The 115,343-nt window shown below is 61.6% G+C and carries 89 protein-coding genes (2 of these 89 only partly in view); 30 read left to right on the top strand and 59 right to left on the bottom strand.

Annotated elements, in window-relative coordinates; translation table 11 throughout:
• The 4 genes from ACGSLL_RS16045 to ACGSLL_RS16060 form a co-directional block, all read right to left on the bottom strand.
• Positions 1-155, bottom strand: partial view of a hypothetical protein gene (locus ACGSLL_RS16045; RefSeq protein WP_394507052.1) — the 5' portion only. Its footprint begins 88 nt before the window's first position; only the first 155 of its 243 coding nucleotides appear in the window; its start codon is at positions 153-155; its stop codon lies off the left edge, out of view.
• Positions 156-791: 636 nt separating this feature from the next.
• Positions 792-2,651 carry an ABC transporter ATP-binding protein gene (locus tag ACGSLL_RS16050; protein ID WP_394507053.1) on the bottom strand — a complete coding sequence of 620 codons (1,860 nt, stop codon included), beginning with the start codon at positions 2,649-2,651 and terminating at the stop codon, positions 792-794.
• A gap of 176 nt (positions 2,652-2,827) precedes the next feature.
• Positions 2,828-3,238 carry a response regulator transcription factor gene (locus ACGSLL_RS16055; protein ID WP_394507054.1) on the bottom strand — a complete coding sequence of 137 codons (411 nt, stop codon included), beginning with the start codon at positions 3,236-3,238 and terminating at the stop codon, positions 2,828-2,830.
• The gene (locus tag ACGSLL_RS16060; protein WP_394507055.1) at positions 3,235-4,227 is read right to left on the bottom strand and encodes a response regulator; all 993 of its coding nucleotides are present in this window, start codon (positions 4,225-4,227) and stop codon (positions 3,235-3,237) included. The genes ACGSLL_RS16055 and ACGSLL_RS16060 overlap by 4 nt, the downstream gene beginning before the upstream one ends.
• 348 nt (positions 4,228-4,575) lie before the next feature.
• On the opposite strand from ACGSLL_RS16060, the gene ACGSLL_RS16065 reads away from it, so the two are divergent.
• Entirely contained in the window at positions 4,576-9,627 is a 5,052-nt protein-coding gene (locus ACGSLL_RS16065) for a trifunctional serine/threonine-protein kinase/ATP-binding protein/sensor histidine kinase (RefSeq protein WP_394507138.1), read from the top strand.
• A 620-nt stretch (positions 9,628-10,247) separates the two neighbouring features.
• On the opposite strand, the gene ACGSLL_RS16070 is transcribed toward ACGSLL_RS16065, so the two are convergent.
• The 5 genes from ACGSLL_RS16070 to ACGSLL_RS16090 form a co-directional block, all read right to left on the bottom strand.
• Complete coding sequence (locus ACGSLL_RS16070; RefSeq protein WP_394507056.1) at positions 10,248-10,727, bottom strand: helix-turn-helix domain-containing protein; 480 nt, start codon at positions 10,725-10,727, stop codon at positions 10,248-10,250.
• A gap of 98 nt (positions 10,728-10,825) precedes the next feature.
• Positions 10,826-11,938 (bottom strand): alkene reductase, encoded by a 1,113-nt coding sequence (locus ACGSLL_RS16075; protein ID WP_394507057.1) that lies wholly within the window; start codon positions 11,936-11,938, stop codon positions 10,826-10,828.
• 171 nt (positions 11,939-12,109) lie between these two features.
• A complete protein-coding gene (locus tag ACGSLL_RS16080) occupies positions 12,110-14,344 on the bottom strand; it encodes a xanthine dehydrogenase family protein molybdopterin-binding subunit (protein ID WP_394507058.1) in 2,235 nt (744 codons plus the stop codon).
• Positions 14,341-14,814: a (2Fe-2S)-binding protein gene (locus ACGSLL_RS16085; protein WP_394507059.1), complete on the bottom strand. Its 474-nt coding sequence runs from the start codon at positions 14,812-14,814 to the stop codon at positions 14,341-14,343. Before ACGSLL_RS16085 ends, ACGSLL_RS16080 begins: the two co-directional genes overlap by 4 nt.
• On the bottom strand, positions 14,811-16,073 hold the full coding sequence (locus tag ACGSLL_RS16090; RefSeq protein ID WP_394507139.1) for a c-type cytochrome: 1,263 nt from the start codon (positions 16,071-16,073) through the stop codon (positions 14,811-14,813). The genes ACGSLL_RS16085 and ACGSLL_RS16090 overlap by 4 nt, the downstream gene beginning before the upstream one ends.
• A 303-nt stretch (positions 16,074-16,376) precedes the next feature.
• On the opposite strand from ACGSLL_RS16090, the gene ACGSLL_RS16095 reads away from it, so the two are divergent.
• Together ACGSLL_RS16095 and ACGSLL_RS16100 are read left to right on the top strand one after the other, a co-directional pair.
• Positions 16,377-17,576: an MFS transporter gene (locus tag ACGSLL_RS16095; RefSeq protein WP_394507060.1), complete on the top strand. Its 1,200-nt coding sequence runs from the start codon at positions 16,377-16,379 to the stop codon at positions 17,574-17,576.
• A gap of 94 nt (positions 17,577-17,670) precedes the next feature.
• Positions 17,671-18,576, top strand: a complete 906-nt coding sequence (locus ACGSLL_RS16100) for a LysR family transcriptional regulator (RefSeq protein WP_258449036.1) — start codon at positions 17,671-17,673, stop codon at positions 18,574-18,576.
• On the opposite strand, the gene ACGSLL_RS16105 is transcribed toward ACGSLL_RS16100, so the two are convergent.
• The 8 genes from ACGSLL_RS16105 to cyoA form a co-directional block, all read right to left on the bottom strand.
• Complete coding sequence (locus tag ACGSLL_RS16105; RefSeq protein ID WP_394507061.1) at positions 18,536-19,711, bottom strand: MFS transporter; 1,176 nt, start codon at positions 19,709-19,711, stop codon at positions 18,536-18,538. The two genes, ACGSLL_RS16100 and ACGSLL_RS16105, sit on opposite strands and share 41 nt — an antisense overlap.
• A gap of 42 nt (positions 19,712-19,753) precedes the next feature.
• Positions 19,754-19,996 carry a DUF2934 domain-containing protein gene (locus ACGSLL_RS16110; RefSeq protein WP_394507062.1) on the bottom strand — a complete coding sequence of 81 codons (243 nt, stop codon included), beginning with the start codon at positions 19,994-19,996 and terminating at the stop codon, positions 19,754-19,756.
• Between the two features lie 39 nt (positions 19,997-20,035).
• Positions 20,036-20,296, bottom strand: coding sequence for a metallothionein (locus ACGSLL_RS16115; protein ID WP_206416494.1), 261 nt, complete (start codon positions 20,294-20,296; stop codon positions 20,036-20,038).
• A gap of 111 nt (positions 20,297-20,407) precedes the next feature.
• Positions 20,408-21,325 carry a heme o synthase gene (gene cyoE / locus ACGSLL_RS16120; RefSeq protein ID WP_394507063.1) on the bottom strand — a complete coding sequence of 306 codons (918 nt, stop codon included), beginning with the start codon at positions 21,323-21,325 and terminating at the stop codon, positions 20,408-20,410.
• Entirely contained in the window at positions 21,283-21,621 is a 339-nt protein-coding gene (gene cyoD / locus ACGSLL_RS16125) for a cytochrome o ubiquinol oxidase subunit IV (RefSeq protein WP_258449040.1), read from the bottom strand. Before cyoD ends, cyoE begins: the two co-directional genes overlap by 43 nt.
• A 1-nt stretch (position 21,622) precedes the next feature.
• A complete protein-coding gene (locus ACGSLL_RS16130; protein ID WP_208940888.1) occupies positions 21,623-22,237 on the bottom strand; it encodes a cytochrome o ubiquinol oxidase subunit III in 615 nt (204 codons plus the stop codon).
• 2 nt (positions 22,238-22,239) lie between these two features.
• Entirely contained in the window at positions 22,240-24,213 is a 1,974-nt protein-coding gene (gene cyoB, locus ACGSLL_RS16135; protein WP_394507064.1) for a cytochrome o ubiquinol oxidase subunit I, read from the bottom strand.
• Positions 24,214-24,215: 2 nt separating this feature from the next.
• Complete coding sequence (cyoA, locus tag ACGSLL_RS16140) at positions 24,216-25,145, bottom strand: ubiquinol oxidase subunit II (protein ID WP_394507065.1); 930 nt, start codon at positions 25,143-25,145, stop codon at positions 24,216-24,218.
• A 345-nt stretch (positions 25,146-25,490) separates the two neighbouring features.
• Here cyoA and ACGSLL_RS16145 point away from each other — a divergent pair, with 345 nt between their 5' ends.
• The gene (locus ACGSLL_RS16145; protein ID WP_394507066.1) at positions 25,491-25,805 is read left to right on the top strand and encodes a hypothetical protein; all 315 of its coding nucleotides are present in this window, start codon (positions 25,491-25,493) and stop codon (positions 25,803-25,805) included.
• 45 nt (positions 25,806-25,850) lie between these two features.
• On the opposite strand, the gene ACGSLL_RS16150 is transcribed toward ACGSLL_RS16145, so the two are convergent.
• Together ACGSLL_RS16150 and ACGSLL_RS16155 are read right to left on the bottom strand one after the other, a co-directional pair.
• Entirely contained in the window at positions 25,851-27,020 is a 1,170-nt protein-coding gene (locus tag ACGSLL_RS16150) for a zinc-dependent alcohol dehydrogenase (protein ID WP_394507067.1), read from the bottom strand.
• Positions 27,020-27,853, bottom strand: coding sequence for an SRPBCC family protein (locus ACGSLL_RS16155; protein WP_394507068.1), 834 nt, complete (start codon positions 27,851-27,853; stop codon positions 27,020-27,022). Before ACGSLL_RS16155 ends, ACGSLL_RS16150 begins: the two co-directional genes overlap by 1 nt.
• An 806-nt stretch (positions 27,854-28,659) precedes the next feature.
• Here ACGSLL_RS16155 and ACGSLL_RS16160 point away from each other — a divergent pair.
• On the top strand, positions 28,660-29,418 hold the full coding sequence (locus tag ACGSLL_RS16160; RefSeq protein ID WP_394507140.1) for a gamma-glutamyl-gamma-aminobutyrate hydrolase family protein: 759 nt from the start codon (positions 28,660-28,662) through the stop codon (positions 29,416-29,418).
• 356 nt (positions 29,419-29,774) lie between these two features.
• On the opposite strand, the gene ACGSLL_RS16165 is transcribed toward ACGSLL_RS16160, so the two are convergent.
• Positions 29,775-29,993: a hypothetical protein gene (locus tag ACGSLL_RS16165; protein ID WP_093101939.1), complete on the bottom strand. Its 219-nt coding sequence runs from the start codon at positions 29,991-29,993 to the stop codon at positions 29,775-29,777.
• Positions 29,994-30,435: 442 nt separating this feature from the next.
• Between ACGSLL_RS16165 and ACGSLL_RS16170 the strand changes: the two genes are divergently transcribed.
• Positions 30,436-30,693 carry a DUF6555 family protein gene (locus ACGSLL_RS16170; RefSeq protein ID WP_090283044.1) on the top strand — a complete coding sequence of 86 codons (258 nt, stop codon included), beginning with the start codon at positions 30,436-30,438 and terminating at the stop codon, positions 30,691-30,693.
• Between the two features lie 48 nt (positions 30,694-30,741).
• The gene (locus tag ACGSLL_RS16175) at positions 30,742-31,416 is read left to right on the top strand and encodes an SOS response-associated peptidase family protein (RefSeq protein WP_394507069.1); all 675 of its coding nucleotides are present in this window, start codon (positions 30,742-30,744) and stop codon (positions 31,414-31,416) included.
• Positions 31,417-31,449: 33 nt separating this feature from the next.
• Here the strand turns inward: ACGSLL_RS16175 and ACGSLL_RS16180 are convergent, their stop codons facing one another.
• Positions 31,450-32,547 (bottom strand): M28 family peptidase, encoded by a 1,098-nt coding sequence (locus ACGSLL_RS16180; RefSeq protein ID WP_394507070.1) that lies wholly within the window; start codon positions 32,545-32,547, stop codon positions 31,450-31,452.
• A 251-nt stretch (positions 32,548-32,798) separates the two neighbouring features.
• Between ACGSLL_RS16180 and ACGSLL_RS16185 the strand changes: the two genes are divergently transcribed.
• Genes ACGSLL_RS16185 through ACGSLL_RS16195 form a run of 3 tightly spaced genes read left to right on the top strand, consistent with a single transcriptional unit; the run spans position 32,799 to position 35,080 of the window.
• Positions 32,799-33,812: a chemotaxis protein CheB gene (locus ACGSLL_RS16185; RefSeq protein WP_394507071.1), complete on the top strand. Its 1,014-nt coding sequence runs from the start codon at positions 32,799-32,801 to the stop codon at positions 33,810-33,812.
• A 22-nt stretch (positions 33,813-33,834) separates the two neighbouring features.
• Complete coding sequence (locus ACGSLL_RS16190) at positions 33,835-34,074, top strand: hypothetical protein (RefSeq protein ID WP_394507072.1); 240 nt, start codon at positions 33,835-33,837, stop codon at positions 34,072-34,074.
• 19 nt (positions 34,075-34,093) lie between these two features.
• Complete coding sequence (locus ACGSLL_RS16195; protein WP_394507073.1) at positions 34,094-35,080, top strand: SDR family oxidoreductase; 987 nt, start codon at positions 34,094-34,096, stop codon at positions 35,078-35,080.
• Here the strand turns inward: ACGSLL_RS16195 and ACGSLL_RS16200 are convergent.
• The 3 genes from ACGSLL_RS16200 to ACGSLL_RS16210 are packed head-to-tail and all read right to left on the bottom strand — an operon-like array spanning position 35,069 to position 38,489.
• On the bottom strand, positions 35,069-36,691 hold the full coding sequence (locus tag ACGSLL_RS16200; RefSeq protein WP_394507074.1) for an alpha-amylase family protein: 1,623 nt from the start codon (positions 36,689-36,691) through the stop codon (positions 35,069-35,071). The two genes, ACGSLL_RS16195 and ACGSLL_RS16200, sit on opposite strands and share 12 nt — an antisense overlap.
• Positions 36,681-38,228, bottom strand: coding sequence for an alpha-amylase family glycosyl hydrolase (locus ACGSLL_RS16205; RefSeq protein ID WP_394507075.1), 1,548 nt, complete (start codon positions 38,226-38,228; stop codon positions 36,681-36,683). Before ACGSLL_RS16205 ends, ACGSLL_RS16200 begins: the two co-directional genes overlap by 11 nt.
• A gap of 36 nt (positions 38,229-38,264) precedes the next feature.
• A complete protein-coding gene (locus ACGSLL_RS16210) occupies positions 38,265-38,489 on the bottom strand; it encodes a hypothetical protein (RefSeq protein ID WP_394507076.1) in 225 nt (74 codons plus the stop codon).
• A 231-nt stretch (positions 38,490-38,720) separates the two neighbouring features.
• On the opposite strand from ACGSLL_RS16210, the gene ACGSLL_RS16215 reads away from it, so the two are divergent.
• Positions 38,721-39,602, top strand: coding sequence for an MBL fold metallo-hydrolase (locus ACGSLL_RS16215; RefSeq protein WP_394507077.1), 882 nt, complete (start codon positions 38,721-38,723; stop codon positions 39,600-39,602).
• Positions 39,603-39,770: 168 nt separating this feature from the next.
• On the opposite strand, the gene ACGSLL_RS16220 is transcribed toward ACGSLL_RS16215, so the two are convergent.
• The 4 genes from ACGSLL_RS16220 to xylA form a co-directional block, all read right to left on the bottom strand.
• Positions 39,771-40,907, bottom strand: coding sequence for a sugar ABC transporter permease (locus tag ACGSLL_RS16220; protein WP_394507078.1), 1,137 nt, complete (start codon positions 40,905-40,907; stop codon positions 39,771-39,773).
• Complete coding sequence (gene xylG / locus ACGSLL_RS16225; protein WP_394507079.1) at positions 40,908-42,464, bottom strand: D-xylose ABC transporter ATP-binding protein; 1,557 nt, start codon at positions 42,462-42,464, stop codon at positions 40,908-40,910.
• Between the two features lie 166 nt (positions 42,465-42,630).
• Entirely contained in the window at positions 42,631-43,632 is a 1,002-nt protein-coding gene (xylF, locus tag ACGSLL_RS16230; RefSeq protein ID WP_394507080.1) for a D-xylose ABC transporter substrate-binding protein, read from the bottom strand.
• A gap of 148 nt (positions 43,633-43,780) precedes the next feature.
• The gene (gene xylA, locus ACGSLL_RS16235) at positions 43,781-45,097 is read right to left on the bottom strand and encodes a xylose isomerase (RefSeq protein WP_394507081.1); all 1,317 of its coding nucleotides are present in this window, start codon (positions 45,095-45,097) and stop codon (positions 43,781-43,783) included.
• Between the two features lie 174 nt (positions 45,098-45,271).
• Here xylA and ACGSLL_RS16240 point away from each other — a divergent pair, with 174 nt between their 5' ends.
• The gene (locus ACGSLL_RS16240; protein WP_394507082.1) at positions 45,272-46,447 is read left to right on the top strand and encodes a XylR family transcriptional regulator; all 1,176 of its coding nucleotides are present in this window, start codon (positions 45,272-45,274) and stop codon (positions 46,445-46,447) included.
• A 3-nt stretch (positions 46,448-46,450) separates the two neighbouring features.
• Here the strand turns inward: ACGSLL_RS16240 and ACGSLL_RS16245 are convergent, their stop codons facing one another.
• Positions 46,451-47,410, bottom strand: a complete 960-nt coding sequence (locus ACGSLL_RS16245; protein WP_394507083.1) for an EamA family transporter — start codon at positions 47,408-47,410, stop codon at positions 46,451-46,453.
• A 191-nt stretch (positions 47,411-47,601) separates the two neighbouring features.
• The gene (locus tag ACGSLL_RS16250) at positions 47,602-48,519 is read right to left on the bottom strand and encodes a LysR family transcriptional regulator (protein ID WP_394507084.1); all 918 of its coding nucleotides are present in this window, start codon (positions 48,517-48,519) and stop codon (positions 47,602-47,604) included.
• 114 nt (positions 48,520-48,633) lie between these two features.
• On the opposite strand from ACGSLL_RS16250, the gene ACGSLL_RS16255 reads away from it, so the two are divergent.
• The 4 genes from ACGSLL_RS16255 (at position 48,634) to ACGSLL_RS16270 (ending at position 53,710) form a co-directional block, all read left to right on the top strand.
• On the top strand, positions 48,634-50,376 hold the full coding sequence (locus ACGSLL_RS16255; RefSeq protein WP_459349942.1) for an acyl-CoA dehydrogenase C-terminal domain-containing protein: 1,743 nt from the start codon (positions 48,634-48,636) through the stop codon (positions 50,374-50,376).
• 34 nt (positions 50,377-50,410) lie between these two features.
• Positions 50,411-51,574: an iron-containing alcohol dehydrogenase gene (locus ACGSLL_RS16260; protein WP_394507086.1), complete on the top strand. Its 1,164-nt coding sequence runs from the start codon at positions 50,411-50,413 to the stop codon at positions 51,572-51,574.
• A 68-nt stretch (positions 51,575-51,642) separates the two neighbouring features.
• Positions 51,643-52,269 (top strand): TetR/AcrR family transcriptional regulator, encoded by a 627-nt coding sequence (locus ACGSLL_RS16265; RefSeq protein ID WP_394507087.1) that lies wholly within the window; start codon positions 51,643-51,645, stop codon positions 52,267-52,269.
• Positions 52,270-52,438: 169 nt separating this feature from the next.
• Positions 52,439-53,710 (top strand): OmpP1/FadL family transporter, encoded by a 1,272-nt coding sequence (locus ACGSLL_RS16270; protein WP_394507088.1) that lies wholly within the window; start codon positions 52,439-52,441, stop codon positions 53,708-53,710.
• A gap of 64 nt (positions 53,711-53,774) precedes the next feature.
• Here ACGSLL_RS16270 and ACGSLL_RS16275 read toward each other — a convergent pair whose 3' ends face one another.
• Complete coding sequence (locus ACGSLL_RS16275; RefSeq protein ID WP_394507089.1) at positions 53,775-55,238, bottom strand: efflux transporter outer membrane subunit; 1,464 nt, start codon at positions 55,236-55,238, stop codon at positions 53,775-53,777.
• Between the two features lie 128 nt (positions 55,239-55,366).
• Here ACGSLL_RS16275 and ACGSLL_RS16280 point away from each other — a divergent pair, with 128 nt between their 5' ends.
• The 7 genes from ACGSLL_RS16280 (at position 55,367) to ACGSLL_RS16310 (ending at position 62,603) form a co-directional block, all read left to right on the top strand.
• Complete coding sequence (locus tag ACGSLL_RS16280; RefSeq protein ID WP_394507091.1) at positions 55,367-56,476, top strand: efflux RND transporter periplasmic adaptor subunit; 1,110 nt, start codon at positions 55,367-55,369, stop codon at positions 56,474-56,476.
• The gene (locus ACGSLL_RS16285; RefSeq protein WP_394507092.1) at positions 56,473-59,562 is read left to right on the top strand and encodes an efflux RND transporter permease subunit; all 3,090 of its coding nucleotides are present in this window, start codon (positions 56,473-56,475) and stop codon (positions 59,560-59,562) included. Before ACGSLL_RS16280 ends, ACGSLL_RS16285 begins: the two co-directional genes overlap by 4 nt.
• 82 nt (positions 59,563-59,644) lie before the next feature.
• Positions 59,645-59,983: a DUF6572 domain-containing protein gene (locus ACGSLL_RS16290; protein ID WP_203421895.1), complete on the top strand. Its 339-nt coding sequence runs from the start codon at positions 59,645-59,647 to the stop codon at positions 59,981-59,983.
• Positions 59,984-60,045: 62 nt separating this feature from the next.
• The gene (locus tag ACGSLL_RS16295) at positions 60,046-60,399 is read left to right on the top strand and encodes a DUF6572 domain-containing protein (protein ID WP_394507093.1); all 354 of its coding nucleotides are present in this window, start codon (positions 60,046-60,048) and stop codon (positions 60,397-60,399) included.
• Between the two features lie 475 nt (positions 60,400-60,874).
• A complete protein-coding gene (locus ACGSLL_RS16300; RefSeq protein WP_394507094.1) occupies positions 60,875-61,246 on the top strand; it encodes a DUF6124 family protein in 372 nt (123 codons plus the stop codon).
• Between the two features lie 121 nt (positions 61,247-61,367).
• The gene (locus ACGSLL_RS16305; protein ID WP_394507095.1) at positions 61,368-61,727 is read left to right on the top strand and encodes a DUF6124 family protein; all 360 of its coding nucleotides are present in this window, start codon (positions 61,368-61,370) and stop codon (positions 61,725-61,727) included.
• 255 nt (positions 61,728-61,982) lie between these two features.
• On the top strand, positions 61,983-62,603 hold the full coding sequence (locus ACGSLL_RS16310; protein WP_394507141.1) for a trypsin-like peptidase domain-containing protein: 621 nt from the start codon (positions 61,983-61,985) through the stop codon (positions 62,601-62,603).
• Here ACGSLL_RS16310 and ACGSLL_RS16315 read toward each other — a convergent pair whose 3' ends face one another.
• Genes ACGSLL_RS16315 through ACGSLL_RS16330 form a run of 4 tightly spaced genes read right to left on the bottom strand, consistent with a single transcriptional unit; the run spans position 62,604 to position 79,158 of the window.
• Entirely contained in the window at positions 62,604-63,791 is a 1,188-nt protein-coding gene (locus ACGSLL_RS16315) for an HlyD family type I secretion periplasmic adaptor subunit (protein ID WP_394507142.1), read from the bottom strand.
• A gap of 5 nt (positions 63,792-63,796) precedes the next feature.
• Entirely contained in the window at positions 63,797-65,959 is a 2,163-nt protein-coding gene (locus ACGSLL_RS16320) for a type I secretion system permease/ATPase (protein WP_394507096.1), read from the bottom strand.
• On the bottom strand, positions 65,956-67,392 hold the full coding sequence (locus ACGSLL_RS16325) for a TolC family outer membrane protein (protein ID WP_394507097.1): 1,437 nt from the start codon (positions 67,390-67,392) through the stop codon (positions 65,956-65,958). The genes ACGSLL_RS16320 and ACGSLL_RS16325 overlap by 4 nt, the downstream gene beginning before the upstream one ends.
• A 45-nt stretch (positions 67,393-67,437) precedes the next feature.
• The gene (locus ACGSLL_RS16330) at positions 67,438-79,158 is read right to left on the bottom strand and encodes a BapA/Bap/LapF family large adhesin (RefSeq protein WP_394507098.1); all 11,721 of its coding nucleotides are present in this window, start codon (positions 79,156-79,158) and stop codon (positions 67,438-67,440) included.
• Positions 79,159-79,859: 701 nt separating this feature from the next.
• Between ACGSLL_RS16330 and ACGSLL_RS16335 the strand changes: the two genes are divergently transcribed.
• The gene (locus tag ACGSLL_RS16335) at positions 79,860-85,343 is read left to right on the top strand and encodes a trifunctional serine/threonine-protein kinase/ATP-binding protein/sensor histidine kinase (RefSeq protein WP_394507099.1); all 5,484 of its coding nucleotides are present in this window, start codon (positions 79,860-79,862) and stop codon (positions 85,341-85,343) included.
• A gap of 98 nt (positions 85,344-85,441) precedes the next feature.
• Here ACGSLL_RS16335 and ACGSLL_RS16340 read toward each other — a convergent pair whose 3' ends face one another.
• From ACGSLL_RS16340 to ACGSLL_RS16360, 5 genes are all read right to left on the bottom strand, one after another.
• On the bottom strand, positions 85,442-85,693 hold the full coding sequence (locus ACGSLL_RS16340) for a transmembrane sensor/regulator PpyR (RefSeq protein WP_394507143.1): 252 nt from the start codon (positions 85,691-85,693) through the stop codon (positions 85,442-85,444).
• 18 nt (positions 85,694-85,711) lie between these two features.
• Positions 85,712-86,914 (bottom strand): NAD(P)/FAD-dependent oxidoreductase, encoded by a 1,203-nt coding sequence (locus ACGSLL_RS16345; protein ID WP_394507100.1) that lies wholly within the window; start codon positions 86,912-86,914, stop codon positions 85,712-85,714.
• A 236-nt stretch (positions 86,915-87,150) separates the two neighbouring features.
• Positions 87,151-87,525: a response regulator gene (locus ACGSLL_RS16350; RefSeq protein ID WP_394507101.1), complete on the bottom strand. Its 375-nt coding sequence runs from the start codon at positions 87,523-87,525 to the stop codon at positions 87,151-87,153.
• A 145-nt stretch (positions 87,526-87,670) separates the two neighbouring features.
• Positions 87,671-88,690, bottom strand: a complete 1,020-nt coding sequence (locus ACGSLL_RS16355; protein WP_394507102.1) for a GlxA family transcriptional regulator — start codon at positions 88,688-88,690, stop codon at positions 87,671-87,673.
• A gap of 153 nt (positions 88,691-88,843) precedes the next feature.
• Positions 88,844-89,194 (bottom strand): hypothetical protein, encoded by a 351-nt coding sequence (locus ACGSLL_RS16360; protein ID WP_394507103.1) that lies wholly within the window; start codon positions 89,192-89,194, stop codon positions 88,844-88,846.
• Positions 89,195-89,614: 420 nt separating this feature from the next.
• On the opposite strand from ACGSLL_RS16360, the gene ACGSLL_RS16365 reads away from it, so the two are divergent.
• Positions 89,615-90,583: an MBL fold metallo-hydrolase gene (locus tag ACGSLL_RS16365; protein ID WP_394507104.1), complete on the top strand. Its 969-nt coding sequence runs from the start codon at positions 89,615-89,617 to the stop codon at positions 90,581-90,583.
• Between the two features lie 116 nt (positions 90,584-90,699).
• Here ACGSLL_RS16365 and ACGSLL_RS16370 read toward each other — a convergent pair whose 3' ends face one another.
• The 5 genes from ACGSLL_RS16370 to ACGSLL_RS16390 form a co-directional block, all read right to left on the bottom strand.
• The gene (locus ACGSLL_RS16370) at positions 90,700-91,107 is read right to left on the bottom strand and encodes a response regulator transcription factor (RefSeq protein WP_258449076.1); all 408 of its coding nucleotides are present in this window, start codon (positions 91,105-91,107) and stop codon (positions 90,700-90,702) included.
• A complete protein-coding gene (locus ACGSLL_RS16375) occupies positions 91,100-91,678 on the bottom strand; it encodes a hypothetical protein (RefSeq protein ID WP_394507105.1) in 579 nt (192 codons plus the stop codon). Before ACGSLL_RS16375 ends, ACGSLL_RS16370 begins: the two co-directional genes overlap by 8 nt.
• Before the next feature lie 78 nt (positions 91,679-91,756).
• Positions 91,757-92,449 (bottom strand): AraC family transcriptional regulator, encoded by a 693-nt coding sequence (locus tag ACGSLL_RS16380; RefSeq protein ID WP_394507106.1) that lies wholly within the window; start codon positions 92,447-92,449, stop codon positions 91,757-91,759.
• Positions 92,446-93,951, bottom strand: a complete 1,506-nt coding sequence (locus tag ACGSLL_RS16385; RefSeq protein WP_258449079.1) for a sensor histidine kinase — start codon at positions 93,949-93,951, stop codon at positions 92,446-92,448. The genes ACGSLL_RS16380 and ACGSLL_RS16385 overlap by 4 nt, the downstream gene beginning before the upstream one ends.
• A gap of 310 nt (positions 93,952-94,261) precedes the next feature.
• A complete protein-coding gene (locus ACGSLL_RS16390) occupies positions 94,262-94,912 on the bottom strand; it encodes a response regulator transcription factor (protein WP_203421910.1) in 651 nt (216 codons plus the stop codon).
• Positions 94,913-95,414: 502 nt separating this feature from the next.
• On the opposite strand from ACGSLL_RS16390, the gene ACGSLL_RS16395 reads away from it, so the two are divergent.
• On the top strand, positions 95,415-96,389 hold the full coding sequence (locus tag ACGSLL_RS16395; RefSeq protein WP_394507107.1) for a LysR family transcriptional regulator: 975 nt from the start codon (positions 95,415-95,417) through the stop codon (positions 96,387-96,389).
• An 83-nt stretch (positions 96,390-96,472) separates the two neighbouring features.
• Here ACGSLL_RS16395 and ACGSLL_RS16400 read toward each other — a convergent pair whose 3' ends face one another.
• Positions 96,473-96,865 carry a RidA family protein gene (locus ACGSLL_RS16400; protein ID WP_394507108.1) on the bottom strand — a complete coding sequence of 131 codons (393 nt, stop codon included), beginning with the start codon at positions 96,863-96,865 and terminating at the stop codon, positions 96,473-96,475.
• Positions 96,866-97,090: 225 nt separating this feature from the next.
• On the opposite strand from ACGSLL_RS16400, the gene ACGSLL_RS16405 reads away from it, so the two are divergent.
• Positions 97,091-97,951: a LysR family transcriptional regulator gene (locus ACGSLL_RS16405; RefSeq protein WP_394507109.1), complete on the top strand. Its 861-nt coding sequence runs from the start codon at positions 97,091-97,093 to the stop codon at positions 97,949-97,951.
• Position 97,952: 1 nt separating this feature from the next.
• Here the strand turns inward: ACGSLL_RS16405 and ACGSLL_RS16410 are convergent, their stop codons facing one another.
• Positions 97,953-99,410 carry an MFS transporter gene (locus tag ACGSLL_RS16410; protein ID WP_394507110.1) on the bottom strand — a complete coding sequence of 486 codons (1,458 nt, stop codon included), beginning with the start codon at positions 99,408-99,410 and terminating at the stop codon, positions 97,953-97,955.
• Positions 99,411-99,455: 45 nt separating this feature from the next.
• Positions 99,456-100,214 carry an SDR family oxidoreductase gene (locus ACGSLL_RS16415; protein WP_394507111.1) on the bottom strand — a complete coding sequence of 253 codons (759 nt, stop codon included), beginning with the start codon at positions 100,212-100,214 and terminating at the stop codon, positions 99,456-99,458.
• A gap of 232 nt (positions 100,215-100,446) precedes the next feature.
• Here ACGSLL_RS16415 and ACGSLL_RS16420 point away from each other — a divergent pair, with 232 nt between their 5' ends.
• Together ACGSLL_RS16420 and ACGSLL_RS16425 are read left to right on the top strand one after the other, a co-directional pair.
• Positions 100,447-102,087, top strand: coding sequence for a sensor domain-containing diguanylate cyclase (locus ACGSLL_RS16420; RefSeq protein WP_394507112.1), 1,641 nt, complete (start codon positions 100,447-100,449; stop codon positions 102,085-102,087).
• A 157-nt stretch (positions 102,088-102,244) separates the two neighbouring features.
• Positions 102,245-103,867, top strand: a complete 1,623-nt coding sequence (locus tag ACGSLL_RS16425) for an EAL domain-containing protein (RefSeq protein WP_394507113.1) — start codon at positions 102,245-102,247, stop codon at positions 103,865-103,867.
• A 67-nt stretch (positions 103,868-103,934) separates the two neighbouring features.
• Here the strand turns inward: ACGSLL_RS16425 and phnX are convergent, their stop codons facing one another.
• From phnX to ACGSLL_RS16460, 7 genes are all read right to left on the bottom strand, one after another.
• Positions 103,935-104,762: a phosphonoacetaldehyde hydrolase gene (gene phnX / locus ACGSLL_RS16430; RefSeq protein WP_394507114.1), complete on the bottom strand. Its 828-nt coding sequence runs from the start codon at positions 104,760-104,762 to the stop codon at positions 103,935-103,937.
• Between the two features lie 86 nt (positions 104,763-104,848).
• The gene (locus ACGSLL_RS16435) at positions 104,849-105,721 is read right to left on the bottom strand and encodes a LysR substrate-binding domain-containing protein (protein ID WP_394507115.1); all 873 of its coding nucleotides are present in this window, start codon (positions 105,719-105,721) and stop codon (positions 104,849-104,851) included.
• A gap of 32 nt (positions 105,722-105,753) precedes the next feature.
• Entirely contained in the window at positions 105,754-107,049 is a 1,296-nt protein-coding gene (locus ACGSLL_RS16440) for an MFS transporter (protein ID WP_394507116.1), read from the bottom strand.
• Between the two features lie 134 nt (positions 107,050-107,183).
• On the bottom strand, positions 107,184-108,275 hold the full coding sequence (gene psrA, locus ACGSLL_RS16445; RefSeq protein WP_258449088.1) for an iron-containing alcohol dehydrogenase PsrA: 1,092 nt from the start codon (positions 108,273-108,275) through the stop codon (positions 107,184-107,186).
• Positions 108,276-108,405: 130 nt separating this feature from the next.
• Positions 108,406-109,224: a phosphonate ABC transporter, permease protein PhnE gene (gene phnE / locus ACGSLL_RS16450; protein ID WP_394507117.1), complete on the bottom strand. Its 819-nt coding sequence runs from the start codon at positions 109,222-109,224 to the stop codon at positions 108,406-108,408.
• Positions 109,225-109,226: 2 nt separating this feature from the next.
• Positions 109,227-110,024 (bottom strand): phosphonate ABC transporter ATP-binding protein, encoded by a 798-nt coding sequence (gene phnC, locus ACGSLL_RS16455; RefSeq protein ID WP_394507118.1) that lies wholly within the window; start codon positions 110,022-110,024, stop codon positions 109,227-109,229.
• On the bottom strand, positions 110,021-110,890 hold the full coding sequence (locus tag ACGSLL_RS16460) for a phosphate/phosphite/phosphonate ABC transporter substrate-binding protein (RefSeq protein WP_394507119.1): 870 nt from the start codon (positions 110,888-110,890) through the stop codon (positions 110,021-110,023). The genes phnC and ACGSLL_RS16460 overlap by 4 nt, the downstream gene beginning before the upstream one ends.
• 108 nt (positions 110,891-110,998) lie before the next feature.
• Between ACGSLL_RS16460 and ACGSLL_RS16465 the strand changes: the two genes are divergently transcribed.
• Positions 110,999-111,862, top strand: coding sequence for a LysR substrate-binding domain-containing protein (locus ACGSLL_RS16465; protein ID WP_394507121.1), 864 nt, complete (start codon positions 110,999-111,001; stop codon positions 111,860-111,862).
• Between the two features lie 25 nt (positions 111,863-111,887).
• Here the strand turns inward: ACGSLL_RS16465 and ACGSLL_RS16470 are convergent, their stop codons facing one another.
• The 4 genes from ACGSLL_RS16470 to ACGSLL_RS16485 form a co-directional block, all read right to left on the bottom strand.
• Positions 111,888-112,250, bottom strand: a complete 363-nt coding sequence (locus ACGSLL_RS16470; RefSeq protein WP_093101892.1) for a response regulator — start codon at positions 112,248-112,250, stop codon at positions 111,888-111,890.
• Positions 112,251-112,273: 23 nt separating this feature from the next.
• Positions 112,274-113,713 (bottom strand): ATPase domain-containing protein, encoded by a 1,440-nt coding sequence (locus tag ACGSLL_RS16475; RefSeq protein ID WP_394507122.1) that lies wholly within the window; start codon positions 113,711-113,713, stop codon positions 112,274-112,276.
• A 215-nt stretch (positions 113,714-113,928) separates the two neighbouring features.
• Positions 113,929-114,744 carry an alpha/beta fold hydrolase gene (locus ACGSLL_RS16480; protein WP_394507144.1) on the bottom strand — a complete coding sequence of 272 codons (816 nt, stop codon included), beginning with the start codon at positions 114,742-114,744 and terminating at the stop codon, positions 113,929-113,931.
• 284 nt (positions 114,745-115,028) lie between these two features.
• A protein-coding gene (locus tag ACGSLL_RS16485; RefSeq protein WP_394507123.1) for an ATP-binding protein crosses the window boundary here: on the bottom strand, positions 115,029-115,343 show its 3' end. 999 nt of this gene lie beyond the right edge of the window; 315 of the gene's 1,314 nt are visible here — the last part of the coding sequence; its start codon lies beyond the right edge, outside the window; it ends in the stop codon at positions 115,029-115,031.

Genomic DNA, 115,343 nt, shown 5'->3' on the forward strand with positions numbered 1-115,343 from the left:
TTGCGTTCGGGGGCGTTGATGATGCCGCGGCTGCGGTAGTCGTCGGCGAGTCGGAGCAGTTCGTCGTAGCGGTCTTCGGGGGCGCTGAAGGTGCTGGTGTTGGTCAGCAGGTCGTGCCATTGGGTGTAGGCGAGCATTTTGGTTTCGTTGTACATGGTGGTTTTCCTCGGCCCTTTGTTGGGTAGAGGAGGGGGCTTGGCGGGGTGTTCCGTGGGGGCGACGTACGGTTGGTTCTGGTTGTTTTGGGTGTTTGGTTTTGGGTGAATATCCGTTGCTGCGGTCACGGCGGCTTAGGGTTCCGCCCTTACGGCGGGTCACCTTTTTCAAACGCCAAAAAGGTAACCCAAAACGCTTGCTCCTGCGTTCGGCCCTCGCAGGCTCGGGTCCCTTCGCTCCGGGACCGATCCGGGCGCAGCGGCTACGGTTTGCTTCGCTGCACCTACGTCCGCTGTGTCTGGCTACGCCAGACGGTCGCTGCGCTCCCACGCCCGGATCGATTCCTCCACTCAGCCTTCCGACGTCGCCGGTGACGCAAGATCAAGATCAAGAGCACGCGAGCTAACGCTCATTGTTGAGTGGTTAGAAGCGGGTGGTTGGCTTGGGATTGGTGGTGGATTTGCCCCTCACCCCAGCCCTCTCCCGAGGGAGAGGGAGCCGATTTTGGTTGGAGTTGAAATTTGCAACTCGGTATCGAGCGTTGGCGCATTAGTCTAAACAACTCGGTCAGTCCCCTCTCCCTCCGGGAGAGGGCTAGGGTGAGGGGCCTTTGATCTTGATCTGAAATCGCCAGATCAAGCCTGATCCACCGTCGCGGCAAACCCCTGATCTTCCCCCAGAAACCCGCCGCTTTGATGCTGCCACAACCTGGCATAAATCCCGTTTCTGGCCAGCAGTTCCGCGTGTGTTCCTTGTTCGATGATGCGGCCTTCGTCCATGACGATGAGGCGGTCCATGGCGGCGATGGTGGAGAGGCGGTGGGCGATGGCGATGACGGTTTTGCCTTGCATCATTTCATCGAGGCTTTCCTGGATGGCGACTTCGACTTCGGAGTCGAGGGCGCTGGTGGCTTCGTCGAGCAGCAGGATCGGGGCGTTTTTCAGCATGACGCGGGCGATGGCGATGCGTTGGCGCTGGCCGCCGGAGAGTTTGATGCCGCGCTCGCCGACCAGGGTGTCGTAGCCGCTGTGGCCCTGGCGGTCGCTCAACTGGTTGATGAAGCCGTCGGCCTGGGCGTTGGCGGCGGCGCGGTGGATGTCTGCGTCGCTGGCGTCGGGGCGGCCGTAGGCGATGTTGTCGCGGATTGAGCGGTGCAGCAGCGAGGTGTCCTGGGTGACCATGCCGATGGCGCTGCGCAGGCTGTCCTGGGTCACTTCGGCGATGTTCTGGCCGTCGATGCGGATCTGCCCGCTGTCGACGTCGTAGAAGCGCAGCAGCAGGTTGATCAGCGTCGATTTGCCGGCGCCGGAGCGACCGACCAGGCCGATTTTTTCGCCGGCGCGAATGTGCAGGCTCAAACCGTCGAGCACCTGGCGTTCGCCGTTGTAGTTGAAGCTGACGTTGTCGAATGTCACCGCGCCGCCGGCAGGTACCAGCACGCTGGCGTTCGCTGCGTCCTGGACTTTCGGACCGCGGGTGAGGGTGGCCATGCCGTCCTGCACGGTGCCGATGTTTTCGAACAGCGAGGTCATCTGCCACATGATCCAGTGCGACATGCCGTTGATGCGCAAGGCCATGGCGGTGATCGCCGCGACCGCACCGGCACCGACCTGGCCCTGGTGCCAGAGCCACAGGGCGTAGCCGCCGGCGCCGATGATCAGCCCGACCACCAGCGCCTGGTTGACGATTTCGAACTGGCTGACCAGACGCATCTGGCGAAACCCGGTGAGCTTGAAATCTTCCATTGCCGCGCGGGCGAAATGCGCTTCGCGTTTGGAGTGCGAGAACAGTTTCACCGTGGTGATGTTGGTGTAGGCGTCGGCGATGCGCCCGGTCATCGATGAGCGTGCATCGGCTTGTTCCTGGCCGACTTTGCCCAGACGTGGCACGAAGTACACCATCGCCAGTGCGAACAGCGCGACCCAGGCAATGAACGGTAGCATCAGCTTCAGGGCGAAGCCGCCAGCGAGGGCGATGATGGCGATGAAGTACACGCCGATGCCGGGGGCGATTTCGATCAGGGTGAACAGCACTTCGCGCACCGCGAGCGCGGTTTGCATGACCTTGGTGGTGACCCGCCCGGAGAATTCATCGGAGAAGAACGACAGGCTTTGCCGCAGCATCAAGCGGTGAAAATCCCAGCGCAGGCGCAGCGGCAGGTTGATCGCGAGGATCTGGTGCTGAACCATCGTGCGCAACGCGACCAGCACGATGCTCACCAGCAGGACGATGCCGATGCCCCACAGCACGCGGCTTTCCTCGGCACTGACGCCGCCACCGGTCTGCCAGGTCGAGAGCAGATCGACGACCTGACCGAGGAAGGAAAACAGCCACGCTTCGTAAATCGACACGCCGGCACTGAGCAGGGCCAGCGCGAGGATGTAACCGCGCGCGCCGCGGGTGCACGCCCACAGAAAACGCGTCAGGCCAACCGGCGGTGGCGGCAGTTCGTCAGGCGGGAAGGGGTCGAGTCTTCGTTCAAACACGCGAAGCATTGCGCTCTCCGAAAAGGATCAAGGTCGGGGGATTCTGCCATTTAACGGCGCCCTTGAGGGTTTGCCGGTCAATGTCAGGTCACCTGAACTGACCCTGAAACGGAGCCGCAGTGCCAATTGATTGCTCATGCCGACGCTGCTGCTCGGGGCGTCGGAGGCAAAAAATCCCCTGATACTCAGTGCTGGCGATGCACCACCGACTCGATCGCCTGCAACAAGGCGTCTTCTTCGAACGGTTTGCTCAGGCAATGTACCGCGTGATAGTGGCCGGATTCGGCCAGAGTCGCCTCATCCCAATGGGCCGACATGCAGATCACCGGGAAGCGCTGGGAGCGGCGTTGCAGTTCACGCATGACGTCGATGCCGGACAGGCCGGGCATGCGCAAATCCAGGAGAAGACAGGCGATTTCGTCGAAACGCTGTTCGGCAAGAAAGGCTTCGCCGCTGCCATAGACTTGCGCGTGATACCCCACCGAGCGCAGCAGATTGTGCAGGCTTTTGCGCACCGAAGCATCGTCGTCGACGATGCAGACAATGGTCGCGTGACTACTGTCGGCCGTTGCAGGACGGTCAGTGGCGCTGTTCACGACAGGCTCGATGGGCCGGGTGGCCGCGCGCTGCTGATCAGCCCGTAGAGTTCAACGAGGTTGACCAGCGAGCGCGTCTGCATCTTCGCCATGATGTGTTTGCGATGGACCTTGGCCGTGACTTCACTGGTGCCCAGCTGGTTGGCAATCTGCTTGTTGGCAAGACCGGCGACAATCAGCGGCAATACTTCACGCTCGCGCGGGGTCAGCAGCGCGGCCAGTTGCAGGGCCTGTTGCACGCGCTGCCATTGCTCGTACGCAGTCGCCGCGTGTTGGCGGGTGGTGTGCAGAGTATCGAGCAGTTCATCGTCGTTGAACGGTTTGGTCAGAAACTCCACTGCCCCGGCTTTCATGGCCTGCACCGACATCGGGATGGTGCCGTGCCCGGTCATGAAGATCACTGGCCACGGGTGGCCGCGCTCGGTGAGCGTCGTCTGCAGTTGCAATCCGCTTGCGTCAGGCAGGCTGACATCGAGCAGCAGGCACGCCGGCCCGTTTTCCAGAGGCGCGTCGAGCAGTTCTTCGGCGCTGGCGAACAGGCGGTGTTCGATGCCTTCGGCCCGCAGCAATCGGCTCAGGGCCGTGCGCACACGCGCCTCGTCATCGACGATCAACACCGGCACCGATTGCGCATCGACCGGCGGCTGTTGTGGCGCCCTCGGCACAGGCGCGGCCATCGCAGTGAAGGCGGGCGGTTTGGGTTCGCGGTCTTTCAATAATCGGTAACCTCGACGGGCGACCGTCTGAATGATTTCTTTGGCCCCGAGCAGCTTGCGCAGCGCGGAAATCTGCACCTGCAGGTTGTTTTCCTCAACGACAATATCGGGCCAGACCTGATTGATCAGTTCGTCCTTGCTGACAATCCGGCCGTCGGCCTGCATCAGAACCGAGAGCACTTCAAACGCGCGGCCGCCGACACGCAATGGCCGGCCATCAAGAAAGGCTTCGCGCCGCTCCAGTGAAATCGTGGCCTGGCCGAGTCGGATCATGCTTGCCTCTGCGCTGTGGTGAAAATGAATGGCGGGGCGCCGGTTCATGAGACCGGTACGCTAGGTGAGCGCCCGGCATAAAGCAATTATCCCGAGGGATAACAGCCGCGGTTTCCAGCCTGTTTATCCGCAACGGCAGGCTCTGGACGGCCATTCTGGGGCTGCAGGCGGACAGCCGCGCGACGACTGGCCCCTTGACCAGAACCGTTGCGTATACTCGCGGATCGGCCCTGAAACCAGTCTCCAGTGGTGATTCCAATGCCCGGCACGCCTTCTGCCAGCCCCGTGTCTTGTCCGTCCCCAGCCCTGCTGCATGACGAAGCGTGGCTGGACAGTTGCCGGTTCAGCCTGTGGCGCCGCGACAACGAACTGACCTGGTACAGCCTCGAAGATGGCCGCACGCTCAAGCGCTGGTTCGCCGTGCGCGCACCGATTCAGCGCCCGACTGTGTGCAAGCGCCTGGAGCGCGATTTCCATCTGCATCTGCCTGCCGAGTGGGTGATTGCCCCGGTTGCACAGATCCGCTCGGCCGACGGCCCGCTGTTGGTGTATCCCGCGTGGGGTGAGTCGCTGGCGGAGTTGATCAGCGACGCCGGCCTGGCGCTGGATCGGTTTCTGCACATTGCCGTGGCGGCGGCCAACGCACTGGCGCTGACTGGCCAGGCTGGCGTTCGCCGCGTCGGTCTGCTGCCATGGCACCTGATGGTCGGTGCCGACGACTCGGTCAGGTTGATGGGCGTGCACACCGCCGCGCCCGATCTGCCGAACAGCGAACTGCCGGTTATCGAACACTGGCCTTATCTGGCGCCGGAGCAGGTGCAGCATGACGTCGCGGCGAACGATGAACGCAGCGACGTGTACGCCTTGTCGGCCATCCTCTATCAAGTGCTCACCGGTCGCACGCCGCTGACGGCCCGCGACCCGACGCAGTGGCGGCATGTACACGCCGCCGTCCAGCCGCCATCGCCCGACGTGTATGTAAAAGATTTGCCGCAAGGGCTTTGCCAGGTCTTGCTCAAAGGCTTGGCAAAAGAACCGGACGCACGCTATCAGAGCCTTGAGTCGCTGGCGGCGGATCTGGCCTGGTGCCTGCGCCAGTGGCGTGAGCACGGGCGGATCGACGCGTTTCGCCTGGGCGCGTTCGACGCGCTGACGAAAACCACCCGTGGCGAGTTGCTGTTCGGTCGCGAGGCGGAGAGTGCGCAATTGCTCGAACAGATTCAGCGCGTGCGCAGCGACGGCATCGCCCGGGTTTTGTTGATCGCTGGCGCGCCGGGGGCGGGCAAGTCGACGCTGATTCATCAGAGTATCCGTGGGCAGGCGCCGGGTTACTGGGCCAGCGGCAAGCTCAACCTGTTGCACAACGACATTCCTTTTGCGCCGCTGGCGCAGGTTTTTCGTTCGTTGGTCACGCAGTTGCTCGGCAAACCGGCGCTGGAAATGCAGGCACTCAGCGAGCAATTGACCGAAGTGCTAAAGGGGCGTGGCCGCCTGCTGGTGGAGCTGGTGCCCGAGGCCGAATTGCTCATCGGCGTCACCGCAGAACTGCCCAACATGCCGGCCCGTCATGCACTCGATCGCGCCAGTCGCACTCTGCTCGATGTGCTGCAGGTGTTCGCTCAGCCGGGGCGTCCGCTGGTGCTGTTTATCGATGATGTGCAATGGGCCGACGATTCGACCCAGGCCTTTCTGAAGGCCTTCATTGCGCGCCCGCCGCGGCATCTGTTGCTAATCCTGGCTTATCGCGACGATGAAACTGCGGTGCTGGGCGGCGAGGGCGGATTGCTCGACGAGTTGTGCCGTGAGTCGGCGTTGCCGGCGTCGCGTATCGAGGTGGGGCCGATGTCGGTGCAGGCGGTCGCGCAATTGATTGCGGCCGAGCTGGACGCGGAGGTCGACAACATCGAAGCGCTGGCCGAAGTCGTGCATTTCAAGACTGCCGGCAATCCGTTGTTTGTCAGTCAGGTGTCGCGGGCGTTGATGGATGAGCGGCTGCTGCATTTCGATGCCGTGCAGCATCGCTGGACATGGACGCCCGGCGCGCTGGCCGGCTATCGCTACGCCGATAACGTCGCCGACCTGATGGTGCAGCGCTTGCAGCGCCTGCCCGCGTCGGCGCGAGAGGTGTTGCGCTGTGCTGGCTATGTTGGTGGTCGCTGTGACGAAGCGCTGTTGCAGCGTTTGCTGTCGGACGATCCGCCGCAACTGGCCCGTGACGTCGAGTTTCTGGTCAACGGCGGATTTCTGCTGCGCGAAAACCACCAACTGCTGTTCCCGCACGACCGCGTGCTCGAGGCAGCGGCGCAACTGCCCGCGCTGATCGGTCGTGCCGCCGAGCACGCACGCATCGCAGCGGTGATGCTCGATGAGTGGTGCGAGGAGGTCGATCAACACGTCTTCGAAATCGCCAGCCAGATTCAACGTATCGACACCGACACTCTCGAAAGCCATCGCCGCGCCGATTTCATCAAAGTGCTGGTCCTGGCTGCCGAGCGCGCGCGCGACACTGCCGCTGTCGATCAAGCCCTGGATTATCTGCTGATTGCCGAGCGCCTGCTCGGTGCCAGTGGCTGGACGCAGCTGTACCCGCAGGCCTTCGCCAGTCGCTGGCTGGCCGCCGAGTGCGTGATGCTGTTGGCGGATCTGCCCAGCGCCCAGCAACGTCTCGACGATTGCCTGCATCACGCGGCCACGCCGCTGGACCAGGCGAAAACCTATCGGTTGCGCGCCAGTTTGCGCACGCTGCATTCCGATTATCAGGGCGCGATCAGTGAAGCGCTGAGCGGCTTGGCACTGCTGGACATCTCGCTGCGACGCAAGCCTTCACGGGCGCAGATGACCGAGGCTTTCGAGCGCGTTCGCGAGTTGCGCGGTACGCGTCGGATCGCCGACCTGAGCGCACTGCCGCCGGCGGATGATCCGCGTATCGAAGCGGCCATGGAACTGCTCAGCACGCTGATTGCCTCGTTCTTCGTCAAGGACGACATCTCCTTTGTGCACCTGGCGAAGATGGTCGAGCTCACGCTGCTGCATGGCACCACGCCCAGCAGTGGCTACGGATTCGCCTGGTTCGGGGTGATGATCGCCGATCGATATGGCGAGTACGTCGACGGTCAGGCCTATGCCGAACTGGCGCTGGAACTCACCGATCTGCATGGCTATGAAGCCGGGCGCACGGGCACGCTGGTGGCGCTCGATCAGGTCAGTCCATGGACCCGGCCACTGGCGTATGCCCGACAAAAAGCTTTCGCCGCGTTCGAATGCGGGCAGGCGGGCGGCGACCTCGGCATGTCGTGTTACGCCTGCAACCACATCGCCTCTGATCTGCTATTCATGGGCGAGCCGCTGCCCAGTGTGCTGAGCGAACTGGAGCACGGTCTGACCTGGGTCCGCCAGTTTCATTACATCGATATCGAGCGTATTTTGCTGGCGCAGCAGACATTCGCCACGGAGTTGCGCAACGGCCCGGCGCCGCGTGCCGTTGCTGATCTTGCGCGGCTTGAACATGATTGCTTCGGCCCGTTGGACCGCGAACGCGTGTCGCAGCCGACGCTGTTCTGGCGCTGGCTGTACTCGGGCATGTCCGCGTTTTATTTTGGCGACATCGCGTATGCCTTGCGGCGCTTCGAAGAGGCCGGCGCATTGGCCTGGTCGCTGCCGGCGCATATCAACCTGGCCGATTACTACCTGTTTTACAGTCTGGCGCTGGCCAGTGACGAGGCACCGGGCGATGCCAGCGAAAAACTGCAAAAGCTCGAACAGCATCGCCAGCGCTTCCTCCTCTGGGACGAACTCAACCCGTTGACCTTCGCCAACAAATTACTGCTGATCGAAGGTGCGATTGCCCGCGTGCGCGGCGAAGGCCTGGTTGCCATCCGCTGCTTCGACCAGTCGCAGATCGCCGCCGCCGCTGCCGGATTCATTCACGAACAGGCGCTGGCCCACGAGCAACTGGCGCAGATCTGCCTGAGCAGCGGTCTGGTGTCGGGCGCCCATCACCACCTGCGCGTCGCCCGCGACTGCTATGCGCTCTGGGGCGCGCAAGCCAAGGCGCAGCAGTTGCAGGCGCTGCATCCTTTCCTCGCCACTGAACATTCATTGGAAACGGCAACCCCGGTCACCCGCGCACGCCTCGATCTGCAAGTGGGCATCGAGGCCGCCCGCGCGGTGTCGCAGGAAGTGCTGCTCGACCGCTTGGTTGAAACCCTGATGAACCACCTGATGATCCATGCCGGTGCCGATCAGGGTGTGCTGATGCTGGTGACCGACGGCGCACTGCAACCGGCCGCGGCGGCGTTTATCGAGTCTGGCAACGTGCGTGTGACCCAGGCCAACGACCAGCCCCTCGAACACATGGCCCCGGTCTCGGTACTCAACGCAACCATGCGCACACGCACGCCACTGGTGCTCGAAGACGCCAGCCTCCAATGCCCCGAGGCCTACAGCAGCGACCTGCAACCACGGCAGACACGCTCGATGATGTGCCTGCCGTTGCTCAAACAGGGCGCGCTGATCGGGCTGGTGTATCTGGAAAACAGCCTGGTGCCGAAACTGTTCAACGCCGAGCGCCTGACCATGCTGGAAATCCTCGCCTCACAAGCCGCGGTGTCGCTGCAAACGGCGCGGCTCTACGCGCAACTGGTCGAAGACAACCGCCTGCGCGCACAAATGGAGGCCGACTTGCGCAGCTCGCGCGCAGAACTGGCGCGCAACGCGCACCTGAAAATGATGGGCGAACTGTCCGCCTCGATCGCCCACGAAATCAGCCAGCCGCTGCTGGGCATCACCTCCAACGCCTCGGCCAGCCTGCGCTGGCTCAAACGCACCACGCCAGACCTGAACGAAGCCATTCAAGGCCTGGAAGACATCCGCGCCGACAGCGCCCGCGCCAGCGAAATCGTCCAGGCCCTGCGCGCCCTGGCCAAACAGGCCCCACTCAAACGCCTGCCCATCGCGATCGATGAACTGATCAGCGAAGTCATCCAACTGACCACCACCGACCTGCACAACCGCAACGCCACCCTGCAAACCCGCCTCAATGCCGGCTGCAACGTCGCCGTCGACCGGGTACAGATCCAGCAAGTCATCTACAACCTGATCACCAACGCCCTCGAAGCCATCGCCAGCCACGACCGTCCCGGCCAACTGACCCTCGAATCCACACGCCGCGATCAACACGTCCACATCACCCTCCACGACAACGGCCCCGGCATCGCCGAAGCCCAGCGCGAACACATCTTCGACGCCTTCTACACCACCAAAGGCAGCGGCATGGGCATGGGCCTCGCCATCTGCCGTACCGTCATCCACGCCCACGGCGGCACACTCCGAGTGGAAGATAGCGAAGAGGGCGCACGGATTGGATTTACCTTGCCGCTTGGGCTGCCGAGCGACAATTGAAACCCACAACGAAAATCAAAAGCCCCTCACCCTAGCCCTCTCCCGGAGGGAGAGGGGACTGACCGCGTTGGATGCGAGAAATACGCCGGCCTGGGATATCGAGTCGTATGCAAGTCTCAAAGCCAACCAAAATCGGCTCCCTCTCCCTCGGGAGAGGGCTGGGGTGAGGGGAAAATCCACCACAAATCCCAAGCCATGCGCCGCTTCTAACCACTCAACAATGAGCGTTAGCTCGCGTGCCCTTGATCTTGATCTTGCCTGACCAGCGACATCGGAAGGCTGAGTGGAGGGATTGATCCGGGCGTGGGAGCGCAGCGACCGTCTGGCGCAGCCAGACACAGCGGAAGTAGGTGCAGCGCAGCAAACCGTAGCCGCTGCGCCCGGATCGATCCCGGAGCGAAGGAACCCGAGCCTGCGAGGGCCGTACGCCGGAGCAAAGCCTTTTGGTTCCTTTTTGGCGTCTGAAAAAGGGACTCGCCGTAAGGGCGAAACCGCCAGCCGCCACACCCAATAAAACGGATATACACCAAAACAAAAAGAGCCTGGTCGGCCCAAAGGCCGCCACGGCCAAAAAAAAGACCGCAACAAAGCGGCCCAAAGAGGGAGCAAACAAACCAAAATCAAGTACGCAATTCCACCCCCCGCACCGCAACGCCAAAACCCACCGCACCCTCCCAGACCGCCACCCGCTCGCCAACCACCGCAACACGCGCAACATCCAGCCCCATCGCCTGACGCCAAGCCTTTGGGGGCATCCCCACCAGGCGTCCGAACGTACGGGTAAAGTGCGAATGATCAGAAAACCCACACTCATAAACGATTTCGGTAATCGGCATCGGCGTCAGCAACAAACCCTTCGCCTTGTCGATCTTCACCCGCAACATCCACTCCTGCGGCGAGCAGCCTGTGACCAGCTTGAACGCCCGGGAAAAATGACTGCGCGACAGATTGCAATGCTCGGCAATCTCACTGACCCGCAAGCTGCGGCTCAAGTCGCCGAGAATGAACGCCTTGGCGCGGCGTTCCTGCCAGCCGGACAGCGCACCCAATGGACGCGCCAGCGTGCAGGAATAGTCTGAATTCAGCGAATGCGGGGTCATGGCGGCTCTCCTGATCGTTAGGCAAAGTCTGGGCGCCGCCGACATTTAAAGTCCTTAAGCAAACCTGAAAAGTTCTGAAGCCGCGCCGCGCTTCCCGCTCAGACATGAACCGGATAATCGATGTACCCGCGCTCATCGCCACCGAAGAAACTGCTCGGGTCCGGCGTGTTCAGCGACAGGTGCTCGCGGATCCGCCGCGGCAGGTCCGGATTGGCCAGAAAAGGCCGGCCAAACGCGATGATATCGGCACGCCCCGAGCGCAATGCCTGCTCGGCAGACTCGGCGTCGTAACCGCCCGCGAGGATCAGCACGCCTTTCCAGATTCCGCGCAATTGCGCAATGATCGCGTCCCAGCGCGGGTCGAAATTCTCGTCCTTGACCGTGCCGACCATCGCCGGCTCGACCAGGTGCAGATACGCCAGATTCCAGCGATTGAGCGCGTCGACCAGATAGCCAAACGTGTCTTCTGGCGTGTCATCGCCCATGCCCATGAAACGCCCCATTGGCGTCAGGCGTACGCCGACGCGTTCGGCCCCGACTTCGTCGGCCACGGCTGCGACTACTTCGAGCAACAGGCGTGCGCGATTCTTGACGCTGCCGCCGTAGGCGTCGTCGCGCTGGTTGCTGTTGCTGTTGAGGAACTGATCGAGCAGGTAGCCGTTGCCCGCGTGGATCTCGACACCGTCCATCCCGGCACGAATGGCATTGCGCGCCGCGAGGCGATAGTCCTCGACGATGGCGGCGATTTCGGCCGTTTCGAGGGCTCGCGGTACCGGCACATCACCCCAGACGCCATTGCCGTTTTCGTCAACGATGAAAGTCTTGCCGGGCACCGGCAGTGCGCTCGGTGCGACCGGCAGGCCGGCGTCTGGTTGAAAGCTCGGATGCGAGACGCGGCCCACATGCCACAGCTGCATGAAGATCAGCCCGCCAGCGCCATGCACCGCGCTGCTGACTGCACGCCAGGCCTCGACCTGCTCATCGCTGTAAATGCCCGGTGTCCATGCGTAGCCCTGACCCTGGCGGGAGATCTGCGTGGCCTCGGTGATGATCAGCGCCGCACTGGCGCGTTGGCGGTAGTACTCGGCGTTCATTGCGTTCGGCACGTCGCCGGGCTGGCCGGCGCGCGAGCGGGTCAGCGGTGCCATGGCGACGCGATGGGCGAGGGTGTAAGGACCGAGTTCGACGGGTTGGAACAGGCGGCGGGTCATGGGCAACTCCAGATAATTAACGAATGACTTCAAGCGCGACAGCCGGGCTGCGCATGCGGTAGAGCTACGTTAACTGCGCAAGGCTGGGGTGATAATCGGTGGGCGGCGCTACGCTGTTTTGCGCCTGGCGCAACGGCGCCCGCGTTCATTGGCAATGAACGCGGGCTGGGCTCAGGAAGGTTGGGCCGAACGACTCAGCGGCAGGTTCAACCAGCGCCGGCCGGTGGCATTGGCGACGGCATTGCCGAGGGCAGCAGCCATCGGCCCCTGGACAATTTCGGCGGCGCCGAGGAACGGCTCACCGGGCTGGTCGAGTAAATGCACGTCGACCTTCTTCGGCAGTTGCGTGAAGCGCAGGATCGGATAACCGCTCCAGTCGTAGCTGCGAATGCCGCCCGCGTCGTAGGCGACTTTCTCGTACAGCGTCCAGCTCGCCGACTGCACGATGCCGCCCTCGACCTGATTGCGCAGGCCGTCGGGGCTGACGATCTGGCCGACATCCACCGCCGTCACCACATGCTCGATGCGCACCTCGCCGGTTTGCGGATGCACGCGCAGGCGCACGGCGAGGGCGCAATAACCCATGATGTTTTTGTAGCGGGCGAAGGCGAAACCGATACCGGCACCGGGCTCGGAATTTTTATGCGGCCAGTCGATGGCATCGCGCACCCGCTCGATTACCGCACGCGCACGAGGGTCGCTGAGATGCGCCAGGCGCAGCGCCACCGGATCAAGGCTGGCCTTGCTTGCCAGTTCATCAATGCTCGCTTCGATGGCGAAGATATTGATGTGCGCGCCGAGCGAGCGCATCGCCGAGGTGCGAAACGGCATGGTGGTGACGAAGTTCATGTTGATCCGCGTCGCGCCGAGGTCATACAGCGGCACCGCGTTGCGGTCGCCGTCGCCTTCGGGCTGGGCGATCGGCACCGAGGGCGCCGAGGCAAATGGCTGCGCGAGCAAGCGCGCCGGTAACAAGCGCCCGGCATTGACGATGCGCTCGTTGTGCGGCGTGGTCCACAGTTCGTAGTTCCAGTCCTGCAGGCGATTGTTCGCCAAGCCGACGTCGACCTCGGCCACCATCGCCGAGCTGTACGGTTCCCAAAGGTTTTCCTGCTCTCGCATCCACTGCACACGCACCGGCGTGCCCGGCACGCGCATGGCGATCAATGCGGCGTCGGCGGCGGCATCGTCGGCACCGTTGTGGCCGTAACAACCTGAGCCCTCGGTGTGGATGCAGCGCACCCGCTCCGGCGGCAGACGCAGCATTTCGGCGATGCCGGCGCGCAGCGGATAGACGCCTTGGGTATGCGTCCACACGGTCAGCACGCCGTCCTTGAACCAGGCCACGGCGCAGGACGGACCGATCGAGCCGTGCATCAGATATTGCTTGGTCACCCGCGCCTTGAAACGCGTTTCACCGGCGTTATTCACGTCGCCATTGTTGCTGATCGGATAGCGCCGCGAAGGCAGGCGCTTGAGCAAGGCATGAATATCAGCGGCCTCGGGAATTGCGTCGCCACCACGCCAGCGCGCGACCTCGCTGGCGCTGCGCATGGCCTTGATCGCTTGCCATTCGTCACGGGCAACCACGGCGAGATAATTGCCGTCGCGGATTACCTTGACCACCCCGGCCAGTGCCTCAATGGCCGGCGCATCGAACGCCTCCAGCGTGCAACCCGGACGCGGCGGGCGAATCACCCGTGCGTGGAGCATGCCGGGCAAGCGCATGTCCTGGACGAATGCGGCGCCGCCGCTGACTTTCGCCGGGATGTCCAGACGCGGCAGCGAATGCCCGATCAGTTTGAAATCTGACGCTGGCAGGCTCGGCGATTGCGCCTTGGCGTATTGGTGCACATCGACGTTGCTGACCGCTTCGGCGTAACTCATGCGTTGCCCGCCCGGTCCTTCGATCATCGCATCAGCGGTGGTCAGCTGCGCCGGGTCTACCTTCCAGTTGCGCGCGGCGGAGTGCACCAGCATCTCGCGCACTTGCGCAGCGGCATGGAACAGCGCGGTGCCGCTGTCGAAAATGCTGTGACTGCCGGCGGTGTAGCCTTCGTTGGGTGTCAGCGCGGTGTCGGCGGTGAGCAGGTTGATCGCACTGGTCGGCACTTGCAGGCGCTCGGCGGCAATTTGCAGCAACGCGGTTTTTACTCCGGTGCCCAACTCGACCTTGCCGGTGTACACGGTGATGCCGTCGGCGCCGATGCGAATCCACGCGTCGAGGTAGGGATTGGTGCGCAGGCTGCCCGGCAGATCCGGGGCCAGCACCACGGTGCCGAGCGTGTCGACTTCGGTGTCGGCCAGCGCCCGCCGCGCCATCGGCACCAGGGTGAAGGCCATCAGCAATGCGCCGCCGCGCAAGAATGCCCGACGGCTGGGATTCAGACCGGTTGATTCGCTCATGGCCGGCTCCCGTGTTGCCCGGCGACCAGGCTGATCGCTTCGATGATGCGCAGATGTGTGCCACAGCGGCACAGATTGCCGGCCATGTGTTCGCGAATGGTTTGCTCATCCGGGTGAGGATTTTGCTCGAGCAGCGCTTGCGCACGCATCAGCATGCCGGCGATGCAGTAGCCGCATTGCGCCGCTTGTTTTTCGATGAAGGCCGCTTGCAGCGGGCCGGGTTTTTCTGCACTGCCAAGGCTTTCCACGGTGCGGATCTGCTTGCCTTGCAGACCTGCGCAGGGCGTCAGGCAGGCGAATACCGGTTGGTCATCGACGATCACCGTGCAGGCACCGCACTGACCCAGACCACAGCCGTACTTGGCGCCATTGAGGTTCAGATGATTGCGCAGCGCGTACAGCAGCGGCATGTCCGGTTCCAGCTCCAATGCCTGGGCTGCGCCGTTGACGTTGAGGGTGATCTGGCTCATTTGGCCTCCTGACGTAACGCTTCAATAGTGGAAGAGAGGTCTGCCCAGGGCTGGTCGGGGCGCACCTGCTGGCGCAGATACACGGCCAGTGCGGCGAGTTGCGAGTTGTCGAGGCTGGCGGCGAACCCGGGCATTTGCGGGCCGGGCGAACCGGGCGTGGCCGGCAGTCCTTCGAGTACGGTCTTGAGGAAATTGCGCGAACTGGCCGCGTGCAGCGCCGAGGTGCTGTCCAGTGGCGGACGCCCGTCGATTTCGCGCATCGGCGCGGCGCGGCCATGGCAGCCGGCGCAGACACTGGTAAACAGCATCGCGCCTTGGGCAGTGGAGGCGGGTTCGACCGGCGTTGGCGCCGTGGTTTCGGTGACCATCGGCGGCTGCTCCAGGCTCAGCAGGTACTCGGCAATCGCATCGGCTTCGCTGGCCGGCAGACGCGCCAGACTCAGGCTGACCGGGCGCATCGGGCCAGCCGCAGTACCGTGCCCGGCGACCACGTCGGCACGCAGATAATCGACCAGTTGCTCGCGGTTCCACGGATTCGCCCGTTGCCCCAGACCGACCAGCGCCGGGGCGTCCCAGCCGTCGACGCTGCCGCCGTGCAGATACTTGGAGGATTTTTCCGCGCCGATCAGGTTCAGCGGCGAATGGCAGCCGGCGCAATGTCCCGGCCCGTCGACCAGATAGCGCCCGCGGTTCCACGCCGCGCTGCGTTCGGCCAGTGGTGTCAGCGGTTCGCCGTGGAGAAACAGCAGGTTCCAGAACGACACCAGCGGACGAATATTCATCGGGAAATTCATCTGGTTCTGCCGCGCCGGTGCCTGCACGGCAGGGCCGCTCATCAGGTAGGCATAGGCATCGGTGATGTCCTCGGCGCTCATGCGCCGGTAGTGCACATAGGGAAACGCCGGGTAGAGAAAATGCCCGTCACGGGCGATGCCCTGGCGCATCGCCCGTTCGAAGGCCGGCAGCGACCATTGGCCGATGCCGGTTTGCGCGTCCGGGGTGATGTTGGTGCTGTACAGGGTGCCGAACGGCGTTACCAGCGGCAGCCCGCCGGCCAGATATTCACCGCCGGGGCGGGTATGGCAGACCGCGCAATCACCGGCTTCGACGACTCGCGCACCGCGTTGGATCTGCGCCGTATCGAATATCGGAGGGCGCTCGATCGGTGCAATCGCCGGGCGCCACATCAACAGCACGGCGGCTATCAGCGCCATCGCCGCCAACAGCGCAACGGCAATCCAGAGGGTGCGGGATTTCAGCCAGGACAGGTTCATCAGCGCGACCCCGGCACAGGGCAAAACAGCGGGGGGTAAGGATGGCGAGTCATGCGAAGCTCCTTGTGGCGACCGGGGAAGGGCGCCGACGTTTGCGCCTCGGACAAAGCCTAGAGAACACTCGCGCGGCGGAGAATCAGCGCTTGGCGCAACAGCGCGTTGCGTCACAAGCAACGCCGTGTGCCGTTGCGCCACACGCATCACTGCGTTGCCCGGCGCAGTGATTCTCGCGGCCCGGTGCTGGCCGTAGCCTTGGCTCACCTTTTCCAGACGCAATGAGGTGTCACCATGCTCACCGGCAATCCCGCCGCTACGGCCAAGGCCGAGCAACCCGCTTCACTCTCCGGCCTGATGGTCGCGTTCCTCGCGTTCTGCTGCGGCGCGGTCGTGGCCAATCTCTATTACGCGCAGCCCATCGTCGAATTGATCGCCCCGCAAATCGGCCTCTCCAGCGCGAATGCCAGCCTGATCGTCTCGCTGACCCAGTTCGGTTATGCCCTGGGCCTGCTGTTGCTGGTGCCGCTGGCCGACCTGATGGAAAACCGCCGTCTGGTGGTCGGTTTCACGCTCGCCGCGAGTGTCACGCTGTTGTGCGCCGGCCTGACTCATTCGCCGTCGATGTTCCTGGTGTTTTCCCTGCTGATCGGCCTGACTTCGGTGGCGGTGCAGATCCTCGTGCCGCTGGCCGCGCATCTGGCGCCTGAAGCCACGCGCGGCCGGGTGGTCGGCAACATCATGAGTGGCCTGTTGCTGGGGATTCTGTTGTCGCGGCCACTGTCGAGTCTGTTGGTCGAGGTGTTCGGCTGGCGCGGGGTGTTTTTCAGCGCTGCCGGGTTGATGGCGGTCATTGCGCTGATCACCGCTGTTGCGCTGCCTCGCCGCGTACCGAGCCATAAAGCCACGTACACGGCGTTGATCGGTTCGGTATTTGCCTTGGCGCGCCAGCATGCGCTGTTGCGTCAGCGTTCGTTGTATCAGGGGTTGCTCTTCGCCAGCTTCAGCCTGTTCTGGACCCTGGCGCCGATCGAGCTGATGCGTCATCACGGTTTTAGTCAGGCACAGGTGGCGATCTTCGCTCTGGTCGGCGCGGTCGGCGCGATTGCTGCACCGATAGCCGGGCGCCTGGCCGATGCCGGGCATGCGCGGCGCGGTACGCTGGTGGCGTTGCTGTTGGCTCCGGTTTCGCTGCTGATCGCCGCGCTGCCGGGCAGCGGTTACTTGTGGCTGGTGGTGTGTGCGGTGCTGCTGGATTTCGCCGTGCAGTTGAACCTGGTCCTCGGCCAGCGTGAGGTTTACGCGATCGACCCGCACAGCCGCGCGCGCCTCAATGCGGTGTACATGACCAGCATCTTCGTTGGCGGCGCCCTCGGTTCACTGGTCGCCAGCCCGCTCTATGAACACTTCGGCTGGAACCTTTCGGCGGTCGCAGTAGCGTTGCTGCCCGCCTTGGCGCTGGGGCTGTTCCTGAGCCACAAAGCCGATGACTGAGCACTTGGCCCCTGCAGCCAAGCACGGCGATACAAGACGGCAAGCGCACGGTGATGCACAATCAGCGCCGTTGCTTTCCGACCGGACCCCGCTGATGGACAAGTTGCTGGCCTTGAAGATGTTTGTCGAAACCGTGCGCTGCGGGGGCTATTCCTCGGCGGCGCGCAAACTCGGGATCTCGACGTCTTCGGTGACCCGGCAGGTGGCGGGGCTGGAACACGAACTGGGCGCGAGCCTGCTCAATCGCACCACGCGCAACACCAGCGTGACGGTGGCCGGGCAGACTTACTTCGACAAGGCCGTGGCGATTCTCGACGCGATCGACGAAGCCGACGCGGTGGTTGCCGACCGTGGCAGCGAGGCGCAAGGGCGGCTGCGCATCAGCGTGCCGGTGGAGTTCGGCCGGCGCCTCATCGCGCCGCATCTGAGCCGCTTGCTGGCGCGCCATCCGGGCCTGGAAATCAGCCTGTCGCTGAGTGATCAGGTCAGCGATCTGCTCAGCGAACAGATCGACGTTTCAGTACGCCTCGGCTCCTCGGTGGTCAGCGAGGACATCGTCAGCAAACGCGTCGGGCAGTTCCAGCGTTGGGTCGTCGCCAGCCCCGAGTATCTGGCGCGCAGTGCCGAGCTGTGTCATCCGCGCGACCTGCTCGACCATCAATGCTTGCGCTTCGATTACGCCGGCACGCACCAGCACTGGACCTTTCAGGGCGACGACGAAACCATCCAGCTCAACGTGCATGGGCGCCTGCAAAGCAACAATGCCGACATCCTTCGCGAAGCCGCGATCGATGGCGGCGGGGTGACGCTGCTGGCTGACTGGCTGGTGCGCGACGATGTTGCCGCCGGGCGCCTGGTGCGGGTGCTTGAGCAGTATCAGGTCAATCCCGGCACTGCCAGCAGCTGCATCAACGCGCTGTACCTGCCGAATCATCGAGGGTCGAGCCGGATCAACGTGTTCATCGATTTTCTGTTGGAGATTCTCCAACCGGCGGCTTGATCGGCTGCTTCGCGGCGCTTGCTTTCGGCAGCATCGCCACACCGGCAGCCAGAGCAAACGTGCCTAGGGCGACGATCACCCCTGCATTCTCCAGCACCGCCCCGAACAACGGCGTGCCGGCGGTTTGCCCCAGCGCCAGAACCAGAAACGGAATGCCTAGCCCCAGGTCGGGGCGTTCCGGAAACAGGTTGATGCCCTGAATCAGATACACGCCGGACGAGACGATGTAGGCCGCACCAAACAGGCACATCGTCGCGAGCCCATAAACCGCCGAAAGCGAAGCCGCTGCCAGCCCCAGCGTGCCGGCCGCGATTCCGGCCAGCGCCAACCGATGCACGCGCGCAACACCAAAACGATCGGTCAGCACGCCGGTGGTGCAGCCACTGATGCCCGCTGCGCCGAGCAATATCCACGCCCAGGCAATCGACCGATCGGAGAAACCGGCTTCAGCGCGCAGAATGTCGGCGCCGAACGTCCAGATGGCGGTGCTCGCCAGTCCCATCAGAAAGGCGCTGCAACACAGCGGCAGCACACCGGCGCGGCGCAGCAGGGCCAAGGAGAAGTTGCCGGCGATTGCGTTTTCGCCACGGCGTGGTACGGCAAACCACAGCCACACGGTAATGGCGCCCCCCATCATTGCGAACAGCGCATACAACTGCCGCCATTGCCCTGCGGCGACAACCACGGCCAAACCGGAAAAAACGATGCCGGCGGCGGTACCGGCATTGATGAAGCCGTTGGCCCGTGCGCGCTGCGCCTCAGCAATGCGTGCCGCCACGGCGCTGGCCAGCGGTGGTGAAGTCAGGCCGGTACTCAACCCCGCGAGGGCCACGCCACAGCCCAGCGCCAAGCCCGATTGAGCGAAGACGATCAAAGCCATGCCGGACGAAGCGGCCGCACCGGCAAGCACCGTAAGTGCGCGCGGGCTGAGTTTGCCGTTACTGATGAATGTCGCAACGATGCCCACGCAGTAGGCCGCGAAGGCGCTGCCGCCGATCCAGCCGGCAGTCGAGACGCTGAGCGCCAGCTCCTGACGGATCTGCGGCAGCAGCAGGCCGTAGGCAAACCGTGCAAGGCCATAGGACAACGCTGTGAGGGCGAAAGCCGCCGCCACCAGGTTAGCGCTGCGCTGCATTGTTTCAGCGCCCGAGCATGATTGGCGACGGCATCGTGAGGGTCATTTCGCTGCGGTTGGGGTTTTCTTGCGGGTTTTGCTCGCCGTGGTGGCGGGCGCGTCTTTGCTCTTTTTCCGTGGCGCCGGCGGCGCTACGCTGCTGGCGACCGAGCCGGGCAAGCCGTCGGAGTCGAACGCATCGAGTTCGGCGCGTGCCTGGAACCAGTGATCGAAATCCTGCCCGTGCGGCCGGCCTTGCTCTTCCCAAAGGCGATAGGCGGTTTTGCGGATGGTTTCCTCGTCCATAACAATCTCTCCAGCGGGGTAAAAATCAGGGTGTGCGCGTTACGGTGAAATCGGGTCGCTGGCGGGGAAGGTTTCTTCCACCGCTTCGTCCAGTTTTGAATCACTGACGTTGCGCTCACTGTGCCCCAGGTTCTGCTCGCAATGGCAACTGCTCGACGGGCAGGGCTGACCATTGGGGTGAAGGTCGGCGCAAGCCTGGCTGCAATAGCGTTTGCCGTCGCGTTCGACTGCGTTGTCAGCGCTGCAGCTGCAGGTGCATCCAGAGCAGGCGCACTGCGATGTTGAGGTGTCGTTAGCCATGGTGTCCTCCCGGTTGCTGATGGTTGTTGCGTTCATAAAATCTGATAACCGGCAGCGCGGCAGGGTTTGAACGGATTTCCTCAGGGCCGATGAGCGGTCGATAAAATCTGGCTAAACGTCGAACGATGGCAGTACCGCATTCAGCGCCAACGACAGGTTCAGCGCCAGGATCAGCAGAATCGACACCACAAAGAGCCGTCGTGCCCAGGCTTTCGATGTGCGGGTGCTGATTCGCCGCAGAGCGACATAAAACCAGTAGCCACCCAGACCGATAATTACCAGGGGATACGACACGTTGAGATTCGCCACCCAGCCCAGCACGGCGGCGCTGATAAGGAACGCAAGCATGTACAAAACGATCTCGCGCCGCGCCTGACTCAGCGTCAGGGTCGGCAGGCCGGCAGCACGAAAATCTTCATGGCGCATGACGGTGATCGCATGGGAATGCGGCATCTGCCAGCAGCAGAACACGATGACCAGCAACAGCGCGGTGGCGTCGAAACTGCCGGTCACCGCGCCATAACCGATCACCGGCGGCATGGCGCCGGACAGGCTGCCGACCAGCGTGCCCCAGTGCGAGCGGCGCTTCATCAGGCAGGTATAAACGCCCGCATAGATGATCAAGCCGATCGCCGCCAGCGCGCAGGCCAGCGGCGTGGTGCCGCGCCAGAGCAGGGCGAAACCGAGCAGTCCGAGCACGCCGGCGTAACACAGCGCTGCCGGCACTGACACCGCGCGGATCGCCAGCGCCCGATGACAGGTGCGGACCATGCGCCGGTCGATATCGCGATCCACGCAGTTATTGATCACGCAACCGCAAGCAATGATCAACGCGGTACCGAGCACGGTGGCCAGCAAGTGCGCGACAGACAATGGTCGGCCGGCCGCCGCGAGCAGGTAACCACCGAGCACCGACGCCAGATTGCCGAAGATGATCCCCGGTTTGGTCAGTTCAATGCCGACGTTGAGCGGTACCCTCCATTGCCTCAGTGCGCCAGCATGTTGTGGTGAATGCTGTCCATGATCCATAGCGAAAGCCCAACCAGCAGAAGAATGATGACCACCGAAAAGATCAGCGCAATCAGGTTCCAGCGCTGTTCCGAGGCGGTGTCCAGATGGAGGAAGTATTTCAGGTGGGCGAACACCTGGACCACGCCGAGCGCCACCACCACCCACGCGGTGATATTGCGCGGCAAGGTTGGAAACATCACCAGACCGAACGGAATCACGGTGAGCACCACCGAAATGATGAAGCCGACCATGTACGAACGGCTGCTGCCGTGGCTGGTCCCGGCACTGCTGTGAACCTGACTTTGGTTATACATGTCACACCACCCCCAACAGATAAACCACGGTAAATACGCAAATCCACACCACATCGAGGAAGTGCCAGAACAGGCTCAGGCAACTCAGGCGCGTGGTGTTGGTGTTGGTCAGGCCGCGACTGCTGACCTGCGCCATCAAGATTGCCATCCACACCAGGCCGCTGAGTACGTGCGCGCCGTGGGTGCCGACCAGGGTGAAAAACGCGGTGAGGAAACCGCTGCGATCCGGCCCGTAGCCCTCTGCGATGAGGTGATGGAATTCATTGATTTCCATCGCGATGAAGCCGCAGCCCAGCACGAAGGTCACCGCCAGCCAACGCAGCACGTGGGCCTTGTCGTTGCGGTTCATCGCCAGCATGGCGTAGCCGTAGGTGATGCTGCTGAGCAGCAGCAGCGCGGTTTCGGCGAGGACGTAAGGCAACTCGAAGATGTCGACAGTCGACGGCCCTCCGGCGACGCTGTCACGCAGCACGGCGTAGCCGGCGAACAGCGTCGCGAAGAGGATGCAGTCGGTCATCAGGTAGATCCAGAAACCGAACACCCGCATGGACCCGGCATCTTCGTGGCCTTGCTCATGGCTGTGAGCGATGTCTTTTTCCAGGACGATATTGGACATGATCAAGCCTCCGCCAGGTCTTTGAGACGTGCTTTTTCGATCCGCGCCACTTCCTGGGCGGGGACGAAATAGTCAATGTCTTCGTCGTAGCTGCGCACGACCATGGCAACCACCGAGGCCACCAGACCGAAGAGCGCCAGCCACCAGATATGCCAGACCAGGGCGAAGCTGCAGATCAGCGCGAAGATGCTGATCACCAGACCGGCCGAGGTGTTGCGTGGCATGTGGATGGCGCGGTAGTCGGTGTGGCTCAGGGTGCTGACGCCGCGCTCTTTCATGCCCCAGTAAGCGTCCAGATCGTTGACTTTCGGCTGCTCGGCGAAGTTGTAGAACGGTGGCGGCGAGGCCGTGGCCCATTCCAGCGTGCGGCCATCCCACGGGTCACCGGTGAGGTCGCGATATTTCGCGCGGTTGCGGATGCTCACATACAGCTGCAGCGCCTGCGCGGACACGCCACAGAGAATGATGCCGACGCCGACCAGTTCCAGCAGCAGCCACGGTTGCCAGGCCGGGTTGTCGAAGTGGTTGAGGCGTCGGGTCATGCCCATGAAACCGAGCACGTAGGACGGCATAAAGGCGAAGTAGAAACCGATCAGCCAGCACCAGAATGCGATGCGTCCGAGCCGGTCGTTGAGCCGGAAGCCAAAGGCTTTCGGGAACCAGTAGGTCAGCCCGGCCATGTAGCCGAACACCGCGCCGCCGATGATCACGTTATGGAAGTGCGCGATCAAAAACAGGCTGTTGTGCAACAGGAAGTCCGCGCCGGGCACCGCCAGCAGCACGCCGGTCATGCCGCCGATGCTGAACGTGACGATAAAGCCCAGCGTCCACAACATCGGCGTTTCGAAGCGCACCCGCCCGCGGTACATGGTGAACAGCCAGGTGAAGATTTTCACCCCGGTCGGCACCGCAATAATCATCGTCATGATGCCGAAGAACGCATTGACGTTGGCCCCGGCGCCCATGGTGAAGAAATGGTGCAGCCAGACGATGAACGACAGGATGGTGATCGAGATCGTTGCCCACACCAGCGACACGTAGCCGAACAGACGCTTGCTGCTGAAGGTCGCGGCGATTTCGGAAAAGATTCCGAAGGCCGGCAGAATCAGGATGTACACCTCCGGGTGACCCCAGGCCCAGATCAGGTTGACGTACATCATCGGGTTGCCGCCGGCCTCGTTGGTGAAGAAGTGCATGCCCAGATAGCGGTCGAGGGTGAGCATCAGCAGCGTCGCGGTGAGGATCGGGAACGCGGCGAGGATCAGCACCGAGGTGCACAGGGCGTTCCAGGTGAACACCGGCATCTTGAACAGGGTCATGCCTTCAGTGCGCATTTTCAGAATGGTCACGAAGAAGTTGACCCCGGTGAGTAACGTGCCTATCCCGGATATCTGTAATGACCAGATGTAGTAATCGACGCCCACCCCGGGGCTGTAGCCGAGTTCGGACAGGGGCGGGTAGGCGACCCAGCCGGTGCGGGCAAATTCACCGACGCCCAGCGAGATATTGACCAGCGCCGCACCGACCACGAACAGCCAGAAACTCAGCGCATTGAGAAACGGATACGCCACATCGCGCGCGCCGATCTGCAACGGCACGACGATGTTCATCAGGCCGACCACGAACGGCATGGCCATGAAGAAAATCATGATCACGCCGTGGGCGGTGAAGATCTGGTCGTAATGCTCGGGCGGCAGATAACCCGGCCCGCCACTCGAGGCCATGGCCTGCTGGGTGCGCATCATGATCGCGTCGGAAAAGCCGCGCAGCAGCATGACCAGCGCGACGATGATGTACATGCAGCCGATTTTCTTGTGATCGACCGAGGTGAACCACTCGCGCCAGAGGTACCCCCACTTGCGCTTCCAGGTGACGGTGCCGACCAGGGCAAAACCCATCAGGCCAACGATGGCCAGGGTGTACATGACGATCGGCTCGTGCAATGGAACCGCGTCCCATGAAAGTTTCCCGAACATTGTTAACGCTCCTCGGCCAGCAGACTCGGTTGTTGATCGACGCGCTTGTCGTCGCTGTTGCGTTGCACCTGGCTACCTTTGGGGCGCGGTGCCTTGTTCATGCCTTCGTACTTGTCGACGATGTTCAGAAACAGTCGATCCTGAACTTTCGAGTAATAAGTAATCGGGTGTGCAACCGAAGGCTTTGCCAGTTCGGCATAACTGTTCTGATCAAGTTGCTGGGGGATGTTCCTGACCTTGTTTACCCACGCGTCATAGTCGGCGCCATTCAACGCCAGGGTGCTGAAGTGCATGTCGGAGAAACCACGACCGTTATAGTTGGCGGCGATTCCGCGATATTGGCCGGCCTCATTGGCGATCAAATGCAACTTGGTCTGCATGCCCGCCATGGCATATATCTGCCCGCCGAGTGCAGGAATAAAGAAGGAAGTCATCGCGGCATCGGAAGTGATGGTGAAGTTGACCGGGGTATTGACCGGAACCGCGAGTTCGTTCACCGAAGCGATACCCAGATCGGGATAGATGAACAACCATTTCCAGTCCGTTGCGACGACCTGCACGTTCACCGGAGGGACATCGGAATCAAGCGGTCGATAGGGATCCAGCGCGTGCGTGGTTTCCCACGTAACCCAGCCGAGCACGCAGATGATCAGGAACGGCACGCCCCAGACCACGGCCTCGATCTTGTGCGAACTGGCCCAGCGTGGCGAATACCGGGCTTTCTTGTTGGTGGCGCGATAGCGCCAGGCAAACAGGAACATCATGACGATGACCGGAATGACCACCAACAGCATCAGGCCGGTCGCGAGAATGATCAGGTCGCGTTCATCCTTGGCCACCTGGCCCTTGGGGTTGAACACGATCAAATTGCAACCGGCGAGAAGAACGCTGGTAGCGAGATAGGTCAGGCCATACCCAATGATTCGCTTCATACATGCTCCTGTATAACGCCGATCCTCGTCCTGTGGCGGAACTGCGACGCACCTGATGTAAACAATCGGTTGAGGTAATACCGTTGCGCTTGTTTAACGCGCAGCGAAGTTGCCTGATTCAATATTCAGGCGGTCGTTTGCGGTGGTTCATGTGAGCCACGATTTTTTGAATAAGCCCTTGGGCATTGGTTTGACAAAATGTTACTGAACCTGACGAACGGTTGAACTAGCGAAGCGGCGGAGCAGAACTCGCGGACTATGCTGGAAATGACCTTTGGCAAATTCGGGAATCATCCAGCGACAGCCTGGGTCTTTGAATAAGCGGATTCAGATCAGGAGTACGACATGTTCAAACGCGGCGAAACCTATAACAAATGGAAGGCCACGGAGAAGGCGGAAAAGTGCCATACGGAAGAAGTCGAAAACGGCTGTCACATCGAGGTGCGGGCACGCGAGGCGGACGATGGCGACGTGGAAATGTTCATCAGCGTCTACACGGCGACCGGCGAATGCGCCTACGAGCGGATCAGAAAATTGCCCGGTATCGAATGGGAAGTTGAAGACGCGCTCAAGCGCGGCATCGATCAGGCTGAACGCATCGCCGGCGGCGAGTCGGGGCGATTGTCCTGTGCCGACGCGCACGGCCACGACAATGAATGACAGCGTCGCTGACGCCGGCAACCGGCGTCAGCGGCGTTGCAAGCTTCAAGGCTTGAACACGGCGCGGATGCACTGATCGGTTTTCTCCTTGAACATCCGATAACCTTCGGCGCCGTCCTCCAGGCTCATCGGGTGGGTCAGCAGCCACGACGGATCAAGTTCGCCTTTCTGGATGTGTTCGAACAACGTCGGTGCGTAGCGTTGCCCCGGTTGTTGCCCGGAGCGCACGGTCAGCGCCTTGTTGACGATTGCGCCCATCGGGAATTTATCCAGCAGCCCGCCATACACCCCGACTACCGAAACCGTGCCGCCCTTGCGACAGGCGCGAATGGCCTGACGCAACACGGTGCCGCGTTCGGTGTGCAGGCGCAGCATCTGTTTGGTCTTGTCGTAGGCGTAGTCGATTTCGGTGCCGTGGGCTTCCATGCCGACGCAGTCGATGCAGCGGTCCGGCCCGCGTCCGCCGGTCAGCTCCAGCAGCGCTTCGTGGACATTGGTCTGCTCGTAATTGATCGGGATGGCGTTGCAGCGTTCTTCGGCGAGGCGCAGCCGCTCGGGATAACGATCGATCGCAATGACCCGTTCGGCGCCGAGCAGATAGGCGCTGCAGATCGCCATGAGCCCGACGCCGCCACAGCCCCAGACCGCGACCGTTTCGCCCGGTTGAATGTCGGCGTTGTCGGCGGCGAAATAACCGGTGGGCGCGGCGTCGGAAACGAACAGCGCCTGCTCGTCGCGCACGCCGTCGGGCACCTTGAACAGGTTGACGTCGGCGTACGGCACGCGCACGTAGGTGGCGTGGCTGCCGGGATAGCCGCCGAACGCGTGGCTGTAGCCGATGATCCCGCAGCACGGTTGGCCGTAGGCGAGGTCGGTCACCGACGGATTGGGGTTGGAGTTGTCGCAGCAGGAAAAGTCGCTGCGCTGACACGGCTCGCAATTACCGCAGCCGATGATCGAAATGGTGATGACCTTGTCGCCCTTGCGCAGGCCGTTGACGCCGGGGCCGACTTCAACGATTTCGCCCATGAATTCATGGCCAATGATATCGCCCGGTTTCATCGCCGGGACGTAACCGCCGAGCAGGTGCAGGTCGGAGCCGCAGACCGAGGACATCGTGACGCGGATGATTGCATCGCGCGGGTTGAGAATCGACGGATCAGGGACATTGTCGACTTGCAGATGGTTGGGTGCTTGCCAGGTGAGTGCGCGCATCAGTGAATCCCCCCTTCAATCGCCACGCCGGTTTTCACCGGTGGCTGGCTGGCCGCGGCATGGCCGCTGTCGCCGTGGACATAAAAGAAATCATCGTCGCCTTCGGGGCGCATGCGGTTGTTGCTGACTTCGCCGGTTTCCATTTGTTGCTTCACCGCTTGCAAGCCATTGAGCAGCGCCTTGTCGCTGAACAGGCTGATTGCGCGGGCGAAGGCGTAACCGAGTTTGCCCATCGCCGGTTTGCAGACGACCACGGCTTTGACCTGGGTGCCACGGTTGGCGGGGGCGGGGGTCAACGACAGGGAAATGTCGTGTTGCCAACTGGATTGGTCCGGGGTTTGCCAATGCAGGGTGTTTTGGTCTTCGGCGGGCTGGCGGATCAGCGTCGTTTGCAGTTTGCGACCGGCGGGTGCGCGCAGCGTCCAGCAGGTGGTGTCGGGGCTGAGTTGTTCGACGCTGTCGACCCAGCGCAGCAACGGCCCGATGTTTTCGACGCGGGCGATGAAATCGCGGACTTCTTCCAGTGGGCGGTTGATCGTCACGCTGCGGGTGATCGCTTCGCTGATCGGCCACTGGTGTTCGCGGCTGAATTGTTGTTCGAACGGGGTAGGGGTGAGGGCCTGTTTCAAGCGGCAGTGGCCGGCGGCGCCGCGCCACACGCCGTATGCGCCGGCGACGATTTCCAGCGCGCCGGCGAGGCCGCCGGTGCGCCAGCCGTGCAAGAGCAGTGCGCCGCCGGCGGTGAGGGACAGGGCGCGTTCGGCGCTGCTCATTGTGCCGCGCTGGCCGGTGTCGTTTTTTGTGTGGGTGGCTATCAGTGGATGGTCAGTCATGTTGTGGTTCTCCATCGGTGTGTTTGCGATAGAAGAAATGCTGGCGTTTGCGGTTCCACTGGGTTTGTCGGTGTGGGGATGAAAGGTCGTCTGTGGCAGTGCAATACCTTTTGTGGGAGCGAGCCTGCTCGCGAAGGCTTTCTTTCAGGCGCTGGTTTTTTTGGGTACATATCCGTTGCTGCGGTCACGGCTACTCACGGTTCCGCCCTTACGGCGGGTCACCTTTTTCAAACGCCAAAAAGGTAACCCAAAACGCTTGCTCCTACGTTCGGCCCTCGCAGGCTCGGGTTCCTTCGCTCCGGGACCGATCCGGGCGCAGCGGCTACGGTTTGCTTCGCTGCACCTCCTTCCGCTGTGTCTGGCTGCGCCAGACGGTCGCTGCGCTCCCACGCCCGGATCAATCCCTCCACTCAGCCTTCCGATGTCGCTGGTTAGGCAAGATCAAGAGCACTCGAGCTAACGCTCATTGTTGAGTGGTTAGAAGCGGGTGGTTGGCTTTTGATCTGCGGTGGATTCGCCCCTCACCCCAGCCCTCTCCCGAGGGAGAGGGGGCCGATTTTGGTTGGCTTCGAAGTTTGTGTACGACTCGGTATTGCACGTTGGCGTAGCTCTTACATCCACCACGGTCAGTCCCCTCTCCCTCCGGGAGAGGGCTAGGGTGAGGGGCTTTTGATCTTGACCTTGATCTTTTGATTTTCAGGCAGGAAACCAGATTGACCGCGCCCATAAAACCAACTGAACGCCCTCACCAACCCCGAACTCAAAATTCCAGGCGAAACGCCAACAACCAATTCCGGGGGGAGTGTATGGCTCGATTACCTGTCATTGCGGTCACGGCCAGTAGCTGGAAGATCGGCCCGCATGCGGTGCAGATGAATGACGACAAGAATTCGCGTGCGGTGGCCTGTGCGACAGGTGGGCTGCCGCTGATTTTGCCGATGTTTCCTGATCTGCTCGATCCTGAGCAGATTGTCGCGAGTGTTGATGGTTTGCTGTTCACCGGTGCGCCGTCGAATATCGAGCCGTTTCATTACGGCGGGCCAGCGAGTCCGCCGGGGACTGAGCATGATCCTGCGCGTGATCATCTGACGCTGCCGTTGTTGCGGGTCGCGATTGCTGCCGGGTTGCCGGTGCTAGGTTTGTGTCGCGGGGTGCAGGAGCTCAATGTGGCTTTCGGCGGAACCTTGCACCAGCAGCTTGATGAGCCAGGTCCGGAGCATGAGCCGCCCGGTGATGAATCTATCGAAGAGCAGTACGCCAAGACCCACGACGTAACGGTGCAACCGGGCGGCGTTCTGGCGCGGCTTGGGCTTGAGGGCGTGATCAAGGTCAATTCGGTGCACGCTCAGGGCATCGCGCGGGTGGCTGAGGGGTTGCGTGTTGAGGCAGTGGCGGAGGATGGCTTGATCGAGGCGCTGTCGGTTGAGGGCAGCAAGGGATTTGCTTTGGGCGTGCAGTGGCATCCTGAGTGGCAGGTGCTGTCGCATCCGGAATATCTGAAGATATTTCACGCCTTTGGCGAGGCGTGCCGCCTGTATGCCGAACAACGTACCGCTGGGCTTTAGCGGGATGGATGTTAACAATGGTCAGGGTTGAAGTTAGGGCTTTAAACAAAAACAGCCTGTAAAGAACAACAGAAAAAAGCCCGTACAGGGTACGGGCAATTAAGGAGGGTACTCGTGAGCGACCTGCTTTTGGCAGGTCTGCTATTGGGATCGCACTCGCTGAAGTTGTTTCGTGTTTTCTAGAAGATAATCTGACTAACGGTCAGTTGATTCAAAGCAGTGATCACCGTGAAGGCAATTCAATATCGGTTTGCCATGTTGCTGATTCATAAAACCGTTTTGTTGACAGCCATAGCCAGTTGAACCGCGCGCACTGCAATGATGGTTCATAAGATGTGGGTATGGCAGACATTAGACTAGCGCTTCGGCGGTGTTTTGAATTGGCTGTCGATCAGCATCATCTTCGCGGCGCAGAGCGCGAGGCCTTCATCAATGGCCTGCTCTTGTTGCAGCTTGATGCATCGCCCGCACAGTCCGGCATGGCCCGCGCCCGCCTTGTAGCGTTCCGCTTGCTGGGGGCTTTTATACAGCCTGTTGCACCTTGTACAAGTATGCTGTTGATCATCGTCATCCATCACGCACTCTCCTGTTACGGCTCGATAGGCCAATTCAACCTTCGCACAGGCTTCGGTGGGTTTGTATAAAAAATCACGCGAAAAGCGCTTCGCTTATTAATTATTGAGGATCGGAAGATCAGGGTTTATTTGCACGTCAGTACAACTTCCACACCTGCGACTGCAAGAGACGGGGTTTTGCGCGCAATGACACGGAAATGACAAGGCTGACGCAAGCACGATCAAGTTTGCACGCTGCAATTGCATCGCAAAGTTGCCAGGCAAGGGATCGTTAGTTGCCTTTCATTTGGCTGTTAAAAATACATTACGCTCCACTTGTACATATTTGATGGCTCTGTATAGCTAATTTTCAGGGCTTTGAAACGTATATCGAAATCCAGTCAAATTCTCTGAATTTCTCCGCGCGTGAAACATCCCTGTTTAGTAACAACAGGAGAGCCTCATGAGCCAAGCAGAATTGTATGTGATCAACTACCGACTCCACGGCAAGCCCAAGTCGTTCATTATCAGGACAAAATTGATGAACAACGCGGAAGCCTGGCAGTGGGCCAGTTGTGACGCGGGGTTGACCCCGATCCCCAAGCCCGGAAGGCCTCCCTTGAAGCGTTTTTCCAAACCGATGGCGGAGCGGTTCGGCGTGACCGACGTGCAATGGCGGGCCTCGAAACCCGTGACCTGGGATGAGGACATGGCGATATGACCGCGTGGCCCTGCTTGCGCAATCGGAGCGATTGTCAGGAGTTTCAGCATGTGTGAGTACATTGTCCAGCACGCCGCCCCGCAGAAACTGGCGTCGTGCTTTCTCGAAGGGGAGATTTCACGAATTGAAGTGTTGGGCGTTTCGGCAAAAAGCACCGACGCGAGCGACCACGGGACGAGCGCGAAAGGCGAACTGATCAAACCCGGCATGCAACTCACCGGCATTCGCCATCGCGGCACCACACTGGAATGTCTGCCGGTGCGCTGGGGCTGGTCACCGTTCTGGTCGAGCGGTACGTTGGCGCCGCTGACGCATTTGCCGCTGCACCTGGTGATGCGTTCGAAAGTCTTCAACCGGGTCAAGCGTGACGGGCGCATGCTCGTCGCCGTCGAGGGCTGGTACGAGCCTCTGGATACCGGCATGACCGTGCATTCACGCAATCTGGCCTACACCACGTCGCGTCAGCCGGCCCCCATGTTCCTTGCGGCGCTTGCACAAGGAGGCGGCGCCTCGAACGGATGTGAAGGGCTGGCATTGGTGACTCATGAAGATGTCGAGATGAAACGCCAGCGGTTGCTGGCGTTCGCCGCGCAGAATGCGCTGGCATGGTTAAGCCCCGACCTGGAATGGGAACAGGCGCGGGTGCTGGCCGTGCACCGCGCGGTGATCGAACCGCAATTGGAGCACGTGCTCACCTCCCAGCGCACCCTGCGGTTCAGGTGAATCGCCGAACCGGCGCCTCACAGATGCGTCGGTTCACACAACATCGTCGGGCAGGTTTTTCAGGTATTGCACCAGCGTCGCGGCGCACGCTTCAATCGCGCCATCGACCACCAACTCGAATCCATGGGTATTTTCCGTCGGTATCGCCAGGCAACCTGCCTGCGCGCTGATACCTGAACTCATCACCGCACTGGCATCGGAAGCAAAATCCACCAGTAAGGCAAACTGCGGATCAAAGCCGCAATGCTTGGCGGCAGCGGCCAGCGCTGTCACCACGTGTCTTGAGTAATAGCCTTTCTGGTCGCCGGTATTGATGATCGGATCGACCTTCAACTGCGTCGCGTATTCGCTCATCACCGGACCGACTTCGACGGCAATGGTCGTCTCCCCGGGCAAATGCGCGGCGGCGTACATCGCGCCGGCGTTGCTTTCTTCTTCGAGGGTGGTGAAGACGAAGTAAGCGTCACAGGGCAACTCGCCGCGCCACTGGCTCAATTGCTCGACGGCTTGCAACATGGCCACGACTGGCGCGCTGTCATCGAGAAAGTGCGCGGCAATCGCATCGTTGACGCGAAACGGCGTGCGCCAGTGCTGACTGAGCACCACCCGCGTGCCGGGACGCACGCCCATGCGCTGCAAGGCTTGCGGGTCCTGGCGGGTGATGACGTGCACGTCTTTCCATTGCACGGCGCCGCTGAGCACGTCCTGGCCTTGCGGCGAGCCGGTGGTTGCGTGCATCGAGCCGAACGACAGCACGCCGGGCAGCACCTGCTCGTCGCCGAGAATATCCACCGGGCAGACGCCGAAGTTCACCGGGTTGGCGCCGCCCAGCGCCACCACCCGCAGAGTACCGTCCGGCTCGACGCGTTTGACCACCATGGCGATTTCATCCATGTGGCCCATGATGCGTACAGCACCGGCAGCGGTGTTCCGGCCCTTGATCAAGCCGATGACATTGCCCGCCGGGTCGGTCCACGTTTCATCGCAATGACGCTGCAAGTGTTCCTGACAGATGCTTCGGACCTCGTCTTCCTGACCACCGGGACCGCGCGCCATCAACAGGCGCTTGAGCAGTGCTTCGGTGTTGGCCGTGGTCTCGCCATCGGCGGCCTGTTCGCGGTTTTTCGACATCGCTTTCAGTCCTCTTTGACGTGCGTCCCGTTGCGGGGCGCTCTACGTTTAGGAAGGCATGGGCGTTAAAAATTCAATCGCAAAGCGCTGCGGCCGGCGGTTGAAGATTTCTTCGAACCTTCGTTGGTTTCGACCGATCACAACAGACACAACGATCATTTTTTTATAAGGCGCACAGGGCGCCGCAACAGCCTGCCAGCGCGGTCAGAGGGCAAATCGGCGCTTTCGATCCGGCAGTAAGGACGTCAACCATGAATCAACACAAGCCGGTCGAACAGATCATAGTCATTGGTGTTTCCAGCGGTGGATTGGCCGCATTGCGCGTGCTGCTGGAGCAGTTTCCACGCGATCTGCCCGCAGCTGTGTTCATCACCATGCATATCGGCGATCAGCCGAGCCTGCTGCCGAGCCTGCTGACGCACACCTCGTCGCTCGACATCAGTTTCGCCGCCAGCGGCGCCCGGCCAGCCAATGGCTGTGTGTACATCGCACCGCCGGACAAGCACTTGCTGATCAAGCGCGACACGCTGCAACTGGTGCGCAGCGCCAAGGAAAACCATGCGCGCCCGGCCATCGACCCGATGTTTCGCTCGGCCGCGACCAGCTATGGCGACAGAACCATTGGCGTGCTGCTGACCGGCGAGCTGGATGACGGCGTGGTCGGGCTGCAAGCGATCAAAGCGTATGGCGGCCAGGTGTTCGTGCAGGACCCGGACACCGCCGAAGCGCCGTCGATGCCACGCAATGCGCTGCGGCATGTGCAAGTGGATGTGTGCCTGCCGCTGAACACGTTGGGCACGGCGTTGGTCCAGACGGTCCGGCAACGGGCTGACGGCGCTCATTCGTCTGAGCCGCCGCCACGCATCGAGCCTTTCGCAACGGAGAACGACCTCACCGAAAACCTCAGTCGCGGCGGCGCCTATGCGCTGGATGCGGTCGGCAAGGTCGCCGGGATGTCCTGCCCGGATTGTGGCGGCGCGCTGTGGGAAGTCGGCGAAACGCCGCCGCGTTATCGCTGCCACACCGGCCACGCCTACACCAGTCGCGCCTTGTTCGAAGCGCAAAATGAAACCGTCGAAGAAGCGCTGTGGGTAGCGATTCGCACCTTGCACGAGAAGCAGTTACTGCTCGGGCGGCTGATTCAGAGCAGCAAGGACCACGGCCGCACCAGTGCGTTGAAGGAATACGAACTGACCAGCGAAGGTCTCGAAAGCCACAAGGACACGTTGCGCGGGTTGCTGACGAACTTGCGTTCGGTTGAATGATAACGAGGTCCGGATGGCAAGCATGAGCGTTGACAGCAAAGCCCAGGTCACAAGCATCTTCGAGCAATTACTCAGCCTGCGCGAGAGCGTGAATACGTTGCGCGAGATCGAGGAGGGCAGCGCCACGCTGCGCGGGCAGCAGACGATGGACGTCGACGGCGCTTTCGATCTGGTTTTCGAGAAGCTTCAAGACAACATCGCCAGCATGGAAGAGGCCCTGGCGACGCTGGCCGAAGCCACGGGCGATGTGCCGAAGTTCTAGTCTGCCGGGAGGAGCAAGCATGGATCAGCAAAGCAAGGGGCTGGTGGTGATCTGCGGCGCCAGCGCCGGCGTGGGGCGCGCCACGGCCCACCGTTTTGCCGCCGCCGGTTACCGCATTGGCTTGCTGGCGCGCGATGAGGCCGGGCTGGAGTCGGCGCGCGAAGAGCTGGCGCAATACGGTCAGGCATTGAAGGCGATCAGCGTCGATGTCGCCGATGCGCAAGCGCTCGAAGCAGCGGCGATTGCGCTGGAGGAGGAACTGGGGCCGCTGCAGATCTGGGTCAATTCAGCCATGGTCACTGTGTTTTCACCGGTCGAGAAGCTCAGCGCAGAGGAGATCCATCGGGTCACCGAAGTGACTTATCTCGGCACCGTGCACGGCACGTTGGCGGCGTTGCGCTTGATGCGACCACGCAACAATGGATTGGTCATCCAGGTCGGCTCGGCACTGGCTTACCGGGCAATTCCGCTGCAGTCGGCCTATTGTGCAGCCAAGTTCGCCGTGCGCGGTTTCACCGATGCGTTGCGCTGCGAGTTGCTGCACGAGCGCAGCCGCATTCGCGTGTGCATGGTGCAGTTGCCGGCGATCAATACACCGCAGTTCGATTGGGCGCGCAACAAACTGGAAAAACGCCCGCAACCGGTGCCGCCGATTCACGACCCGGACGTCGCCGCCCGGGCGATCTTCAGCGTCATCCAGCGCCCGCCACGCGAGTTGTGGCTGGGCACGGCGAGCATCAAGGCGATTGTCGGCAGTTGCCTGATTCCGGGGCTGCTCGACCGAATGCTCGCGCGCCAATGCTATCCGGGGCAGATGAGCAAGGAAAACGACCACGGCGAGCACGGCGACAACCTCTTTCAACCGCTGAGTGGCGATCTGCACCGCGCGCGCGGACGCTTCGTGGGGCGCTCTCGCGACAGCGCGCTGGCGCTGACCTCGACCCAGGTGTCGGCATTGGCAGCGGCGCTGGCAGTGGTCGGCGCGCTGGTGTTGTTATGGTTTTGAAACGTTGCGACGAAACCAGCGGTAGCCAAAGCCGTTCAGTGTCAGCGCCTCGGTTTCGTTGACGGGCAAGGGATAGACGCCGTCCGCGAGGACCTGCTCGAAACCCTGCAGTTGCTTGGTCAACGCCAGATCGAGGGTGACCGGTTGCCGACTGAGGTTGGCCAGCACAAGGGTGGTCGCTGCGCCGACATGGCGCATGGCAAATACTGCCGGATGTGCCTGCGCAAGGGGTTCAGAGGCGCCCCAGCCGATTTCGCCGAGTTGCGCCCGCTGCTGAAAAATCGCCTGACAGCGCGCGAGCAGCGACTCGGTATCTTCTTGCTGCGTCGCAACATTCACCCGCTGATAGCTGAACGGTCCGGCATCGATCAGCGGCGCCGGCAGCTTCGCTTGCGCCGCGCGGGAAAAACCGCCGTTGACCTCAGCGCTCCACTGCATCGGCGTGCGTACGGCGAGACGTTCGCGCCGTCGCAGGTCATCGCCCATGCCGATTTCCTCGCCGTAACGAATGATCGGCGTACCCGGCAATGACGCCAGCAACGCCTGCGCCAATGCCTGATGCCGCACGTCGCCATTGAGCATCGGCGCCAGCCGTCGACGAATACCGCGGCCATAGACACGCATGTCCTCTTGCGGGGCAAACACCTGCATGACTTCCTCGCGCTCGGCCGGGCTCAGGCGTTCCAGATCCAGCTCGTCATGATTGCGCAGCCACACCGCATAACCGGCGCCGTCCGGGGCTTGCGGACGCTGGCGCAACGCGCGCAACAGCGGTTCGGCACGCTCGCGGGCCAGGGCCAGAAACAGGTGATTATTCATCCAGAAATCCAGCGCCAGTTGCAAGCGATTGCCACTGCCGAAATAGTGCTGAAAGCGCTGCGGCTCGACATCGACTTCGCCCATCAACAGGCATTCCGGGTTGATCGAGCGTGCATGCGCCGCCAACCGTTCGAGCAGCCACACACCACGTTCTTCCTTGCCGCCGCCGGCCTGTTCCACCGCGTGTGAGGCGGCGTCCAGACGAAACCCGGCAACGCCCAGGCGCAGCCAGTGGCTGATGATCTGTTCGATCTCGGCAATCACCGCCGGGTTCTGCAGGTTCAGGTCCGGCTCGTGCCGGTAAAACAGATGCCGGTAGAACTGCCCGGCCTGATCGTCCCAGTGCCAGATGCTATCCTCCACGCCGGGAAAGATCGGCTGGTTGCCATCGTCCACCGGTTGGTCCGACCAGATGTAATAGTCGCGATAGCGGCTGTGGCGATCCCGGCGTGCCTGCTGAAACCACGGGTGTTGGTCGCTGGTGTGTTGCAACACCAGTTCCATGATCACGCGCATGCCGCGCTGGTTGGCCGCGTCGATCAGCCGGCGAAAATCCGCTTCGCTGCCGAAGCGTTGTTCCACGGCCTGATGATCGCTGACGTCATAGCCACAATCGCGAAACGGCGAGCCGAAGATCGGCAGCAACCACAGCGCGCCGATGCCCAGTGAGCGCAGGTGATCGAGACGTTCCACAATGCCGGCAAAGTCGCCGCAGCCATCGTCGTTGCGGTCGTAAAACTGCGACGGATCAACTTGATAAATCACCGTGGTGTGCGGCCATTCAGCACTCATGGGCAGTTCCTTTCTGACGCAGGATCAGCGCTTGCTGCGCGGCGACGAGGCCGGCGAACGGCTGGTCCTCGCCGTGGCGATCACTGGCCACTTCGACGATCCACTCGCCGGTCAACACAAAAGCATGCTCGGCCTCGTCGAAGTTGATGCAGACAATCCGTTCGTCATCCTCGCAATGGCGCCGATAAGCCAATAGTTGTGGGTGCGAGGGCAATTCCTGCCAGTCGCCGAGGCGCAACGCAGCGCTCTCGCGGCGGCAATGCAGCAGGCGCCGGTACAGATTGAGCGTGGAGTCGCAGGCCGCTTCCTGAGTGTCCACGGCCAGCGCTTCGGCTTCAGGCGGGAAGGGCAGCCATGGCGCCTTGCCCGACCAGCCATGCGGCGCCTGCGCCAGCCACGGTAGCGGCGCCCGGCTGCCGTCGCGTCCGCCGGGGTCGACGCGGGTTTGCGCGTCAACTTGAGTGTCCTCCAGCGCCAGTTCGTCGCCCTGAAAAATGAACGGCGTGCCGCGCAGACTCAGCAGCATTACCGCCGCTGCGTTTGTGCGTGCCAGCGAGCCGCCGTAACGGCTGCGGATGCGGCTGTTGTCGTGGTTGGACAAGGCCCAGGTCGGCCACGCCGATTGCTCGCCGAGGCAACGTTCGACTTCGCGGATGCACAGGCGAAACACCACCGGGTCCCACGGGGCGTCCAAGGGCGGGAAGTTGAACGACATGTGCAATTCGTCACTGGCGCCGTAATAGGCCGCCACTCGTGCCGTCGAGCGGATATTCACTTCACCGATCAACACGCGGTCGCCGGGGTAATGGTCCACCAGGCGGCGCAAGCCGCGCAGCACTTCGTGGCTGTAGGGCTGATCGTTGATCTGCACCATGGTTTCGCCGGCCATGCAGCGCGGGTCATCGGCGAAGGTCGGATCCTTGCCGACGCAATGCACCACGTCGATGCGAAAGCCATCGACGCCACGGTCCAGCCAGAACTTCAGTACGTTGTGCATGGCCTCGACGACTTGCGGGTTGTGCCAGTTGAGGTCGGGCTGCTGCGGCAGGAAGAAGTGCAGATAGTACTGCTGACTGCCTTCATCCCAGGTCCAGGCGCTGCCGCCGTCGATCGACGCGCGCCAGTTGTTTGGTTGGTCGCGCCAGATGTACCAGTCGCGTTTGGGGTTGTCGCGGCTGGCGCGCGATTCGATGAACCACGGATGCTGGTCCGAGGTGTGATTGGGCACAAAATCCATCAGCAATTTGAGGCCGCGCTTGTGCGCCTCGGAAATCAGCTGATCGAGATCGTCCAGGCGTCCGAACAGCGGGTCGATGTCGGTGTAGTCGCAAATGTCGTAACCCGCGTCGCACATCGGCGACGGATACACCGGCGACAGCCACAACGCGCCAACACCGAGCGCCTTGAGGTAGTCGAGCCGCGCGATCAGCCCCGGCAGATCGCCAATGCCGTCACCGTTGCCGTCGGCAAACGAGCGCGGGTAGACCTGATAAATCGCGACGTTTTTCCACCATGCCAAATTCTGCGTAGCGGACATGGTCCTCTCCTTGAATTTGCTTTGATACGCATTGGTTCACGGCTGCTGGTAGTGTCCCGGGACATTGTCGCCTTCGTCGGGCTTGGTCCTTTTCTGCACCTGTACGTCACTCAAACGCGCGTCCTTGAGTTCGGGGAATGTCTGCCTGAGCACGTCTTCCGCCTGCTGCCGATCGAGGCCTTCAAGGTCCTGCTCCAGGGTGCGGCTCTGCGGCTGGTTGTCGAGGATGAAGCTGACGATGTAGCGGGGCTTATCGAACATGGTGGTCATCCTTTTGATGCGGGTCTGGGTGACTGTTTGGGTGGTGCTGACGCGGCGGATAAACGCGCGGCGCTTTCAGTGATGACGCTGAAGACGGGCGGTCGTTCCCTCCAGTTGCCCAAGCGCAGCGCTCGCCGTGCCATACGTCGATTCAGTCGAGCAGTGGCCGCTCACGCCGGGTCAACCTCGCATAACGATTCGGCAGCGCGCCCGGCGCGAGGGAGGTAAAACATGCGTGTGCACCATTTGAATTGCGGCTGTATGTGCCCGTTGGGCGGCGCGTTGTTCGACGGCTACAGTCACGGCCTGACGGCGTCGGTGGTGTGTCACTGCCTGCTGATCGAAACCGCGAGCAACGGCCTGATTCTGGTCGATACCGGGTTCGGCCAGCAGGACGTCCAGCATCCGCAGCGCCTGAGCCGCTTTTTCCGCACGCTGAACAACATCCGTCTCGAGCACCGCTTCACCGCGCTGGAGCAGATCCGCCGGCTGGGCTTCGACGCCAACGACGTGCGCCATATTCTCCTGACCCATCTGGACTTCGATCACGCCGGCGCCCTGCAGGATTTCCCGCGGGCACGGGTGCACGTCATGCAGCAGGAACTGCAGCATGCCCGTTCGGCCAGTGACTGGATCGAACGGCGGCGCTTTGTCCCGGCGCAATGGCGCGACGTCGACGGCTGGGAGCTGTACGCGCCGCAGGGCGACACCTGGTTCGGATTCGATTCGGTGCGCGCCGTGCTCGGTGCCGAGGAAGAAGACATCCTGCTGGTGCCGCTCAGCGGCCACACCCTTGGCCACGCCGGCATTGCCCTGCGCACCACCGACGGTTGGCAGCTGCACGCCGGCGACGCCTATTTCCATCACGACGAAATCCACCTACCGAAACGCCGCTGTCCGCCGGGCATGCGCCTGTATCAGTTCATGATGGACAGCGACCGCCACGCACGGCTGCACAACCAGCAACGCCTGCGCGAACTGGCCGCCGATGCGCGCGCGGCGGTGAAGATCTATTGCAGCCATGATGCGCGGGAACTGGAACGGGCAATGCACGCTGGGGCAGACGCGGCGGCGATGTCGCCGGGGCAGGGGGACCGGTTGCGGCATTTGTGAGGGTTGCAATCGCCATTGCTAACCGCCGCGACTCCTGATCGATTGCAGTTCACCGCAGAACGCTCACGTCGGCGCAGATCCCCAATATCCCCGAATCAGTTCCCTCTCCCTCGGGAGAGGGCTAAGGTGAGGGGCTTCCCTGTCAGAATCAACGAGATATCCGAAACCTTAACGCCGCCCGGTGCGCGTACTGACATCCACCCACACCGCCAGCACCAGAATGCTGCCCTTGACGATCATCTGCCAGTAACTGTCGACGTCGAGCATCGACATGCCGTTGTCGAGGCTGGTGATCACCAGCGCGCCGAGCAGGGCGCCGTACACCGTGCCGGAGCCGCCGCGCATGGAGGTGCCGCCGATGAAGCAGGCGGCGATGGCGTCGAGTTCGCCCATGCTGCCGGCCGAGGGTGACCCGGCGGCGAGGCGCGCGGTGTTGACGAGGCCGGCGAGGGCGCACATCACGCCCATGATCCCGAAAATCCACAGTTTGACCGCTTGCACGTTGATCCCCGACAGGCGTGTCGCTTCCATGTTGCTGCCCACCGCATAGACGCGGCGGCCGAACACGGTCTGGCTGGTGACGTAGCTGAACACACCGAGCAGGGCCAGCAGCAACAGGACCGGCACGGGAATGCCGTCGTAGCTGTTGAGCGTCTGCACGAAACCGGCCAGTACCGCGCCGATCACCAGCACGCGGATTACGTCGCGCACCAGCGAGTGCGCGGCGAGGCCGTGCAGGGCGCGGTTGCGCCGCTGTTTCCAGGTGAGGAATACGGTCAGCGCGAACAGCACAATACCGAGCCCGGTGCCCATGGCGTGGGGCAGGTAACCCTGACCGATGTAGACCAGTTCCGGCGACACCGGCGCGATGGTGGTGCCGCCGGTAATCCCGAGCAGAATGCCGCGAAACGCCAGCATGCCGCCCAGCCCGACGATGAATGACGGAATGCGCAGATACGCCGTCATATAGCCGTTGCCGAGGCCGATCATCAGCCCGCACAGCGCCACCAGACTCAGGTTGGCCAGCAGCGGGATGTGATAGACCACGTCGAGTATCGCCGCGAGGCCGCCGAGCAGGCCGAGCAGTGAGCCGACCGACAGATCGATTTCGCCACTGATGATCACCAGCACCATGCCGCAGGCGAGAATCCCGGTGATCGACATTTGCCGCAGCAGGTTGGAGAGGTTGCGCGGGGTGAGAAAGCCGCCCTCGGTCTGCCAGCTGAAGAACAGCCAGATCAGCACCACGGCGAACACCAGCGCGAGCATTTTGTAGCGGGTGAACAGCTGTTTGACCTGATTCATTTACGCGGATTTCCGATCGTTATTGTTATGGCTGCCGGGCTGGCTGAGCGCGGCGGCGAGCACCTGTTCCTGGGTCAGATCCTGATTGACGAAGTCGCCGCGCAACTGGCCTTCGCCGATCACCAGTACGCGGTCGGACACGCCGAGCACTTCGGCCAGCTCCGACGAAACCATGATGATCGACACGCCGGCGGCCGCCAGCGCGCCCATCAATTTGTAGATCTCGTACTTGGCGCCGACGTCGACGCCACGGGTCGGCTCATCGAGAATCAGCACCCGCGGCTTGGCCAGGAGCATTTTCGCCAGCACGGCTTTTTGCTGGTTGCCGCCGGACAGGCTGGTGATCGGCAGAAACGGGCTGGCGGTCTTCAGGTGCAGGCGCGAGATTTCCCGGTCGATGCTGCCCAGCTCGGCCTCGGCATCGATGCGGCTGAGTTTCGAATAACTGTCGAGCACGGCGAGGGTGATGTTCTGGCCGACGCCCAGGTCAGGGATGATGCCCTGGCGCTTGCGGTCTTCGGGCACCAGGCACAGGCCGGCGCGGATCGATTTCAGCGGCGTGGCGGTGTCGATCGGCTGGCCGTCGAGCCAGACTTCGCCCTCATGGCGGCCGGGATACGCGCCGTACAAAGCCGTGACCAGTTCGGTGCGGCCGGCCCCGACCAGCCCTGCGATGCCGAGGATTTCTCCGCGTTTGAGCACGAACGACACATCGTCGACCCGTTTGCGCTTGGGGTTGTCGACGTCGTAGCAGGTAATATGCCGCGCTTCGAAAATCACTTCGCCAATCTCGTGCGGCTCGGACGGGTAGAGGTTGCTCATTTCGCGGCCGACCATTTGCGTGATGATCTGCGCAATGTCCATGTCGGCCATGGCGGTGGTGGCGATGTGTTTGCCGTCGCGGATCACCGCAATGGTGTCGCAGACGGCGGCCACTTCATCGAGCTTGTGCGAGATGTACACGCAAGCGACGCCCCTGGCCTTGAGGTCACGGATGATGTCCAGCAACACCTCGATTTCCGAACGGCTCAGGGCCGACGAGGGCTCGTCGAGGATCAATAGGCGCGCCTGTTTGTTCAGCGCTTTGGCGATTTCCACCAGTTGCTGGTAACCGCCGCCGTATTGGGAAACCGGCAGCGACACGTTCATGTCCGGCACTTTCAGTTCGCGCATCAGCGCTTCGGCGCGGTGGATCATTGCCGGGTAATTCATCCGCCCACCGGACAGGGTCAATTCATGGCCCATGAAGATGTTTTCGGCCACCGAAAGGTCCGGCACCAGGGTCAGTTCCTGGTGAATGATGACGATGCCGGCGGCTTCGGTTTCGCTGATCGATTGCGCCCGCAGCGGTTGCCCGTCCCAGAGGATTTCACCCTCCCAGGTGCCATGCGGATAGACCGCCGAGAGGATTTTCATCAGCGTCGATTTGCCGGCACCGTTCTCACCGCACAGGCCAACGCACTCACCGGGCCGGACCTTGATGTCGATGCCGTTGAGCGCTTTGACACCGTTGAAGGATTTGACGATGCCGTTCATTTGCAGCAGGTAGTCGGACATAACCAGGGCTCGTATTCCAAGGGCTCAGAAAACACGGAACCTGTGGGAGCGAGCCTGCTCGCGAAGGCGTCAGCACGTTCAATCGCGATGCAAGCTTAACCACCGTCTTCGCGAGCAGGCTCGCTCCCACAAGGGGTCTCCCACATGGTTCCTCATAACCAAAGGATCACTGCCCGGCAATCTGCGCCTTGGTGTAGAACCCGTCCTGTTCGAGCAAGTTGATGTTGTCCTTGGTCAGCGGGGTGGGCGTGAGCAGGATGGTGTCGACTTTTTTGCTGCCGTTATCGTATTGCGAGGTGTAGGCGGGTTTTTCGTTGCGGGCCAGTTGCACCGAGAGCTTGGCCGCTTCCGAGGCGATCAGCTTCAGCGGCTTGTACACGGTCATGGTTTGCGTGCCGGCGATCACGCGTTTGACGGCGGCGAGGTCGGCGTCCTGCCCGGAAATCGGCACCTTGCCGGCCAGTTGCTGCGCGGCCAAGGCCTGGATCGCGCCGCCGGCGGTGGCGTCGTTGGAAGCGACGATGCCGGCGATTTTGTTGTCGTTGCGGGTCAGGGCGTTTTCCACAATGCTCAGCGCTTCGGTCGGGTTCCATTCCTTGACCCATTGCTGGCCAACGATCTTGATATCACCCTTGTCGATGGCCGGTTGCAGCACTTTCATCTGGCCTTCACGAAGGATCTTGGCGTTGTTGTCAGTGGGTGCGCCACCGAGCAGGAAGTAGTTGCCCTTCGGCGCGGCTTTGAGCACGCCGCCGGCCTGCATCTCGCCGACCTTTTCGTTATCGAAGGAAATGTAGGCGTCGACATCGGCGTTGAGAATCAGCCGGTCGTAGGACACGACCTTGATCCCGGCTTTCTTCGCTTCGGCCACGGCATTGGTCAGCACGGTGGCGTTGAATGGCACGATGACGATTACATCGACGCCACGGGAAATCAGGTTTTCGATCTGCGAAATCTGCTTCTGCTCGTTGGCATCGGCCGATTGCACAAACACCTTGGCGTCCATTTTTTCCGCCGCCGCGACGAAGTAATCGCGATCGCGCGACCAGCGTTCCAGCCGCAGGTCATCGATGGAGAAGCCGATTTTCGGATGGGCAGCGTCAGCCAGTACCGGTAGCGACAGCAGTGCCAGAGCACTGGCCAGGAGCGTACGTTTGAGGTTCTTCATGGTGGTGCGTCCTTTTATTTTTGTTTGAAAGACACGGCCTGACGATGAATATCGGGCTGGTAGAACTGTAGAGAATTTGCGGGCGCCGCACGCACAGAATTGTCGTGCAATTGTCACAGCGGCGAGGCGCCGACAGACCCCATCGGGATCAGCGATAGATAAAACGGTTGACGATGTTTTCGAGCATTTCCTGACGGCCGCTGACGGCTTGTGGGTTGAGCTCGTTGGTGAAGGCATGCTCGGCCAGTGACTCAAGATTGAAGTCGCCTGCCATGACCGCTTGACCAAAAGGCTGCCGCCAGCCGGCGTAGCGTTGATCCTTGAGCGCTTGCAACTGATCGTTTTCGATCATCGCCGCGGCGCGTTCCAGCGACTGAGCGAGCACGTCCATGGCGCCGACGTGACCATGGAACAGGTCGACCTCGTCGAGGCTCTGGCGACGCACCTTGGAGTCGAAGTTGAAACCGCCGTTCTTGAAGCCGCCAGCCTTGAGGATTTCATAGGTGGCGAGGGTCATTTCTTCGACGCTGTTGGGGAATTGATCGGTGTCCCAGCCATTTTGCGGATCACCGCGGTTGGCGTCGATGCTGCCGAAAATCCCCAGCGAGGCGGCGGTGGCGATTTCGTGATGGAAGCTGTGGCCGGCCAGCGTCGCGTGGTTGGCCTCGATGTTGACCTTGATTTCCTTTTCCAGACCGAACTGCTGCAGGAAGCCAAACACCGTGGCGCTGTCGTAATCGTATTGGTGCTTGGTCGGTTCTTGCGGCTTGGGTTCGATCAGCAGATCGCCCTTGAAACCGATCTTGTGCTTGTGCTCGACCACCATGCGCATGAAACGCCCGAGTTGCTCGCGCTCACGCTTGAGGTCGGTGTTGAGCAGGGTTTCGTAGCCTTCACGACCGCCCCACAACACATAGTTGGCGCCTTTCAGGCGTTGTGTCGCGTTCATCGCGCTGAACACCTGAGCCGCTGCGCAGGCGAAGATTTCCGGGTCCGGATTGCTCGCGGCACCGGCGGCAAAGCGCGGATTGCTGAAGCAGTTGGCGGTGCCCCACAGCAGCTTGATGCCGCTTTGTTCCTGGTGGCGCTCAAGGTGATCGACCATTTGCGCAAAGTTGTTGCGGTATTCCTTCAGCGACTGGCCTTCGGGGGCGACGTCCGTGTCGTGAAAGCAGTAGTAATCGATACCCAGTTTGCTGAAGAACTCGAAGGCTGCCGAGGCTTTGCCAATGGCCACTTCCATCGGGTCACCGGCGTGGTGCCAGGGGCGTTTGAACGTCCCCGCGCCGAACACATCGGAACCTGGCCAGACGAAGGTGTGCCAGTAACAGGCGGCCATGCGCAGGTGTTCACGCATGGGTTTGCCGAGGATCAGTTTGTCGGCGTCGTAGTGGCGGAAGGCGAGGGGCGAATCGCTGTCTGGACCTTCGTAGCGAATCGGGGCGACATCGGGGAAGTACGGCATGGACGGTGTCCTTGTTGTTCTTGGCGGTGTCTCGATACTAGCAACGGCCCCGGCTGCGAAGATTATGAAAATCACCAACACACAGTGCGATTTTGCGTATTGAGATTCGCTGCGCACGCGCCTAGTCTGTGCCGACCGCCTCTTTGAATGGAGGCCCTGAACGCGCCGACAACAATGAAAACACTACCGCCTGTTCACCGCATCGCCCTGTTGTTCAACGGCAGCAAGATCTACGACCGCGGCATCATCAGCGGCATCGGCAACTACCTGAGCAGCACCCGCGCCTCGTGGGATCTGTTCCTGGAAGAAGACTTTCTCTGCCGCTTGAAAGGTATCGAGCGCTGGCAGGGTGACGGGATCATTGCCGACTTCGACGACCCGCTGATTGGCGAGGCCCTGGCCGACATCCAGTTGCCGGTGGTGGCGGTGGGCGGTTCCTATGAAGATGCGCGGGCCTACCCGAAAGCGATTCCCTATGTCGCCACCGACAATAACGCCCTGATCACTCTGGCTTACAACCACCTGATCGAAGCGGGGCTGCAACGCTTTGCCTGCTTCAGCCTGCCCGAAGCGCAGGCCAATCGCTGGGCGCAGGAGCGGGAAAAAGCCTTTCGCCGGTTGATGCAACGTGATGGTTTGCGCGCCGAGGTCTATCGCGGCATGGGCACCAGCGCGCCGCTGTGGGACAGCGCCGTCGAGCAACTGATCGCCTGGCTGCAAGCCTTGCCCAAACCGATCGGCATCATTGCGGTCAGCGACGCCCGTGCCCGCCAGTTATTGCAAGCGTGCCTGACCGCCGGCATCGCCGTGCCTGAGCAAGTGGCGTTGATCGGCATCGACAACGACCCGCTCACGCGCAGCCTGACGCGCGTGCCGTTGAGCTCGGTGATTCAGGGCACCGAAACCATGGGCCGCACCGCCGCGCAACTGCTGCACCAGATGCTCCACGGCATGCCCGCCAGCGGCACGCAGATTCTGGTGCCGCCGGATGCGGTCAATGTGCAGGTGTCGAGCCTGCACCAGCCGTTGGGCAATCCCTACGTGATGCAAGCGCTGCTGTTCATCCGCCAATACGCCTGCCAGGGCATCAAGACCGCGCAGGTAGCGGCTTACGTCGGCGTGTCGCGCTCCTCGCTGGAAGCACATTTTCGCCATGAGCGCGGCTGCAGCGTCCACGACGAAATCCTGCGTTTCAAACTGGCGGCGGCGACCAGTGGCCTGGAGAACCGTGACGCCGCGATTGTCGATGTGGCCCGCGCCTGTGGCTTCAAATCGGCGCAATACCTGCACACGGTGTTTCGCCGTGAGCTGGGTTGTACGCCGCGTGAATATCAGCAAGGCGCGCGTTAGCGACTAGGCCGACGCTTTCGCCTCTGCCTTGATCGCGGATTTGCGATACGTCAGCAAGACAATGCCGGTGACCACAATCACTCCGCCGAGCACCTGGCCCTTGCTGAGCATCTGGTCGAGCACGATCCAGCCCATCAGCAGTGTCGCCAAAGGCTCGATGTTCATCACCGGGGCGTTACGCGGCATGTCCAGGCGTGGCACGGAAATGAACAGCACAATGAAGCCGGTGCCGTACAACACCACCAGCGTGGCCAGAGCCAGCCAGCCGGTCGAGGTCGCCGGCAGGTTCAGGCCGCCGGGCAGGGCGCCGGTGAGGCCCGCCAGGTTGACGCTGCTGAACACAATGAAAATGGTCAACAGACTGCGCGCCGAACCGCGCACCTGAGACAGTTTGTGGTCGGTGATCCACAGCGCACAGGCAAACACGCTGGCGGCGCAGAAGGCGAGCGTCACGCCCAGCCACCAATCCGGGCCAACGCTGCCGGCGTTCGACAGGCGCCCGGGAACGTCCAGCACAAACACCAGACCCACCAGAATCAACCCCATCAACATCGCGGTGCGTGCGGTCGGCCTCGGCCCGCCCATCGCCCAGGTGAGCAATGCCAGCAAAATCGGAAACACGTTGGCCACCAGCAGCGCCAGCGCCACCGGCACTCGCGCCACGGCGGAATACAGACACAAACTTTGCGCCGTGATCAGCAGCCCCAACAGCAATTGCCAACGCCATGCACCGGGCGGCAGACGCAGGCTCTGTTTTTGCCACAGCACCAGCATTGCCAGCACCAGCAACGTCCCGCCGGAACGCATCAGAATGGCCAGCAACACCCCCGCACCGTCGTCAAACGCGACTCGCGCGGCGACATGGTTGCCGGCGAAGGCACAGCCCATGCACAGCAGAATGAGTACGGCGAGGTGGCGAGGGAAGGGCGGCGGTACGGTCGGTGCGATGGTAGAGCGGGACATGGCAGTTCTCGAAAAGTGGCCATTCAGGATGGCGCGGGATTTTTATTATGTTGTCGTACAACTGCGCTGTTTGTACCGTATCGGGAAGGGGCGGGCAAGGGTGCTTTAGAGCAAAGAAGCCTGTTGCTGCTCGGTAAGCGGCTATTTTCCCTTGGCTATGTTGCGGGTTCGAGATCGTACGACTCGACCGGTCAGGGCGCCGCAATCGCCAGAATCTGCTCCGCCAGCCACGCCAGCGCCGGGTCGTGCTGGCGATGGCTCAGATACACCAGATCGAGCTCGAACGGTTCCAGCGCGAACGGCAATTCATGCAGGTCCAGTGGCAGCAATTCGGCGAATTGCTGCGCCAGTTGCGTCGGCAGCACCACGCACAGGTCGGTGGCGGCCACCAGGTGCGCGGCTTGCAGGTAGTTTGGCGTGGTGTAGACGATTTGCCGTTCGAGGTTCTGTTCGGCCAGCCATTGATCGACCATGCCGCGCGTCTGCCCGCCATGGACCCAGAGGTGGCGCAGTTGCAGAAAGGTTTGCAGGTCGAGCGCGCCGCTGATCTGTGGATGTTCGCGGCGCACGGCGATGCGCAAGGTTTCCCGGCGCCACAGTTGCCGAGTGAAGCGGGCCGGCACCTCGTTGAAACGGCCGAGGACCATGTCGAGGTCGCCGCGGTCCAGCGCCTCGACCGGCAGGTTTGGTGTCAGGTGGGCGACGTCGATGCGCAGCTGCGGTGCCACGCTTTGCAGGCGTGCGAGCAAGGCTGGCATGCACAGTTGTTCGACGAAGTCGGTCAGTGCGATGCGCAGTTGCCGGTGGCTGTGTTGCGGCTCGAAGGCCTCGCCACTGCCCAGCGTTTGCTCGATCTGCCGCAGTGCCGCGCGGATCGGCCCTTCCAGCGCCAGCGCACGCGGCGTCGGGCACATACGCCGCCCGACTCGCACCAACAGTGGATCGTCGAGCAGGTCGCGCAACCGCGCCAGGGCATTGCTCACCGTTGGCTGCGTCAATGCCAGCCGTTCGGCCGCGCGCGAAACGTTCTGTTCACGCAAAAGCATATCCAGCACGCGCAGCAGATTCAGATCGAAGTTGGAAATATTCATGCGCGGAATATATGCCATGGGAATTCTAAATTTCAAAAATATCTGAACGCTGCTTAGGGTGGCGCTTGTCCTTTATTGATTGGAGCGCTGCGCGTGACTACGTCTTCGAACTACCAGGCGCCTTTGCGCGACATGCGTTTCGTCTTGCACGAACTGTTCGACGTCAGCGCGCACTGCCGACAATTGCAGGTCGAACTCGACCGCGACGTCCTCGACGGCATTCTCGAGGAAGGCGCGCGGTTCACCGGCGAAGTCATCGCACCGCTCAATCGCAACAGTGACGAGCAGGGCTGTCAGTTGCACTGTAGCGAGGTGACCACACCGGACGGTTTTCGTCAGGCCTATCGACAATACGTCGACAACGGTTGGGCGAGCATGACCGGGCCACAGGCGTTCGGCGGCCAGGGCGTGCCGCAGATGGTCTCCGCGTGCTTTCACGAAATGCTGATGTCGGCGTCGCTGGCCTTTCGGGTTTATTCCGGGCTCACCGAAAGCGCTGTGCTGGCGCTGTACCGCCACGGCAGCGCGGAACTGAAGCAAGCGTATCTGGCGAACCTGATCAGCGGCGAATGGACCGGCACCATGTGCCTCACCGAGCCGCAGGCAGGCACCGATCTGGCGTTGCTGCGCACTCGCGCCCAGCCTGAGGCCGACGGCAGTTACCGCGTTACCGGCAACAAGATTTTCATCAGCGGCGGCGAGCAGGATCTCACCGATAACATCATTCATCTGGTGCTCGCGCGCCTGCCGGATGCACCACCGGGGGTGAAGGGCATCAGCCTGTTTCTGGTGCCGAAAGTCCTGCCCGATGGCCAGCGCAACACGCTCAGTTGCGGCGCGCTGGAACACAAGATGGGCATCAAGGGCACCTCGACCTGCGTAATGAATTTCGATGGCGCGCAGGGCTGGCTGGTGGGCGAAGCGAATCAGGGCCTGGCGTGCATGTTCACCATGATGAATGACGCACGTTTTCAGGTTGGTCTGCAGGGCCTGGGCATTGCCGAAGCGGCGTTCCAGGGTGGCCTGCGCTATGCGCGGGAACGCTTGCAGTCGCGTTCGCTGGCAGGTGCGGTCGCGCCGGATCAGGCTGCCGACCCGATCATCGTCCATCCTGATGTGCGGCGCATGCTGCTGACCCAGAAAGCACTGACCGAAGGTTGCCGGATGCTCGCCACGTACACCGCGCGGCAACTCGATCTCGAACAAGCCATGGGCGCGGATCACCAAGCGGCAAAGCGTCGGGCGGCGCTGCTGATTCCGATCGTCAAGGCGTTTTTCACCGATGTCGGTCAGGAAGTCGCCAGCCTCGGCGTCGCGCTGTACGGCGGCCACGGCTATATCCGCGAGTGGGGCATGGAACAGTTGATGCGCGACAGCCGCATCACTCAACTGTACGAGGGCACCAACGGCATTCAGGCGCTGGACTTGATCCGGCGCAAACTGCTCGGTGACGGCGGTGCGGAACTCAATGCGCTGATCGACGAGTTCGCGCAACTGGCCGAAGCCGCCCAGGCGCATGAACCGCTGCGGGAAATGGCTCAGGCAGTCAGCCAGCGCTTGCGCGAATGGCGCGAGCTTGGCCAAGCAGTCATCGCCGCGTGTCAGCGTGATCCGCAGGAAATCGGCGCGGTGTCGGTGGATTTCCTCGCCTATTCAGCCTACGTCCTGCTCGCCGGTTTCTGGCTGCAAGCGGCGACGCGTGCGCAACAGGCATTGGCGCAAGGCAGCGCTGACAGTGGCTTTTACCAGGCCAAGTTGCACACCGCAGACTTCTACTGGCGGCGCCTGTTGCCGCGCGCCGGCGCCCATCGCGACGCGTTGCTCGGCGGGGCGAACTGCCTGATGGCAATGGCGGCCAGTGACTTCAGTTTCTGAACCCGAGACCGGATAACCCTAAGGAGTCGTGCCGATGCAATCCTTCAGCTTTGCCACCACCGCGCAAATCCTTTGCGAAGCCGGTGCCGCCCAGCGACTCGCCAGCCTGTGCCGTGAGCGTGGCGCCCGTCGGGTGTTGATTGTCACCGATCCGGGGATCGCCCGGCTCGGCTTGCTCGATGACGTGCTGCCGGGGTTCAGCGCAGCAAAAGTGGCGGTGGCGATTTTCAGTGACGTCAGCGCCGATCCCCATGAACACTGCGTACTGGCGGCGGTCGATCGCGCCCGGCATATCGGCGCCGACCTGATCGTCGGGTTCGGCGGCGGCAGCTCGATGGACGTGGCCAAACTGGTCGCGTTACTCGCCCATCCAGCCAACAGCCAAACGATCACGCAACTGTACGGTGTCGATCAGGCCAAGGGCCCACGGCTGGCGCTGATTCAGGTGCCGACCACCGCGGGCACCGGTTCCGAGGTCACGCCGATCGCCATCGTCACCACCGGCGAAACCAGCAAAATGGGCATCGTCTCGCCCTTGTTGCTGCCGGATCTCGCCGTGCTCGACGCGGTGTGCACGCTGGGCCTGCCGCCGCAGGTCACGGCAGCCACCGGGATCGACGCGATGGTTCACGCAATCGAGGCCTACACCAGCAAGCTCAAGCGCAACCCGCTGTCCAGTCTGCTCGCCCGTGAGGCGTTGCGCCTGCTGGCGACCCATCTGGATCAAGCGGTGCACAACGGTGGCAACCTCGACGCTCGGCAGGCCATGTTGCTCGGTGCCTGTCTTGCCGGGCAGGCGTTTGCCAACGCACCAGTGGCGGCGGTGCATGCCTTGGCTTATCCGTTGGGCGGCCATTTCCATATCGCCCACGGCTTGTCCAACTCGCTGGTGCTGCCGCATGTGCTGCGCTTCAACCTGCCGGTGGCCGAGGCGGATTACGCCGAACTGGCCGCGCCGTTGCTCGGCGAGCGAGTGCGTATCGGCGATCGGCGCAGCCAGGCCGAGCAGTTGATTGCCGAACTGGCCGAGTTGGCGCCGCGCTGCGGACTGCCTCATCGTCTGCGCGACGTCGATGTGCCCGAAGATTGCCTCGGGCAACTGGCGCGTGACGCGATGCAGCAGCAACGCTTGCTGGTGAATAACCCGCGTGAAGTCAGCGAAGCCGACGCGTTGGCGATTTATCAGGCAGCGTGGTGATGGGGGATTCGCGGTGAGGGCAGGGAGGCTCAGTTGTAAGCCTTTGATCAGGTGAGTAAGCTGCCGGGATGAACCAGACCTCAGCTTCCTCATCCTTCCCCGGCCCGCGCGGCCCGGTCGATCACGAGATTCGTGACCAGATCGTCGCGGCGGCCAACGAGCATTTCAGCCAGTATGGCTACGGAAAAACCACGGTGTCGGACCTGGCCAAGGCCATCGGTTTTTCCAAGGCGTACATCTACAAGTTCTTCGATTCCAAGCAGGCGATCGGCGAGGCCATCTGCGGCAACTGCCTGGGGCAAATCGTCGCGGCGGTGGAACTGGCGATCAGCGCAGACGGGCTGTCACCGACCGAGCGTTTCCGCCAGTTGGTGAAAACCGTGATCGCTACGGGTGTCGAGTTGTTCTTTACCGACCGCAAGCTCTACGACATCGCGGCCTTTGCAGCCGGCGAGAACTGGCCGAGTGCCCAGCGTTACGACGCCCGGATCAAAGGCTTTATCACTGACATCGTGCGTGACGGGCGCACGGCCGGTGAGTTCGAACGCAAGACGCCGCTGGACGAAACCGTCGAATCGATCCATCTGGCGCTGCGGCCCTTCGTCAATCCGCTGATGCTGCAACACAACCTGGACTTCATCGAGGTGGCGCCGACGCTGACCTCGAATCTGATCCTGCGCAGCCTGATGCCTTGATGCTGCGCTGATTCTCCTCCCAAGCAATTGATGTTCTCGACGCAAACTCGCATCGAGAACGTATCCAACACGTTCAGGAAGTGACTGTTGACGTAAATGGTCACATGGATAATATGGGCCGCTGCGGTTCTTCATGTTCCATTTCAGAAATACCCATAGAGTCCTGATAATGAAAAAAACAATACTCAAGCATCCCCTCGGGCTGGCTGTCGTGCTCGCGTCTTCCAATGTGCTGGCAGGTGGTTTCGCGCTCAATGAGCAAAGCGTCAGCGGCATGGGCTCGGGGTTTGCCGGTCGCTCTTCGTCCGCCGAAGACGCCAGCACGGTGTTTGGCAATCCGGCGGGCATGGCGCGGCTGAAAAGAGAGCAGGTGAGCGTGGGGCAGGCGACGCTGTTCGCCAAATCCGATATCAGCCACACCCGCAGCACCTTCGGCGGCAAGGAAGACGGCGACATGGTGCCGACCACCACGGTGCCGATGGGCTACTACGTCAAACCGATCGACGAGCACTGGGCCTTCGGTGTCGGGTTTTACGTGCCGTTTGGCTTGATCACCGACTACGACAGCGGTTTTGCCGGGCGCTATTACGCCAATAAAAGCGAAGTCACGACACTGACGTTCCAGCCCACCGTCAGCTATGCGTTCAACGACAAGGTGTCGATCGGCTTCGGCCCGACCATCAACCGCATCAGTGGCGAGCTGTCGGGGATGGTCGCCAATCCGCTGAGCCCCGGGCGCAATGACGGCAAAGTCAAAAGTACTGGCGACGACACCGCGCTGGGCTTTAACGCAGGCGTGATGGTGCAGGCGACCGAGCAGACGCGCCTGGGCCTGACCTATCATTCCAAGGTCAGTTACCACCTCGATGCGAAAACCAAAGTCAGCGATGGCATCTTCAACCTGCTTGGCGTCAGTGGCCGCAGTTACGACGCCTCGCTGAACGTCGACACCCCCGAGTCGGTGGACTTCTCGGTGACCCATCAACTCAATCACGACTGGACGCTGTATGCCGGCAGTACCTGGACGCGCTGGAGTCGCTTCAAGGAACTGACCATCGAAAACAGCGGCTTGCCGCCGTTGCTCAGCGGCCAGTTGGGCACCATCAGCGAAGAGCAGAACTGGCACGACACCTGGGCGCATGCGATTGGCGCGGCGTATCAACTGAACAACCAATGGGTGCTGCGTGCCGGGTTCTCGGTTGATCAGTCGCCGGCCAACAACACCAATCGTGGGCCGCGCATCCCCACCGGTGATCGCAAGGTGTTCAGCCTCGGTGCCGGTTGGACGCCAGCGGAGAATGTCACCATCGATGTGGCCTATTCCTACTTGCAGGAGGAGAGCGTCGATATCAACCACACCGCAGCCGGCAAAGGTGCATACAGCGCCCGATACCGCAACAGCGCCAGTGGACTCGGCACGTCTGTCAGCTACCGCTTCTGATCCAGCAGTGCGGTGCGGGGCGGGCCTGACTTGCGGCCCGCTCGATTTCGCCTGTCGCAGCGACTCAGCGCGCCGCGACAGGCGCGGGCGCGGGCTCGGCGGGTTGCCAGCCACCGCCCAACGATTTGAACAACGCCACCGCCGCACGGGTTGATTCGGTTTGCGCTTGCGCTCGGGCATCGGCGGTCTGCAGCAAGGTCTGGTCCGCGCGCAGCACATCGATCAGGCTGGCGGCGCCTTTCTCATAAGCACTGAACGACGATTGCCGAGCCTCGGTCAACGCCGCTTCGCCGGCGCCAAGGGTGCTGGCCTGAACGCGCCGATTGACCTGTGCCGACAGCGCGTTCTCCACATCTTCCGTGGCGCGCAGTACCGATTGGCGGTATGCGGCCAACGCTTCGGCTTCCTGGCCTTTGGCCTGATCGATCTGCGCGTCGATGCGCGCAAAGTCAAAGAGCCGCCAGCGCAGACCGAGCAGGGCGGCGGACTGGCTCGCGCCGCTGGAAAACAGGTTGCCGCCGGACACCGCCGTTGCGCTGCCGAGCAAGGCACCGAGGGAAAATTTCGGGTAGTACTCGGCCATGGCGGCACCGATGCGCGCGTTGGCAGCCGCCAGCCGCCGCTCGGCGACGATCAGGTCCGGCCGGCGCTGCAACAAGTCGGCAGGCGTGCCCAATGCCGTCAGCGGCGGCGCGGCGGAGATGCTTGCGGCGTGCGCCAATTGGCTTCGATGGGTGCCGGCAGGTGTGCCAAGCAGCACGTCCATGGCATTGATTGCTGCGTCCACACCGGTTTGCAGCACCGGCACGCTCGCCTCGACCTGCGCCAGTTCGCCTTCGATTTGCCGCACTTGATAGCTCGCCGCCAGGCCTTTGCTGTAGAGCAATTGGACTTTCTCCAGCAGCTCGTGCTGGGTTCTGGCTTGTTGCTTGGCGATGTCCAGGCGTGTCTGCAAGCCGCGCAGGGTGACGTAGGTATCCGCCGTTTGCGCCGCGATTGCCAGGCGTGTCGCGCTGAGTCCTGCGGCGGACGCCTGGTATTCGGCGAGCGCAGCCTCGCGGTCTCGCCGCAGTCCGCCAAACACATCCAGCTCCCAGCCAGCCTCGAGATTGACCTCATAAGCACTGCCATAGCGGTCATAGCCGGGCGTCGAATTGAGCACTTGGCCCAGTGGCGTCTCCACCGATTGGTAAGCGCGTGCGGCCCGGCCGTTGACACTTGCCGAGGGCAGCAGCGCGGCGTTCGCGGCGCCCAGCCCGGCGCGTGCCTGGGTGACTCGCGCGGTGGCCTGGGCCAGGTCGAGGTTCTGCTCCAGTGCCTGAGTGATCAAGGCGTTCAGCAGCGGGTCATTGAAGCTTTCCCACCAAGTGACAAGGCTGTCTGCCGTGGCTGCAGATCCGGCCATGGCAGGCTGGCGCTGGTAATGCTCCGGCAGTGGGGCGGCGGGGCGCTGGTAGTCAGGGCCGACCGCGCAACCCGCAACCAATCCGACGCTGAGCAAAAGAGTGATGGGGCGGAGGAGGTGCATGGGAATTCCTGTGTGGGCTTGGCAACGCTCAACCGAGCGAAGCGAAAATCTGGCGGTTAGTGACTGTTGACGATATTGGTCACAAGGCTGAGAATATGATGATCATCCTATTTTAGTAAAGGAATTCCATGCGCCGGCTCAGACCCTTTCCCTTCGCAGCCTGTGTGCTGCCCCTCGTCCTGACGGCGTGCGGTGATGCTGCCACGACGAAAGATCCGCGCACCCTCGCGCCGCTGGTGAGGTCGGCGGTCGTGCAGCTTGCCGAGGATGGCTCGCGGTCATTCACCGGTGTGGTGGCGGCGCGGGTGCAGGGCGACCTGGGCTTTCGCGTCTCGGGCAAGGTGCTTGAGCGTCTGGTCGACACCGGTCAGACGGTCAAGCGCGGGCAGCCGCTGATGCGCCTCGACCCGATCGACCTTGGCCTGCAGGCGCGAGCGCAGCAAGAAGCGGTCACCGCCGCCCGGGCCCGGGCCAAACAGACTGCCGATGACGAAGTGCGCAACCGCGAACTCGTCGCCGCCGGCGCTATTTCGGCCTCGGCCTACGATCAGATCAAAGCCACCGCCGACAGCGCCAGGGCGCAACTCAGTGCCGCTGTCGCCCAAGCGGACGTCGCGCGCAACGCCTCGGGTTATGCGGTGCTGGTGGCGGACGCCGACGGTGTGGTGGTGGAAACCCTCGTCGAGCCGGGGCAGGTCGTCAGCCCGGGGCAACCGGTGGTTCGACTGGCGCGCGCAGGTCAGCGCGAAGCCATCGTTCATCTGCCGGAGACCTTGCGCCCGCTCGCGGGCTCGACCGCTCAGGCAAAGCTCTATGGCGATTCGGCGACGGCGGTCAACGCCAGACTGCGCCTGCTGTCCGACTCGGCCGACGTCACAACTCGCACATTCGAGGCGCGCTATGTGCTCGAAGGCAAACTCGCCAATGCGCCGATCGGTTCGACCGTCACCGTTGATATCGCCCAAGGTTCCGCACAAAAACAGGCGCTGAAGGTTCCGATCGCGGCGCTGTACAACCCAGGCAAAGGCCCCGGCGTGTGGGCCATTGCCGGTACACCAGCGAAAGTGACCTGGCGCGCTGTCGAGGTGTTGGGGTTGAGTGACGATTCGGCACGCATCGCTGGCGAACTCAGTGTCGGTGAGCCGATCGTTGCGCTCGGCGCGCATCTGCTGCACGAAGGCGAGGACGTTCGATTATTGGGCGGCGATGAAGCCCAGGTTGCCGGGAGTCGTCCATGAGCGAGGGTCGATTCAACCTTTCCGCCATTGCCGTGCACCAACGCGCTATCACGGTGTTCCTGATTTTTCTGATCGCCGTCGCCGGCACCCTGGCGTTCTTCAAATTGGGCCGGGCCGAAGACCCACCGTTTACCGTCAAGCAATTAACCGTCATCACCGCATGGCCGGGCGCGACCGCGCAGGAGATGCAGGATCAGGTCGCCGAACCGCTGGAAAAGCGTTTGCAGGAACTGAAGTGGTACGACCGCTCGGAAACCTACACTCGCCCAGGGCTGGCGTTCACCGTAGTGTCGCTGCTCGACAGCACACCACCGTCACAAGTGCAGGAAGAGTTCTATCAGGCACGCAAGAAGCTCGACGACGAAGCGATCAAACTGCCGGCTGGTGTTATCGGGCCGATGGTCAACGACGAGTTCTCCGACGTGACGTTCGCGCTGTTTGCCCTGAAAGCCAAGGGCGAGCCGCAGCGTTTGCTGGTGCGCGATGCGGAGGCATTGCGTCAGCGCCTGTTGCATGTGCCGGGGGTGAAAAAGGTCAACATCATCGGAGAGCAAGCCGAACGCATCTTCGTCTCGTTTTCCCATGATCGCCTGGCGACGCTGGGCTTATCGCCGCAGGACATCTTCGCTGCACTGAACAATCAGAACGTGCTGACGCCCGCCGGATCGGTAGAAACCAAAGGGCCGGAGATTTTTCTGCGGGTCGACGGTGCGTTCGACACCTTGCAGAAAATCCGTGACACGCCGGTTGTCGCGCAGGGGCGCACCTTGATGCTTTCCGATGTGGCTACGGTCGAGCGCGGCTACGAAGACCCGGCAACCTTTCTGGTGCGCAACAACGGCGAGGAAGCGTTATTGCTCGGCGTGATCATGCGCGAGGGCTGGAACGGTCTGGATCTGGGCAAAGCGCTGGATGCCGAAACGCTCAAAATCAACGAAGAAATGCCTTTAGGCATGACCCTTTCGAAAGTCACCGATCAGGCGGTGAATATCGACTCGGCGGTCGGCGAGTTCATGGTCAAGTTCTTCGTCGCGCTGCTGGTGGTGATGCTGGTGTGCTTCCTCAGTATGGGCTGGCGCGTCGGCGTGGTGGTCGCCGCGGCGGTGCCGTTGACCCTGGCGATCGTGTTTGTGGTGATGGCCGCCACCGGCAAAAACTTCGACCGGATCACCCTCGGCTCGTTGATTCTCGCGCTGGGCTTGCTGGTCGATGACGCGATCATCGCCATCGAAATGATGGTGGTGAAAATGGAGGAGGGCTACGACCGCATCAAAGCCTCGGCCTATGCCTGGAGCCATACCGCAGCGCCGATGCTGGCCGGTACGCTGGTGACGGCGATAGGCTTTTTGCCGAACGGTTTCGCCCAGTCCACAGCGGGCGAATACACCAGCAACATGTTCTGGATTGTCGGCATCGCGTTGATCGCTTCGTGGGTGGTTGCGGTGGCTTTCACGCCGTATCTGGGGGTGAAGTTGTTGCCGGACATCAAGCCAGTCGAAGGCGGGCACGCGGCGATCTACGACACGCCGCGCTATAACCGTTTCCGCAAGATTCTGGCGTGGGTGATCACCCGTAAATGGCTGGTGGCCGGCACGGTTGTCGCGCTGTTTGTCGTCGCGATTCCGGGCATGGGATTGGTGAAGAAGCAGTTCTTCCCGACTTCTGACCGTCCTGAAGTGATGATCGAAGTGCAAATGCCCTACGGCACCGCGATCGAGCAGACCAGCGCCGCCACAGCCAAAGTCGAGGCGTGGCTGCAAAAACAGCCGGAGGCGAAAATCGTCACGGCCTATATCGGCCAGGGTGCGCCACGGTTTTTCCTGGCCATGGCACCCGAGTTGCCGGACCCGTCATTCGCCAAGATCGTCGTGCTGACGGACAGCCAGGACGCCCGCGAAACCCTCAAGTTGCGTTTGCGCGAAGCGGTGGCTCAAGGCCTTGCCCCCGAAGCGCGCGTGCGTGCCACGCAAATCGTCTTCGGCCCGTATTCGCCGTTCCCGGTGGCTTATCGAGTAATGGGCCCTGATCCGGCCAGATTGCGCGACATCGCCGAGCAGGTCCGCAGCGTGATGCAGGACAGCCCGATGATGCGCACCGTCAACACCGACTGGGGACCGCTGACGCCGACGCTGCATTTCAACCTCGATCAGGATCGCTTGCAGGCGGTCGGGCTGACGTCCAGCACCGTGGCTCAGCAGTTGCAGTTCTTGCTCAGCGGCGTGCCGATTACCGCAGTGCGTGAAGACATTCGTTCGGTGCAGGTGGTTGGCCGTGCGGCGGGCAACATTCGCCTAGACCCGTCGCAGATCGAAGGCTTCACCCTGGTCGGCGCAGCGGGGCAGCGCGTTCCGCTTTCACAGATCGGCAAGGTCGAAGTGCGCATGGAAGATCCGATCCTGCGGCGCCGCGATCGCACCCCGACCATCACCGTGCGCGGCGACATCGCCGAAGGCTTGCAGCCACCGGACGTCTCCGGGGTGATCATTCAGCAATTGCAGCCGATCATTGCGCAACTGCCTTCCGGTTACCGGATTGAACAGGCGGGCGCCATCGAGGAATCCGGCAAGGCCGGCAAAGCGATCCTGCCGCTGCTGCCGATCATGATCGCCGTGACGCTGCTGATCATCATCGTCCAGGTGCGCTCGATCTCGGCGATGATCATGGTCTTCCTCACCTCGCCATTAGGCTTGATCGGCGTGGTGCCGACGCTGCTGATCTTCAACCAGCCATTCGGCATCAACGCACTGGTCGGATTGATTGCGCTGTCGGGGATTCTGATGCGCAACACGCTGATTCTGATCGGGCAGATTCATCACAACGAACAAGAAGGCCTCGCGCCTTTCGACGCCGTGGTCGAAGCCACCGTGCAACGGGCAAGGCCGGTGCTATTGACCGCACTGGCGGCCATTCTGGCGTTCATCCCGCTGACGCACTCGGTGTTCTGGGGCACGCTGGCGTACACGCTGATTGGCGGCACGTTTGTCGGGACGATTATTACGTTGGTGTTCTTGCCGGCGATGTATGCGATCTGGTTCAGGATTCGGGCTGGGAAGGAGGGGCAGGCGGAAAGGGTGGAAATGATTTAGAAAGGATGAATTCGCGGTGTGGCTTCCGGCGGGATACTGGTCCCGCCAACCGCCGCAAACATAACGAAACCAAGGAACTGAAATGTCTGTAACAGACGCCAAAACCATCGACATGTGGGGCATCCCAAAGTGGGACAACAACAAAATCATTCTGGGTATTGCTGATCATCTTGAATGGGGTGACAAGACCCAACAAGGTGAACACCTGCTTGTGCTGCAAGAGAAGATCAATAATTACATCGCCTTCATCGAGAGCGGTGAAATTTACACCGAGATACCCGGTGCGCTCGGCAAGTCGCCCGTTATCCGTGTGCAGGGTAAATATGAGCTGCCCGAGCAGGGCGAGTTGTTTGTAGATAGCGTGGCCGCGACCCTGAAGGAAGTCGGAATTGGATTTGAATTTGTGCTCAAAGCGGAATAATTGCGGCGCGATCATTCCCGCGGGCCACACTCGTGCTGCCGCATGTGCCTGAAAGAGTAGACATGTCCATTAGCGAAACAAAAGTCGTCGACATCATCGCGTTGCTCGAATGGGAACCCGACACCGTCGTACTCGTCATCACCGATCACTTGGAGTGGGGCGATAGGGTCCAGCAGGGTGAGCATCTTTTGTTGCTGCAAGAAAAGATCAACACCTACATCGCCTTCATTGAAAGCGACGAATTATTGGAAAGTTACCCGTCAGCAAAAGGTAAAAAACCGAAGATTCGTATCAATGGCCTCTATGAGCTGCCCGAGCAAGCGGAGGCCTTCATTACGCGCGTGACCGAAATACTCAGAGGCGTAGGAATTGCTATTGAATTCGTGCTCAAAGAGGACTTGGCAGCTCCTCACTAGGTATGGACGCCTATCGTGCCGGCGCCAAGTGCGGCTAACGAGAACAGGGCTGCCGAACGCTTTACTGACGGTAAATTAAACAAGCCGGATATCACGATTTGTCGTGCTTAAACACGACAAATCGCACGCGTTTAAATTACACCAACTGTTACGCCATAAAGGCTACAGCGCCTTGCGTCGCTGCCTACGCGTGCTTCAGAATCCGCCGGCTTACACGGCTATCGGTCGGGCTATATCGTGTCCCTGTCACTGCGAAACAGTGATCGGGTTTGGTAGCCCGTTTCGATATCGCCGTAAGGCGCCACCTTATTCAGCCTCTTTTTTGTGGCTGAGCTTTATATGGTGGGCATGCGTGGGGCTCATTCGTGAGCGCCGGGTTGCGTATCGACCGGTCTACCAACCCGCGCATGGCCGCCACCCATCGTTTGGTAGCGTGGGTGATGGCTCGTTATCTACTTCGATACGAGATTCATCTATGTTCAAAGTAACGCCCAACCCTCCGGAAACCGATGCCGGTCCGATCCCGTACGATCCCGCGCTGGAACCTCAGAAGATAAAAGAGGCAACCAACCGCGCCATCAATTTCTATCTAAACCCCGAAACGCTGAAAACCTCCATTCCTTCGCGCAAGACCGGCAGAATCTTCCTCATCGACCCCACGGTGGATGAAGAAACGCTGCTCGTCGAAGCCTGCGAAACATTGGCGGCCGCCGGTGAGATGGCCCGCGACATCGGCGGCAACATCGAGAGCCCTCAGCGGCGGTCGATGCTGATCCTGCAGCAGGTGATCATGCTCAGCGAGCTCATCGTCAACCGGGTATTGGATGCCCGCCGCACGCCGAGCTGACGTGCGCAGCGCCCACCAGTGAGGGCCTGGCCCTCACTGCCCACCAGTCGTTACGGCCATGACAGCGAGGCAGGATGCCTGCTCAAAAGCCGCCTGCAGGATTTACAAGGAGTTCCAGTTGATGTCCAAGACACCTCCCAAGCCGCCAGTCACAGACCCGGCGTCGCCTTACGAATCGTTCGATTCCAGAAAGCTCCACGAAGCCGCCGAACGCGCGCTCGACCATTACCTGGTGCCCGCGCAAATCATGGCCACCCCGTACAGCCCCAACGAGCTGTTCATGATCAACCCGCAGTCCGACATGGAAACCTTGCTGGCCAACGCCAGCGAGTCCCTGGCGTCGGCGACTGTCTTGCTCGGCAATTTTGCCGGCATGCTGGAAGGGTCGAACCGCAATGCGCTGTTGGGCATTGCACAGATCGTCATGCTCGGGGAGTTAGCGGTGAACAGGGCGTTGGATAACGCCGTGCCGCCGCAGTAAGTCAACGTCTCGCCGTGCGGGGGCAACACTCGCACGGCAAGTCTGACCATAGGAGGTCTATTGCCAGACTTCAAGGCCAACCATCGGAGCGGTGTCCAGCCTTGGATCCAATCATTGACTCACTATATCGCTAGTAGACAAACGGTAGTCTCAGCCTATTGCCAGAAATGATGGCGCAATGACATATTGCAGCACCATCCCTCACTTCATGATGTGCCGAAAATGCGCCCCCTCAAGTCACTTGTTGCAGCGTCGATGCTGCTCAGCGGGTGCAATGGAATGCCAGTCGCTTTTGTTCAGGATCCTGTTTTAGACCAAGCCTTTGTCGTTCACTCCGGCGCGCCTTTGCCTTACGTGCTGATGGGTTCGGCTGTGCAGTGGAATGAAGATTACGCCGTGACGGTGAAGCACATTCCTTACCTGTCGGGCGCGGTTTTCCAGGGCCAGGCCGACGTGCAATTCTTCCGGCACAAGGCCGGCAGCGTGCCGGCGTGGCGTGGCTACAAGCCGGGCGAGGAGCTGACGTCGGTGGGCTTCAATTCGCTGTACATGTCGGTCAAGGGCACCGGCCAGGCGTTGCCGGCGATGGTTCGTCTCGACGTCAAAGAGGGCAACGTGCTTTACGGTACGCACAATGGCGCGCTGGCCAAGGGCATGTCCGGCGGGCCGGTGTTTTCCGCCGACGGCAAGGTGGTCGGCATCAATGTGGCGTTTCTCACTCGTGATGACGTTAGCCGCCTCAAGCGTAAAGACCTGCTTGATCAACCGCGGGTGAGCATTTTCCTGCCCTACTCGGAAATCAATCGCGAGTGGACGCGCTATCAGGCCAGCCTCGCGCCGAGCGTGCCGCCGGCGACCAAGCTGGCCAGCCGCTGATCAGCGTTCGCGCAACGCTTCGCGGGCGCGGTTGAGCGGTTTGATCAGGTAGTCGAGCACGGTTTTTTCGCCGGTGCGAATGTCCACCGTGGCGATCATTCCGGGGACGATGGCGAAGCGTTTGCCGGCCTTGTTGCGCAGTTCATCCGAGGCGGTGCGGATGAACACGCGGTAGTAGAAAATCTCCGGTTTGGCTTCGTCCTGAATGGTGTCCGGGGAGATCGTCACCACTTCGCCGTCGAGGCTGCCATAGATTGAATAGTCGTAAGCGGTGATCTTGACCTTGGCCGCCTGGCCCGGATGAATGAAGGCAATATCGCGCGGCGAGATGCGCGTCTCGATCAGCAGTTGTTCATCGAGCGGCACGATCTGCATGACCTGACCGTTGGGCGCGATCACGCCGCCGATGGTGCTGACTTCGATGTCCTTGACGATCCCGCGCACTGGCGAGCGCAGGGTCAGGCGTGACAGTGAGTCGGTGCGACCCCGGATCACCGCTTCGAGCATCTGCGCCTCTGCGTTGGCTTTGGCCAGATCTTCGCGGGCGCGCACCATGTAATCGGAACGCGCTTCGGTGGCTTTCAATTCAAGTTCGGAGCGCTGGCGGGTCAGGCGCAACACTTCGACCCGGCTCGAAGCGCCGATCTTCGCCAGGTTTTCGGTGATCGCCAGTTCGCTGCGCACCAGTTTCAACGAACTCTGAATGCCGTCGAGGGTTTCCGCCAGGCCTTTGCGGCGGGTCTGGAACAGCTCGGTTTCGGCGCGGATCAGCTCGGGAAAGTCCTGCAGCGAGGGATCGAACGTCAGCGGTTTTTCGCTGACTTCGGCTTGCAAGCGATTGACGCTGGCCAGCGCCGCGCGGTACTTGGCCGCGCTTTCGCCGACGTTGGACTGATTCTTCACCGGGTCTAGCTGGGCGAGAATCTGCCCGCGTTCGACCATAGCGCCTTCGCTGACATGGAGCTGTTCGAGAATGCCGCCCTCCATCGACTGGATTACCTGTTCGCGAGAACTCGGCACGACCTTGCCGGTGCCGGTCGAGACTTCGACCACTTCAAACCACGCCGCCCAAGCGATAAAGCAAGCGAGCATCAGCGCGCAGCCCCAGATAACTTTGGCACCCCCGGCGATGGCGCGCTCGTCGCGGCCGTCGAGGTAGGACATCGGGCCCGGCACGTCAGTCATCATGGTTTTCATACCGCTACTCCTTTGCCGGGGGCGCGCAACCGCGCCAGTGCTGCGTCGCGATGGTCATCGATGACGATGCGCCCGTTGTCGAGGACGATGATCCGCTCGACCAGTTGCAACACACTGACCCGGTGCGTGGCGACCACCAGCGTGCGGCGCTGGGTCCAGGTCGCGAGTTTTTCCAGCAGCAAACGCTCGGTGACGTCATCCAGCGCCGCCGTCGGTTCGTCCAGCAACAGCACCTGCGGCTGACGCAGCAACAAGCGCGACAGCAACAGGCTCTGGCGCTGCCCGCCGGACAAACCGAGGCCGCCTTCAAGCACCAGATGATCCATGCCTTTGGGCAACTGACGGACGAACTCAAGCGCACCGGTAACGTTCAACGCCGCGATGATTTCCTGATCGCTGGCCTGCCCGGCGCCAAGGGTGATGTTGTCGCGCAGGGTGCCGTGAAACAGCCGCGCCTGTTGCGACAGCAGGCCGACGTCACGGCGCAGGTCGGCCGGATCGAGATGCGCCATGGCGATGCCGTCCAGCGTGGTTTCACCGCTGCTCAGGTCCATCGCACCGCCCAGCGCCTGCAGCAACGTCGACTTGCCGGCGCCGTTGCGGCCGAGCAGGGCGATGCGCTCGCCGGGGCGGATGGTCAGGTCGATGGCGTTGAGCGCCGGGGCCGATTCTTCGCTGTAGCGGAAACTCGCCTGGCGCATTCGGTAGTCGCCACGAATCGCCGGCAGGTGCACGCGCTGGCTGCCTTCGGGATGATCGACCGGCATCTGCATGATCCGGTTCAAGCCTTCCAGCGCGACCTTGGCTTGCTGCCAACGGGTGAGCACATGAGTCAGTTGCGCCATCGGCCCCATCATCCGTGACGACAGAATCGACGCCGCAACGAGGCTGCCGGTGGTCAGGTCGCCGGCAATCACCATCGGCGCGCCGAACACGATCACCACCGCAAACACGCCACCCTGCACATTCTGCGTCCAGGCCACGAGGCTGTTGGTCAGGGTGCGCAAACGCAGGCTGCTGTCTGCCGAGGCGGCGTTGTACTGATTCCATTGTTGCTGGAAACGCTGCTCGGCCTGCAGCGCCTTGATGTCGTCGAGGCCCTGAATGCTTTCCACCAGCATCGCATTGCGCAGGGCGGCTTCGCGCATCGAGGCATTGGCCAGTTTGGCCAGACGCGGTTGCGCAATGATGCCCGGCAACAGCATGAACACCAGCGCCACCAGCGGAATCAGCACCAGCGGCCCTCCGATCAAATAGAACACCAGCAGGAACAGCAGAAAAAACGGCATGTCGGCCAGCGCCGTGGCGGTGCTGGAGGTGATCAGGTCGCGGATCTGCTCCAGCTCGCGCAGTTGCGAAATGAACGAGCCGGTGGACTTCGGCCGGGCGGAATTGCGCAGACGCAGCGCATGACCGAACACCAGATCGGACACCCGCAAGTCAGCACGCTTACCGAGCACATCGGTGATACGCAGCCGCAGAATGCGCATGACGAAATCGAACAGCAGCGCCAGCATCACCCCGCCAAACAACACGTAAAGCGTCGGCAGCGACTCGGCTGGAATCACCCGGTCGTACACCTGCATCGAAAACAGCACGCCGGCCATGCCCAGCAGATTGGCCACCAGCGAGGCGATCATCACCTGGGTGTACGGTCGCAAGTCAGTGAGGACGATGCGGCGGAACCAGTGCTCGTCGTAGGGTTTGATGTAATCGTTGGTGCGCACGTCTGAGACCGGTTGGGTCGGGCGCAAAATCACCGTGCGCAGTGCCTGTTCGGCAAGCACGGCCGCGTCCATCCGGCTCTGCAAGCCTTGATCGCCACTGAAGCAGATGCCCAGTTCGCCGGTCTCGCCGATGCTTTCCAACACGCCGATTTGGCCGTCGCGCAGCTGCACCACCAGCGGCGTGCGCCAACGGTTCAGACTCTTGTTGTCGAACACCGCGAACTTGACGCTGAGCCCGGCCTGCCGTGCCATATGCCGGACGACTTCTTCGACGCGACCTTCGCTGTGCACTGAAGCCAGGCGCACGCTTTCCGGTGAAACATCGAGGCGGTAATGGTGGGCGACCTTGAGCACCGCTTCCAGCCACGGCGAATAATCTTCCCGCGCCTCGGCAGCCACGGGTTCAGGAATAGTGATGCTGGCGTCGGTCATGGCAGGATCTCGACATTCTGGATGGTGCTGTGGTCGATGCCGAAGACCCGGCGAATCGCCCCGCTGTTGTAGAAGCAATCGATCTGCAGGCGTTGCAGATCGGCCTGGGTGTTGACCAGATCGAAGCGCGACTGGTGGATTTCCTGCTCGGCGTTGAGCAAGTCCAGCAGCGGCCGCGTGCCCAGTTCCAGGTACTGGCGGCCATACAACATGCGCGCCTCGGTGATGCTGGTCTGGCGAAATTCCAGCGAGCGCAGCCGCCGGTTCAGGCCCGAGGTCTGCGCCTGTGCTTCCGCCAGCCCTTGGCGGGCTTGCAGTCGGGCGAAGTCTTCGGCTGAGTCCGCGGCGGTCAAGGCATGCCCGGCAGCGCGGCTGCGGGCGCTGATGGCGCCGCCCTGATAGATCGGCACTTCGAGGTTGAGGAAGATCCCGACCTGGGTGCGATCGGCCCGCGAGTTCTGATCGTCGTAGTGGTCGTCGAGGTATTGATTGACCGACGGTTGCAGCGACAGGGTCGGGTAGGCTTCGGCCTTGGCCTGTGCCAGTTCGGCCTGGGCCTGGGTGCGTTGCGCGGCGGCTTGCAGGACGGCGGGCAGGGTGTCGGAGATCTGCGAGGCGTCACAGGCCTGAGTCAGCGTCGGCGCGGCGGCGTCGCTGACTGCTGGGGGAGTGCGGCGACCGAGCAAACTGGTCAGGGTCGCTTGCCAGCGCGCGTACTGCGCCTTGAATTCCTGCAACGTCGCGGTCGCGCCCTCGGCGCGAGATTGCGCCTGGACCATATCGGAGCGGGTGCTGGCGCCCATGTCGCTGCGCTGCCTGGCCAGATCGACGATGCCGCCGATGCCTTGAATCTGTTCGCGGGCAACCTCAAGCAGACGTTGATAACGCTGCACTTCGATGTAGGCCTTGGCGGTGTCGCGGGCCACGTCATCGATCGCCAGCAAAATCCCGGCCTGACTGCGCGCCACCCGCGCGCGGGCCGCGTCAACCGAACTGGACACCTTGCCGAAGTCGTAGAGCATCTGCTTGAGGGAAATGTTCACTGACTGGCTGCTGGCATCGCTGCCGTAACCGCTGGTGTAACCGCCCTTGATGCCGCCGCTGACCTGCGGGTAATAACCGGACTCGGCGACGTTGACACCTTCGCCTTGCTGAAACAGCGTGCCGATGGCTTCGCCGATGCGTGGATGCCAGTCCACGGCCAGGCGCACGGCTTGTTCCAGGCCCAAGGCGTCCGTAGCGGCGGACGCCTTCGAAGCGGGGGCAGGGCGCTTATGGCGGTCATTGCCTGCCGGTTGTTGCAGTTGCGCTGGGCTGATGCTGCGCAAGCTACTGTCGAGATTGTCGTCGGCGCGAACGCCGCCGGTGAACGCGGGGTAGAGGCCGATGGTCAGCAAGACCACCGGCCATTTCTGGCGAAAAACTGACTCCACAGACTTCCCTTACTGTTGAGAGACGGACGTTGCTGATGCCTTGTTTCAGACGACTTGAATGCCGTTTTGCACCCACAAGTGGTGGCTCGGATCCTCCTGTGCCGTGTATTGAACATAGTCGATGCCGTCGGCCTGCTGCGCGCCATCGGCGACCCAGCCATCGGTCATGTGCACGCTGTCCTTGTCATCACCCTTGATCAGCAGGGTGTTGTTGTCAGAGGAAGTGATCGCCAGCAGGTCGCTGAGGTTCAACGTCAGTGACACCGCAGTGGAATGGTTGAGGTCGAGGATTTCGACGTTGTGGATCTTGCTCTGCAGATCGCCGAGGTTGATCGATACGTCGCCACCGGCCCACAGCAGCGTGTCGGTGCCGCTGCCGCCATCGACCGAGGTGAACTGCTGGTCGGCGATGATCAGCGTGTCGTTGCCGGCCCCGCCTTGCAGGGTAACGGCGCCGCCGTGCGAGCCGTCGAGGGTGTCGTTGCCGTCGGTGCCCTGGATCAACTCGCTGGCGGCAGGCGCGTGAGCCAGACCGAGGTCATCGCTGGCCAGCGTCGAGAACGCGGTGCTGGCGAAGGCGCCGGCCTTGTTCAGGTCGATGGTCAGTGTGGCGGTATCGACCGTGCCGTTGGGGTGAGTGAGCTGATAGGTGAAGGTGTCTTCCTGACCGATCACTGCATCGGTCAGCCCGGCCTTGAGCGTGTAGGTGTAATTGCCGTTGGCCTGCACCAGCAGCGTGCCGTAGTTGCCCACCAGCGAGACGCCGTTGTAACCCGGCGCCACGTAACTGCCGGCGACCAACACGCTGAGCAGGGTGTAGACCGAGCCCAACACATCGGCGCCGCCGCCTGCGGTGTCGGTGAGCAGGTTGCCCGACACCGGCGTGTAGCTGCCGACCACGAACTGGTTGGTGTAGGTGGCGACGTTGATCAGGCTGGTGTTGACGCTGGTCAGCAGGCCGAGGCCGCCGACCGCCACCCGCACCTGATAAGTGCCGGCGGTCTGGTCGTCGAACTTGATGCCGTAATTGCCACCGCCGAGATTGAGCAGCGCGTTGCCGCCGTAGCTCTTGACCAGCACGTACTGGTTGGTCGCGGTGTTGAGTTTGTACAGGCCTACCGTCATCGAACCAAGCAACGCCAGCAGGTTGCTCGAATTGACCACCACGGTCAGATCGCTGACGGTGTCTGCCGCGACCACGGTGTTGTAGTTGCCGCTGCCACCGCCCAGCAACACGTTGAACGTGCCGAGGGCGGAAGTGCTGGTGACTTCGCGGTTGACCAACGTGACGTCAGTCGACGCGATGTCCGCCGTAGCATCGACCACCAGCGCCGGGCTGCCGAGGTTGGCGTCGTTCCACACTTCGGTGGCTTGCGGGCTGTCGATGCGCACGTACAGGTTGGCGGTGTCGCTCAAGCCGTTCGGGTGCACCAGTTGATAATTGAACACGTCAACCTTGCCGACGCTGCTGACGCTGCCGTTGGGCTTGTAGCTGTAGTTGCCGTTGGCGTCGATGGTCAGGGTGCCGTACAGCCCTTGCACCGTGGTGCCGGCCCCGGCGCTGACCCAGGCGCCGTTCTTGAAGATCTGCAATTGCGCGCCGTTGTCCGGGCCCGTCTGGTCGGCGGTGCCATCGACGCCAACATTGGTGATGACGTTGCCGGTCACCGCCGGCCCGGCGATGCCGTTGAACTGGGTCAGGCTGCTGACGTCGAGTTGCAGTTGCGTGTTGACCGTGGTCAGCACGCCGATGCCGGTGCTTGACACGGTCAACCGGTAGTCGCCTGACAGCAAGTTACCAATGTCGACGCGCACGCCTTGCCCGGTGAGGGCAATCAGGTCGAGCAGACCGCTGCTGCCGTTGACGTCCAGGGTGACCCAGGTGCCGCTGGCATTCTTCACCTGCAATGTGTAGACCACGCCGTCGAGCAGCGAAATCAGGCTGTTGGTGGTCAACGTCAGGGTTGGATCAAGCCGCGTGCCGCCGGCCACGGTGAAGGTGAAGGTTTTCGAGAAGCCGGCCAGCAGTGTGGTGAACGAGTCGTTGAAGGTCTGCGACGCGGTGACCGGGGCGAGGGTAACGGTGCCGACGGCAAGGTTGTCGCTGGCCACCACCGGTGCGTTGACGTCGATATCCGGCGCCGTGACATTCGCGGCAACCGAGACGTTGCCGCGCGCATCGCTGAGGTTGACGGTGAGTTTTTCGCCGTTGATCTGCGCGCTGTTCAGGGCAATGCTGAACACCCCGAGGTTGTTGACCGTGCCGGTCCCCAGAACGGTGCCGCTGGCCGATTTGATCGTGACGGTTGCGCCGATCTCACCGGTGCCGGTGACGGTCAGACCGTCGGCGCCGACCAGCAGCGCCGTCGCCGCAGCAGGTGGCGTCAGGTCGGGCGCGGTGGCGCTCGCCGCTGCCGAGACGTTGCCGCTCGGGTCGGCCTGGGTGACGCTGAGCACCTGGCTGTTGATCTGCGCCGAGGCCAGCACCACCGAGAAGCTGCCGTTGGCCGCGACGGTGGCGGTGCCGAGCACCACACCGCCGCCGCCACGCACACTGATCGTTGAGCCGGGCACACCAATGCCGGTGAGCAGAGTGCCGCTGCCATTGACGCTGACGCCGGTCGGCGCACCGGGCGCGGTGACGTCCGGCGCCGTCAGGCTGGCGTTCGGCGAGAGGTTGCCGGCCGGATCGACCAGGCGCACGGTCAACAACTGGCCGTCCAGTTGCGCGGTGTTCAAGTTGAAGCTGAAGGTGCCTCCACTGCCCACTGTGCTGGTGCCGAGCAGCGCGCCGCCCGGGCCGTAGACATTGACCGTCGCGCCCGCTTCGCCAGTGCCGCTGACGGTCAGGCCATTGGCGGCCAGCGCCAGACCGGTCGCCGCGACCGGTGCCTGGGTGTCATTGGCGGTCAGGTTGAACACTGGCGACAGATTGCCCGCCGGGTCTGCCTGTTGGACGTTGAGCTGTTGACCGTTGAGCTGGGCGCTGGACAGTTGCACGGTGAAGGTACCGCCGGCGTTGACCACCGCAGTGCCCAGCACGGTGCCGGCGGCGTTGGTCACGCTGACCGTGGCGCCGGCCTCACCCGTGCCGCTGACCGCCAGCCCGGTGCCGTTCAGGGTCACATTGCTCAATCCTGCCGGTGGCGTTGTGTCGGCGACGTTGAGGTTGGTCGACGGCGATACATTGCCCGCCGCATCGCTCTGACTGACGCTCAATTGCTGACCGTTGAGTTGCGCCGAGGACAAGGTCACCGAGAACGTGCCGTTGCCCGCCACGGTTGCCGTGCCCAGCACCGTGCCTCCCGGGCCACGCACAGTGACGAGGGCGCCGGCTTCACCGAGCCCGCCCAGCACCAGCCCGGCGCCGCTGAGCAGCAGCGCGGTCGGTGCGGCGGGGGGCGTGATGTCGGGTGCGGTGACGTTGAGACCGGACGACGTGTTGAGGGCCGCATCAGTCTGAGTGGCATCGAGTAGCTGGCCGTTCACCTGTGGCGCATTCAGTTGTGCGCTGAACGTACCATTCGCCGCCACCACCGTTTCACCCAGCAACACGCCGCCCGCGCCGGTGATCCTCACCGTTGCGCCGACTTCGCCGCGACCGCTGACCAGTGTACCGCTGGCATTCACTGCCAGATCGCTGAGTGGCGCGGGTGCCGAGGTGTCATCCGCAGTGATCTCGGTGGGCAGCGAGGCGCCGCCCAGCGGCGTGTTCGCCGTGACCTCAAGGCTCTGGCCATTGGTTTGCGCCGACGTCAGCACGACACTGAACGTGCCGTCCGGACCGGTGATGCCGGTGCCGATCAGGCTGTTGTCAGCGCCGAAGACGTTGATGGTGGTGCCGATTGCAGCGGTGCCGGTCAGCGTCACGCCATCGTCTGACAGGAGCAGATTGGCCGGTGCGTCCGGCGCCGGGACAGCCGGTACGTTCAGGATGGCATCAGCGGAAACGTTATTGGCCGCGTCCGTCTGAATGACAGTCAACACCTGACCGGCCGTGATACCCGGCGCCAGGTCGACCAGGAACGTACCGTTGGCCGCGACCGTGGCGGTGCCGACGACATTGCCCAGCGCATCGGTCACCTCGACGCTGGCCCCGGCTTCACCACGCCCGGCGAGTTGGCTCAGGTCACCGCTGATGGTCAGACCGGTGACGGCATCCGGAGCGCTGATATCGGGCACCGGGAAGGGCAGCGTTGGCGATGCGTTCAGCGCCTCGTCCGTGGCAATCACCGACAACACCTGGCCGTTGGTCTGCGGTGGATCAAGCTCGATGGTGTAGGTACCGTTGGCCAAGGCTACCGCTGTACCCAGCACAGTGCCGCTGTCCGACAACACCGTCACGGTGCTGCCCGCTTCGGCAGTCCCGGTGAGCAAAATGCCGTCCGCAGCCAAGGATGTGACAGTTGGCGCGAGCGGTGCGGTGCTGTCCGGCGCATCGACCAGAGCGGGTTCGGACAGGTTGTTTTTAGCGTCGGCCTGGACCACGGACAGCGTGCGGCCGTCGAGTTGCGCAGCGGACAGCGTCACGCTGAAATTGCCGTCGGCGGCCACTGTTGCGGTGCCAAGCACCACCGCACCGTCGCGCACGGTGACGAGCGCCCCGGGCTCGCCGGTGCCGGTCACGGTCAGGCCGTCCTGGCTGACATTGAGCTCGGCGACTTCCAGTGGAACGGTGGTGTCGCCTGCTTGCAAGGGTGCGGTCGGTGAAGTGTTGGAGGCAAGATCCGTCTGATTGACGCTCAGCTGCTCACCGTTCACCTGCGCGGGGTTGAGGGTCACGCTGAACGAGCCGTTGGCGGCCACGGTTGCCGAGCCCAGCACGGTGCCGGTCGCGCTGAGCACGCGCACCGTGGCGCCGGCTTCACCGCTGCCGGTCAGTGTCAATCCATCAGCCGAAAGTTGCAGCCCGGTAGGGGCGGCCGGTGCGGTGACGTCCGGCGCGGTAACCGGCGCTGCGGGCGAAGGGTTGCCCGCGGCATCGCGCTGGATCACCGACAGGGCCTCGCCGTTGAGCAGCGGCTGATTCAGGGTCACGCTGAAACTGCCGTCGGGCGCAACGGTGCCGGTGCCGACGATGGTGCCGACCGCGTTGGTAATAACCACTTGCGAGCCCGCCGCGCCGGAGCCGGTGATCAGGCTGCCACTGGCATCGATCGCCACATCGGTCAGTGCCGCCGGCGGTGTGCTGTCGGCAGCCACCAGCGTGCCGGCAGGCGAGGTGTTGCCAGCGGCATCCGCGAGCTCGACGAAGATCGTTTCGCCGTCGGTCTGCGCCGGTGAAAGGCTGATCTGGAACAGCCCGTCACTGCCGACCGTGCCGGAGCCCAGCACCGTGCCATCGGCCAGCGTCACGCTGACCTCGGCGCCGACTTCGCCACGGCCGGTGAGCACGTCGCCGGCCACATTGATCTGCAGATCCACAGGCGTAGCGGGCGGGGTCAGGTCCGGTGCGGTGACCGGCACCGGTGCGCTGACGTTGCCGGGTGGATCGGCCTGCTGCACGTTGAGGATCTGTTCGTTGATCTGCGGCGGGTTCAACGTCACGCTGAACGAGCCGTCAGCGAGCACCACGCTGGTGCCGAGCAGGGTGCCGTTGGCATCACGCACGGTCACGGTCGCGCCGGGTTCGCCGGTGCCGGTGACCAGCGCGCCCGAGCTGTTGATGTCGACGTTGGCCAGCGGGTCAGGCGGGGTGAAGTCGGGGGTGGTCAGGCTCACCGCCGGCGAGTCGTTGCCCGCCACGTCGGCCTGCACCACGCTGATCACTTCGGCATTGCTCAGCGCCGGGGTCAGCGTCAGGGTGAAGGTGCCGGTCGGGCTGACCAGCGCAGTGCCGAGGACATTGCCGTCACTGTCGATGACCCGCACCTGCGCGCCTGGTTCGCCACGCCCGGTCAGGGTCGCGCCGTCGCCGCTGATGCCCAGTTGCGACACCGCCGCTGGCGGCGTGCTGTCGACCGAGGTGAACGGTGTGGCCGCCGAGGTGTTGCCTGCTGCGTCGGTCAGCGACACGGTCAGTGCCTGGCCGTTGGCTTGCGGCGTGGTCAGTGTGATCGCAAAGCTGCCGTCGATGCTCACGGTGCCGGTGCCGACCAGCGCTCCCGCGGCGTTGAACACATTGACCGTGGTGCCGGCCTCGCCGGTGCCGGTCAATACGCTGCCGTCATTGCTGACCGCCAGGGCGGTGGGTGGGGTGGGGGCGAGCAGATCCGGGGCGATCAGGTTGACGCTGTTGGATTCATTGCCAGCGGCATCGGCTTGACTCAGGCTCAGGGTCTGGCCCGAGGTTTGCGCCGGGTTGAGGGTCACGCTGAAGGTGCCGTTGGCCGCCACCACCGCGCTGCCGAGGATCGCTCCGCCAGTGCCAAGCACGGTCACCGTGGCGCCGGCTTCACCGCGTCCGGTGAGGGCGATGCCGTTCGGCGCGAGGCTGAGTTCGCTGAGTGGCGTCGGCGCGGCGATGTCGGCAGCGGTGTAGTCGGTAGGCGACGAGTTGACGCCCGTCGTCGATGTCGCCACGGCAGACAATTGCTCGCCGTTCAGTTGCGCCGCGTTGAGGGCCACGCTGAAGCTACCGTTGGCCGCGACCACTGCACTGCCGAGCAACACACCCGAGGCATTGCGAATGCTCACGGTGCTGCCAGCCGTGGCGGAGCCGGTCAGCGTCAGACCGTCGGCGCTGAGGGCCAGATTGGTCGGCGCACTTTCCGCCAGATTGCCCGGCGCCGTCACCGGAGTCGCCGGGCCGCTGTTGCCGGCGGTATCGATCTGCACCACGGAAAGCGTCGAGCCAGCCACTGCGGCCGGCGACAAGCTGACGCTGAAATTGCCGTTGTTGCCGACAGTGGCGGTGCCCAACAGCGCACCGCCAGCGTCACGCACTTCCACGCTGGCGCCGACTTCTCCGATACCGGTCAACGTCGCACCGTTGGCGCTCACCGCCAGATCGTTCGCCGCTAACGGCGCAGTGGTGTCAGCGGCATTGAGAATGGCCGGGGCGGACGGATTGCCCGCCGCGTCGGTGGCTGTCACGTTCAGCGACTGGCCGTTGGCTTGCGCGGAATTGAGCGTCAGCTGGAACGTGCCATTGGCGGCGGCTGTCGTGGTGCCGAGCAGGTTGCCCTGGCTGTCACGCACGATCACCGTGCTGCCGGCTTCGGCGTTACCGGCCAGTTGCACGCCGGCGGCGTTCAAGGTCAGTCCGCTCGGAATGGCTGGCGGGGTCAGATCGACCGCGATCACTTCAACCGCCGTGGAGACGTTGCCCGGCGGGTCTTCCTGAGTAACTGTCAAGACTTCGGCATTCAGCTGTGGCGTGCTCAGCGTGACGCTGAACGCACCGCCGCTGCCGACCTGCGCGGTACCCAGCACGGTACCGTCGGCGCTACGCACAGACACGGTGGCTCCAGGCTCGCCGTGACCGGTCACGGTCACGCCGTCGGCATTCACCACGACCTGTGTCAGTGCAGCCGGAGGGCTGATGTCGGGCGCGTTGAGGCTCGCCGATGGCGAGACATTGCCGGTAGCATCGGTCTGGCTGATCGCCAACGCTTCACCGTTGGTGGGCGCGGGCGCCAGCGTCACGCTGAACGAACCGTCGGCGCCGACCACCGCGCTACCCAACACCGTGCCGCTGGCGTCGCTGACGTTGACCGTCGCACCGACTTCGCCCGTGCCGCTGAGCGTAGTGCCGTCGGCGCTGATCAATGGGTTCTGCACGGCGGCGGGCGGCGTGCCGTCAATGGTGAGCACGCCGGCGGCGGTGGAAGTGTTGCCGTTGGCATCGGTCAGGGTGACTTGCAGGGTTTCGCCGGTGGTCTGCGCGTTGGGCAGAGTGACCTGGAAGTTGCCGCTCTGATCGACCAGACCGGTCGCCAATACATTGCCGGCGGCATCGCGCACGGTCACAGTGCTGCCGGCTTCGCCCTGGCCTTTGACCACGGTGCCGACGTCATTGATGCTGACGCCGGTTGCGGCAGCGGGCGGTTGCAGGTCGGTGGCGATGAGGCTGGCAGGCTGCGACGGATTGCCAGCGGCGTCGCTCTGGATCACGGTGAGCGACTGGCCATTGAGCTGCGCCGGTGTCAGCGTCAGGCTGAAGCTGCCATTGCCGGCCACCAGCGCGGTGCCCAGCACCGTGCCATTGCTGTCGGTGACAGTGACTGTCGCGCCGGCTTCGCCACGGCCGGTCAGCGCACTGCCGGTGGCGTTCAATATCAGATTGCTCACCGCCTCGGGTGGCGTGCCATCGGCGGCCGTCACCGTGCCCGGCACCGAGACATCGCCGTCAGGGTTGGTGGCGGTGACTTGCAATACTTGCGCGTTGATCTGCCTGGCACTGAGCAACAAGGTGAAGCTACCGAATTCATTGATCAGGCCTGACCCGAGTACATCGCCATTGCTGTTGGTCACGGTCACCGTGCAACCGGGCGTTCCCGTGCCGGTCAACGTGAAACCATCAGCGCTCAAGACCAGATCTTCCGGGGTCGCGACCTGGCTTCCGTCAAGGCCCGTCAGCGGAACGGCCGGAGAATCGTTGCCGCCGCCGTCAGTGCTGATCACTTCCAGATCACCGCCAGGCTCGGCCGGCGGACTCAGGGTTACTACGAAGCGGCCATCCGCACCCGCCGTCGCGGTGCCCAACACCGTGCCACCGCCGACGATGCTGACGGTGACCAGCGTGCCGGGCTCGGCGAGGCCGGACACTTGATTGCCTGCCGGGTTGAGCGCCAGATCGCTGACCGGCGCCGGTGGGGTGCTGTCGGGTGCGGTGACAGTACCCGGCAGAGAATCGTTGGTGCCGTCCGACACCACCACTTGCAGGGCTTCGCCGTTGGTCTGGGCGGTATCGAGGTTGACCGTGAAAGCGCCCGTACCGTCAGCGGTCGCGGTGCCGATGACGTTGCCGTTGGCGTCGAGCACTTCGACGGTATTGTTTGGCTGCGTGGTGCCGGTGACCGTGGCACCCGCCGGGTCGATGATCAGCCCGGTCGGGACTGGCGGTGCGGTGATGTCCGGCGCGGTGACCGGGGCGGCCGGCGAGGGCAGGGTACTCGCATCGGTCTGGGTCACGCTCAACACCTGGCCGTCGAGTTGCGCCGGGCTGAGGTTGACGGTAAAGCTGCCGGTGCTGGCAACCTGCGCGGTGCCGATTACCGAACCATCCGGCGCGGTCACCGTAACAGTGCTCCCAGCCTGGCCCGTACCGGTCAGAGTCACGCCGTTGCTGTTCAGGAGCAGATTGTCGGGTGCCAGCGGAGCGGTAGTGTCTGCCGCCGTTAGCGGGGTGCCGGGAGAAACGTTGACACCATCCGATTGGCTGACTTGCAGCGGCTGACCGTTGGTTTGCGGGCTGTTCAGCGAGACCGAAAACGCACCGTTGCCGTCGACGATCGCGGTGCCCAGGGTGTTGCCGGCCAGGTCCTTGACCGACACCGTGGCGCCGGGCTCGCCGGTACCGGTGAGTGTGCTGCCCGTCGGATCCAGCGCCAGATTCGCCGGCGCGCTGGGGGCTTGGATATCGGGAGCCTGAACCGGCACCCCCGGCGATGCCGACGCCGAGGCGTCGGTCTGCACGACGTTCAAATTCTGGCCGTTGGTCTGGGGCGAGGAAAGATTGATTTCAAAACGACCGTCGTTGCCGACGACAGCGGATCCGAGGACCACGCCGCCTGCGTCAGTGACAGTCACGGTGGCGCCTGGCTGGCCCGCACCGGTGACCACGCCGCCGTTCGCCGAAATGTCGACATTGGAGACCGCGACCGGTGTGGTCAGATCGGGTGCCGTGACGTTGACCGGCGCCGATGGGTTGCCGTCCACATCGGTCTGAATCACTTGCAGTTGTTGCGCATCGGTCTGCGGCGTCGAGAGGTTGACGGTGAAATTGCCGTCGCTGCCGACCGTGCCGGTGCCGATGATATTGCCCGCCGGATCGCGCACGGTGATCGCGGCGCCGGCCTCACCCTGACCGGTCAGCGTCTGCCCTTGATTATCCAGGGTGACGCCCGTCAGTGGCGCCGGACCTTGGGTGTCAGGCGTTACATGTGTCAGCGGGGCTGAGGTGTTGCCAGCGGCGTCGCTGGCGCTGATCTGCAGGGTTTCGCCGTTGTTTTGTGGCGGGCTCAGTTGCAAGGTGAAGGTGCCGTCGGCGGCGACCACTGCCGAGCCGAGCAGGTTGCCGTTGGCGTCGCGGACGGTGATGGTCGACCCGACCTGACCGCGTCCTTTCATTTGCTCGCCATTCACGCTCAAAACGATGTCGCTGGGCTGCGTCAGGCCGTCGAGGTCGACCGCGATGACGGTCACTGCGGGCGAAGGATTGGCCGCCGCGTCGGTGAGTTGCACGCTGAGTGCTTCACCGTCGATTTGCGCCGCGTTGAGTGGCACCGTGAATGAACCGTCTGCCGCAACAAGTGCGGTGCCGAGCACGGTGCCTTGGGCATTGGTGACGCTGACCGTGCTGCCGGGCTCGCCGCGGCCGGTGACAGACAGGCCATCGCTGCTCACGGATACATCCGTTGCGGCAGCGGGGCCGGTAATATCCGCTGCGTTGAATGTCACCGCAGGCGATTGCGCGCCGACACTATTGAGCGCGACAACGCTGATCACTTCACCGTTGGCTTGCGCTGGGCTGAGGGTCACCGTAAAGGTACCGTCAGCGCCGACCGTGGCACGCCCGAGCACGTCGCCATTGGCGGCCCGCACTTCGACCGTGGTGCCGGCCCTGGCGGTACCGCTGAGCTGGCTGCCGTCACTGCTCAGACCGAGATTGGCGGGTGTTTGCGGTTCGATGATCTCCGGTGCGCTGATTGTCGCGCCCGTGGAGATATTTCCGGCCGCATCGACGGCATTGACGGTCAGCGATTGACCGCCGGTTTGTGCAGGGCTGAGTGTCACGCTGAAGGTGCCATCCGCCCCTACCACGGCGCTGGCCAACAGGCTGCCATCGACTGCGCGCACTTGAATGGTCGCGCCGGCTTCACCGCTGCCGCCGAGTTGCGTGCCATCGGCGCTCACGCTGAGATTGGCCGGAGCGGCAGGCGCAGTGGTGTCCGGCGCGGTCACTGTGCCCGGTGTGGACACATTGCCTGCACCGTCGGTCAGCGTCACGTCGAGGGGTTGGCCGTTGTTTTGCGGAGTGTTCAGATCGATCTGGAATTGCCCGTCGGCACCGACGGTGCCAGAGCCCAGCAGATTGCCGGCCGCATCGCGCACCTGCACGACGCTGCCGGGCTCGCCGGATCCAGTCAATGAGCGGCCATCGGCTGACAAGCTCAGGCCGGTGGCCGGGGCGGGCGGCGTCGCATCGCCGTTGCCACCACCACCGCCACCGCCACCACCGCCCGTAGCTGCCGCCGCGCCGCCCGCGCCCAACAAGCCCAGCCCGGCGATCGCCCACGCGGGTGTGGCGCCATCAACCACGCCGACACCGGCGATCAACTCGTCGAGCGAGCCTATTTCGTCGAAGGTAAAGCCATTGAAGGGTTCTGCGTTGTAGCGCGCCTGCCACAGCGTGGCGTCATCACCCTGGAACACAATGTCGTTAGTAACACCTTCGGGGCTGGTGACAAAGAAATTGGTGATTTTGATCTGCTCGCCAGACTTCAGATTCAGGATCAAATCCTGACCGCTGCGACTGGTTGAAGCCAGTTGTTCGGGCCGGGCCGGAATTTGTACAACTGAAGGCTGATTGAGCTGAACGTTACCCCAGTTCTGCGCGGTGAGTTGCGAACTGGCTTTGTCGGCAATAACGATGTTGTCCATTACTACTCCCTGTTAGTGCATCGGCGTATGGCCACGGCTATAGGGAGAACCATAGATTGGGAGTGTAAGTATGGGTCGCCTGTTATCTGACAAGGGATCCAGATAATTACAAATGCACAAGTTAAGACATTGATAAACATGGTTTTAAACGATAGTGCCGTTGGTCGGAACGTTGGATCCAAGTGATTTTCCGTTGAAACAAAATGTGTCGAATGTGACGATCACAACAGACTGGCGTTGACCCGAAACCGGCATCGGGAAGCGAGTGATGGCTACGCGACATTAACTTGCGCGCATCATCGATCAGTCCGAGGCCTGACTCTATTCAAAAGAATTAATGCCTTGGATTTAGCGGAGAGACAGGAGCTGTACAGGAAAACCGGGGCATCTGCGTATGACGCGTCAAGTGCGGTTTTTTGATTGCATGCAATTTCGTGCGCTTGCTATCGAACGTCGAAGTGATCGAGTGCTGCCCGGCGTCGCTGAAAGGAGACGGTTCAAGGAGGAAATCCAATCCCATTCATCGCGGTAAGTGCCTGCATTAACACCTATGGTTGATTGTCGGGTTTCGGTTTTACTGCGAAGATTTTCAGTCGTTTTTCTTCTCCGGCCGCTGCTGGCTACGTTGCGTTGTGGTGGAAGTGGCAGGGGGCTTGATGATCAAACGTTTACCAACGGCTGCGAACGCTATGAATCAAGGCATGCAGGTTCTTTGGAGTGACGCGGAACGCGTGTTCTGTCGCGGTAGACGAGCGTCGGATGCTGGCGCTGTTGCAGTTCTCGTAGCGTCAACCTCGGCTGGGCAGCCGGGTCGCTCCAGTCTTGATCGGTTGGCTCACGAGTACTCACTGAAAGATCAACTCGACAAACGGTGGGCGATACGTCCTGCAGAGCTGCTGCACGACAATGGTCGAGCGCAACTGATCTATGAGGATCCCGGCGGTGTGGTACTTGCTGAGTTGCTCAGTGCGCCGATGGCGATCGAAACGTTCCTGCAGATATCGATCAGCATTGCGCAAGCGCTGGGCGAAATGCACGGCTGCGGCCTGATTCACAAAGACATCAAACCTGCGCATATTCTCGTCGACTGCCATGATGGGCAGGCACGGCTTACCGGCTTCGGCCTGGCTTCGTGTCTGCCACGTGAACGGCAGAGCGTGCAATCGCCGCAAGTACTCGCCGGGACCCTGGCCTATATGGCGCCCGAGCAGACCGGGCGAATGAACCGGTCGGTCGATTCACGCAGCGACCTTTACGCCTTCGGCGTCACGCTCTACCAGATGCTCACCGGATCGCTGCCATTCAACGCTACCGAGCCAATGGAGTGGCTGCACTGCCATATCGCGCGTACGCCCATGGCGCCGAGCGCGCGGGTCGCCACCGTGCCGCCAGTGCTTTCGTGCATCGTCATGAAGTTGCTGGCGAAAACTGCCGAGGAGCGTTACCAGTCCGCCACAGGTCTCGAAGAGGACCTTCGACGTTGCATGACGCAGTGGCAACAGCAACGGCACATCAACCCGTTTGCCCTGGACGAACGAGGCACATTCGGCCGCTTGTCGATACCCGAGAAGCTCTATGGGCGCGACGCCGAAGTCAAGACGCTGGTCAATGCGTTCACGCGCATCGCCGACAACGGGCAGCCTGAGCTGTTGTTGGTCTGTGGCTATTCGGGAATCGGCAAATCCTCTGTCGTCAACGAATTGCATCGCGCGCTGGTCCCGGCAAACGGGCTATTTGCCGGCGGCAAGTTCGATCAATACAAACGCGACGTGCCCTACGCAACATTGGTGCAAGCCTTTCAAGGGTTGGTGCGTACATTATTGAGCGAGAGCGATGCGCAGATCGGCATCTGGCGCGACGCTCTGCGGGCCGCGCTCGGTGCCGATGCGCGATTGATGACGGACCTGATCCCTGAACTGAAGTTGATCATGGGTGAGCCCCCGGCGCTGGCTGACCTGGAGCCTGTTCTGGCGCAACGACGGTTTTTGAAGGTTTTACGCAGTTTCATCGGTGTGTTTGCGCGACGCGAACATCCGCTCGTGCTCTTTCTGGATGATCTGCAATGGCTGGATGGCGCGACGCTGAATTTGCTCGAGGAACTGTTGACGCGCTCGCGGATGGCTCATTTGTTATTGATCGGGGCCTATCGCAGCAATGAAGTCGATGCCGCGCACCCCTTGACCGCCAGGCTGCTATCAATCAGAGCGGCAGGCGGCAGAGTGCAGGAGATAGTTCTGGCGCCGCTCGCCACTGCACATGTCGAAGCGTTGCTGGTTGACGCGATGCACGCAGAACAAACGTCCATTGCGACACTCGCGCAGCTGGTGCTTGAGCGAACCCTGGGCAATCCGTTCTTTGTCATTCGGTTCTTGCAAACCCTCGTCGAGAAAGGCCTGCTTGTTTTCCGCCATGAGGACAGACGCTGGCACTGGGACGCCCAGCTCATTCATGCTCAAGGCTATACCGACAATGTTGTTGACCTGATGGTCGGTAAACTCGTGCAGTTGCCACCGGCCACTCAGCAGGCGCTGCAGGCATTGGCATGTCTGGGGGATACCGCAGGCGTTGACAGCCTGTCTTCTCTGCTTGCCATGCCTGTGCCGCAGGTCCATTCGGCGCTGTGGGCCGCTATCCAGGGTGAATTGATCATTCATCGAGACGACGCCTACGGATTTGCCCATGACCGGATTCAGGAAGCGGCTTATAGATTGATTGCACCGAACGTGCGGGCGCAAAAGCATTTACGGATTGGCCGTTTGCTGCTGGAACAGACACCGGAGCACAAACGCGCCGAGGCGATTTTCGAAATCGTCGGTCAGCTCAATCGCGGTGCGCCGTTAATGGATCAGCAGTCGGAGCGCGTACAACTGGCGCAGCTCAATTGGCTGGCCGGCGAGCGCGCCAGGGCATCTACCGCGTATGCCTCGGCGCTGAAGTATTACTCCCTTGGCGCGGAGTTGCTCGCTCCGGGCTGTCGGGACCCGCATGCAAAGTTGATCTTCGCCCTTGAGTACGGCAAGGCCTTGTGTGAATTCCTCACCCGGCAACTGCGCGCCGCCGAAGCACGTCTGCAGCGGTTGTCCGAGTGCGCCGTCACCGTAGAGGAGCGTACGCAGGTGGCATGTCTGCAAGTCGATCTTTACCTGATTCTGGACCAAAGCGAGAACGCGGTGGCGGTGTGTCTGGGATTTCTGCGCCATCTGGGCATCGACTGGCCGCCTCATCCTTCGGACGATGTGGTGCGTGACGAATACCTGCGTATCGGCCGGCAGCTCGGCAGTCGCAGTATCGGATCGTTGATCGATCTGGCACCCATGCAGGACGCCACTGCCCTGGCGGCGCTCGAAGCGCTGACCAAGCTGATAGTCGCAGCGTTGCACATGGATGGGAACCTGCCGGGTCTGGCGATAGGCAGGGCCATCAACCTGAGCATCGAGTTCGGCAACAGCGATGCGTCTTGTGTGGCCTATGCCAACGTGTCGCGGATTGCCGGCCGGCGTTTTGCCGATTACCCGGCCGGCCTGGCGTTTGCTGAGTTGGGCTGTCGATTGGTGGAGCTGCGCGGTCTGGAGCGTTATCAGGCGCGCACGCAACTGGCTTTTTTGCTGTTTGCCCAGCGCTGGGTGCAGCCGGTGCGCAGCTGTCACGGGCCGTTGCGTCAGGTATTCGAAGTTGCCAACCGAACCGGTGATCTGCCGGTAGGCGCTTTTGCCGGTAACAGTTTGGTATCGAACATGCTGGCCGCTGGCGAGCCCTTGGCCGAGGTGCAGGCAGAAGCTGAAAGCGGTTTGGCCTATGCCCGCAAAATCGGCTTCGCCGTGGGCATCGACTTTATCGAAACGCAGTTGGCGTTCATCCAGATGCTCCGAGGCCAGACGCAACTCTTCGGAAGTCTCGAATCCGAGCGATCAGCCCCTGGCGATGTGCACAATCTGCGCAACGGAACATCGTTGGTCTCGGCCTGCTGGCGCTCGATTCGCACGTTGCAAGCGCGTTACTTTGCCGGCGACTACGCAGCGGCGACTCGGGCCGGGAACGCCGCGCGGCAGCTGTTGCGCGCCTCACACGCGTTTATTGAAGAAGCCGAGTACGTGTTCTACAGCGCCTTGACCACGGCTGCCCGGTGCAGCATCGCGCCAAAAACCCATCGGCAAGCTGAACTGGAGCTGATCGCCGCTCACCATCAGCAACTACAAGCGTGGGCCGACCTGTGTAAGCAGAATTACGCCAGCCACGCGATGCTTTTGGGGGCCGAAATAGCCCGCATCGAAGGGCGAGCGCTGCAAGCCGAGCAATACTACGAAACGGCGATTCATTTGGCCCAGGACAGCGGGTTTGTGCACATCGAGGCGCTGGCCAACGAACTGGCGGCGCGCTTTTATGCCGAACGTTGCCTGACGAAGATTGCGAGGATGTACCTTCAGGACGCGCGTTATGCCTATCAGCGCTGGGGCGCCGACGGCAAGGTCCGGCAACTGGAAGCCAGCCATGTATTTTTGCAGGCGGAAACGCCGTTGCCCGGCCCGACCAGTACGATCGCTACCCCCGTGGAACAGCTCGATATGGCCACGGTGCTGAAGGTGTCTCAAGCGGCCTCCAGTGAAATCGTTCTGGAGAAGCTGATCGAAATGGTCATGCGCACGGCGATCGAACAGGCGGGCGCCGAGCGCGGTGTGTTGATTCTGCTTGAGGCCGGCGAGCAACGCATCGCGGCCCAGGCAACGACCCGTGATGACGTGACGCAGTTGTCCCTGCGCGATGAGCCGGTCAGTGCCACGCTGATTCCTCAGTCGATTCTGTTACATGTCCTGCGAACCGAGGAGAACCTGTTCCTTGATGACGCCTTGCACGAACCGCCGTTTGCCGCCGACCCGTACGTTCGTGAGCATCACGCCCGGTCGGTGCTGTGCCTGCCGCTGTTGCATCAGGCGCAACTGATAGGCGCCCTGTACCTGGAAAACAATCTGGCACCACGGGTATTCAGCCCCACGCGGATCGCCGCGCTGAAACTTGTGGCCTCGCAGGCCGCGATCTCGCTGGTCAATGCGCGTCTGTACCGCGATATCGAAATGCGCGAAGCGAAAATCCGTAGATTGGTCGATGCCGATATTATCGGCATTCTGTTCTGGACGGCCCAAGGCGAGGTAATGGAGGCCAACGACGCGTTTCTGCGCATGGTTGGCTACGAGCGTGAAGATTTGTTGCGCGGCCGGGTACGCTGGCGGAATATGACCCCGCCGGAATTTTTGCACATGAGTGAAAACGCGCTCGCGCAAGCACTCGCCACGGGACGCGCAGCCCCCTTCGAGAAGCAATACTTGCGCAAAGATGGCAGCCGCCTGCCAGTGCTTGTCGGTCTGGCTCTGCTCGAAAGCGCGCCAGCCAATGGTGTGGCGTTCGTTCTGGACCTGACCGAACGCAAGCAGGCCGAAGCACAACACCGTGAAGGCGAACAGCGCTATCGCGAGATTCAAACGGAACTGGCGCACGCCTGTCGTGTAGCCACGATGGGCCAGCTCGCTGCATCGATTGCGCATGAAGTCAGCCAGCCACTGGCCTCGACACTGGCCAGTGCACAAGCGGCGGTGCGCTGGCTGGCGGCGCAGCCGGCGAATGTCGAGGAAGTGCGCCTGTGTCTGGAGCGTATCGTCAAGGATGCCAATCGCGGCAGTGAAGTGCTGGCGCGCATCCGTGGTCTCATACGCAAAGCGCCGCAGCCCAGGGAGCCGGTGAATCTCAATGACGTGATCAGCGAAGTCATTGAAATCACTCGCGGTCAGGCCGACAAAAGTGCCGTTGTGATCCATGTCGACATGCGTGACGATTTGCCCGCCGTCAATGGCGATCGGGTCGAGCTGCAGCAAGTCGTACTCAACCTCATGATGAACGCACTGGAAGCCATGAGCGGCATGGGCGCGGGCCGTCGCGAGTTGCGCATTTGCACTCAGTACGACGAAGCGGGGCAGGTCAGGGTGAGTGTCAGCGACTCTGGACCGGGGTTCGGTTCACAGTCGAACGAGCGCTTGTTCACGCCGTTCTACACCACCAAACCCAGTGGTTTGGGCATGGGCCTGGCGATTTGTCGTTCGACCATCGAGGTGCATGGGGGGCAGCTCTGGGCTTGCGCCAACCAGCCGTGTGGCGCTGTAGTCCAGTTCGTGCTGCCCGCAGAGGCGCCACTCTGACAATAAAAAAACGCCCGGCCAAAACATCAATGGCGGGCGTTCGGGAAGTGCCGGCACAACAAGGAGAGCGCCGTGCCGGTCAGGGACGAAACCTCAAGTCAGGCGCTGGCAGCGGAGCTCGATGCCAGGCGCAGACGATTGCAACTCAATAAGCGCATGACGTAGCCGAGTTTGATCGCGGTCGGTCCAAGGATCGTCAGAGCATGCGCGGCCACCAGTTGCCCAAGGCGTAGATACGCATCGAGCCAATAGGCGAGGACAATCCCGACGACAAGCATGATCAAGCCGCCGAACAGCAATACATGCGACAACTTCAACACACGCTGCGCACTGTCGAAAAAGCCATACAGGCTGATCATGCCAACCACTCACGCCACAGGAATCGATGGGTCGGCGGCGGCCAGCGCAGCAGCGCGATCAGCGGCCGGCGGGTAGATCCAGACTGTGTTGATCTGGGTCTTGAGGTCCTTCGCTTCTTGCCCGACCAGTTTCAGCTGACGATCCCAACCCTCGGTGTACACAGCGCCCCAGGCCCCCAGGTCCAGACAGGTGACATACTTGGGCTGGCTGTAGGTCATCGGTTCGATGCCCAGCAAGTCTGCTGCGACGTTGTTGCCGGCATAACGGCCCAGGCTGATCGCGTGCTGGCAGGACATCGCGGCAAAATTGCCAACCGTATCGGTGGCGGCGTACGCGGTGTCACCGGCGGCGAAGACATCCTTGTGGCCCAATACTTTCAGGTGGCCGTCAACATGCAGTCGGCCTTGCAGGTCACGTGTGCCTGCAACCTGTTCGGTGAGCGGGCTGGCGCGGAAACCAACGGTCCAGATCACCGTGCTGGCTTCAATGCGCTGACCATCGGCGAGGGTCACGCCCCCTGCGTCGACCGACACGACCGAGGCGTTGACGATCCATTCCACGCCCAGTTCTTTCGAAGCTTCGACAATCGCAGGGCGGATGCCGTCGCCCAGTGACGCAGCGATCTGTGGCGCGCGGTCTACCACGACCACGCGGATTTTCGCGTCGTCACCCAATGCGGCGCGCAAGCGAGCCGGCATCTCGGTGGCTGTTTCGATCCCCGTAAAGCCACCGCCAGCCACCACTACGGTGTTGCGCGCCGCACTCGGCGGCAGGTTGCTCAATGACTTGATGTGGGCTTCCAGGCGCGTGGCTTCTTCAATCTGATCGACATCGAAAGCGTGCTCGATCATGCCCTCCAGTGCCGGACGGATGACCCGGCTGCCGGCCGCCAGAACCAGGCGGTCATAGCTCAGCGTGCCCTGTGTACCGCTGGCATCGCTGTAGGTGACCTGCCTGTTTTCGGTGTCGATAGTGTCCGCAACACCTTTGACGAACTTCACCCCGACGGCGTCGAACAACTCGCCCAGCGGCGCCGCCATGGTGTGTACATCCGGCTCGTAGAAGCGCGGACGGATGCGCAGCTCCGCCTGAGGAGCGAGCACGCTGATCAGTACGTCGTTACGATCATGCTGGTCCAACAGGCGGGCGGCGCCCAGGGCGCTCCAGACTCCACCAAATCCTGCGCCAATAACCAGAATGTGCTGTTTCATCGGATGACTCCTGAAGAAAAAATGAATCGTTGATGGGGCTGTCGCTTCGAGCCGGACCATCGTCTGGCCCTCGGAATGCATTGGCTGCGATCAATCATCGCGGTACGCGTGGCGGTTCGATTCGCTGTCGATGATGCTATCGGGACAGGGCGCGCGTGACACTTCTACCTAGGGTCAGCGGCGCCATGCCTGAGTGTGAGCCGGGTATACCGGGGTATAGGAGGCCGTTGCGGCGGTCAGTCGGGGCGATTGACGACGGCGTCGATGCAGTTGAGGAGTTCGCCACAGGGAAACGGCTTGGGAAACCAGGCCACCGGTGGCGCCGATTGCGCACTGACCTGGGGCGGCGATCCTTGAAAGCCAGTAATGAAAATGACCGGAATATGCAGCCCTCGGGCGCAGAGCTGGTCATGCATTTGAATCCCGGACAGGCCGGGCATCTGGATATCCGAGATCAGGCAGCGGGTGTCTGGCGCGGCCGCAGACGCCAGAAATGCCTCAGCCGTGGCGAACAGTTGTACGGTGTAGCCGTTGGACCGCAGCAGACTGTCCAGCGCCATGCGCACGGACTCGTCATCATCGACAACCGAAACAACAGCAGTGTGGGCCATTTCTTTCCCTGGGCTCTCTCGGGTAGCCCAGCAAGGACGCCCGCCATGTCGGCAAGATACGCCGCTCTCAAGGGCCGTGTACTTATACGTGTGTATAGAAATCCGCGTGAACTTTCATTCGCTGGCGGTGGCCGCCAGCGAGTCGTCAGCGCGAGAATCGACTGCGATAGTTACGCGGCGTGATCGTCAGGTGACGGAGAAAGGCCGCGCGCATGCGCTCTTCATCACCGAAGCCGCACAATCCGGCGATTTGATCAATGTTGCGCTCAGAGTCCTCGAGCAAGCGTCGCGCCGCTTCAAGGCGCAGCAGTTCCAAAGCCTTTGCAGGGGTCCGGCCGACCTTGTGCTTGTAGACGCGGGCGAAGTTGCGCGGGCTCATTTGCGCCTGGCGGGCCATGGCTTCGACCGTCAGGCGGGGGTCGCCGAGGTGCTCGCTCAGCCACGCGTGCAGGCCATCGAAGTCGCCGCGATCGTTGGTCTGCGATTGCAGCACCTGGCTGAATTGCGCCTGACCGCCGGGCCGCTTGAGAAATACCACCAGTTCCCGCGCGACCTCCAGGGCTACGTCGCGCCCGCAATCGGCTTCGACCAGCGCCAGTGCCATGTCGATGCCGGTGGTCACGCCCGCCGAGGTCCACAGCGTGCCTTGCTGGATAAAGATGGCATCAAGGTCGACATTGATGGTCGGGAAGCCGTTTTTCAGCATGTCGCACATCGCCCAGTGCGTGGTTGCTCGCAGACCGTCAAGCAAGCCGGCGGCGGCCAACAGGAACGTGCCGCTGCATACCGAGGCGACACGCCTGGCCTTGACCGATGTCAGGCGCACCCAGTCAATCAACGCGGCGTTGTCGGCCAGTGCCTGACGAATATTCGGCGCGCCGGGCACGATCAGCGAATCGATGCAGGCGTCGTCGAACTGACTCAATGCGCTGGTCTGAACCGCAAGGCCTTCGGCGGTGGCGATCAACCCGCCCGCCAGGCTCGCCGTGTGCAGGCTGTAGCCCGACAGACCGCGTAGCGTCATGATTTTCGAGGCGGACCAGAACACGGTCTGTGCGCCGGTCAGATCCAGCAGACCCATTTGCGGATACGCCACGAACACCACAGCGCGCGGATGCGCATTTAGAGGGTCAAGTGAGTGTGTGTCGGCAAGAATCGAGTTCATGAGTCGTTGAAGTTCTGGTGTGGCCAAGGCAGGCAAGGGCGCGGCTTGACGGTTATAAGGCATAAATTCCGAGCGCGCCAGCCGCCGCAGCTTGGGTAAAACCTCCTCCTGACGACGCGAACAATCTGCAAGCGTGAGGAAGAGGGCGAGCACTCAGCGACAGGCCATGCAGAAACCAGGCACGGCCCGATAGGCATTGACGTTGCCATTGTCCGCTACGCGGTTTTCCAGCAAGCGATCCGACCCTCCTTCAGCCATGCGGTTTTGCTTGAGATGATCGGAACCATCGGCGGCCAGTCCTCGTTCATGCAAACGGTCGGCACCGCCCTCGGCGATGCTCTGTTCTGGAGCCTTTTGGAGCGTGTACTGGAGCAGCGGCGTCGGTGCGTTTCGATCGCCCTCGGGGCGGCCGCCATTGCGCACTTCGGCGGCGTAGCTGATCGATGACTGAGAGCCGATGGCGGTCATCAAGGTAAAGCTGAACAGCAGATTTGCAAGTTTCATTGAGTTCACCCATTTATCGAATGTGGAAGTTCAACGGCACCATGGATTTTAAGGCGACAGGAAAAATCCACACTCATGCAATGGGTTGCTGCGGTACGTCTATGGGTATGAGGCACTTATGCTCAGGTATGGATAAGGAACGCTGTCACTCGCAAGTGAAGTTTCCCGGTGCAGCGAGCCGGACGGGTAGAGCGCAACTGTTAGGGTTGGCGCAGGGCTGGCGCTTATACATTGGTATGGCTCGCCACCGCCTCGATACTGGTTGAATGAACTGAACAGGCGTTTCTCCTATACCCGCGTATGGTTCTTGCGGGTGTGGTCGCGGTGCACACTCCTGGGCAAGGAGCGCTTGCAGGCGCTCTCTTCAAACATGGGCATTGGCCCGGTGTTTTGCCGTATCACTCAAACAGGAGCGCGATCATGTCAACGTATCTGAACCATTCCCTTGCCCATCAACCCGGCAGCGACCAACAGGCGGCTTCTCGTCAGCCGGTAGGGTCGACCTTCGGCGGCGTGCAGGAACTGGTGCCTTCACGCTATGCATTGCGGGTCGGCGATATTGATGTGGTGGTGATCAGCGACGGTGTGCTGCCGCTACCCACGTCAACCATGTCGACCAATGCCGATCCGGCTGCTCGCGCGGCCTGGTTCAAAGAGATGTACCTGGGCCCGGACGCATTCGACTGGGCGCTGAATGTTCTGGTGGTGCGCAGCGGCGAGCAGATCATCCTGGTCGATGCCGGGCTGGGCGGGCAGTTCCCGGGCTTTCCCCGTGCCGGTCAACTGCCCAAGCGACTGGAGGCGGCCGGCATCGATCTTGGCTCGGTGACGGACGTGGTGGTCACTCACATGCACATGGATCACGTCGGCGGCTTGCTCGTCGATGAGGTGAAAAACCGCTTGCGTCCAGACGTGCGCATCCATGTTTCGGCCACTGAAGTGGCGTTCTGGGAAACGCCGGATTTCACCCAGACCGTCATGCCGTCGCCAGTGCCTGACGTGTTGCGCGCAACCGCCAGACAATTCATCGATACCTATCGCAGCAAAGTGCGAACCTTTGATGATGAATACCAGGTGGCACCGGGTGTAGTGGTGAAACTCACCGGTGGCCACACGCCCGGGCATAGCGTGGTCTACGTGAACTCCGGCGGCGAACGTCTGACCTTCGCTGGCGATGCGCTGTTTCCCGTAGCCTTTGAACACCCCGATTGGCACAACGGCTTCGAGCACGACCCCGAGGAATCGGTGCGTGTGCGGGTGCGCCTGATGCGTGAAGCCGCAGCCAGCGGCGAATGGTTTGTTGCGACTCATTTGCCGTTCCCATCGGTGGGACGCGTGGCCGTTGATGGGGATGCGTTTCGCTGGATCGCCGCGTTCTGGGATTACTGAGTCGCCCATACGCAACCTGTAGCGACGCCGATACGCGGCGTGCGTTTGACCCTGCCTGAAGCTGGATCAAACGCACGCTGCGTGCGCAATTGTCGTACGGAAACGGATTGGCGTGTTCAGCGCCGGCGCTGCAATGCTCGATCGATACAGGCTAACAGCGCCTGGGTATCGAACGGCTTGGAAAAATAGCCTTCCGGCCTTCTGACCCGGGCACTGAACTGCGGCGGCGGCCCCGGCCTTCCTGTGATGAACAGGGTAGGGATATGCACGCTCTTTGCTGCCAGCGCCTCGTACAACTCCACTCCGCACATGCCAGGCATTTGAATATCCGATATCAGGCAGTCGGTATGCGCCGCGCCGCCGGACTGCAGAAACGCAAGCCCGCTGTTATACGTGTTCACGGTATAACCGCAAGATCGCAACAGACTTCCCAGTGATACGAGAATAAGTTCATCGTCATCAACGACGGCAATAACAGCGGAGTCAAGCATGGCGAACCTGATGTCGTTGTCCCGATTATTCATGGAGCAAGTGACTGCTGATCAAATGCAGAAGTCGCGCATGACGGCGCACGCACTCTTGAAAAAGTCTCTTGCTCGCCAGATCGTTGTTGGCTGCGGCACTTTGTTGATGGGCACGTAAACCGTTAACTTCAGCCTGCAGCCGGCTCGTACTCCGCTTTATCTCCGTCAGGTAATCGGCAAAATGGCTGTGTGCAATTTCGTTGAAGCGGTACAGCCCTGCAGGTTCTACGTAGCCACCCAAGTCAACGATACTGATGGCGAGGAACCGGGCATGGTCAGAGGTGGTGCCGGCCAGTTGTTGAAACAGCTGCCGCACAGGCAGAAAACTGACATTGCGCAGCATCTGCTTGAGGTAATCGAACTGCGCCTGAAGGCTCTGCGTCGTGCCAGACATTTGCGCCAGTACTTCGAGGACGTCGATGCGCTCGGCAGTGGATAAGGATGTGTGAGCACCGTATCGACTGATGCGAAACGAGTGGCGGAGCTGGTAAAGCGTTTGAGGTGCATTCATGACAACCGTCTCAGGCTGGCGCTGCGGCGCGGTAGGGAAGGCCAGCTTAAGTCCCGCCACGCTCGATAACACTCCTACGTGGAGACGGTGTGCTAGTACCTGGGGGCATGACCGTCATACCCGAGTATGGGCATGCGGTTACTGCGTTGAATATTGCGACTGCAGTAACGGGTTCCATTGCGCCTGATTGTCCGGGCGCCGGTAGTACACCACCAGGCGCCTGGCCACCTGCATGGCTACTTCGCGGCCGTGGTCCGCCTCGACCAGTGCCAGAGACAGGTCTATCCCCGCGCTGACGCCCGCCGAGGTCCATACCGGGCCCTGCTCGACAAAGATCGCTTCACGATCCAGTTCGACCTGTGGGAACAGGCGCTCGAACTGATCCGCCATGGCCCAGTGAGTCGCCACCCGCAGGCCGTCGAGCAACCCGGCCCGTGCGAGAAAAAACGCACCGCTGCATACGGAGGTGCTCCGTTCGACCCTGGAATACGCCTTGTGCAACCACTCCACCAGCGGCGAACTGTCCACCAAGGCCTGGCGAATGTACGGCGAGCCTGGGACGATCAACGTGTGCATCGGCTCCAGTGTCAGGTCTCCCAGACGAATCGTTTGCACCGTAAGGCCTTCGGCGGTGCGTATCGGCCCCCCTCGCAGGCTCGCGGTATGCAGCGTGTAGCCGGGCAGGCCGAGGTCAGCCAGACGTCGGGTCGCGGCCCAGAACACCGTCTGGGCGCCGCTCATGTCAAGCAGACCCATTTGCGGATACGCGACGAAAATGACGCTGCGCGGTTTACCCGGTGTTGCCTGTGGTGTGTCGTGCGAAGTAGTCACTGTTCCAGGCCTTTGTATACGGTTGACGGGGTTGGAAACGCGCAGGGTTCGTGTCTGACGTCATGCAGCGGCAGGGTGAAGCGGAACTGCGTGCCGACCCCTTCGGTGCTGTCCACGCAGATGTGCCCACCGTGGAATTCGATGATTGAACGGCAGATCGACAAGCCCATGCCCAGGCCTGTCGGCTTGGTGGTGAAGAAGGGGTCAAACAACGAAGGAAGAATGTCCTCGGCGATGCCGGCGCCGGAATCGGTGATTTGCAGCACCGCTTCGTTTTGCTGCAGCGAGGTGCTGATGCGCAGCGTGCGGGGCCGGTCGTGGACATTGGCCATGGCCTGGCATGCATTGATGATCAGGTTGATGATCACTTGCTGCAGTTGCACCCGGTCGCCCTTGATCAACGCTTCGGGGGCGCCAAGCTGTGCATGCGGTCGGACCTCGTGCAGAGCGATGTCATGCTGCATCAGCGTCAGCGAGTCCTTGACGATATCGTCGAAGCGCTCGGTGTTGCGCTGTACTTCGCTCTGCCGTGAGAGCGCCCGGATGCAAGTGATCACGTCGGACACTCGTGCAGAGTTCTGTATGACCCGATCCAGCGAACGCCGGGCTTCTTCAAGGTTCGGCTCGGGCCGGTTGATCCAGCGTTTGCAGGATTCGCCGCTGGTGATCACGGCGGCGAGCGGTTGATTGATCTCGTGAGCGATCGAGGCGGCCAACTCGCCCATGGAACTCAACCGCGTCACATGGGCAAGAGTGGCCTGGGAGTGAAACAGCGCCTCTTCCGCTTGCCTGGCGGCCGTGACATCCATCAATGCGCCGACGTATTCGCAACGGCTACCGTGCTTGAACAATGGGCTGGCGATCATTTGCACGAACTTGACCCGGCCGTCGGGCATGACCAGCCGATGCTCCACTTCAATCAGATCCTGATGGCGTGCTGCCTGTTCCAGAACACCGTCAATGAGCGGCAGGTCATCGGGATGAGTCCGGGCCTTGACCATCTTCAGTGTGGGCGTAACGAGGGGTGGGTATTCGAAAATGCGCGACGATTCCTCTGACCACGACACGCTGACGTTGTTTTCTGCGCCGAGGGTGAAACCAACGCTGCCGGTGTGACTGAGTTTCTGCGCACCGATAAAAAACGCTGCGTTGCGTCGCAGCGTCTCGTTCGCGCGCTTGCTGTGCAGCGCAAGCAGGCTGGTGGTGATCAAGGCGATCAGGCAGCGAACAAAAGCGCCGATCAAACCGTGGTCGCGGTAGCCTGCGTCGAGGATGAAACTGACGGTCAGATGGATGATGCATCCTGCGGCCACAGCGATGAACAGCGGTACGGGGAAGATGTTGGCAGACATGAAGAGCAGGGTGAAATAGAACAGCGTGGGTGCTACATCAAAGTCCAGGTATGAATGGGTAATGAAAATCGTGCTGCCCACGGCAACGGCTGCCAGCCAGGCAACGCCGTCTGAACAAAAAAGCTGTGCGCGACGTTTGTAGATAGACATTTGTTATTCCGGTTTTTGCGGTCGGACGGCAACGCAACCTGGGGCTGATGCCGGACAAACTGAGTGACGGGCAGAATGACGCAGAAATAAGCGTGTCGAGTTGCTCTTGCGCGGCGGCTGTATCACGCATTCAAGAATCGAGCGTGAGCCGCACCCGGGCCGTTCTTGTTATGGGAAATGATGGTAGGGCAAGGGTATGGAGTCGGGCACCGCTACATTCGGTCAATGCAGGCATGTCCAGGTATGGCGCGGCTATACCGAGGTATTAGCCGCGCTGAGTTGCATGGCCGCACCGCGCGGGCAGGCGCTGTCAGCGATTGGCCGACTGCGCGGCGATGGCCTCGGCCATGCGCACCAGATCGGCAAACGAGCGCGCGCCCATCTTGCGCATGGCCTGACCACGATGGATCTTCACGGTGATTTCACTTAGCCCGATCTCTCCCGCGATCTGCTTGTTCATCAGACCGGAAGCCGCCAGCGCCATGACCGTCTGCTCCCGGGGCGTCAACGTGGCGTGGCGCGTACGTAGCTCCTGCGCGTGCCGTCCGGACTCGCGACGCTGCTTGTCGCGGGCATGCGCGGCGCAGACAGCATCGATCAGGTCCTGCTCGCGAAAGGGTTTGGTCAGAAAGTCCACGGCACCGGCCTTCATCGCGCGCACGGTCATGGCGATATCGCCATGCCCGGTGATGAACACAATCGGTACGCTGATGCCGGCAGCCGCCAGCTCGTTCTGGAAATCCAGGCCGCTGCTGCCCTGCAGTCGGACATCGAGCACCAGGCAACTGACGGTGTCCGGACGCGGGTGATTCATGAATTCAGCGACCGAGGCAAACAGCTCGACCTGCAGGCCGATCGAGCGCAACAGGCTCCCGAGCGATTCGCGCAACCCGGCATCGTCGTCGACGATGTAGACCACCGGCTCGCCAGGATTACTGTTGTGGGCGGGATGATTGTTCATTGCTTGTGTTCCCAGGGTTTTGACTGACCGGGCCTGCGCGACACCGACTCGAGAGCTAAAATCGCCAGCTCGATTTTAGCGCTGATCCTGCAAAGCGAATCGATGCCTGACCAAAGGCATTCAATGCGCTTTTCTCCCTGTGGTCGCCAGCGTAACGGGCGCGGGATGGCTGTCGATGCTCCAGACGCAGACATGCGCACGCGTCGATAGTCGTTCGTTTCAGGAGCGAATAAATCGGTTCAGCATGCTAGATGCCCGACGGCGTGACCGGCTAGGACAAAAAACCCGGAAAAACTGCCAGTCGCAGGTGATGCGAGACAGGGATCAGCTGCGCACACAACCGTTCACCTCAGCCGTCTCTGCAGTTTCATACTCAAGTATCAGAGCGCTCACCCAACGCATGAACATCCTGACCTGATGTAGCACAGACGCCTGGCAACCGGGGTCGTAACCTGATCGCTGTCGGTAATACTCAATGGCTGCGTGCCGGGTGGTGAAGTCCATGAACAGAAATGATCTGCGTCGCGTCGACATGAATCTGTTGGTGGTGTTTGAAACGATGATGCATGAGCGCAGTGTTACCCGCGTTGGCGAGAAGCTGTTCCTCGGCCAACCGACGATCAGCGCCGCGCTTGGGCGTTTGCGTCAGCTATTTGATGATCCGTTGTTCATTCGAGTGGGCAGGGTGATGGAGCCGACGGCGCGAGCGGAGGACATATTCGCCAATCTGACACCGGCGCTGGATGGCATTGCTGCGGCGGTGAGCCGTTGTCAGTCATTTGAGCCGGGCACCAGTGAGGCGACGTTTCATGTGGGGCTATCCGATGATGTCGAGTACGCGCTGTTGCCGCGTTTGCTTCGGCAACTGCGCATGGAGGCACCGAACATCACTTTGATCGTGCTGCGCGTTGACCAGCAGCAAATGTCGCAACGGCTGTTCAATGGTGAAATTTCCCTGGGGATCAGCCATACGCTCGATCTGCCGGCGAGTGCGCGACGCAAAAGTCTGCGTACCGTCCGGCCGATGCTATTGCGTGCCGACAACCGCGCCGAGGCAGTGACGCTGCAGGAGTTCTGCCAACGCCCGCACATCGTCGTCTCATCGGTGGGCAACGCGGCTGACGATACTGATCAGGCTTTGAGCCTGTCTGGGCACCAGCGCAAGGTGGTGTTGACGGTGCCGCAATTCAGCGCATTGCCGAGGTTGCTGGCGCAGAGCGAAATGCTCGCCATTGTTCCCGACTATGTAGCCCGCGCGATGGCGTTGGCCCAAGGTATCCGGGCCGAGGCCGTCCCATTGCCGCTGCCGACGCGGAATCTGTCCATGGCCTGGCGCGGCGCGGCGCACAACGATGTCGGCCAGCGCTGGTTGCGTTCGCGTTGTCAGGCCTGCCTCAGTACGCCCGTCGAGTTGCAGGTGGTGCCGAAATTGTCAGCGCTCCGGCACAGCACTCAGTCTTGGCAGGCGGCGTATTAGCCGGATCAGGCGACTTTGAGCTGACGGATCAAGTCCAGCTGTAATGGATCATTGAATTCTCATATTCAGGACGTGTAAGAACTTCATCGCGCTACGGCCACGCACTTGATCTCCACAAGAAGACCCGGTCGAGCCAGCTCCGCGACGCCTATGCATGTCCACGCGCAAGTGCCCCTGGGAAAGACTGCATCCTTCACGCGTCTGAATGTCGACATGTGGCGGTGCATGTCGACGTGATAAGTGGTCATTTCCACAACGTCTGCAAATGCGCAGCCACCGGCCTGGAGGACGAGCCGGAGATTTTCCCAGGCTGCCAGAAACTGCTGTTCTGGATCTTCGATCACTGCCAGTTCCGGCGTCCGGCCTACCTGACCAGCGCAGTAAAGCGTTTTTCCCACCTTTATTGCGGGTGCGTAACCGGCCTGCTCGCAGAGCAATGTCATGCTGTCTGGAACAATGATCTGACGATCAGTCATGGTCGTGGCGCCTTATGGATAAACGGAAAAAAAATTAACCCAGATGCCAGAGCGGCGTCCATTCGAGTCATCGGCCCGCTGAGGTTGGAAGTAACAACTGTGTTCATATCCACCGTCCTCATGATGCGTCGACAGACATTCTTGCGAACACGTATGGAGCGCGCGGGATTGCTACGGCACTGCCATTGCAGCACTCTCACTGTTCAATCTTGTACGGGGTAAAGCATGGACTGGAGTGATATGCGGGTGTTTCTCGCGGTTGCCCGCACCGGGTCATTGGGTGCGGCCGCCAAACAGTTGGGGGTCAGTCATCCGACGGTGGGGCGGCGCTTGCAGGTGCTTGAGCAGTCCAGCGGCCAGCCGATTTTCCTTCGCACCGCCCAAGGACTGGTACTGACCGACAGCGGCGAGAAGGTTCTCAGCCTGGCGCAGGACATGGAGCAAAGTGCCTTGGCCATCGAGAGGCGTCTCGCCGGGGAAAGCGCACAGCCTGAAGGTGTGTTGCGCATCTCTTGCGCAGACTGGTTCGCCTGCTATGTATTGGCCCCGGTCCTGAGTGAGCTGGGTCAACGTTATCCCTTGATCGTGCCCGAGGTCATCGCCGGGCATCGATTGTTCGACCTTGCGCGTCGCGACGCCGACATCGCGTTTCGAATCGTGCCGTTCACCGAACCGGATATCGTTCACCGCAAGCTGACGACCCTGAGCTACGGCTTGTACGCGGCCGTCGATGTTCTTGAGCCAAAACCCGAGGGCGAGGGGCTTGGCTTGATCACCATGAGCGTCGCTCAGTCTCATTACCCGGATGTGCAGTGGCTGCAGCAGCGTTACCCGCTGGCCCGTACCGTGTTCACCAGTAGCAGCCGTACCGTCCAGGCGCAAATGTGCGCGCAGGGGCAGGGCGTTGCCGTACTGCCGCGTGCGTTGGGCGACCAGCTAACAGCGCTGCGCCTGATTGATCCGCATGAACCGCCACCGGGTCGCGATATATGGATGGGCTACCACCAGGACATGCGCCAGATGGACAGCTTGCGTGCCCTTGCCGACCTTGCCTCCCGTATGATCGGCGACCAGCCAGGCAGTTGACTCATTCGGTCGGCTGCATCGCTGCGGTCTGCAATCCGCCAGCCGGCTGGCGCGCCAGGGTAATGCTCAGTCCCGTACCGACTGTCAGGCAGGCAGCCATGCACATTAGCGAGACGGTGAAGGCGTAGGTGATGGCAGCCGCGGCCGTATCCGTTCCCAGCAGGGTGTAAAAAATCCCGCCGATGATCGCCACGCTCAGTGATGTGCTGATTTGCAGGGTGGAACTGGTGATGCCCGCAATCATGCCCGAGTACGCGGGCGCTACACGCTCGGTGATCATGCGCATCAATGTTGGCAGGGCCAGCCCTTGGCCGAAACCGATCAAGAAGAGACTCACGGCAAGTGGCAGCGCAGCGGGGCTGGCCAGCATCGGCGTCTGCGTCACCAGCCCGGCCAGCAGCACAAGCCCCAGCACTTCCAGTGCCATTCCGACGGGATTCACATAAGCGCCCAGAACACGCCCGAACTGCTTGGTCGAGAGCGGTCCCAGCAAAAATCCGGCGCCGAAAGGCAGGAACACCAGACCCGCATCGAGTGGACTCGTGCGCAGGGCGCCCTGTAGGTAAATGGAAAACAGCAGGAAAAACACGCCGATCGAGTAGAAGCACAGCGCGACGAGCAACGCCCGCCCAAGGCCAGGCGCACGTAATGCCGCAGGATCAAGCAACGGTGCGCCGCCTGACTGGCGTAGCCGGGCTTCGTAGCGCCAGAACCACCAGGCCAGCAGCGGCACCGCTGCAAGGGATAGCCCGGCCCACAACGGCCAACCCGCTTCACGTCCTTCGATCAGCGGCACGATCAGCGCCCCAAGTGTCAGCACAGAAAGTGCCGTTCCGCCCAGATCCAGCCGGGTAGTCTGTCGCGCACGGGTTTCCCTGACCAGTGGAATCGCGATCAGGATCACCAGCAACGCAATCGGCAAATTGACCAGAAATATCGCCCGCCAGCCCAGGCCCATCAGGTTGAACGATATCAATATCCCGCCCAAGGCCTGGCCGATGACCGACGCCAAGCCAAAGACCGCGCCATACAGGCTCAGCGCCAACGGCTTCTCCGACTCCGGAAATATGGCCTGCACCGAAGCGAGCGCCTGGGGTGCCATGACCGCAGCCGTCACGCCTTGCAGCGAACGCCCGGCGATCAACATCCAAGGTGACTCGGCGAAGCCGCAGATCAGCGAGGCGACGGCAAAACCCGCCAGGCCGACGAAAAACATTTTCATGCGACCGTAGAGGTCTCCCAGGCGTCCGCCGGTGATCAGCGTCACCGCATACAGCGCCGCGTACGAGGAGATGATCAGTTGTTCGGCAGAGGAGGCGGTGCCCAGCGATTGCTGAATCGAGGGCAGCGCCACATTAACGATGAAAAAATCCAGAGGCGGCAAAAACGCACCGACCAACAGGATGGCGAACATCAACCAGCGCCGCGGCTCCGGCGCCGATACCTTTTTCGCAGGCATAGGAATCTCCTGTGTGAAACCGCTCGGATTTATGGAAAGGCGTGTTCAGATCTGCGACAGGCCGCCGTCGACCATCAGCTCTACACCGTTGACATATTTCGCATCGGCCGAGGCCAGGAACAGCGCCGACGAGGCGATTTCTTCCGGCTGGGCCATATACCCCAGCGGCGTGATCTGCTCGACATGCTGGCGCAGTGCGGCAATGTCGCTCTCGCTCATGTTCAAACCGTTATCCATCAGTGGCGTGCGGGTGAACCCGGGGCTCAGGACATTTGCGCGGATCTTGCGACCTTTGAGTTCGTTGGCCCAGGTCCGGGCGAAGGAGCGCACCGCAGCCTTGGAAGCGTTGTAAAGGCTCAGTCCTTCCATGCCGTTGCTGGAACAGATCGAAGCCGTCAGGACGATCGACGCGCCATTGTTCATCAACGGCAGCAACGTCTGAACCGTAAAGAAAACACCCTTCACATTAATGTCGAACAGCTTGAAGTAAGACGCTTCGGTAGTTTCGCCAAGTGGGTTCGTTTCACAAATACCCGCGTTGGCAAACACCGAGTCCAACTGATCGTCGTGGGCTTCAATCGTCGCTTTCAGCGTGTCCAGATCAGCCTGCCGCGCGACATCGGAAATGACCGCGACGGCCTTATCGCCGAGCCTCGCGACCGCTGCCTCCAGCGTGGCTGCAGAACGGCCAGTGATGTAGACCCGCTTCGCACCCTCTGCAATCAACCCCTGCGCGATCGCAAAGCCGATCCCGGTGGAAGCGCCGGTAACGACTGCAATCTGATTGGCGAATTTACCTGACATAGCTGACCCCTCGGTCCTGAGTGTGGATGTGTGTAACCACGGTGGCGGCCATTGTGATAGGCGTCAGGGGCGGGCGGGACTGCCAGAAATGCACGTTGGTTGTTCAGTTTTGTGGGTGCGCCCGTGAGCGTTCGGTCGAACCCATGAAAAAATCATGTCCCGTGCCCGAGCGCTTATACTCGCTGGGCTGCTTGCAATACCCATTCGAAAAACAGACGTGTCAGGGCAGACCATGAGCGACAGAACGGATACCCCGAATCAGCCAGTCAGCGACGAGACGCCGGGCGCCCGGCAACCCGTGGCCGTGCTGAACTTGCGCTGGCTGATACTCGCCCTCGTGTTGCTGTCTGTTCTGGCGACGTTGGGCAACAGTCTGATCACCGCCTACCGCGTGCAGCGCGATGCGTTGCTGGACCACGCGCTGCAATCGAACAGCGCCTATGCCGCGAAGGTCGCTTCGAGCCTGTCCGAATTCATTCATTCGGCACAGAACCATCTGCGGTTTGGCGCCGATGAATTGGGCAAAGCCTGGGGTGATCCCAGCGTCATGCGCGGCGAAGCGCTTCGTCTGCAAAAACAGGATGCCGATTTCAACTCGATCGCCATTGTCGATAGCAATGCCAAGGTGCTGGTGGCGTACCCGGACGCTCTGCAAATCAATGGTTCGACCCTGCACTCGAATGCCATTCGCAACGCCATTGAGGCGAAGCGTTCCTTTATAAGCTCGGCTTACACGTCGTCGGCGGGCAATCTCGTCGTGTTCATTTCCGAACCCGTTTATGACGCTGCCAAGCGTTACGTGGGCGTCATCGGCGGTTCGGTTTATCTGCGCGAGGACAACGCACTGCACACCTTGATCAGTCGTCACTTTCATCACGAAGGTACGTTTGCCTTTGTCGCCGATCAGGATCGCCAGTTGCTCTTTCACCCTGACGCGTCGCGCATTGGCGACACACTGGGTTGGAGTAAAACCGTGGACGCAGCGTTACGTGGCGAAAGCGGCTCAATGACCGTACGTAATTACAAAGGCGTGCCCATGCTCGCCGGATACGCGCAGGTACCGGGCGCCGGCTGGGCCGTGGTAGCGCAGCAGCCACGGGAGATCAGTCTGGCGCCGCTGGAGACACTGATGCGCGATGTTTTGCGGGGAATGGTGCCAGCCGCTGTGATCGGCTTTGTGTTGATCTGGCTTGGCACCTTGCTGATCTGTCGTCCGTTGAACCAGCTTTCGCTTATCGCCCGACAGTTGTCGGCGCCGCAGGCGACTGAACAACTCCACCACGTGAAGGCCTGGTACCGCGAGGCGTTTTCCATTCGCCAGGCGATGCTTGCCGGTGTGCAGTTGTTGCAAGCAAAGCTGGGCCGCCTGAGTCAGCAGGCGTTTGCCGATCCCATGACCGGTCTGGCCAATCGCAGGGCCATGGACGAAGAGCTGCACGCCCTGGAGCGCGCCGGCCGAACGTATTCGGTGCTGTCGCTGGACATCGACCATTTCAAACGGGTCAACGACACCTTCGGTCACGACAAGGGCGACCTGGCGATAAAACAGGTCGCGCAAATCATGCAAAGCCATTCCCGCGCCGGCGATCTGGCGTGTCGCGCGGGGGGAGAGGAGTTCTTGCTGATTTTGCCGGAAACCGATATCGATTCTGCCCGTGCTATCGCGGAACGGATTCGTCAGGCCATCGCCACATGCGATATTCCAACGGTGGGACACATTACCGCTTCGATCGGCGTGGCAACCTGTGAACACCTGCCAATCACGGCAGACGTCGTCCTCAAGAAAGCTGACGAATGCCTGTACCGGGCCAAACAGGGCGGACGCAATCGAGTGGAATTCTGCCCATCCACGGCGTCAAGCACGCCCACATGAGCCTCGACCATTGATGCAAATCAGCAATCCCTGCACTTATCGACTGGCTTGTTGATTCTCCGTCGATTCCACGCTAAAAGCAGCATCAGGTGCCGAGCAAACGTCCGGTCCGGCAAACAGCAAGACGTGTCACGGCCCCCATCATTCGGACGGTGAAATGAAGCGTTCAAAGATCATGCGGCGGGGAGTACTGCTGACCACCCTCGCGGTGGTCATTCCGTTAGGCATGACGTTCGCGGCTGGGTGGATGCTGTCGATCCATGCCGCACAGGAACGGCTGCAGACGCTGGCTGTGATCGCCAACGATCGCGCCAGCCAGACGTTTGCACAGGCCACCCAGGCCCTGAAAAGCATCGCCATCACCGATCTGGAGCCCTGCTCGCCACAGGGCGTTGAGCAGATGCGCATGATCGCCATGAACACTTTTTCGGTCGAGTCAGTGGGCTACGAAGAAGATGTATTCGCCTGCACGTCCTGGGGCGCTACGTCACCTCGGTCAAAGGCGTGGCCAGAGGACTTCGTTACCGACGATGGGGTCAAGGTCTCCCTTGATGCGCGCGACGACAACGCGCTGATCAAGCCGATGCTGGCACTGCAATTCGCCGCGTTCAATGTTCTGGTGGACCCCGAACAGTTTCGCGAGGTTGTGCTGGATGAAGGCGTCAGGCTGGCTGTCGGTACGCGGCAGGGCCGCTTGCTGGGGCCGGCAGATTCGAATATGGCAAGCTTCCTCGCCTTGGTGCATCAAGGTCCGACGCATGGCCTCAAGGACGGCTTCCTCTACACGCTTGTAGCTCAGGGCAACTTCACCGTCATCGCGGCGATCCCGCGAGAGGAGCTGTTGCGCAGCCTGGTGCAGCAGGTCTTGTATCTGCTGCCGATCGGTCTTGCGATTGCCGTGGGCCTGGTGTTCATGACCCTGCGTTGGTGGCGTCGCAAGCTGTCTCCTCTGGCCGCACTGGAGCGTGCCGTGCAGCGGCACGAATTCATCGTTCACTATCAGCCGATCATTGAAATCGAAACTCAGCGCTGCATCGGCGCTGAAGCTTTGGTCCGCTGGCGAAAACCCAACGGCACGCTGATCTATCCGGACGTGTTCATTCCTCTGGCAGAGTCCAGCGGTTTGATTGAAGCGATCACCGACCAAGTGGTCAACAGCGTATTCGAGGATCTTGGCGAGATGCTGGCCCGTGACCGTTCGCTGCATGTGGCGTTGAACCTTGCTGCCGCCGACGTGTGCTCTGGCAGGTTGATACCGGCATTGTTGAACCAGGCTGGTCGCGTCGACGTGCTGCCTTCTCAGATATGGATCGAAGTGACAGAGCGCAGCCTTATTGACCTGGCGCCAGCGAAGAGGACCTTGGAGCGCGCACGAAGCGCCGGGTTTGTTGTCGCGCTGGATGATTTCGGCACTGGCTATTCGAGTTTGCAGTACCTGCAGCAACTACCGCTGGACGTTCTCAAGATCGACCGTTCCTTTGTCGAGCAGATTGGCGAAACCGAAGAGAGCAGCCTGCTGATCACGCACGTCATTCAGCTGGGCCACGCGTTGGAGCTGACTCTCGTCGCTGAAGGTGTCGAGACGCCGGCGCAACTGGGTTATCTGCGCGCAAACCAGGTGCGGTATGCGCAGGGATGGCTGTTTGCAAAAGCCATGGATTGCACAGCGTTCAAAAAGCATTACCTGCAGAGTCGGCCCGGCGCAGCAGCACCTGGTATAGAGGGTCATCAACCCTCTCATCGGGTCTCGCCGGATCTGGAGCATGATTCATCTGGGTAATGGCCGGGATTTTCCTCAAACGCAGCCGCCCGGGAGGCGGCCACGGTCATGTCACTTTCCGTTCGGGTCAGCAGCCTTGTGGGGTTTCACCGCGCGCCAGGCGAGTGTTGATGTCTTCGATGACTGCCGGTAACTCGACGATCGTGTCGATCAGGTAATGCGGACGAGAGCCTTCGAACATTTTTGTGATACGGGCGCGTTCTTCTGCCAGCTTCTCAAAGGGCAACGCTTTGTATTGTTCGTAAGTCAAACCGAGGGCATTGCCGGAACAGGTCAGCGCGACTGTCCACATGCCGGCACTGCGGCCCTCAAGGATGCCGGGCCAGGTGTCGTCGACCTTGACGCAAGCGGCGACGTCGCTGACGCCCAAGGCAATCACGTTAGCCAGTGCCTGAGCCGGATGTGGGCGACCATTGGGCACTTCGTCGGTCGCTACCACATGGTCGGCGACGTAGCCATTGTGGCGCGCCAGCTCCACTACTTTGGCCATGACCACGGCCGGGTAACCCGAACAGGAGCCGATTTTCAAACCTCGCTCACGCAGCGCATCAATGGTCTCCAGGGCTCCGGGAATCAGCGCTGAATGCAACGCGATCTTCTCGATCTGCAGCGGCATGAAACGCTCATAAAGGGCGGTGACGTCCTCGTCAGTCGGAAAGCGGTCAAACACCGCGCGGTAACGTTCGGCAATCTGTGGCTGGTTGCATAAAGTCCGGATGTGGTCCCACTTCCCCATGCCCATGGGACCGCGTGCTTCCTCCAGCGAAACCGCTACGCCAAACTCAGCGAAGGCTTCGACAAAAATCTGCGTAGGGGCGAACGAGCCGAAATCCACGACGGTTCCGGCCCAGTCCAGAACCACCGCTTGCAGTTGAGCAGGTTGTTGATAATGCATAGTCAATCTCCACTTTCAGGTAAGGGAAGGCCGTCCCTCTCATTCATGAGAAGTAGGCTTATCGTTTGTTGAAGTGCGTTACAGAATCAGATAACCGGCGTTGAACGGGCGTCGAACAACTCCGCAATCATCGGCCGGTTTCGACGAATACCCAGGCAGCACAAGTGGTAATCGATGGAAAACGGGTGATTTACAAATGTGATGGGTTTGGTATTGGGGGTTTCGGCGTATTCGACGGCAGAGACAAAACCGATGCCGATACCCTTGGCGATGGCATGCACGATTGCTTCACGGCTGTTCAACTGCATGACGCAGTTCAGCGAGACGCCGAGGCGCTTGCAGCTTTCTTCCACCAACTGACGCGTGCGTGAGTTCTTTTCCCGGAGCACCCATTTCTCACAGCTGATTTGCTCGACATGGACCTCTTTCTGGCTTGCCCAAGGGTGGTCTTCGCGCACGACAGCAATGATCGGATACCGCCGGTACAGTTGGGTATCAAAACGCTCATCGAATTCGGACAGCGCCAGAATCGCGACATCAATGTCGAAGTTGAACAGCCGGTTCAACGTCTCCTTTTCCGGCGAGAACGAGGTCTCGATTTCAATGTCAGGATGGCGCTGCATCAATTCGTACGTCAGGTTCATCGCGATAGGCGGGGACACCGCACCCAAACGCAGCATGCCTGTCTTGCGTTGCTTGAAGCTCTGTAAGAGTTGCACGGCTTCATCCTCTTGGCCGAACAGGCCCTGGGTGATCGCATAAAGCTTGTGTCCCGCCGAACTCATTTCGATAAAGCGGCCGCGACGATGAAACAGTTCCACGGAAAACTTTTTTTCCAGTGCGTTGACCTGCTCACTGACTGTCGGCTGTCCGACGCTCAGGTACTCGGCGGCGAGCGTGAAGCTGCCGGTCTTCGCTACCGCGTGAAAAGAACGTAGCCACTTGTGGTACTGGTACATAAGAGTTCCCGTGCCGAACCGCGAATCGATACTTATCGCCGAATGAACAGCGCGACCACGGCGCTGCACAGGCAGGCGGTTGTGACCACGATGAAGATCAACGACGTATTACCGGTACTGTCGAGCATACTGCCGATCAGCGGTTCCGCCAGGCCGGCGAACAGATAGGACGAAAAGTTCATCACACCGGTTGCCGTGCCAGCACGCTTTGCTCCGACCAGATCAGGACAGAGCGCCCAGAAACTTGATGCAGGACCGTAGACAAAGAACCCGCAAAGGAACAAGGCGACAAGGCCGGTGGCGCTGTGCGGTGCCAGGGTCCACATCCACAGGCTAGTGGCGGCGCCGAGCACCATGTAGAGCATGATCGCCAGGTAGCGCTTTGAGCCGAACAGTTTGTCCGAGATCCAGCCATTGCTCAGCGCGCCGACGGCCATCCCGACCGGTAGGGCGACGGTGATCCACTTCGGATCGACCATGCTGTCGCCAGTCTTCCAGTTCGCGCCCAGAAAGTGCACCGGTACCCAGACGATGAGGCCATAGCGTGCGGCGTTCTGAAAACCCAGGGAGACTGCAGCAATGATCAGACGAAAGTTTTTCAGCACAGCCTTGTAGCGTTGTGCAGAGGTTTCGATTTCGCCGTGTGCCACTTCGTGACCCTTGTCATCGGCATTGGCGACCCCGGTGTCCGCAGGCGGTTCGAAGCCCAGATCCTGCGGACGCTCGCGCGCCACCAGATAGAAGATGATCCCGCCCGCCAGCATCAACAGCACCGGTAAGCGAAAGATCCAGCGCCACTCCAGATGCATCACCTCAAGCACCACGATCGAGGTCACGTAGGACAGGACTGAGGCGCACCCGGCGGCGAACACATACAAGCCATACACCTTGCCGCGCTCGCCGGCACTCCACCAGTTGGAGATGAGCCGACTGCCGGGCGCCCATCCCAATGCCTGGAAATATCCATTGATGCCCCAAGGCAGGATCAGCGCGGCAAAATTGCTTGCGAAACTGGTCACCCAGTTAGCCATGCAGGACAACACGGCCCCGGCGGTCATGATGCGGCGACCGCCGTATTTATCGGCCAGGTTGCCGTTGATGGCCTGACCGATGGCATACGCCCACAGCATGACGGCCGATGCCCATCCCAGGTGTTCCTTGGTAAAACCGAATTCGGCCTGGATTCCCGGTATGGCGAAACCGAAGGTTTGCCTGCCGGTGTAGAAAAACAGATAGCAGAACATCGCTGCCAGCAACATGCGCCATTGAGCGACTCGAAATGATGCGGCGTGTCCAGCGAGAGCAGGCATGGTTTGAGCACGATTCATGATCTTTTCCTTATTATTGTTCGCTCTCACCGGAGGGTGTCGGCGGGTGCACTCTTTTCTGAGCGGTGCAGGAAATCGTCGCGACGGGTCACGCCGCTGACAGTGCTTGTCGGTTGTTGGATGCCGGGTTGGCGCTACGCAGCTTTAGCGCCGATAAAGTTCTTGCCCCTGGCGCCCTGCATGGCGAAATCAATCATTTGCTCGGCTTGCTCCGCCGTGACGCCATAGTCGGCAAATTCGGTTTTCACGCCGAGGCTGTGCAGGAATTCACGCAACTGATTCTGGGCCTTGTGCAGATCGTTGCCGAAAATTCGTTGCAGGGTACGGTCGCGCGCGGCGTCGTGCCCCCAGGCCATGCCCAGCACCAGCGGCAACGTAAAGGAGCAGGCAATCCCGTGCGGCAAACCGTAACGCAGCGTCATTTCGTAGGAGATGGAGTGGGCGAGGGCGGTTTTGGTGTTGGAAAACGCCAATCCGGCCTTTAGTGCCGCCAGCGCCATGCGCGAACGCAGTTCGCTGTTGGCAAGATCGCGACGCAGCAGCGGCAGGCATTCCAGAATGTCCGCGATGGCGGAGATGGCGAACGTGTCCGAGACCGGATTGGCATTGACGTTCCAGACCGATTCCAGCGCATGAGACAAGGCATCCAGGCCGGTAGAGACGGTGACGCCACCAGGCACGGTCAGCATCAGTTGCGGGTCGATGATCGCGACCTTGGGCCAGGTGCACTCAAGGTGCAGCGAGTACTTTTTGTGGCTGGCCGAATCCCAGATGGTTGCCCAAGGGGTTACCTCGCTGCCGGTGCCCGCTGTGGTGGGCGCCGCGATCAATGCCTTGCTGCGCGCAGGGACGAAGGGCTTGCCGGTGGCCAGTAACGCGAGCAACTCATCAAAGCGGCCCGACTCAGTACCGACGATCAACGCCTTGGCGGTATCGATTGCACTGCCACCACCGACGGCGATGACCGCGTGACATTCGCCGGCCTCCTGCCAGAAACGTTCATAGGTATCACGCAGCTGGGCCACGTCAGGATTAGGCTGAACATCCTCGATCACGTACACCAGGCGGTCGCCCAGCAGGTCCTGGATGCGATCGACCAGTCCCAGCCCTCGCGCCTCGGGAAAGGTCACCAGGGCGACTGTCTGGTGTTCAGTGATGTCGGCCAGTTGATGCAGGCTGCCCCAACCGAATCGTGTATCAACGGGATTGTGAAATCGGGCAATCATGGTGTGTCCCTTGTTTTTGTTGTTGGAAGTGCCTCCATACTCGGGCGGCTTCAACAACAGCTCAAATCGATAATTCGCAGGCATCAATTGGTTGAACCGATAATGACCTGGACGGCTTGCCTGCGATTGTTCAGGTGTGAGCGCCACGCTGGATCGCGTTGCGCAATCGACCCGACAGCGCGTCAGCGATGATCACCATGAGCGTGATAACGATGATGCAGGTGGCCGTTTCCTGATATTTGAAAAGCTTCAGACTGCTTACCAGCTCGAACCCAAGCCCGCCTGCACCGACCATGCCGAGGACGGTCGCCGAGCGTAAATTGACTTCGAAGCGGTACAGCACCACTGCGATCCATGCAGTGATGACCTGCGGCAACACGCCGAACACGATGACTTGCAGGGGGCGCGCACCGGTGGCCTGAAGCGCTTCGATCGGGCCTTGGTCGATTTCTTCTATGCTCTCGGCAAAGAATTTTCCAAGCATGCCCATGCCGTGCAGAGCCAGCGCGAGCACGCCAGGGAAGGGCCCAAGACCTACCGCCGAGACAAATACCAGGGCCAGAATCAGCTCGTTGATGCTGCGAGTGATGTTCAGAAATTGCCGGGTTGCGTGAAAGACCAGGCGGTTTCGGCTCAGGTTGCGCGCCGCGAGAATCGACAGCGGCATGGCCATCAACACGCCGAGCAACGTGCCCCATATCGCGATTTGCAATGTCTCCACGGCGGGCGCCAGCAGTCGAGGGAGAATGCTCAGGTCGGGTGGGACCGTGCGGGCAAGGAAATCACCGATTTGCGGCAACCCTGCGGCGAGTTCGCCCACGCTCAATTGCGCGCCGGTTGCGCTCCAGTGCAGCGTGAAAATCACCGCCAGCACGATCATTGCGGTGGACAGCCAACCACGCGGCCCGCGAGGCAGGTCCACGGTCCACAGATAACGTTGCTGTTTCATGTTCAAGCCCTCACTTGAGCGCGAGGAACTGTCATCGTCTGCGCTTTTGCGCCGAGGTCCGGCGATTGGGTTGTCTGGCCGGGATAAATGCGCTGAATGTCGTCTTCGTTCATGCTGCGAGCGCTACCGTCAAACACCAGTTTGCCGTGGGCCAGGCCGACTATCCGGTCACCAAACTCTCGGGCGTACTCAATCTGATGCAGGTTGCACAACACCGTGATTCCCAGGTCCCGCGTAGCATCACGCAAATACTGCAGCACCAGACGCGCCGTCTTTGGGTCGAGACTGGCCACCGGCTCATCCGCCAGAATCACTTTTGGCCGTTGCGCCAGGGCACGTGCGATTCCTACGCGTTGCATCTGCCCGCCGGACAGCGCATCGGTCCGTTGGTGAGCTTTGTGCGCAAGCTCTACACGCTCAAGGCACTGCATCGCGAGCGTCACGTCCTCACGCCGAAACAGTTGCAGAATGGAGCTCAATGTCGATGCCGCGCCCAGGCATCCGGTGAGCACGTTCTTCAGCACGCTGAGACGCGGCACTACGTTGTGGTGTTGAAAAATCATCGCCACCTGACGTCGCAGTCCGATGGTGTCGCGGCAGGCCAGTGCGTCAATACCCGCTACGCAGAGCGTACCGGTGTCGGCCTGGACCAGGCGGTTGATACAACGTAGCAACGTGGATTTGCCCGCGCCGGACTGACCCAACACCACGACGAATTCTCCTGCCGCTACCTCTAGGTCGATCCCGCGCAGAACCGGGTTCGTTCCGTAGTGCTTGGTCAGTTGGCGGATACTGATCATTTAAGCCTCCGCAGATCGAGATCGAGCACTTTGGCGGTTTCGCGCACAACGTCATAAGCCGCGTCGGTGGTGGGCTGAAAGCCGTCCAGTTCGCCCTGATCACCCCACGGCACGTTCTTGATCGACGCGAGTGCCGCGGCGACTTTCTGCTTGAGCTCCGGGTCTAGACTCCTGCGCCAGACCATCGGCGATTCCGGGATCGGACGAGAACTCCACACCACTTGAAAGTCGTCCTGCTTCACCAGCCCTCGGGCAACGGCATTGGCCAGAATGCGGTCGGCGACAGCGGCGGCATCGACCTTGCCGTTGGCCACAGCGAGGATGCTCGCGTCATGGGAACCGGAGAAAATCACACGAGAAAACAGGGTTGCGGGATCAAAACCTGCCTGCTCCAGTCCGGCTTTCGGAAACAGATGGCCCGAGGCAGAGCTGGGGTCAACAAACGCGAAGGTGTGATTCTGCAGGTCCGACAGTTGAGTGATGCCGCTGCCCTTGCGAGCGAGGATCAAACTCTTGTAGGCGCTTTGACCGGTTTTTTTGGTGACGGCGACCGCGAACGCATCAACGTCTGCTACTGACGCCGCCAGCACGTACGAGAAAGGGCCGAGATAGGCTACGTCCAGTTTGCCCGCGCGCAGTGCTTCGATAATGCCGTTGTAATCCGTGGCGACGAAGGGTTCGACAGGTATGCCCAGTTTGTCTTCGAGGCTGCTGAGCACTTGTTTGCTCGATTCGATCATGGCTTGAGAGTCTTCTGACGGGATCAGGCCAATTCTCAATTTTTCGCCCGCCACCGCTTGGCAGGCAGCGCTGATAGAAAGGCAGGCAATCGCGGCCAGACGCACAAATCTGCTGAAGTTATTCATGGCATTCCAGAAGTTGTTCGGAGTTGCCACAGGCTAGAAATGTCACGTGACAGTCATAGGATCAATTCAATATGAGTTTTCACAGCCAGGTATTGATGGAGTCTATGGATGTCGACCGCCAGGATGCGTGCCTTTCTTGCCGTGGCACGTCACGGGAGTTTCAGTGCGGGCGCGAGGGCGCTCGGGCTCAGCCAACCCACACTCACCACACAAGTCCAGGGGATGGAACGCGAATATGATCTCGAGCTGTTTCACCGCCGCGGACGGCGTATCGAGTTGTCCGATGTAGGTCGCCAGCTATTGCCCATTGCGCAGGCGATGGCGGCACTGGATCTGGACGCGCACAACCTGTTGCGCGACTCTGGCCGACTGGACCGTGGGCAACTCAAGCTCGGCGCGGTGGGGCCTTTTCACGTGATCGAGATGGTTGACAACTACCTTCAGGTGCACCCGCGCATCGACGTTTCGATACGGGTGGGTAATTCGGCGCAGGTGCTGGCCGACCTCGAGAATTACGTGACGGATATCGCGGTACTCGCCGGCCGGCATGATGACCCGGCACTCTGCGCTGTGCATTACGCGCGCCACGCAATCATCCTGTTTGCCCACCACGAGCATCCTTTCGCCCACCGCGATTCAGTGCGTCTCGAGGAATTGGAGGGGCAGCGGCTGCTGCAACGGGAGCCTGGCTCCACGACGCGTCTGGTTCTGGAGCAGGCCTTGAAGGCGGCGCACGTTACGCCTCGTATCGCCATGGAAATCGGCAGTCGCGAGGCGTTGCGTGAAGCCGTCGTGCGCGGGATCGGGCTTGGGGTTGTCTCTGAGGCGGAGTTTATCGCTGATCCCCGAATCCGCACGATCCGCATCGAGGGGGAGCAACTCTTTACCGAAACCTATCTTTATTGCCTGGCCGACCGTCGCTCAAGCCGACTGATTACGTCATTTTTTGATGTGGTGCGTGCGGCGGGATAACCAGCCGCTCGCCATCCGCGCGCGGCTAGTCCGTCGCCAACAGCTTCTTTACCTGCGCCACAATCTCGGCAATGTCAAAAGGCTTGGCAACTACCACATCAAACAGATCCGAGCGCTCCATGCCGATATGCGCCTGCGCGCCACTCATCAGAATGATCGGCAAATGTTTGACCGAGGGTTGCGCCCGCACGGCTTCGGCGAATTCGAGGCCGTCCATGACCGGCATCATGAAATCAGTGATGACCAGCGCTGGTCGTTCTCTCTCCAGCACGTCGAGCGCTTTCTTGCCATTGCTGGCGGTCACCGTCATGAAGCCTTCATCCTCAAGCGCAAAGCCAAGGATGTCAGCAATCAGATACTCGTCGTCGACTACCAGGATGGTGGTCATGTTATTTCAACCCGCTCGAAGACTTACGATATTGAACCAGGCAATGACTCAGCTGAGGCTGAAGGTTCATTTCTCAAAGCCTTTTCCAGGAACACATCTTGATCACGGATAAGCACCTCGAACCGCGATGGGTTATAGGCGCTATCGCGTACCTTAAGAATGGAAAGCGTCCTGCGAAGTTCAGCGTGATGCTCAAAGAAACGCATGAGGATCAGGTTGTCGACAATACTGGACAGGTCAGAGTTCGGTGAGCTCACCTCGGAACCGAACAAATCGCGCATCTCCCACGAGGCGAACACCGTGACGCCTCTGGATCGCAGCTCGTTCATCAGCGCACTGTAGAAGTCGGTGATGCGTTCCGGGGTGGTGGAAACCCTGGTCATGCCGCTCAGGCTATCGATGAACAAGCGCTTGATGCCTTTTTCATCGACGATGCTCAGCAGTCGCGCGCCGAGGCCATCGAGCAAACCCTCGGTGGTCGGTTGCCAGGCAATGCTCAGCGCACCGCTGTGTTCCATGTCTTCAATATTGACGCCGAGCGATTGGCCTTTCAGGCGCAGGCGCTGCGGGCTTTCATAGAAGCCGAAATGCAGGCCCGGCGCTTCGGGCGTCGACTGAGCCAGAAATTTCAGCCCCAGGGTGGTTTTTCCGATCCCTGAAGGCCCCATGACCAGCGACACGCTGGAGCTGTACAGTCCGCCGCCGAGGATCTCATCCAGTGACGCAATGCCGCTGGGAATGCGCGTCATGTCGGCGCTGTCCGGGGCGGAAGGGCGTTTGTACAGACTTTCAAGGCGGGGATAGACGACCAGGCCGTCATCGGTGATTTCACACTCGTGCATACCGGTCAACGCGCCGCTGCCGCGGGTCTTGCGCAAGTGAATGCGGCGCACCGAGCGGGTGCCGAACAGTTCTTCGCCCATTTCGATGACGCCGTCGACCATCGTGTGTTCGGGGCTGCCGTCGTCTAGGCGCGAGCTGGTGAGAAACAGCACGGTGCAACCGGCGAACGCCGCGTGGCCTTGCAGTTCGGAAATGAATTTTTTCGTGTCGATAGGTGAGTCCGCTTTGGAGCGCGCATTGAGCAAACCGTCGACGACCATGACCGTGGCTTTCTGCCGGCTGATTTCGCGTCTGAGCAGTTTCACCACCTCGTCGAGGCCTTCGTTTTCCAGGGTATCGAATGCGCTGACGAATTGTATTTCAGCACCCACTCGAGAAGAGTCGAAAAAACTCATCGTCGACAGAAACTGGAACAGCCGGTCATGCGACTCGGCCAGCAACGTGGCGACCAGAACGCGACCGCCGTTGCGGGCATGATGGAACCCCAGCTGATTGGCGAGGATGGTTTTGCCCGAGCCCGGACGCCCTTGAATGATGTATGAAGCACCCGCGACCAGGCCTCCCTGAAGCAGCGCGTCGAGCCCTTCGATTCCGCTCTGAAGGCGTTTTAGCTTTTCCACAATGCGACCCTGATCTGAAAAAACAGGCTTCTTAAGCCGGATGGATGAAATGCTAACGTCATTTCCATCCGGAGACCATTGCGGTTGAGGGAAAAGTAGCGCTGGAAGTTCCGCTGCGCATCAAGCAGAAACAGACCCGACGCGCGGCGCCGGATCTGTTATTTGTCGAAGCAACAACCTTTTGAGCAAGCCCTGCTTTCGGGCGACCGTATCGTTTAGTGCGATGAACCGGTGGCGCTGGCCTGGGCCGCTTCAATGATCAGCGCGGTGACTTTCTGCGGGTTGGACGTCATCACCACATGGGACGCACCCTGGACGGTAACGGTCTTTTTCGAACCCGCGCGATCGGCCATGAACTTCAGCGCCGCCTCAGGAATGTTCTTGTCCGCCGAACCGTAGATGAACCACGACGGCAGTTTTTTCCACGCCGGTTCGCCAGACCCTTCCTTCAACGCAGCCTCGCTGATCGGCCGTTGTGTAGCGGCCATCAATGCCGACTCGGCGGCGGGTACATCGGCGGCAAATTGCTGACCGAATTTGTCCTGCTGAATGTAGAGATCCTTATTGCCGTCCTTCAGCAGCACCGGGGCGGCGAGGGTAGGGCCCAGCGTGCCTCCCGGATAGCGACCGGACAGTTCGATGGCGGTTTCGCCCTTGTCCGGGGCAAAGGCTGCGACATAAACAAGCGCTTTGACGTTCGGATTGTCATGAACTGCGTTGGTGATCACCGAGCCACCGTACGAGTGTCCAACGAGGATTACCGGACCGGCCGTATGCTCGACGATATCGGCGACATAATCAGAGTCCTGCTTGACGCCACGCAATGGGTTAGCTGCGGCAATGACTGGATATCCCTGCTTCAGCAACTGAGCGGCAACCCCATTCCAGCTGGACGATTCGGCGAATGCACCATGAACCAGAACGACGGTCGGCTTGGCGGCGCCGGGTTCAACGGCCGCGGTGCTATGCAAAGAGGTCAGTGCCAATGCTGCGGTGATGGTGACAGCCAAAAGCGATTTGATATTGCGCATGATCATTCCTTTTTTCATTGGTTGGAGGCAGCTGGAGAACAACAGTGTTTTCTGGCAATCGGAATGACTGCCGCTGAAAAATGTATTGTCAGGGCCCGCCATTCGGGGGTCCGGTGGCGAGTCGATGGAGAGAATTCTTGCAAGGGCATGTATACCGGCTATGTTCGACAACCGGCAGTTATGCGTTGATTTGAGTCTGTAAAGGTGCTGGATACAGTGGCTTACAAATGCGAGCCACTGTCTCCGGCCGATAGCGGCCGCAATTGACGTGCAGCCCGCGCGGGCTAGGGATGGACGCCGATGTCGAGGGTGACGCAGAGACCGCCACCGTCGCGGTTGCGCAACGTCAGTGAACCACCAATTGCGATGGCCAACTGCTGAGCGATGGCTAGGCCCAGACCGGTGCCACCTGTGCTGCGGCTGCGTGAGTTTTCCACTCGATAGAACGGCTTGACCACTTCTGCCAGAACCTCTTCGGGAATGCCTTGGCCGCGGTCCAGCACACTGATCGAAACGCCGGTGCCTGCGTTTTTACTGACTTGCACTTCGGCGGTGCCAGCGTACTTCAGCGCATTGTCCACCAGATTCACCAGAATACG

Origin of the sequence: Pseudomonas retamae (assembly GCF_043496865.1) — a bacterium.
In the GTDB taxonomy this organism is placed as follows: Bacteria; Pseudomonadota; Gammaproteobacteria; order Pseudomonadales; family Pseudomonadaceae; genus Aquipseudomonas; species Aquipseudomonas retamae.

Bases quoted from the DNA above. Each gene is read 5' to 3' on its own strand.
- ACGSLL_RS16050 (WP_394507053.1), bottom strand. From the start codon at position 2,651: ATGCTTCGCGTGTTTGAACGAAGACTCGACCCCTTCCCGCCTGACGAA.
- ACGSLL_RS16060 (WP_394507055.1), bottom strand. From the start codon at position 4,227: ATGATCCGACTCGGCCAGGCCACGATTTCACTGGAGCGGCGCGAAGCC.
- ACGSLL_RS16070 (WP_394507056.1), bottom strand. From the start codon at position 10,727: ATGACCCCGCATTCGCTGAATTCAGACTATTCCTGCACGCTGGCGCGT.
- ACGSLL_RS16075 (WP_394507057.1), bottom strand. From the start codon at position 11,938: ATGACCCGCCGCCTGTTCCAACCCGTCGAACTCGGTCCTTACACCCTC.
- ACGSLL_RS16080 (WP_394507058.1), bottom strand. From the start codon at position 14,344: ATGAGCGAATCAACCGGTCTGAATCCCAGCCGTCGGGCATTCTTGCGC.
- ACGSLL_RS16085 (WP_394507059.1), bottom strand. From the start codon at position 14,814: ATGAGCCAGATCACCCTCAACGTCAACGGCGCAGCCCAGGCATTGGAG.
- ACGSLL_RS16095 (WP_394507060.1), top strand. From the start codon at position 16,377: ATGCTCACCGGCAATCCCGCCGCTACGGCCAAGGCCGAGCAACCCGCT.
- ACGSLL_RS16100 (WP_258449036.1), top strand. From the start codon at position 17,671: ATGGACAAGTTGCTGGCCTTGAAGATGTTTGTCGAAACCGTGCGCTGC.
- ACGSLL_RS16105 (WP_394507061.1), bottom strand. From the start codon at position 19,711: ATGCAGCGCAGCGCTAACCTGGTGGCGGCGGCTTTCGCCCTCACAGCG.
- ACGSLL_RS16110 (WP_394507062.1), bottom strand. From the start codon at position 19,996: ATGGACGAGGAAACCATCCGCAAAACCGCCTATCGCCTTTGGGAAGAG.
- ACGSLL_RS16115 (WP_206416494.1), bottom strand. From the start codon at position 20,296: ATGGCTAACGACACCTCAACATCGCAGTGCGCCTGCTCTGGATGCACC.
- cyoE (WP_394507063.1), bottom strand. From the start codon at position 21,325: ATGGATCATGGACAGCATTCACCACAACATGCTGGCGCACTGAGGCAA.
- cyoD (WP_258449040.1), bottom strand. From the start codon at position 21,621: ATGTATAACCAAAGTCAGGTTCACAGCAGTGCCGGGACCAGCCACGGC.
- ACGSLL_RS16130 (WP_208940888.1), bottom strand. From the start codon at position 22,237: ATGTCCAATATCGTCCTGGAAAAAGACATCGCTCACAGCCATGAGCAA.
- cyoB (WP_394507064.1), bottom strand. From the start codon at position 24,213: ATGTTCGGGAAACTTTCATGGGACGCGGTTCCATTGCACGAGCCGATC.
- cyoA (WP_394507065.1), bottom strand. From the start codon at position 25,145: ATGAAGCGAATCATTGGGTATGGCCTGACCTATCTCGCTACCAGCGTT.
- ACGSLL_RS16145 (WP_394507066.1), top strand. From the start codon at position 25,491: ATGTTCAAACGCGGCGAAACCTATAACAAATGGAAGGCCACGGAGAAG.
- ACGSLL_RS16150 (WP_394507067.1), bottom strand. From the start codon at position 27,020: ATGCGCGCACTCACCTGGCAAGCACCCAACCATCTGCAAGTCGACAAT.
- ACGSLL_RS16155 (WP_394507068.1), bottom strand. From the start codon at position 27,853: ATGACTGACCATCCACTGATAGCCACCCACACAAAAAACGACACCGGC.
- ACGSLL_RS16160 (WP_394507140.1), top strand. From the start codon at position 28,660: ATGGCTCGATTACCTGTCATTGCGGTCACGGCCAGTAGCTGGAAGATC.
- ACGSLL_RS16165 (WP_093101939.1), bottom strand. From the start codon at position 29,993: ATGGATGACGATGATCAACAGCATACTTGTACAAGGTGCAACAGGCTG.
- ACGSLL_RS16170 (WP_090283044.1), top strand. From the start codon at position 30,436: ATGAGCCAAGCAGAATTGTATGTGATCAACTACCGACTCCACGGCAAG.
- ACGSLL_RS16175 (WP_394507069.1), top strand. From the start codon at position 30,742: ATGTGTGAGTACATTGTCCAGCACGCCGCCCCGCAGAAACTGGCGTCG.
- ACGSLL_RS16180 (WP_394507070.1), bottom strand. From the start codon at position 32,547: ATGTCGAAAAACCGCGAACAGGCCGCCGATGGCGAGACCACGGCCAAC.
- ACGSLL_RS16185 (WP_394507071.1), top strand. From the start codon at position 32,799: ATGAATCAACACAAGCCGGTCGAACAGATCATAGTCATTGGTGTTTCC.
- ACGSLL_RS16190 (WP_394507072.1), top strand. From the start codon at position 33,835: ATGAGCGTTGACAGCAAAGCCCAGGTCACAAGCATCTTCGAGCAATTA.
- ACGSLL_RS16195 (WP_394507073.1), top strand. From the start codon at position 34,094: ATGGATCAGCAAAGCAAGGGGCTGGTGGTGATCTGCGGCGCCAGCGCC.
- ACGSLL_RS16200 (WP_394507074.1), bottom strand. From the start codon at position 36,691: ATGAGTGCTGAATGGCCGCACACCACGGTGATTTATCAAGTTGATCCG.
- ACGSLL_RS16205 (WP_394507075.1), bottom strand. From the start codon at position 38,228: ATGTCCGCTACGCAGAATTTGGCATGGTGGAAAAACGTCGCGATTTAT.
- ACGSLL_RS16210 (WP_394507076.1), bottom strand. From the start codon at position 38,489: ATGTTCGATAAGCCCCGCTACATCGTCAGCTTCATCCTCGACAACCAG.
- ACGSLL_RS16215 (WP_394507077.1), top strand. From the start codon at position 38,721: ATGCGTGTGCACCATTTGAATTGCGGCTGTATGTGCCCGTTGGGCGGC.
- ACGSLL_RS16220 (WP_394507078.1), bottom strand. From the start codon at position 40,907: ATGAATCAGGTCAAACAGCTGTTCACCCGCTACAAAATGCTCGCGCTG.
- xylG (WP_394507079.1), bottom strand. From the start codon at position 42,464: ATGTCCGACTACCTGCTGCAAATGAACGGCATCGTCAAATCCTTCAAC.
- xylF (WP_394507080.1), bottom strand. From the start codon at position 43,632: ATGAAGAACCTCAAACGTACGCTCCTGGCCAGTGCTCTGGCACTGCTG.
- xylA (WP_394507081.1), bottom strand. From the start codon at position 45,097: ATGCCGTACTTCCCCGATGTCGCCCCGATTCGCTACGAAGGTCCAGAC.
- ACGSLL_RS16240 (WP_394507082.1), top strand. From the start codon at position 45,272: ATGAAAACACTACCGCCTGTTCACCGCATCGCCCTGTTGTTCAACGGC.
- ACGSLL_RS16245 (WP_394507083.1), bottom strand. From the start codon at position 47,410: ATGTCCCGCTCTACCATCGCACCGACCGTACCGCCGCCCTTCCCTCGC.
- ACGSLL_RS16250 (WP_394507084.1), bottom strand. From the start codon at position 48,519: ATGGCATATATTCCGCGCATGAATATTTCCAACTTCGATCTGAATCTG.
- ACGSLL_RS16255 (WP_459349942.1), top strand. From the start codon at position 48,634: ATGCGTTTCGTCTTGCACGAACTGTTCGACGTCAGCGCGCACTGCCGA.
- ACGSLL_RS16260 (WP_394507086.1), top strand. From the start codon at position 50,411: ATGCAATCCTTCAGCTTTGCCACCACCGCGCAAATCCTTTGCGAAGCC.
- ACGSLL_RS16265 (WP_394507087.1), top strand. From the start codon at position 51,643: ATGAACCAGACCTCAGCTTCCTCATCCTTCCCCGGCCCGCGCGGCCCG.
- ACGSLL_RS16270 (WP_394507088.1), top strand. From the start codon at position 52,439: ATGAAAAAAACAATACTCAAGCATCCCCTCGGGCTGGCTGTCGTGCTC.
- ACGSLL_RS16275 (WP_394507089.1), bottom strand. From the start codon at position 55,238: ATGCACCTCCTCCGCCCCATCACTCTTTTGCTCAGCGTCGGATTGGTT.
- ACGSLL_RS16280 (WP_394507091.1), top strand. From the start codon at position 55,367: ATGCGCCGGCTCAGACCCTTTCCCTTCGCAGCCTGTGTGCTGCCCCTC.
- ACGSLL_RS16285 (WP_394507092.1), top strand. From the start codon at position 56,473: ATGAGCGAGGGTCGATTCAACCTTTCCGCCATTGCCGTGCACCAACGC.
- ACGSLL_RS16290 (WP_203421895.1), top strand. From the start codon at position 59,645: ATGTCTGTAACAGACGCCAAAACCATCGACATGTGGGGCATCCCAAAG.
- ACGSLL_RS16295 (WP_394507093.1), top strand. From the start codon at position 60,046: ATGTCCATTAGCGAAACAAAAGTCGTCGACATCATCGCGTTGCTCGAA.
- ACGSLL_RS16300 (WP_394507094.1), top strand. From the start codon at position 60,875: ATGTTCAAAGTAACGCCCAACCCTCCGGAAACCGATGCCGGTCCGATC.
- ACGSLL_RS16305 (WP_394507095.1), top strand. From the start codon at position 61,368: ATGTCCAAGACACCTCCCAAGCCGCCAGTCACAGACCCGGCGTCGCCT.
- ACGSLL_RS16310 (WP_394507141.1), top strand. From the start codon at position 61,983: ATGCTGCTCAGCGGGTGCAATGGAATGCCAGTCGCTTTTGTTCAGGAT.
- ACGSLL_RS16315 (WP_394507142.1), bottom strand. From the start codon at position 63,791: ATGATGACTGACGTGCCGGGCCCGATGTCCTACCTCGACGGCCGCGAC.
- ACGSLL_RS16320 (WP_394507096.1), bottom strand. From the start codon at position 65,959: ATGACCGACGCCAGCATCACTATTCCTGAACCCGTGGCTGCCGAGGCG.
- ACGSLL_RS16330 (WP_394507098.1), bottom strand. From the start codon at position 79,158: ATGGACAACATCGTTATTGCCGACAAAGCCAGTTCGCAACTCACCGCG.
- ACGSLL_RS16335 (WP_394507099.1), top strand. From the start codon at position 79,860: ATGCAGGTTCTTTGGAGTGACGCGGAACGCGTGTTCTGTCGCGGTAGA.
- ACGSLL_RS16345 (WP_394507100.1), bottom strand. From the start codon at position 86,914: ATGAAACAGCACATTCTGGTTATTGGCGCAGGATTTGGTGGAGTCTGG.
- ACGSLL_RS16350 (WP_394507101.1), bottom strand. From the start codon at position 87,525: ATGGCCCACACTGCTGTTGTTTCGGTTGTCGATGATGACGAGTCCGTG.
- ACGSLL_RS16355 (WP_394507102.1), bottom strand. From the start codon at position 88,690: ATGAACTCGATTCTTGCCGACACACACTCACTTGACCCTCTAAATGCG.
- ACGSLL_RS16360 (WP_394507103.1), bottom strand. From the start codon at position 89,194: ATGAAACTTGCAAATCTGCTGTTCAGCTTTACCTTGATGACCGCCATC.
- ACGSLL_RS16365 (WP_394507104.1), top strand. From the start codon at position 89,615: ATGTCAACGTATCTGAACCATTCCCTTGCCCATCAACCCGGCAGCGAC.
- ACGSLL_RS16370 (WP_258449076.1), bottom strand. From the start codon at position 91,107: ATGAATAATCGGGACAACGACATCAGGTTCGCCATGCTTGACTCCGCT.
- ACGSLL_RS16385 (WP_258449079.1), bottom strand. From the start codon at position 93,951: ATGTCTATCTACAAACGTCGCGCACAGCTTTTTTGTTCAGACGGCGTT.
- ACGSLL_RS16390 (WP_203421910.1), bottom strand. From the start codon at position 94,912: ATGAACAATCATCCCGCCCACAACAGTAATCCTGGCGAGCCGGTGGTC.
- ACGSLL_RS16395 (WP_394507107.1), top strand. From the start codon at position 95,415: ATGAACAGAAATGATCTGCGTCGCGTCGACATGAATCTGTTGGTGGTG.
- ACGSLL_RS16400 (WP_394507108.1), bottom strand. From the start codon at position 96,865: ATGACTGATCGTCAGATCATTGTTCCAGACAGCATGACATTGCTCTGC.
- ACGSLL_RS16405 (WP_394507109.1), top strand. From the start codon at position 97,091: ATGGACTGGAGTGATATGCGGGTGTTTCTCGCGGTTGCCCGCACCGGG.
- ACGSLL_RS16410 (WP_394507110.1), bottom strand. From the start codon at position 99,410: ATGCCTGCGAAAAAGGTATCGGCGCCGGAGCCGCGGCGCTGGTTGATG.
- ACGSLL_RS16415 (WP_394507111.1), bottom strand. From the start codon at position 100,214: ATGTCAGGTAAATTCGCCAATCAGATTGCAGTCGTTACCGGCGCTTCC.
- ACGSLL_RS16420 (WP_394507112.1), top strand. From the start codon at position 100,447: ATGAGCGACAGAACGGATACCCCGAATCAGCCAGTCAGCGACGAGACG.
- ACGSLL_RS16425 (WP_394507113.1), top strand. From the start codon at position 102,245: ATGAAGCGTTCAAAGATCATGCGGCGGGGAGTACTGCTGACCACCCTC.
- phnX (WP_394507114.1), bottom strand. From the start codon at position 104,762: ATGCATTATCAACAACCTGCTCAACTGCAAGCGGTGGTTCTGGACTGG.
- ACGSLL_RS16435 (WP_394507115.1), bottom strand. From the start codon at position 105,721: ATGTACCAGTACCACAAGTGGCTACGTTCTTTTCACGCGGTAGCGAAG.
- ACGSLL_RS16440 (WP_394507116.1), bottom strand. From the start codon at position 107,049: ATGAATCGTGCTCAAACCATGCCTGCTCTCGCTGGACACGCCGCATCA.
- psrA (WP_258449088.1), bottom strand. From the start codon at position 108,275: ATGATTGCCCGATTTCACAATCCCGTTGATACACGATTCGGTTGGGGC.
- phnE (WP_394507117.1), bottom strand. From the start codon at position 109,224: ATGAAACAGCAACGTTATCTGTGGACCGTGGACCTGCCTCGCGGGCCG.
- phnC (WP_394507118.1), bottom strand. From the start codon at position 110,024: ATGATCAGTATCCGCCAACTGACCAAGCACTACGGAACGAACCCGGTT.
- ACGSLL_RS16460 (WP_394507119.1), bottom strand. From the start codon at position 110,890: ATGAATAACTTCAGCAGATTTGTGCGTCTGGCCGCGATTGCCTGCCTT.
- ACGSLL_RS16465 (WP_394507121.1), top strand. From the start codon at position 110,999: ATGTCGACCGCCAGGATGCGTGCCTTTCTTGCCGTGGCACGTCACGGG.
- ACGSLL_RS16470 (WP_093101892.1), bottom strand. From the start codon at position 112,250: ATGACCACCATCCTGGTAGTCGACGACGAGTATCTGATTGCTGACATC.
- ACGSLL_RS16480 (WP_394507144.1), bottom strand. From the start codon at position 114,744: ATGCGCAATATCAAATCGCTTTTGGCTGTCACCATCACCGCAGCATTG.